This window comes from Rhodococcus sp. 15-2388-1-1a (assembly GCF_002259145.1).
GTDB lineage: Bacteria > Actinomycetota > Actinomycetes > Mycobacteriales > Mycobacteriaceae > Rhodococcoides.
In genome coordinates this window covers 56,303-150,682 of sequence record NZ_NPFP01000002.1, presented here as the reverse complement: position 1 = coordinate 150,682, position 94,380 = coordinate 56,303, and the positions used below count along the sequence as shown (strand labels likewise).

The following is a 94,380-nucleotide window of genomic DNA, read 5'->3' as shown; positions in this document are numbered from 1 at the left end:
GAGCGGGGGTGGCGGTGGGCGACCAACGTTGGTACGCGCAGCTTGGGTGCCCTGAACTGCGCCTTTAGGCTGTGCCCTCGGCAGGATTCGAACCTGCGACCTACCCTTTAGGAGCGCGGAGGGCGTGAGTTCGGCGACCTCGGCGGACATCGCTGCGATCCGCGTCTTGCCGCAGGTAGGGGTCGATATTAGACCGATCGAGTACGCGGCGAGTTCCGGCCGGTTTCGGACAAATACGGCCGCACGTCACGCGTATTTCACGCGCGTTTACGTCGTCGCGGGAGTCGCGTAGGGTCGGTCTCGTAAGCCGGTGACGCCGCTCGGAGAGCGCTCTCGGCAAGCACGGATTCACGGGCTGGAAGCCCAACAGGTACGGGACTGGAAGAAGTCCACCGGCGGTTTCTCCGCACGCGCGAGACGCGCACCCCTCCCAGCCGACCTCGGCTCCACTCCGTATCGAAGGAATCACTCATGACGACCACTCTTCTCGACCCAGCTCTGCGGGCGGCTATGGCTGACCCCGCGTACTTCTCGATCTTCGGCGGCGAACGCGGCACCAATATCGAGGGCGACGTACTCGTCTCGCAGACCTCGGACGGCACCGACCTCAACTTGGTCTGGGCCGAATTCATCACGACGCTCTCGATCTACAACGAAGAACGCAGCTCTCTCGCAGCGCTACTCAGCTATCAGACCACGCGCCAGATCGACGCCGTGCCGCAGTCCGTCGCCGGTGCTCAGTTCGAGGTCGCTTCGGAATTCGGTGTGCCGCAGGGCCATGCGATCCCGAACGACGTCATCAAGCTCGGATACGACTACGAGGACTACGACATTGCGACCCGCTACACGTGGAAGTACCTCCGAGACGCAGACGCTCGACAGGTAGCAGCGGTTCACAATTCGGTGCTCGAAGGTGCGAACCGGGCAACGACCACGGCCGTTCTCAAGCGCCTGTTCGACCCAGAACGGCACCAGTCCACCGAAGGCAACACGGTTTACGGCCTCTACAACGCCGACGGAATGTACATTCCGCCATACCTGGGCGACGAGTTCGACCCGGCAACGGACACCCACTACCTCACTACAGGCAGTGCGATCCTGGATCCGTCAGACGTCGAAACACTGATGGACAAAGTCACCCGCAAGGGATTCTCGAACGACACGGGCCGCCAGCTCGTCATCCTGGCCAATCCGTTGGAAGCGAAGCGCATCGCACAGTTCCGCGCAGGCGAACCTGGTGCAGATGGCGTGGAAGCCCATTTCGACTTCATACCAAGCGATTCCGCGCCTCCACGACTTCTCGCGGAGCAGATCGTCGGAGACGTTGTACCAGCGAAGTGGAACAACCTCCCTGTCCTCGGAAGCTACGGCGAGTCATACGTCATCCAATCGGCGTTCGTGCCCAAGGGGTATGTCGCGGTGGTGGCTTCGGCTGGGCCCAATGCCGAGGGAAACCCGATCGGTTTCCGTGTGCACGCAAATCCGGCATACCAGGGATTGCGATTGATCGCTGGCTCAGACTCACGGTACCCGGTAGTGGGCTCGATCTACGCAATCGGATACGGCACCGGCGTGCGATACCGGGGTGGCGCTGCCGTCACCCAAGTTACGACCGGCGCGTACACCGTCCCGACGTTCCCGAAGTAGCCAGCCATGGCCAGGCGAAAGAGCGGCAAAGATGCACCCGCACCGGGTAAGTCCGAGTTCTCGCACGGCGCGGGACTGACGCCGCCCGATGCGACTCGATACATCGGTACGGTCGCCGGCCAAACTGTGTCTGATCCGAACAGCCTCAAGTCCCGCAGGCTGATTCGGGCCGCCACACCCGGTAGTTCCGTCTAGTGGCGGGGCGCAGCTTTCGGTCCAAAAGCCGCTACCGGGGTCAGCCCCGCGACAGCGGTGGACGGTGGAGCAAGACGTCAGGCGGCGGTCCCAGAGCACGATCCCGCGCGACGAGGACGGCCATCGGTGCCTCGGCAGGCGCGGCGTCGGGGGCGGTTGTCGGCAAGGTGCTCGGACCGCGCATCGGCGGCGCAGTCGGGCTGGCCGCGACCGGAGGCAGCGCATTCGGCGGTTTCGTCGGCGCAGCTCTCGGAGACATCGCAGGTCCCAAGGTTGGCGCGGTCGCGGGCGGCGCGATCGGTGGCGCGTACGGCTACCGATCCGCGCAGGCTCGGAAGCCAGCATCATCGAAGCGCCATTCTGCGCGGTCGAAGTCCGTCGTCCGGGCGTCGGCTCGTACGACAGCCCGCAGGCCCTCGACAGTCAGTACAGCTGGGCGCAAAGTGCGGTCGCGATAGTCCTCGGCGTCGACCGACTCGCACAACTTCATAGCTCTCCCACTGCACAAGTCTCTCGGGTGATTGGCCTTCGGGCAGTGGGAACGGCAGACCACGGTTTCTAGACTTGTCGAGACGTGGACTGATCCTGCGGCCGCAGGCATGACATGTCGGCTCGGCGCGGCAGGACCTCAGCACCTCGATCCGTGAGTCTTCCGGGTCGGGGTGCTGTTGCTTTCGCTTCGACGACATGTCAAAATTTGCAAGCTGGGCCGCTTAAATTGGCCGACTGCCCCGGTAGGGTAGGCGCGCAACATCTTTCGAGAATCCCGGAGTAGACGCGCCGGTTCCGTTTCGGGTACGCTAACTCTCGTCGGGCTTACGCCCGACGCCGCTGTTCCGATGGCCGTTACGACGTGTACCGGAGGACTCACAGCGGCTACGCGAATACGAGGGACGCCGACACCGGGCAACCGGAAGGTACCAGCACGCTACGGCGCTGGCAGAAGAACCTGATGACTACGTTTAGCAGAGCAGTGGACAAGCCCCGCCAGGGGTCTGTCCACAGTGCTCGGCTTTTGTCGTTTTACTGGGCAGTCCTCTGGCTCCACTGAACAGGAGCAGTCAAATGGGAAAGCCAGTAGAGACGCCGCGTGACGCCCTCGCCGAGGTTGCGCCGAAGATGGACCGTGCAGCGGTGGTCACTATGCTGCGTGATGAGTTGGGTCTGACATACGTCACAGAGCGCACCGTCTTGACCGCGACGTATGCGCGGAAGCTGCGTAGGCATCTCATCGGCGGCCGTGTCCGGTACAGCCGTGCCGACGTGCTCGCATGGGTTGAATCCACCAGGGACGCTGAGTACTTGGATCGCCGCAACGAGGCCGCATCGTGAGCGCCCCGATGAACGACGCTGAGATGCGTGCGCACGTCGAGAAGCTGCGCGACATTCACCGCGTGGACCCGCTCGCGGATGCCCTCGTGTCGGCAAACATAAACGGCGACAAGCCTGTGGTGAAGGGGTGGCAAAATGGGGAGCCCAATATTGTGGATTACCGCAAACTCTCGTGTGGAGCGGCCGAGCATCCACTGATTCGTGCTGCTGTTGACGCGGTGAGGGCCGAGAAGTACACGGTGGCCGAACTGACTTGGTATGCGGAGAACACATCGCTCGACTTCTCTCACTCGAACTTGACAGGGCGTGGGCGGCTGCCATATCGAGTTGATGGTTATGAGTTCAACGTCTATCCCTTGAGTGAACGTGAGGATCGCCAGCTATACGGCAAATCAGCAGAGCTGGCGACAAGTCAACCGGGACCGAGTGTGGTGCTCGCGGACCCGAAAGTGCCGTTCGTGGCACCTGACTTGCCGCTCTGTTTCACCGATGGCGGGGAGATCACCCCGAGCGCCGTGCTTTTCCCCGTGCTTCCCGGCTATACGACGAGCCGGGTAGCCCGTCTGGCAATGCACTACTTTGCTTCTCAATGCCGTTGGTGTGAGTCCAAGCATGCGGAACCGAGCCTGGGACTGCTGTATTCAGCGGGTGCGACAGTCTACGTGTTTCCGACTTGCTGGAGCTGCCGAGACAACCTCAACAGCTTCTTCGGTGGAGAGTTTGCCAGCCCACTCGACTTCGTCAGCAATGACGGCGAGGAACACGGCATCGGCTGGCCCGTTGACGAGGACTGGCAAGACGGCCTCGAACGGCTCAATCCAACCCAATGACAGCGAAGCGGCCAGACCGTGGCTCATTCCGGTCTGGCCGCCTATAGTACTGCCTTCGTGCGATCCCACTCGCACATTCAATCCCATTGTCTCGTAAAGGAATCTAGAGTGAAGTCTACCCGTAGACGCCGGTCGGAGCTAGTGCGAACGCTGCTGGCCCTCGGTCTCCGTTCTGATGACATCGTGTCAACCATAGGAAAGAGTCCCGCCGAAGAACGCCGCCTCAATGTCGAGTCCGTGGCTTGGTACCACACCAACAGGTTTGCCCCGCCTCAAGATTGGAATTGCTACTTCGGACTGAACCCTGTCCGAACCGGCCTACCGTTCGGATCGCGAGGCAAGGAGGTCGACGTGACTCGCATCGTCGGTCTGTTCGCCGATCTTGACATCAAGCCTGGTGCGCTCGGTTCGCTCGCAGAGTGCCACAAGGTTGCGGCGAAGCTGACCGGCATCCTCGGCATAAAGCCGGCAGTCATCATCGAGTCCGGCCATGGCGTACAACCGATTTGGCGGATAGCCAATACCAAGCGGTCACCGAACTGCATATCATCCGCTGTCGAACGAGAGCAGTGGAAGGGTTTGCTGCAGCGGTGGGGCGGTCTGGTGCAGCAGATGTCGAGCGAGGTCCGGCCTGGGTCCTGCGTTGACGGCGTGTACGACCTCAGTCGCATCCTTCGCATGCCAGGCTCTGTCAACAACAAGAACCCGAAAGCCCCTGTGCCGGTGGTGACGAGGATTGGCTCGGAGTCGCGCTCCGTGCACCGCTCAAGCCTGTTGCGAGCCCTGGACACGTACGATGCTCAGCCGATCAAGCCGAGAAGCAACTTGCCCGAGGCCGTGCCTACGACTCGAGGCGAAGCGTGGAAGTGGGTGGATAAGCAAAAAGGCTCAAGCGCAACAGTTCCCGAGATGCTGGCACTTGGACGATATCGCTCGATGCTCGATCAGCTCAACTATGACGAGTTGGTCGCGATGTTCCGCGATGGGACCGACGAGGAAGCCTCAGCCTACAACCTGATGCGCAACCGAGTCCTCTACGTAGTCCTGCTGTCCACAGAGAACCGAGCTGGTTTGGCATTGGCGTTGGAATTCATCAAGCGCGCCTACCTCGAAGTCATGGAGCTGCGTAGAAACGGAGACGCCCCCGGCGAACCCCGCTCGGAACGGGAGGCGCTGTCGGCGTTCGAGCGGGCGCTACAAGGCGCTGTCGGTCGCGCTCGTAGTCGCGGAATGTCCCCGGAGCCTCAACGTGACTCTGACGGCCGCATCGTCGTCCGCCACCGCGTTGATTCGGCGGTGAGCGAAGCATGAGAACCGCGACATGTGTGAAAACCCGAAGCGGCTACCGTTGGAGCTTCCCGGTCACGGACGACGATCTACCGGCCCCTGATGCGACGGAGCAAGCGAAGGCCGACCTACGGGTCTACGTCGACCCGAACAAGTACAACCCGAACGACCTCGGTAACGCGAACATGTTTACCGACTTCCACCGCGACACCGTGCGGGGGCTCGAAGGGACAAGCCGGTGGGTCGTGTGGGACGAGAACAGCAACCGATTCCGCATCCGCGACACTGACCAAGGTCTCTACAACGATTTCTGTGCGCCGGCAGTAGAGAACCGACTCAAGCGGGCCGCAGAGCTCGAACGAGCAGCCGCACGGGCAAGCGCTGGAACCGATGATGCACAAGCAATCAACCAGCGCGCCAACAAGCTTGAGACTCGCGCCACCGCCACAGGGCAGTTGACTGCGATGAAGCGGTACTTGGAGATTGCGCACACGCAGAACGCGGTGAATCGGACGTTCTTCGACAGCAATCCCCGCTTGCTCGGTGTCGCTGCGGGTCAGGTTCTCGACTTCGGGGTGTTGGTCGACGGCGATAGCGCAGCCGCGGCAACCCGTCCCGCCAGCCGCAACGATGCAGTGCTCTATCACGCACCGACCCAATTCGACCCGGCGGCGCGTTCGGCATGGGTGGACGACTACCTCAGCAAGTTCCTGCCTGACGTCGAGTATCGGCGCGATGTGTTCCGGCTTCTGGGCTACTGCTTGCAGCGCGGAAACCCTAAGCGCCTCATGCTGTTCGTGAAGGGTGACACTGGTAGCGGCAAGTCGACGTTGCTGCGGCTGTTCCGCGAGACGATCGGTGAACTCGGCAGCACCGTCAACATGTCCATCTTCCGAGGCAAGGCCGAAGGACCGACCCCGGAAATCCTGGATGCGGCATACCTGTTCGTGACGTTCTCGTCGGAGTTGTCGGGGCGGGTGAAGATGCACGGCGACCACGTCAAAATGATCACCGGTGCTGGCGACGAGATCGCGGGCCGCTACATGTACAAGGACTTCATTCATAAGGTGCAGCCGTGGTTTACGCCGCTGATCGCGACGAATGCGATGCCGAGTGTCATCGACGCGGACGAGGCCCTGAAGCGTCGCATTCTCGTGCTCCCTTTCGATCACCGGCTTCCCGACGCCGATCAGACCGACCGTGATTTCACCCCATTGGACAAGCAGCACTTTCTGCGCCTATTGGTCGAGGGGCGGGTGGACGTGCTCAGGGGAAGTTTGCGCCTGGATAGGCTGCACCCGGCGATCCTGACGGCCACCGCCGAGGCTCACGCAGACCTGTCGTTCTTCCAGTCCTGGCGTTCGACGGCGGTCCGCGCGGTGAACGGCGCACCGAGACACGGGTGGGCGGTGGCCATCGACGACGCGTGGACGCACTTCGACCGTGAACAGAAGGACGCGCAACTGGGTCACGACTCCCGGATCGACCGCACCCAGTTCAACAAGCAGATCCGCGATGCGTTCGGGAAACCTCAGTCCCGCAAGCGAAAACGAGTGCAGAAGATGCCGCACAGTGAGGAAAATTCCACGTCCAAGAGCATCTTGCTGAGCGTAGAGTGGGCGTCGCCGGCCGCTGCGAAGGCGTTCGGACGGTGAACCAGGTCGCCTACCGGCGCGAATACCGGCCGGATACCGCCCCCGAAAACCCACCCTGACCAGCGGTTACCCGCTTACCGGCGCTACCGGGCCTCCGAAACCCCTTATACGGGGCGTCTATACGAGCTACTAACTACCTTTTACTACTCATCCTAGTTCTAGAGAAGTAGTCGGGTAATCGGGTAAGGCCTGGTAGGAGTGGGTTTCTGGTGAGTCTCAGTCCGGTAGTAAGCGGGTAAGCGCCGGTAACTATCGGTCACAACAAGAACGCATCGTGCAGTGAGGAAATGACGGTCATGGTGACGAGAAGGACGAGATGAGTGGAAGGAGGGTCGATGGCGAGTGAGTCGTGGACGAGCGAGCGGCGGACTGCGCGGCACGAAGCAGTGGTGTTGGAGAACGACCGCGTCCGGTACGCACGCCGAGACGCGAAGGTATGGGCTGAGGTCGACGCCATGGCTGCCGACGAGGAAGAACGTAAGAAAGCCCCAAGCAAGTTGAACGACGGGAACTTCGGTGCGCGGATGCCTGCGCCGCCAGAGGAAGGATGGGACTGGTTCTGAGCAAGCGCGATAATCACGGTTGTAGTGGATTCGACGCGCTCGTCTCCCCGGTCAGCCTCACCCTCGCGGAGCCTAAGTCAATCAGCTCACCCCGGCCGCAGCAGTGGTCTCAGGGCCAAGGTCGGCGGCACTACCGCCCTCTCGCGGAGTACGGGCCGAACGAGAAGCGACGACACAGATTGCACCCGCCTAGCTCCACAGCTCCCCAGCGTTGACGGCGAATCGGGGGACTCGTCTCATCTCAGGGGTTCAAGCCCTTAGAACCAAAATGCACTGATACTGAGCATATTCCAGTTGTAGCAGCCCTTGTAGCTTCCGGTGGGCGACTGGCGTACTTTCGGGGCCGTAAGCGTCCCCGATGACCGACGGCGACGTTTCCGGCCCCACTCAGCAAGGCGAACAGGAGAACAAAATGACGACGATGCACACGCTCGACCAGCGCGAACACTCGGGACCAAAGCTCAAGGGCCTCAGGGTTATTGGCTATGCGCGGGTTTCGACCAGCGCCCAGGAGAAGGGGCACGGCCTCGGAGCGCAGTCTGATGAGATGCGTAGGTACTGCCAAACCAACGACCTCCAGTTACTCACTGTCACATACGATGTGATGAGCAGTGGGAGCGTGCCCAAGCTGTTCGGACGCCAGACTGCCATCGCAGCTATTGAGTCTGGTCTCGCAGACGGCCTGCTGGTGCGCGCACTTGATCGCGCCACGCGGGATCAGCTCGATGCGGCATCAATCGCCAAGCGCGCCAATACGAATGGTTGGACCTTGCTTGACTGCAACGGGGCGAACTCCAGCGACGCCAGCCAGCGCCTGCTCTTCGACATTCGAGTAGCGATGGCCGCTGAGGAGAAGCGAAAGATCAGCGAGAGGACCAAGGAGGGCTTGCGTCGGGCCAAGGCTCAGGGCCAGCAGCTCGGCAGGCCGTCGAAGATCGACCCGTCCATCGTCGCGGAGATCATCGCCATGCGCCAAGAAGACGGCCTCAGCGCCAAGGTCATCGCTCGGAAGCTGGACGAGCACGGCGTGCCCACCCCAGGTGACGGCCTCCAGTGGCACCACAGCACGATCCGTCGCCTGCTCCAGCGAGAGGGCGTGGCCTGACATGGACACCTTCGCCCTGATCCTCGTGGTCGTCCTACCCATCGCCTTCATCGTGATCGCCGCAATCTTCGGAACCGGACAGAAGTAGCAATGCCTCACATCGAGAAGGCAGAGACCAAGCGTACCAAGGACGGCAAGCCCGTCCCGTCGTATCGGGTGCGGTGGACTGAGAAGGCTCGCGACGAACATGGGCGACCCATCCCCTTCAACCCAGACCGGCCCGACGGTCGAGCCAAAGAGGTCAACCGGCAACGCACCTTCCGGTCGAAGGAAGCAGCGCAGGAGTACTGCGACGAGCTGAACGCTCAGCGGCACAAAGTAGTTGCCGCGTCGCCGTCGGAACTCCGCAAGCTCGGAGACCAGGCGCTCGGCTACTTCGCCCACCAGTACTTCGAGGGCTTGGCCGGGGCAGTGAAACCGAGGTATGCGCGGGAGACCGAAGCCGTCTACCAGCGCTACATCGCAGACACCTTCGCTACGCGCGCCGTAGCCTCGATCACAGCCGCGGACATTCGTCGGTTCCGGGCCAATCTGCTGAGTCCGCGTCCGAAGCGCAGCTACCGACCCGACGAGCCGGTGGAGATGGTTACGTTGGCTAGGACCACGATCAAGCCTGCTTACGACGTATTGCGGAGGATCTTGGACGTTGCGGTCGTGGACGGGGCTATCCCGGCAAACCCTGTGCATTCGGTTCCCCTCGGTCGGACCACGGCCACCATCGACGCGGACACCCCCGAGTTCGAGCCGCGACCACTCACCGCCGAACAGGTAGGTGCTGTAACCGACCACATCGCCCGCGTCCAGGGCTACCCGATCTACGCGTTGGCGGTGACGACGAGCGCCTACAGCGGACTCCGCGCGGGAGAGCTTGCCGGCCTTAATGTCGGGGACGTGGGCCTGCCGGAGATTGAGGGGCGTAACGGGTCTCTGCGCCTGACGCGGACAAGGCGGGCCGTTCGGGGTGGCTTCGAGACCGGTACCCCGAAGAGCAAGCGAAGCCGTCGAACGGTGCCGATTGACGGTTGGCTGGCGGACGACCTGCGTCGGTACCTCTACGAGGTTCACCCGTTCGGCAACCCCGACCAGGCGGACTACGACCAGGACTCGCCGCTGTTTCCTGGTCGGTATGCGACGGGGGAGACGTTGCCGGACGGCCTGACCCAAGACGCGATCCGACCAGAGCGCGCGACGGTCGTTGACCCTGAGGTACGTCGGAAGAACGGAGCCGCCGACCGCCGCAACGCGACCTTCGACCCGACGGCGACCTGCATTCGGCCCGCCCCGTCCGAGGGGTACAAGTGGAGCGTTCCGATCAACCCCGGCAACGTCGCTGACCACTACTTCGAGCCCGCCCTACGCGCGGTCCGCCTGCCGCACTCCCGCTGGCACGACCTCCGCCACACGTTCGCGGTGATGAGCCTGAGCGCGGGGGAGCACTACATGCAGGTCTCGAAGTGGCTCGGGCACGCGTCCTACGTGACCACGCTCAACGTCTACGCGGACTACATCGCCGAGAACGAGGGCGGGAAGCAGGCTCCGCTCACCCGCCCACTCCCAATTCGGGGCCGGGCTAACGTAATCTCTTTGTTTGGTCATCAAAAGACGAGCTAGCGTGTCTCCTGCTGACGAACTCGGCAAGTATCGATGCCATATTGTGGACCGACCGTGCATCATTTGGGTTTCGCATCAGGTAGTTGTATTCAACTGCAAGCTCAAATTCTGTGTGAAGGAAGGTTGACGATTCTGAAGCTGGGTCCGAGACGCGCCCGGCGGTGCGCGCAGACCGCCTTAAGTCATGGAAAATCTGGATGTCATCCCGACTGAGCGGGGTATCTGGCCACTCACGCAATAAGAAATAGTATGCGGGAATCTGCCCCTGGGTCTTGAGGAGGGGATCCTTAGAGTCAAAAATTTCCGCCATGCGCGACAGAGACTCAAGCACAGTCACTGTCGCAGAGTTTAAGGTGCTGACGCTGTTCGAACTCTCGCCAGTTTGATAGAGCGCGTCTAGTTGCCTCTTCTTCAGATCGGTAGGTCGGTCGGCGTACTCGATCAATAGGAGTTTCGCCGCGGCTTGGTCATGTGAGCGCCCGCGGTTCGAGAACGCCACGCAGTCCGTGAAGAAAGTTGATGACGTGATATCTCGAACAAGTTCGGGCACCACGCCATTCATCGCGTTCCGGCGCTCGGCGGCCGTCAATGGTTTGCCGCTGTTCAACCTAACAAATAGCTCATTGACTGCTTGTATATCATCGGAGATGACGCTCATTACCGGCAAATTAAAGTTTTCCAACTTGATCGCAAGGTCTGGGGCGACCTGTCGAAGTTCTGAGTACCTCAAACCCGCGGCGGGAAAGTCAGGGTCGTCTCGAAGGTTGAAGTCGGGAAGCAGAGGATAGGAGTCTTCGAAGAAGTTAAAGATTGACGACAAGCGTTGTTTACCATCGATTATGGAGAATCGCTTGTTTGAGGTGTTGAGGCGGCTCTTGAAATATGTGAAGTCTGCGAGGTAGAGCTTGGGCATGTCGTAGTCATTTAACATTGTGTCGATAAGGAAAGCTTGGCGAGACTGGTCCCATACAGGTCCAGTTCGTTGATAGCTCGGGTTAAAGTCTATTTCATCTCGGTTCCGAAACCACCAGGATGCGGTCCGTGCTTCGAACGGACGTACCTCGAATGTCATACTAGGCCGCTTTCGTCGAGTCTTTCGGTCAGCTCTTTTGCGAGTCCGGCAAGGTCAGGAAAAATCATTGAATGGGTAAATCCGAGTGCAGTTAGCTGACTTCGAATATCATCACGAGCGCCTTGCGGAATGACGATCTTGCTTAGCAATTCAGTTTCGCTATACGTCCCGAACTTCGCCAGATCGTTCACCTGCTCCTCCATTGCGAGCATCGAGCGGCCTCCGAGTGTGAAAACACCACGTTGGCTAACAATTCTAGTAGAATTGTGAACGCCATAAATGCAAAGCGGTGCTTCATGGAGGATTTCGGGCCTTAGTGAAGCCCAAGGTTGCATGCCGATAACTTCCGGGGAAAGTGGAGCCAAGACATTCTTGACGTCTTTCCTTTGCGAGAATACAAGATCGTTCCATTTCGCAGGGTTCAAAATCCAGACGGCTGAGTCGTCCGCACTGTCGCCCATTACTGCGAACCACAGCGAGACGAGCGCGCTCTCAGACCAATCGAGCAGGCGGGTTGGAGTGCCGTAGTGCTGCATCTCGAATAGAAGCTCAATCTTTTCTGTTGATTGATTATGGCTACGGAAAGGCGCTGAGCGTTCTGCAAATCTATCAAGCAGCCATTGCTCAACCTTCAGAGTCTCATCAATACTGAGCGACTTGTTGTTTGTTGATTCAGGTCGGTAGAGGCTTGGTGTCAGCGCATAGTCGATAGAACGGATGCCGCGAAACCAACGGACCCCTTCTCCGTCGTCGCGCTGGCTAGCCACTTCGACGTAGGCATGTACTGAGTCCACGGAGATCACCAGACGATGTATATCACGATCGCCAGACACGCAGTCGGGGCGCGCGCAGACCGCGTTATCGCTGCGGTATGAGCCAGCAATCATGCATGGTGGAACCGCCTGTCACGCGTAACTCACGCGCGTTTCGGGCTCCGGGGCGGTGAAATCGGCCCCTCCGACTGGTCTTGCAGGCGCTCTACCTGCGGTTATACGTGGTGCCCTCGGCAGGATTCGAACCTGCGACCTACCCTTTAGGAGAGGGTTGCTCTATCCCCTGAGCTACGAAGGCTGGTGATCGTCTTGCTGATCCGAAGCCATTGTCCAGCAACGACTTTCGATCCATCGAACAATCGGTTGCGGATGGGTTCGCTGCCACGGTGCACAGCTGGCCCACATCGCGCTCGCTAGTCTAGCGGCCCACCGTGTCGATCGTGAAGCAGGTTGCCGCTGCTGGTCACCGCGCCGGTCAGTGACGTGATCAGGTTCAGGGCAGTGTGGTGCTGCTGAGCGGTGTAGTCGGCAGTCGATTCGATTCCGACGAAGCACTGGATGTCGCGGGCGAAAGCGTCGAACGTCGTCGCGAGAATTCCCGCCGAGGCGAACACTCCCACGATGATGAGCTGGTCACGGCCGCGTCGGCGCAGTTCGACCTCCAGATCGGTGGCATAGAAGGCGCTGTAGCTGCGTTTCGCGATCGGAACGAAGTCCGGCTCGGAAATCGCAACCTCCTCGGCGGACGGACCCAAGCCCCACATCGGTCCCAGCAGTCCACGCTGCTCGATGGCACTCGCTGCCCGCGGACCACTCGCCAAGATCGGTAGCCCCACGGCCCGGGCGCGCGACACCAATGTCGACGCCTCCGCAGCAACCCGCGAACGCACCGAGTTGTGCAGCACGTTCAGGTAGTACGGCTGCATGTCGTGGACCAGTACGGCGGCGCGCTCGGGCTGCACCTCCCACTCGGGACCACCCTCACAGTCCCGCAGACTTTCGACCGCGTACTCCTCGACTTCGACGCTGAATGTGGCCACATCGGTCATCCTCGTACAAACGCGCGCGCATTTGCCGAACGCGCGCAGAGTCGCCGACCTATCGATGTCTATTCCGCACGCACCTGACGAACGCGCGCGCGTTTGCGGATCCCGAGGCCCCGACGGATCCCGAGGCCCCGATCCGCACCACTTAATCCGCCGCGATGGCGTCGACGATGTTCAGTCGAGAGGCATGCACAGCAGGTGGAGCCGAACCCAGCAGCGACAGGCCGAGAGCGACGAGTCCGTACAGCAGCACCGACCAGCTCGCGGTGTAGGCGACCGGAATTCCGATGCTGGCGCCGAGGATCAGGGTGCTCAGGTACTGCAGGCCCGCGCCGATGATCAGGCCGAGGACACCGCCGACGATGCCGACCGACAGTGCCTCGGCGAGCACCATTCGCGCCAGGGTTCCCCGTCCGCCGCCCATGGCGCGCAGTACGCCGAGTTCGCGGCGACGCTCGAGTACCGACAGCGTCAACGTGTTGAGCAACGCGACGGCAGCGACGAGCGCGACGATCCACTGCAACGCGATGGCCAGTGCACCGGACTGTCGGATGGCCGCGCTCGTGCCCTCGAGAGCGGCAGCGCCGGTGTAGACGAAGGCCTCGGGCGGCAGCGTCGCGCGCAGTGAATCCTCCACGGCCTCAACGTCTCCGTCGACGCCGATCTCCAGGTAGGTGGCTCCGGGCCGGTCGTACCAACGCTGCATCGAATCCAACGAGATCGCCATCGTGCCGCCGGCGGCGTTGATGTAGTCGACCAGATCCAGCACTCGCACGTTCTGCACGCCGGTTGGCGTCGGGAGGTCGATGTAGTCGCCCACCGAAACACCCAACGTTCTGCCGAACCCCTGCGACAGCACCACCCCGTCACCGGCGAGCACCTGGGAACGCACGTCGTCGGTGAGCGATGCGAGCGTGACCGCATTGCTACCGTCGGCGACGCCTTGGATGGATACCGTCTCGCCGTCGATCGTCGCGTATGCCCACTGCCCCTCGACGATGCGAGACACACCGGGAGTCGCGGCGACGGCGTCTTCCACCTCGGCGGGAACGATCGGGCCCGACGGTATGGCGTCGGGCGAGGTCATCGACACGTACAGGTCGGTATCGGCCAACGACGACAACGATTCGGCTGCCGAGTCGGTCATGTTGGTCAGCGAACCCGACACTCCCACACTGACTCCTACCGCGATCACGATCGTCATCACGGTTGCCCAGATGCGGCGAGGGGCGCGTTCGATGGTGGCGGTCGCGAGGCGCCCCGCTCCACCCCAGCGGCGGGGGACCGCTGCGGTGATCGACACGATCGGTCCGGTCGCGCCGACACACAGTGCGACGACGCCGAACATGAACAGTGCACCGGCCCCGAGGGTCAACTGCCCGTCGACGTTGACGGCGAACAGAAAGGATCCGGCCACGGCGAGCACGCCGAACACGGTCGCAGCCAGGGTGAATCGCAGACCTGGGCCACCCGAGGTTTCCCCGCCGCCGACGGCGAGTGCTTCGATCGGCGAGATGCGATACACCTGCACGGCGGCGACTGCCGAGGCCCCGACGCAGGCCAGCACGCATGCGACGATCGCCACCGGAATCGCGAAGCCGGGCAGCACGTATTCGATCCGCGCATCGAACGCCTGCGAGAGGAACGGCGGCAGACTTTCGATCGCGATGCGGCCCATCGCGATTCCCAGCGGAACTCCGACGGCACCGCCCACGAGACCGACCAGAACGGACTCGAACAGAAGGTCTCGGACGATATCGCCGCGGCGGCCACCGACTGCTCGGAGCAACGAGATGGTGGGTCGACGCTTCGCGATGGCCATGTTCATGACGTTGAAGACGAGGAACGCCGCGACGACGAACGCGATGAGCGAGACCATCAGTGTCGCATTGCGAGTCAGGCTCATGGCCTGGTTCGCGCGGTCGGCCCGGAAGTCCGGATTCATCACCGACACCCGGCCCGCCAATGCGGTGTCCAGGTCGGCGCGCAGAGTGTCGCCGCTGCCGAGGACGAAGATCGAATCGAGCTGACCTGCGCGGTCGGTGAGCATCTGAGCCGTCGGGATGAGCGCGACGGCGAACATGCCCCCACCGATGCGCTGCGTTCCCGGGCCGTCGACCACGCCGACCACCGCCGTCGGAACATCGTCGATGGTGACGGTGTCGCCCTGTGTCAGACCCGTTGCGGCTCCGACCAATACACCGGCCGGATCGGTGAGCAACCCTGCCGCGTTGCCGACTGCGCCTTCCAGATCGGATTGCAGTGCCGTGATGGATGAGTCGACACCGAGAATCGTCAGGTCTCCGACGTCGGACCGAACGGTGCTGCGCAGCAATGGAACCGCTGTCTCGACGCCGGGAACAGCACGGACGGCGTCGAGTTCGCTCTGATCGAAGCCCGAGTCGGTCACACCGACGATCTCGTAGTTCGCGTTACCGGCGATCGACACGGCGAGACGCTCGACGGATCCGGTCAAGGATCCGTACGTGCCGAGGACGGCGATGAGCAACCCGGCCGCGACGGCGACGACGCCGGCCGAGACCAACGAACGCACCCAGTGCATACGGAGGTCGCGAAGGCTGATGACTCGAAATCGGCTGAGCGCGGTGCCTATCACCGATCGAGGCCCGCGGTCGGGGTGTCGGTCTCGACGCGACCGTCGATCATGCTGACGATGCGATCGGTCGACCGTGCCGCCTCGAGGTCGTGGGTCGCCATCACCACTGCTCGACGCCCGTCGCTGGCGTGCGCCACGTCGGCGAGGATCTCGAGGACGTTGTGGGAAGTCTTCGAGTCGAGATTGCCGGTCGGTTCGTCGGCGATCAGCAGCGCCGGATCCATCATCAACGCGCGGGCGATCGCGATGCGCTGAATCTGACCGCCGGACAACTGTGCCGGACGGTGCTCGGATCGGTTCGAGAGTCCGACCATGTCGAGCAGACGCATCGCGTCGGACTTGGCCTTCTTGATGGGGGTGCCGTCGAGCAGCTTGGGCACGGCGACGTTCTCCCACGCGGACATCGTCGGCAGCAGGTTGAAGAACTGGAAGACGAACCCCACCTGGTGGCGTCGAAAATCGGATTGGGCGTTGTCGTCGAGGGTGGTGACCTCGACGTCGTCGAACCGGATGGAACCCGACGTCGGCGTGTCGAGTGCGCCGAGCATGTGCAGCAGCGTCGACTTACCCGCACCGGACGGCGCGACGAGCGAGACGAACTGGCCACCCTCGATCGTGAGATCGATACCGTCCAACGCGCGTACCGGTTGCTCGCCGGTGGGGTACTCCTTGACCACACCGGCCAGCACGAGCTTCAACTTCGTCATGCAACGATCCCCTGCTCCTCGAATACTTCCGACGCTACCTGCCGTCGGGTCGAGAAACCGGTCGGGGTTCTCAGATCACGCTGCGCCGCGCGAGGATTCGAGCCGTCGGGCCACCAGGGCGGCCTGCAGGTGTCGAATCCCTGAGGGACGGGTCGGGTCGAACCCGGTCAGTTGGGCGATCCGCTTGAGTCGGTAATCGACGGTGTTGGTGTGCAGATGGAGCTGGCGAGCGGACCGCTGACGGTTCAGATCGTGCGAGATGTGGATCTCGAGGGTCTCGAGCAGCTCTGGTGACGAGTCGAGGGGCTCGAGGATCTGGGTCAGGTGGCGACGGCCGGGGCCGGGACGGGTGAGCTGGTACTCGAGCACCAGATCGTCCATGCGGTACAGGCCGGACGGGCGGTGCAACTGGTGCGCCAAGGACAGCAGTTCGTGTACCTGATCGGCCGCGGTGGGGATGTCCGCGGTAGCGGCCTGCTCGGCCGTCACGGTGACGGGAACCTCGGCGGCCGTGCCGATGCGATGCACCAGCGCCTCGACCCACTCGTCGTCGTGTGTGCCGGGAATGAGCACGGTGCCACCCTCGGTGCTGAGCAGAGAGAGGGGAGTGCGACCGCAGATCGTGGCCAGCTCGGCCTGGACGCGGCGCAGCTTTCTGCGGGCGGCGACGGTCTTCTGGATGTTGGGGTCGTTCTCGTCGGGGTGCGGCGGCACCGAGATGGCGAGCACGAGGTAACTGTCGGCGAGTTCGATGCCGGACTGACGGGCCATCGAGACCGCGTTGTGGCCGCTGAGCAGCGAGGTCACCAGGGTGTGCGCTGCCGTGTGGTGCTCGCTGGCGACCGCCTGGAGCTCCTCGACGTAGCTCTTGCTGGCGGCGATGGACACCTTCTCCGACAGCAGCACGAACATCCGGGCGGCCTCGATCAGTTGAGCGGCATCACCCTCGCCTGCCCTCTTGGACACCAGATTCCAGCCGATCTGGATGCCCTCGTGGTAGACGCTGAGCACGGACTCGAGGGGCACACCCTCGCGGGCCCACTGGCTGGCCTTGGCGCGGAGTTCGGCCAGGTCGGACTCCGCCGGAGCACGCCGTTCGTCGAGCATCTGCACGGCGATACTGATGCACTTGACGGTGAATTCGGTGACGTCGCCGTGGAGCTGTTCGCCCGGCAACGACCCGCAGGGGGTGTTGGCGGCGAAGTGCCCCACGAGGAGCCGAGCGACTGCGCGGAAGTCGCGAAGAGGAGCCGACGCAGGCTGACCCGCGACCATGATTCCGAGGCTAGTCGAGTTGTGAACGGTCACAGATCAACCCTTCGTGTTGAATTCTTCAGGTCATCGGAGAGCAAACTTACCGGCGCGTATCGATGCGCTTCCACGGCTCAATGTATGCAATCCCCGACGAAACCGCGGCGTTTTCGTACTTCAAGTTTGTTTCCTGGCCTCTAACAGGGTCGATCATAGGTTGTTATCAACGCGTTATCCACCATTTCGGAAAAACTCGTTGTGACCTATCTCGAGCGCGCGCCCCGGCCGCTTGCGACTTGCCCTAAACAATCGTCAAGGGGTCCACGACACGGGTTCGGCGGCCCTACGTTGATGTCGTTCGGAGTGGGTAGGCGGGCGGCGAAGGGGCGGGTATGCGCAGTGACATCGGGCAGTTCGCGGTTCTGCGAGAACTGTTGCCGACCATCGAGGTGAATCTCGCTCGCCATCGCGCCGAAGCCGTGCGGTGGGAACCGGCCGACTTCGTTCGGGCCGAGATGTACTGGGGTTCGCGGCCCTCGACCTTGACCGAGGCCGCCAAAGCGGCACTGGTGACCACTCTGTTGGTCGAACAGAACATTCCGCTCTACCGGCGAGATACCGCTGCCTCCGAAGTCGGGGTCTGGCCGTCGTGGCTCACGGAGTGGAGCGACGAACGGACGCGGCACGCAGTGGCCGTCACCGACTACCTGGTGGCCACCCGCAGCGTCGATCCGATCGCCCTCGGTCGAGCCCGCGCGCAGTGCATGACGGTGGGTTTCGACGCCCTGATGAACGGCGCGCACCTGCTCCGATCGCTGGCTCAGGTCGCCCTGGACGAGTCGGTCTCGAGCATCTGTCATCGCAACACCGCCGCTCAGTGTCACGATCCGGTGGCCGACCGCCTGCTCGGACGCATCGTCGCCGATCAGGACCTGCACGTCCGCTTCTTCTCCGACCTGGTCTCCGCGGCGCTCGACGTTGCACCGTCGCTGACCGTCACGGCGATCACCGAGGTCGTCATGAACTTCCAACTGCCGGGCAGCAACCTGCCGGGGTTCGCGCGGAGCGCGATGCTCATCTCGCGTGACGGAATCTACGATCTACCCCGCCATCTCGACGAAGTCCTGCGTCCCTTGTTGGCGCAGTGGCGCATCTTCGAGCGCACCGATCTCGGCGTCGGAGCACGCAGCCGCGATCAGCTGGCCGACTATCTCGATCATCTCGACGCCCAGAACGCCGCTACCGAGCTCGGCCGCACGCGAAGCCAGGAGTACGCAAACGCATTGCGCGCCAGCTGACGCCACATACCCCGGGGGGTCCGTGGGACCGGCGCCTCTTCGGTTCGATCCGAATCGAAGAGGCGCTTCGGCGGGGGTCCATCGACTAGCCTGAAGTCCTATTCGTCAGACGCTCGAAGACCTCGTGCGCGGGGCAACGACCGGAGGCCCGAAACGTGACAGGCTCTCGACCGATCATCGTCGGTATCGACGGTTCCGCGGCAGCGGACAAGGCGGTGATCTGGGCGGCTCTCTGTGCGCGCAGACGCGATCGGCGATTGCACATCGTCACGGCCGTCGACATGCCAGGAGTGGTCGACCTGAGCGAATTCGCCGGAGAAGCAACCGAATTCGTGGCCACGGCCAAATCCAGACTGGTGGCGGCAGAAACTCTGGCGGCTCTGGTCGTCGACGATCCCACTTTCGAGGTGACCTCGAGCGCCGTCGAGGGCGGTGTGATGGACGTTCTCATCGGAGTCTCGGCACAGGCCGAGCTCCTGGTGATCGGGGCCAGCGAAACCGGCGCTGTCACACTCTCGTTGGCTGCGCACAGCGTCTCTCCGGTCGCGGTGGTGCGAGGCCGTGACATCGACGGTCGCCCGGTTGCCGAGGGGCCGGTCGTCGTCGGTATCGACGGCTCCGACGTCAACCAGGCTGCGGTCGAGTGGGCATTCGTCGAAGCATCGGCCCGGGGCGCCGTGCTGATCGCGGTGCACGTGTGGTCCGATGTCGATCTGACCCAGTCGTTCGGCCGTGCGCCCAAGGACTGGCAGGCCATCGCCGACGGTGAGGAGGCTCTGCTGGCAGAGAGCCTCGCGGGCTGGCAGGAGAGGTTCCCCGACGTCGAGGTACAGCGCGTCGTCGCTCAGGACCGTCCGGTGCGGATTCTGAGTGGATTGTCCGAAACCGGAGCGTTGATCGTGGTGGGCAACCGGGGGCGCGGCGGATTCGGTGGAATGCTGTTGGGCTCCACGAGTTTCGCGCTCGTCAACACCGCGGACTGCCCCGTGCTGGTCGTGCGGAAAGCGCTCACATAGCGACGGTCAGCAGGAAGCTCACGTCTTCGAGGGCCTCGACGCTGTGGCGGGCGTCGGGGATGACGAGAAGGTCGCCGGTCGAGCCCTTCCAGGTGCGCTCACCGGAGATCAGTTCGAGCTTGCCACTGAGTACCAGGACGGTCGACTCGCCGGAGAGGTCGTGTTCGGCCAGCTTGTTGCCTGCGGCCAGAGCCACGACCGTCTGCCGCAGGTGGCGCTGGTGACCGCCGTACACCGTCTGCGAACTGCGGCCACTCGACGCGCCGACTGCAAGTTTGAGCTGTTGGCGGGCAAGGGCGGTGAGTGACTTCTTGTCCATGATCGTCAGTATGACGCACCGCTCGCAGTCGCGACGGGGGAATCCTGAACGCGCTCAAGAAGGTTGGGTAGGCTTTCCGTACTCCACGAAGCGGAATCGGATCCCGTCGACCCGGCTGTTCTGCCACTCGCCCGCCGTCGCAACCCAGCCGGCCGGAATCTCGGGAGCCCTCGTGTCGCCCTCGACGTCGAGATCGACCTCGGTCACCTCCAGGTGGGTCGCGATATCCATTGCACTGCGATAGATTTCGCCGCCGCCCATGACCCAGACCGGGCTCTCGCCTACCAGGGCCACGGCGTCGGCGACACTCGATGCGTTCTCGGCACCGTCGGCGGTCCACGAGGAGTTGCGGGTGACCACGATGTTGCGACGGCCGGGCAGTGGACGGAACTTCGCGGGCAGTGAGTCCCAGGTCTTACGGCCCATGATCACCGGATGCTCGGCCGTCTTCGATTTGAAGTGAGCCATGTCCTCGGGGACATGCCAGGGGATGGATCCCGCGTCCCCGATGACGCCCGCGGTGGTCTGGGCCCAGATCAGACCGACGAAGTGCGGTGCACTCACACCGCTACCGGGGCCTTGATCGCCGGGTGATGCCGGTAGTCCACTATCTCGATGTCCTCGTAGGTGTAGTCGAAGATCGAATTGCGTTGCGCCAGTTTCAGAGTGGGGTACGGATACGGCTCGCGTGAGAGCTGCTCGGTGACCTGATCGCGGTGGTTGTCGTAGATGTGGCAATCGCCGCCGGTCCACACGAACTCGCCGACCTCGAGGCCGGTCTGCGCCGCCACCATGTGCGTGAGCAGTGCGTAGCTGGCAATGTTGAACGGCACACCGAGAAACATGTCTGCACTGCGCTGGTAGAGCTGGCAGGAAAGCTTGCCGTCGGCCACGTAGAACTGGAAGAACGCGTGGCAGGGCGGGAGCGCCATCCGTGGGATCTCGCCGACGTTCCAGGCCGAGACGATCATTCGCCGCGAATCCGGATCGGTCTTCAGGGTCTCGATGACCTGGCTGATCTGGTCGATGTGCTCGCCCGACGGGGTGGGCCACGACCGCCACTGCACGCCGTAGACGGGGCCGAGTTCACCGTCCGGCGCTGCCCACTCGTCCCAGATGCTCACGCCGTGCTCCTGCAGCCACGTGGCGTTCGAGTCGCCCCGCAAGAACCACAGCAGCTCGTAGACGATCGACTTCAGATGGACCTTCTTGGTGGTGATCAACGGGAAGCCCGCTGCCAGGTCGAAGCGCATCTGATGCCCGAACACGCTGGTGGTGCCGGTTCCCGTGCGGTCGGATTTCGCCGTACCGGTATCGAGGATGCGGCGCAGCAGATCTTCGTACGGAGTCGGAACCATCACGACGGTCATCGTAGCTGCATACTGGACACATGCCGGAATTACCCGAGGTGGAAGCCCTTGCCGGCTTTCTGCGCGAGCATGCCGTCGGTGCCGTGATCGGTCGCATCGACATCGCCGCGCTGAGCGTTCTCAAGACGTTCGATCCGCCGATCACCGAGCTGCAGGGCAAGGACGTCACCGATGCCGCCCGCTTCGGGAAACACCTGGCCCTTCGAGCCGGTGACCTCTGGCTGATCACCCATCTCTCTCGCGGAGGATGGCTGCGGTGGGTGGACAACCCCAGCGTCGCACCGCCGAAGCCGGGCAAAGGCCCCCTGGCGCTGCGGATCCACTTCTTCACCCCCGAGGGGGCGACGCCCGCCATCGATCTCACCGAAGCCGGTACCAAGAAGCGGCTGGCGGTGTGGGTGGTGCGCGACCCACAGCAGGTCGCGAGTGTCGCGCGGCTCGGACCCGACGCGCTGGCGGTCACCGAGCTCGAATTCGCCGAGATTCTCGGCAGCACCACCGCACGACTGAAGACCTCGTTGGTGGATCAGTCCCTGCTGGCCGGCATCGGCAATGCGTATTCGGACGAAATCCTGCACGTCGCCAAGCTGTCGCCGTTCGCATCGTCGAGCAAGCTCGATGCGGAGTCCGTCGGGGCGCTCTATGCGGCGATGCGCTCTGTGCTGTCCGACGCGGTGGCCCGCTCGGCCGGGCAGGATGCGGCGCGTCTGAAGGGGGAGAAGCGATCGGGGATGCGGGTGCACGCCAGAACCGGACTACCGTGCCCGGTGTGCGGCGATCCGGTACGCGAGGTCGCCTACGTCGATCGCTCGTTTCAGTACTGCGCGACGTGCCAGACGGCCGGCAAGATTCTCGCCGACCGTCGCATGTCCCGCCTGCTCAAGTGACGGGTTCGAGCTTCTGGCTGTCGTAGCCCCGGTAGCCTTCCCACGCCTTGCGACGATCGCTCCGTGGATCCTTCTGTACCCGCGTGCGGGTGTCGAATATCAATGTCTTGCGGTCGGATTCGTCGTACGCCGGCCACGAGTCGAGCGGCTTTCCGTTGGTGGCGAACGTAATCCACTGAGACTGCACGGCCTCTGTGACGTCGGCGAAGGCCTTGCGCCCGCCCGCCAACGTCAGCGCCTTGCCGAACAAGGTCTTGCTGATGCCGAACACCGCGAACAACTCGAAGCCGTGGGTGGCGTCGAAACCGAGCAGCTTCATCGACCTGGGGGCGAAGTCGAACCGGTAGAAGTACGTCGGTGCGTGACGCGAATGTCCTTCGGCCACTTCGAGAGACGGCTTCCAGAAGGTGAAGTCTCCACCGAAGTCGATGGCCGCCCGCTCGTTGGGGTAGCCCCGGTAGCCCGAGGTGACCACGGCTTCGGCGTCTGGATCGGTCAGTGAGAACAGCTTGGTGATGCGCTCGGGGTTGGTGGGTAGCGCGTCGAGGAACTTCGGAAACAGTGTTCCCTCACGGGCATTGGTACCGATGATCAGTGGGACGCGGTGCGCGGTTCCGTTCGCATAGGCCTCGACCGGGCTGACCGGGAGGAAGTCGCCGTCGATCACCGGGCCGAACGGAAGCAGACCCGGAGTGCGGTGCAGGGTGGTGAGGCCGAGTTTGGTGCCGGCCCGGCCGAGCCGCAGCACCTCGGCGTTCTCCAGCGTCTCGGCAGCGTTGTCGACCGTGCCGCCGAGATAGCCGACGTACTCGCGTGCCCATTGATCGGCGCGTTCCTTGGTGGCCGTCATGCCGGGAGCAGAGCTCTCGGAAATGGCTTGGGCGAACAACCCTTTCGCGGCGGGAACCGTCAGCAGTGTGGTGACGGCATTCCCACCGGCCGACTCGCCGAAGATCGTGACGTTGTTGGGATCGCCGCCGAAGTTCGCGATGTTGCGCTGTACCCACTCGAGCGCCGCAACCTGGTCGCGCAGGCCGAGATTGGAGTCGAAGGGCCGCTCGGGAGTGGAGAACTGGGACATGTCGAGGTAGCCCAGTGCGCCGAGTCGGTAGTTGACCGACACGTAGATGATGCCGTCGCCGTCCTTCAGCGAGCGCCGCACCAGAGAACCGCCGCCGTACAGCGGGGTGGCCGACGTGCCGAGCGTGTAGGCACCACCGTGAATGAACACCATGACCGGACGCGGGTTCGCGCTCGGTGCGCTCGGGGCCAACACGTTGAGCGTCAGGCAATCCTCGCTCGACGGCTGGTACTTGCCGACCGCAAGCATCGTGCCGCGCTTGTGCTGAATGGAGGCGTTGCCCCACTCGGTGGCGTCGCGCACGCCCGTCCATGGCTGCGTCGGTTGCGGCGCGCGGAACCGAAGCTGGCCGACGGGTGGGGCGGCATAGGGGATGCCGCGCCAGGTGGTGAGGTCGCCCACCGGCTTGCCCTCGATGATGCCGTCGGTGGTGGTCACGCGCGTCGTCACAGCCATGTCGCGAGTGTACTGATCCTTCCTTACCCGCGGGTAAGAACCGGCTGGGTTCGGTACCGGGCAGACTCGAGAGCATGCCTTTCGAGTATCGAGCCCAGATAGTGGAGCTGCTGCGGGCGCCCTCGCACGCGTACTTCGGGAGATCCAAGGACGGCCCGGCCGATGTGCCGACCGAACTGCCCGACAGTGTCGAGATCGTGGCCCACAAGGGCATCCGCGGCGATCGATTCTTCGGCGTCAAAGCACATACCGAGGCGGCGGTGAGCTTTCTGTCGCTCGAGGCATGGGAGGCCGTGGGGGATGTGCTCGGTGTCGAGGTGCCCGATCCCTCGGTGGCCCGACGAAATGTCGTCGTGCGCGGTCTCGAGCTCGACCCACTGCGCGGTCGGGAATTCGAGCTCGATTCCGGTGACGGCTGGATTCGGTTCCGGGGCGGGCGACCGGCCCATCCCTGCGCGTGGATGGACCGCATGGTGGTCGACGGCGCACGCAAGGCGCTGATCGGTCGTGGCGGGCTGCGGGTGGAACCGCTGTCCGACGGCATCCTGCGGGTCGGGGAGGTGGCGGTGCGCTCACCTGTCGAACTCGACGCCTCCCGCGCGGCGTTGTCGGTCAGGCGCGCGCAGCCGATCTGACCTGGCTCTCGGTGGACGCTCGTGGCTCGACGCTGCCCAAGCTCTTGCTCACGAAGTAAATCTATGCCCATAATGTGGGTATCAGTGTGGTGGATCACACCGAACCGCGTGCCATGGCAGCGGTCACTCTCACCCAGCGGGAAGAATCGCCGATGTCCGATATGTGGATCGTGATCAACACCGTCGTCGCCGTTCTGGCGGTGGTGGTCTTCATCGTTCGCTTTCACTTCAACCCGGTGATCTCGCTGGTACTCGGGGCTGCGTACCTGGGACTGGCGACGAAGCTGGGAGTGTCGACCACCGTCGACACGATCACCGGCGGATTCGGCGAGATCATGGCCGAAGTCGGCCTACTCATCGCGTTCGGCGTTCTGATGGGTTCGGTACTGCAGGAGATGAGTGCCATCCAGCGACTCGTCGGAACGCTGCTGCGCACGTTCGGTCCCAAGCGGCTGCCGTACGCGCTGTCTCTGACCATCGCGACTCTGCTGCAGTCCATCTTCCTCGACGTGCTGCTGGTGATCTCCGCTCCACTCGCTCGGAATCTCGCCCCCAAGATCGGCAAATACGGCACAGCGAGGATGGCCACAGCCCTGGCCATCGCCCTCGAATGCGGCATCGTCTTCATGGTCCCCGGTGTCGCGACGCTCGCCTTGGCCGGACTGCTCGGAGTGCCGCTGGGCAAGATGATGATCTACGGACTGATCCTGATCGTGCCCGTGGTGGTGCTGTCGGTGGCCATCATGTCGTTCGTCTTCCGGCACGGTTGGTGGAACGAGGAGAAGGACGAGCAGCAGATCGTCGTGGTCCCAGAGCCTGTGGTTCCCGAGGCGGTCGATTCCGGGGACGAGCCCCTCGAATCCGGAGGTGGCGTGGCCCAGAAGGTCCGCACCGAGAAGCAGACGTCGCTGCTGGTGTTGCTCTCGCCGCTGCTGCTCGCGCTCGTCCTCATTGCCATCGGTGCCGTTCTCGAAGTCGCCGAAATCTCCGTTCCGGTAGTCGAATTCATCGCCAGCCCGGTCATCGCGCTCCTCATCGGACTGGTGGGGACGTGCCTCATCGGCCGCTACCACGTCGGTCAGGCGCGGGTGGAGAAGGCGTTGGCTCGTGGTTTCGCCGAGAGTGGTCAGATCCTCATCCTCACCGGCGTCGGTGGTTCGCTGGCGGCCGTCATCAACGAGGCAGGGCTCGGCGACATTCTCGGCCAGTACTTCACGGCCAGCACCGCTGCTCCTCTGTTGATGGTGTGGGTCATCGCTGCGGCGTTGCACATCGCCGTCGGATCGGTGACGATCTCCGCCATCACCTCGGCCGGCATCCTCGCCCCGGTCGCTCCGCTGATCGGGCTCGACCCGGTGTTCATCGCGCTCGCTGCGGGTGCCGGATCGCTGTTCGCCGTCCACGTCACCAGTAACACCTTCTGGCTGCTGCAGTCCTTGATGGGCCAGTCGACCAGGGGCACACTCAAGACATGCTCGGTGGGCGTCTCGGTGGCATCGGTCATCGCCATCGCGTTGATCGTGCCGATGAGCTGGATCCTGTGAGCTCGTCTCCTGTGAGTATCGAAAGGAACACGATGGCATTGCCGCTCAGCGGAGTTCGAGTCCTCGAACTCGGCAACTACATAGCCGCCCCTACTGCGGCGCGCATGCTCGCCGACTTCGGTGCCGAGGTCATCAAGGTCGAGCGGCCAGGAACCGGCGACGAACTACGCAACTGGCGGCTGTACTCCGGCACGACGTCGATGCTCTACCGCACGATCAACCGGAACAAGAAGTCGATCGTGCTCGACCTGCGTACCGAACAGGGGCGCAAGGACGTCGTCGATCTCGCGGCGAAGTGCGACATCGTGCTCGAGAACTTTCGCCCCGGCACTCTGGAGAAGTGGGGTATCTCGCCGGAGGTGCTCTCTGCGGCCAACCCCGAGTTGATCATCACGCGCATCTCGGCCTTCGGGCAGACCGGTCCCATGTCGCAGCGACCCGGATTCGCGGCTGTCGCAGAGGCATACGGCGGCTTCCGCAATCTCGTGGGTGACCCGGACCGGCCACCGGTTCGAGTGGGGGTCTCGATCGGTGACTCGATCGCCGGCCTGTACGCGGCGTTCGGATGCGTCATGGCCCTGTTTCAACGGCAGACCCAGCGCGCGTCGCAGGCACCGGACGAGCAGTCCCCGCTGTCGCTGGCACAGCGTTCCATCGATGTGGCGCTGAACGAATCCATTCTGTCGATGATGGAATCGCTGATCCCGGATTATCTGGCGTACGGCGTCGAACGCGAGCGAACGGGCGGCCGGATGGAGGGCATCGCCCCGTCGAATGCGTACCCGTGCAACGACGGTCACTCGATCATCATCGCAGGCAACGGTGACGCCATCTTCCAGCGATACATGGAGACCATCGATCGTCCCGATCTGGGAGCCGATCCGGACCTGGCGTCCAACGCCGGCCGGTGGCGTCGACGCGACGAGTTGGACGCAGCCATCTCGGCCTGGACCGGATTGCATTCGCGCGAGCAGGCTCTGAAGATTCTCGACGCCGCCGGAGTGCCGTCGGGTCCGATCTACACCGCGGCCGATATCGTCGCCGACGAGCAGTACGCCGCCCGCAACATGATTCAGCACTTTCCGGTCGACACCGGAGGCGAAAAGCCCGCCGACGTCGGATTCGTCGGCGTCGTCCCGGTGATCGGTGACGCGTCTCTGCCGATTCGTTCGGTCGGACCGGATCTGGGTGAACACACTCGAGAAGTACTGTCGACTCTGCTCGGCCGCACCGACGAAGAGATGGGCCTGTAGATGTACCGATTCACCCCCGCTGCGGAGCTGCGCGACGTCACGATGCGCGACGGTCTGCAGCTCACCGGCAAGATGCTCGCCACCGAACGCAAGCTCGAGATCATCAGGGCCCTCATCGAACTCGGCGTGCCGTCGCTCGAAATCGGATCGATGGCGCGGGGCGACAAGGTGCCACCGATGGCCAACACCCTCGAGGTGATCGGCGAGCTCACCGCCGACGAACTCGCGCGATGCTGGGTGTGGGTCGCCACTCCACGCCACGTCGAGAAGGCAGCCGCCGCGGGGGCTCGCAACTTCCAGTACTGCTTCTCGGCTTCGGACTCGCACAACCAGGCCAACATCGGTAGGACCACCGAGGTGTCCCTGGCAGCGATGCCCGACGCCGTCGACATCGCACGATCGGTGGGCGGTGAGATCGAGCTGTGTATCGCGACGTCCTTCACCTGCCCGTTCGAGGGCCAGGTGCCGCCGGACCGTGTCATCGAGATAGCCAACGACGAACGTGCAACCGGCGCAACGGATATCGTCATCTGCGACACCCTGGGTCAGGCGGTTCCGGTGCAGGTGCAATCGCTGATCTCACGGGTCCGCGCCGAAACTCCCGACCGCAGAGTGGTGTTCCACGGTCACGACACCTGGGGTCTCGGCGTTGCGAACACTCTCGCCGCGATCTCGGCCGGAGCAACGATGGTCGACGGTTCGCTCGGCGGACTGGGTGGGTGCCCGTTCGCCCCCGGGGCCAGCGGCAACACCTCGTCGGAGGACATTCTGTTCGCGACGCGTCCGGACTGGTTCGAGCCGAAAACCCTGGCCGCCATGGTGACTCTGTCGGAGGAGTTGCTCACCGAACTGGGCGAGCCCATGCGATCGAAAACCGTTCAGGGTGCCAGGTCCGAAGCGCGCGCCTTCGAGTGGGTCCTATGAGCCGCATCCTCGTCACTACCGAGATCCCGGCACCGGGCATGGACATCCTGCGCGCCGCCGGGGACGTGGACCTGCGGGAGGTCGATCACGAGCAGTTGCTCGACGCCTGCGCCTCGGGGGACTACTCCGTGGTCGTCTCTCAGCTGCGAGATCGGTTCGACGCGGAGTTACTGGCCTCGGCGTCGATCACCGGGATCTCCAACTACGCCGTCGGATTCGACAACATCGACATCGCAGCCGCAACCGCGAACGGCATCACGGTTGCCAACACCCCTGGGGTGCTGACGGATTCGACCGCGGACATCGCGATGCTGCTCATCCTGTCCACGGCCCGCCGCGCCGTCGAGGCCGATGCATTCGTCCGCTCCGGCTCGTTCACCGGCTGGGAGCCGGAACTGCTTCTCGGCAGCGATGTCTCGGGCCGGGTGCTGGGGCTGGCCGGCTTCGGCCGCATTGCCCGCGCCACCGCGCGCCGCGCACTGGGCTTCGGCATGACGGTCAAGTTCTGCCCCCGTCCGCCCGGCGACCGAGAGGTCTCCGAGAACGAGCTCGGTGAGTTCGCGGGTCGCGTCGAGCATGCGTCGTGGGACGAGATCGTCACGACCAGCGACTTCCTGTCCCTGCATGTTCCGTTGTCGGATTCCACTCACCATCTGGTCGACGCAGCCGTACTCGGAGCGATGAAGCCGTCGGCGATCGTGATCAACACCGCGCGCGGACCGGTGATCGACGAGGCCGCTCTGGTGACCGCGCTGCGCGAGGGCACCGTTGCTGCAGCAGGATTGGACGTCTACGAACGCGAGCCGGCCCTCGAACCCGGTCTGGCGGATCTGCCCAACACGGTGTTGCTCCCGCACGTGGGGAGTGCGACGGTATCGGTACGGTCGGAGATGGCGCGGCTGTGCGCAACCAATGCCGCCGCGATGGTCGGTGGTTCGATGCCACCGCATCCGGTCAATCCCGACGCCTGGTCTCACGCGGGGTAGCGGCCGCCGAGGGTCCTCGTGATCCGCTCGGCATGGGAGATCAACAGATCCACCCAGTCCTCGCACTGCGACTGCGGCATCCGCAGTGTCGGTCCACTGATGGTGACGGCACCGACGATGTCCGCGGCCGAATCGAACACCGGCGCTGACAGTCCCGACGCGCCGGTCTCGCGCTCGCCGGTGGTGATCGCGTAGCCGTCGGACCTGGTCTGCGCCAACAGGGTCCGCATCGTCTCGGCTTCGGTCACCGTCTGCTCGGTCATCGATTCGAGTTCGCGAGAGAGGACACGCTCGGCGAGCTCGTCATCCCAGGCCAGCAGGACGCGGCTGGCCGATCCTGCGCTGAGTGGGATGACCTTGCCGACGTACATGTCTCGGCGCAAGGCATGCCGCGTCTCGGCGATGGCGACGCACACGCGGTAGTTCTGTTCGGGCCTGAAGAAGCACGCGGTCTCGGTCGTCAGGTCTCGCATGTCCTTGAGAACAGGGTTGACAACCGACAGCACGTCGAGGTCCTTGGTCGCCGTCGCGGCCCAATAGGCCATGCGGACCCCGATGCGAATGCGATCGCCGCGCCGGTCCAGAAATCCCTGCTGCACAAGGTTGGTGACGAGGCGCTGCACCGTCGAGGTCGGCAGGCCCGTGGTCTGTTGGATCTCACCGAGGGTCATGGACGGGCGGTCGAACGAGAAGGCGTCGAGAATCTCGGTGATCTTGCCCAGCACGAGAAGCGGTTGCTGCTTCGACGCGCTCTCGGTGCTCACACGACCAATCTACTTGGCCACTCGCTCCTCGAGACGGTTGATGGGCGCAGTGAGCAACAGAATCAGCAACGACCACAGGCCGAGTGGGGTGAACGACAGCCCGAGAGCGACCATCATCAGTACCGACGTGATGGCTCCGTTGCGCGTGCTCCCGGACGTCGGGGTGTCGCGCGCGACGATGTTCGGGTGCCGAGACACGATCACGTCGGCCACGAACATCGCAATGACGGACACCGCTATGGTCGCGACGTAGAGCGGAGAGGCGCTCGCGTCGTAACCGCTCTTCTCGGCGATCAGCTTGGTGGGGAACGGCAGAAACACTATGGACAACAACCAGACGAAGTTCACCCACATCAGGCCCCGGGTGTACCCGACCAGGTTCCGGAAGACCCGATGATGGCTCAGCCACTGCGAGAAGATGACCAGAAAGCTGAGGACGAATGCGAACAGCTCGACCCCGTGGTCACGCAGAATATCGACGAATTGTGCACTGTCGTCCGGTTCTGCCAGTTCGACCAACGGAAGAATGAGCAGCGTTGCAGCGATCGCGACCACAGCGTCACTGAAGTTGACCAGTCTCTCGAAACCGCGTTCGTATTCCATGTCAGCATTCTGCTCCCTCTGCGAGTAGCGTCCGAACGATGTCCGAGCGACGTACTCTGACCACCGGACGAGTGGTATTTCTTGTGGTGGCCGCCGCGGCACCGATGGCGGCGATGATCGGCAATGTACCGCTGGCCCTGATCCGCGGCAACGGTGCCGGTCTGCCCGCGGCGTACGCGATCAGTGCTGTTGTGCTGCTGTGCTTCTCGGTGGGTTTCGCGGCGATCAGCCAGCAGGTGTACAGCACCGGTGCGTTCTACACCTACATCGGTCTGGCGTTGGGTAAGCCGCCCGGTGTCGCTGCCGCATATGTCGCAGTTGTCGCGTATACGTCGCTGGCGTGCGGACTTTCCGGCGCATTCGGATATTTCACGCATTTGGTATTCGCCGACTCGGGTATCGATATTCCGTGGTACATCTTCACGGCAGCCGCTGTCGTGATTGTCGCATTCCTGGGTTTCCGAAACGCCGACCTCTCGGCCAAGGTTCTCGGAACTCTGATGGTGCTCGAATTTGCGTTTCTGACGGTGTTCAACGTCCTGGTGGTGAGTGACAAGGGGACCGCGGCACTGCCACTGGAGTCGTTCACTCCGACGCAGGTGTTCTCCGGGTCGCTGGGGATAGCGATGATGTTCGCCTTTTCGAGCTTCATCGGTTTCGAGTCCGCAGCTCTGTACGGTGAGGAAACCAAGGACCCCAGACGCAGCATCCCGCGCGCGACCTTCATCGCGGTCACGCTCATCGCGGTCTTCTACGTGCTGACGAGTTGGATCATCGTCGGGGCCGCGGGTGGAGTGGACGCACCGGTACTGGCCCAGACCGAACTGGGCAATCTTCTGTTCACGCTGGCGCAGCAGTACGGAGGAACAGTGCTGTACGACGGTACCGCGGTGCTGCTGTGTACCAGTGTGCTGGCGTCGTATCTCGCCGTGCACAACGCGGCCAGTCGCTATCTGTTCGCCCTCGGGCGTGAGCGCGTACTTCCGGTGCGGCTGGGCCGAATTCATCCGAAGCATTCGAGCCCCCACATCGGCAGTATCACCGCCTCGATCGTGGCTGCGGTGGCGCTGGCGGTGTTCGCGGTGACCGGTGCCGACCCGTACCTGATCTACGCTGCCGGCGCCATCGGCCTCGGAACTCTGGGGGTGATCGCCCTGCAGGCTGCGGCAGCGCTGTCGGTGGTGGTGTTCTTCATCGGCCATCCGGATCGCTCACTGTGGCGCACCGGGATTGCCCCCGGCATCGGCTTCGCCGGTTTCATGACCGGATTGGTGCTCGCCGGAACGCATTACAGCATCCTGACCGGTTCCGATTCTGCGGTCGTCAACGCAATCCCTGTGGTGCTGATCCTCGCCGCGATCCTGGGGGTACTGGTGGCGCTGCGCATCAAACGTGCCGACCCGACAACCTACGAGGGCATCGCCGCGGCCTACATGCGTCAGTGATCGGTTGTTCGACGCGCCTCGAGGAGTCGGAGCCAGATCTCGCTGACCGTCGGATACGACGGCACCGCATGCCACAGGTCGTCGAGCGAGACCTTGCCGACCACTGCGACAGTGGCGGCATGAACGAGCTCGGCGACGCCCGGGCCGACGAACGTCGCGCCCACTATCGTGTCGGTGGCGCGGTCGATCACCAGCTGTGCACGGCCCGAGTAGTCGTCCTGCTGCAGAGACGAACCCGCGACGGCGATGTCCTGCGCCACGATCTCGACGTCGATGCCTTCCTTTCGGGCCTTTGCCTCGGTCAGTCCGACGGACGCCACCTCGACCGGAGTGAACACCACCTGGGGGATCTGACCGTGATCCGCTGATGCGCGGAACCGCTTGCTGTCCAGCGGCTTTCCCTCGGCTCTGGCGGCGATGACGTCGCCGGCCACCCGGCCCTGGTACTTGCCCATGTGCGTCAGTGGCGCGCGGCCGTTGACGTCGCCCACCGCGTAGAGCCAGTCGTGACCGGCAACGTTCAGATGATCGTCGACGTCGATGTAGTGGCCCTCGTCGAGTCCGAGGCTCGACAATCCGAGGTCCGCACTCGCCGGGGTGCGGCCTGCCGCAACCAGAATCTCATCGGCGACGATCTCGGTACCGTCGACCACGAGACCGACCGGGCCGCCGTGGATTCGGCCGATGCCGGTGTCGGCAGGGTTCTCTCGTGACACCGACTCGAGGGAGGCGTCGAGCATGATCGCCCCGCCGCGCTTCCTCAGCGCCTCGGCGACCAGTTCACCGGCGAACGGTTCGGAACCGGCCAGCAGCGACGATCCGCGCACGATCATCGTGACCTTCGCTCCGAGCGAGAGCAACCAGGTGGCCGCCTCCGTCGCGACAACGCCGCCGCCGATGATGGCGATGTGCCCCGGGGTCTCGTGAATGTTGGTGGCATCGCGGGAGATCCACGGCCGGGCGTCGCGCAGGCCGGGGGTGTTCGGCACGGATGCGGTGGTTCCGGTGGCGAGGACAACAGCGTGGCGGGCGGTGAGTGTGCGGCCGTCGACCTCGACGGTCCTGGCCCCGGTGAGTCGCCCGTGGCCACGGACCACCGAGATGCCGGCCGACTCGGCCCACGTCACCTGTGAGGAGTCGTCGAGGCTGTGGGTGAAGGATTCGCGTCGGGCCAGGACGGCGTCGGCGTCGAGGGGTTGATCGCCGACCAACTCTTTGACTCCCGGCATGTTTCGCGCGGTGTCGAGAACCTCGCTCGGACGCAGCAGTGCCTTGCTCGGCATGCAGGCCCAGTACGAACATTCACCGCCGAGCAGTTCGTGTTCGACGATCACCGCGGTGCGATCGCTGCCCTGTATCGCGTACTGCGCGGCATTTTCGCCGACCGGTCCACCGCCGATGACGATGACATCGAATTCCGAGCTTTCTGAGGCCATTGCTCCACAGTGACATAGGCTCGCCGCTTATGGCGACCACTCGGAACAAGATTCTGATCACCGGAGCGAGCTCGGGGCTCGGTGAGGAAATGGCGCGACGGTTCGCAGGCATGGGCCGGGACCTTGCGCTCTGCGCCCGGCGCGTCGAGCGGTTGGACGATCTTCGCGCCGAGTTGATGCATCACAACCCGAACATCACCGTGGTGGTTCGAGCCCTCGACGTCACCGATCACGACGCGGTCGGTGAGGTGTTCGGAAGATTGCGAGACGAATTGGGCGGCCTCGATCGAGTGATCGTCAATGCCGGGCTCGGCAAGGGCGCGAAGATCGGCACCGGCCGGGCCGAGGCCAATCTGCAGACCGCACGCACCAACTTCGTCGGGGCCCTGTCGCAGGCGGAAGCCGCACTGTCGATCTTCAGAGAGCAGAAGCGCGGGCACCTGGTGTTCGTCTCGTCCATCAGCGCCGACCGGGGACTGCCGGGAGCCAAAGCGGCCTACTCGGCCAGCAAGGCCGCAGTGGCCTCTCTGGGTGAATCGCTGTCCACGGAACTGTCGAGAACCGACATCGCCGTCACCACCTTGCTACCCGGCTTCATCGCCACCGACATGTCCGCCAAAGCGGGCGACAGTGCCGCTCTCACAGCCACTCTCGACCAGGGTGTCACCGCGATGGTCGACGCGATCGAGAGCGAGACCCGCCGCGCCGCGCTACCCGGACTCAAGTGGCGTGGCATCGACGCGGCGCTGCGGTTCCTGCCGAATGCGTTGACGGATCGGATGGTCTAGGAGTCGGGCAGGGGCTACTGCAGGTACCCCTCGACCCGGTCGACGCTGTTGGCCGTTGCGGTGTCGGGGTTCTTGCCCGCATCGATGCGCGCCCGACGCTGGCGGAGCAGGTCCCAGCACTGATCGAGGGCGTGCTCGAGGGACGCCAGTTGGGCCTTCTCGGTGTCCGGGTCGATGTCGCCCGACTGGGCCTCGGTGCGAAGCTTGTGCTCGGTGGCGATGAGCTGCTGGATCTTGGTGTGGATATCGTGCTCGTTCATGGCGACAACGGTAGACCTACCAGGGTTTGGCGGCCAGGTTCCGCGTTGCCAGGGCTCGCTGCACGGCCGCGGTGAGCTCGGCGGTCGATCCGGCCAACGCGTCGTCGGTGCACACGAGCGAGAGTGTGTAGCTGCCGTCCAGGCGGGAGAGATAGGTCGACATTCTGATCGTCGACAGCGCGCCCGACGGATTCGGATGGATCGCGCGGGTTGCGAGTCCGCACGATCGGTGGGTGCCGAGTGCGGTGATGCCGTCGGGAATGTCGCCGATGTTGGAGCACAACACTTCTCCGCGCCCCGGGGTCGACGTCAGCTTGGCGGCGACGCGATGGGGGAGCAGCTGGACGATCTCGGGTGGATAGCCTGCGGGTGCTCCCACCGGCTTGCCGAACGCCTCCTTGCACGCTGCTCGGATGGCCGCGGGCGGGTCGTCGCCGCGGACGGCGACGGTGGCCATGCCGATCGCATTGGCGTCACCGGACCCGGTGCGAAAAGGAATGTCGACGGTCACCGCGGGTGACCCGAGTTCTCTCATCGTGGCGGCGACGACCGAAACGAACAACGAATTGGCCGATCCGCCGACACTTTCTGCCGCCGAATCCCACTCTGCGGCATCGATATCGACGATCACCGCGTACATCTGCCGCGCCCGGTGCGGGGTGACGCCGCCGCTGTCGGCGGTGGTGAATGCTCGCAGTTCGGCTCGGGCCTTCTTACTGACCCACAACCTCGCCGTCGCTGCGATGGATCGTAGGAGAACGGTGAAGATCATCGAGAGCGCGTCCCTCACATCCGATCCCGGGTGCAGCGCCGGTACGGGTGTCGATCCGGCGAATGCGCGGGCCGCAGCGTCGATGAGCTCACGGGCATCGGCCAGTGCGTGCGAACACACCAGAGACAGGACAGTGCCGCCGTGTGCAATGGGCGCGGCCGTCAACCGCCAGCCGGGCCCGTACTGCGGGTCGAGTCGAACGTCTGCCTGCGCGTCGGCCCATCCGATGATGTCGTCGACCGCGTCGGTGCCGTAGTCGAGTGGGAGCGATTCGGACGAGATGTCCCATCGAAGTCGGGCCCCGGGTGTGCGGGGCTTGCCGACTCGACGGCCGAGCTGTCCGATGGCCAGCTGGTCGTGGACCCGGTGTAGTTCTTCTGCGCTCACCGTCTCGGTGGTGCGCCAGATGCCTTGCAGCGCAATCGGAATTCCATAGCCGCGGTGGGTCCGGAGAAATATCTCGTCGATCACCGACAGACGCGTGGATTTCACGGGCTCGCGGTGCCGTGTCGTCCCGCCCCCGATGCGAACCGGCTCGCGCCACTGAGCGCATCGGCGTTGATCGAGATGGCACCGTGTCGGAATTCGTTCTTCAGGGCGGACTCTTCGTCGAGGCCGTCCTGTTCCAGCAGGGACAACCGATCCTCACGCATGCAGGTCTGCGGTAGCAGCGCGAGTTCGGCGGCCAATGCCTCTGCTTCCGACCGGGCTCGGCCCACCGGAACCACTCTGGTGATCAGTCCCATGTTCAACGCCTCTTCGGCATCGACGGCGCGACCGGTGAGGATCATGTCCATCGCCCGGCCCGTACCGACGATGCGCGGCAATCGCACTGTGCCGCCGTCGATCAACGGAACTCCCCAGCGCCTGCAGAAGACGCCGAACGTGGCGTCGTCCTCGGCGATGCGGAGGTCGCACCACAGTGCGAGTTCCAGTCCGCCCGCGACGGCGTATCCCGACACGGCCGCGATGACCGGCTTGGACAACCGCATTCGCGTCGGGCCCATCGGTCCGTCCCCGTGTTCGGTCGCGTGATTCGAGCGCGGTGTGCCCAGTGCCTTGAGGTCGGCTCCCGAGCAGAACGTGCCGCCCTCGCCCCACAGGACTGCCACCGAGGCGGATTCGTCGGCGTCGAACTCCTCGAACGCCTGGATCAACTCCTGAGCGGTGGGGCCGTCGACGGCATTGCGGGCCTCCGGACGCGACAGGACGATGGTGGTGACGGGGCCTGATCGTTCGATCCGTACCGGCATGTCTGTGAACCCTACTCGAGTTCTCTTGCGTGAAGCAATGAATCAGTGCTTCAATCCTTGGCATGCCCTATCGCCGAACCCCCGCGGTGCAGGCCAGGCTCGACGCCGGCCGTGAGAAGCTGTTCGCTGCCGCCATCGAGGTGCTTTCGACGCACGGTTACGCAGGGCTTTCGATCGCGTCGGTCGCCGCGGCCGCGGGAGTATCCGCAGGCAGCGTCTACACCCACTTCGAGGGCAAGGCGGACCTGGTGGTCGCCATCTTCCGCGAGGTCTGCGGCCGCGAGGTCGCGGCAGTAGTGGCCGTCGCCGGGCATGGAAGCACTGCCGAGCGGGTGACGGCAGTGGTGGAGACCTTCGCCGGACGAGCCCTGAAGAACCGAACGATGGCCTACGCGCTGCTCGCCGAGCCGGTGGATCCGGCCGTCGACGCCGAGCGGTTGGTCTTCCGGCGAAAATTCACCGAGGCATTCGCCGACGCGATCGCGGCAGGCATCGCAGCCGGGGAGATCCCCGAGCAGGACGCAGCGATCTCGGCAGCAGGTCTGGTCGGGGCCGTCGGCGAAGTTCTGGTCGGTCCGTTGTCTTCCCATGAATCCAAGGATCCGGTCCCGGGTCTGGTTGCATTGTCGTTGCGCGCGTTAGGAGTTCGAGATGGACACGCATGAGGTATTCAACCAGGCAATCGACCTGACGCCCTACGACACCTCCGCGGACCCGTCGTTGCTCGACGGCCTTGCGCGGGCCGGTGGCGGCTGGGCGCTCGACGAGGTTCGGCAGTTGGGAGCCCTCGCCGGCGGAGTCGAGGCTCAGGAGTGGGGACGGCTCGCCAACGAGAACCCACCGGTGTTGAAGACGCACGATCGGTACGGTCATCGCATCGACGAGGTCGAATTCCACCCGCATTGGCACGATCTGATGACCGTTGCTATCGAGCACGGACTGCACGCCAGCCCCTGGACCGACGACCGCGTCGGTGCACACGTCGCCCGCGCTGCGAAGTTCTACGTCTGGGGGCAGGCCGAGGCCGGACACATGTGCCCCGTTTCGATGACCTACGCCGTCGTTCCGGCGTTGCGGCACAATCCATCTCTGGCTGCACAGTACGAGCCACTACTGGCGTCGAGGGAATACGATTTCGGCCTGCGGACCCCGTCGAGCAAACGCGGACTGATCGCAGGCATGTCCATGACCGAGAAGCAGGGCGGCTCCGACGTCCGCGCCAACACCACCACGGCCACTCCGTCGTCGGACGGTACGTATTCGATCGTCGGCCACAAGTGGTTCACGTCTGCGCCGATGTCGGACATGTTCCTCACCTTGGCGCAGGCCCCCGGCGGGCTCTCGTGTTTCATGCTGCCGCGCGTGCTGCCCGACGGTACCCGCAACCGAATGATGCTGCAGCGCTTGAAGGACAAGCTCGGCAACAAGTCGAATGCATCCGGTGAGCTCGAATATCACGGGGCCACCGGCTGGCTCGTCGGTGAAGAGGGCCGCGGCGTGCGCACCATCATCGAGATGGTCAACATGACGAGACTGGACTGCGTCATAGGGTCCGCGGCCGGAATTCGCAACGCCACAGTGCGCGCGGTCCATCATGCGCGTCATCGAGCTGCGTTCGGCGCTGCACTCGTGGACCAGCCTCTGATGCGAAACGTGCTGGCAGACTTGACCATCGAATCCGAGGCCGCCACCGCCGCCATGATCCGCCTGGCGCAGGCCACCGACGGCTCGGCCCGCGGCGACGAGCAGGAGAGCGCGCTGCGCCGAATCGCGTTGGCCGTCACCAAGTACTGGGTATGCAAACGAGCGCCGGCCCACGCCGCCGAAGCACTCGAATGTTTCGGTGGCAACGGCTATGTCGAGGAATCCGGAATGCCTCGGTTGTTCCGCGAGTCGCCGTTGATGTCCATCTGGGAAGGCTCCGGCAACGTCGCCGCACTCGATTCCCTGCGCGCACTGGCCCGTCAGCCCGACAGTGTCGAGGCCTTCTTCGGTGAGATCGGCCAGGCGTCGGGCGTGGATTCTCGCCTCGACGACGCCATCGCCCGCGTCGGCAAGGAACTCTCCGACACCTCCGACATGGAATACCGGGCCAGGCGAGTCGTCGAACTGATGGCGCTGACCTTCCAGGGCGCGCAGTTGGTGATGCACGGGGACGCAGCTGTTGCCGATGCCTTCTGCGCCAGTCGACTCGACCGAGACTGGGGCATCGCCTTCGGCACCCTGCCGACGGGAGTCGATACGGCGGCGGTGCTGGCGCGGGTGTAGCGGGGGATCTACGCCCCTCGTGGGAATTCGCACCGCCTGTAGGGTGCGCATATTCCTACGAGCGCCGTAGATGTGGGGAGGGGTAGCTCGGCGTACCGTCCACTCGGCGGGCCGAGGAGCAACGCACGCCTATAGGCAGCATGAAGCCTGTCGATGACGACATGCGGAGTCGACAAGTCCCGCCAGTCGAATCTGAAGACGGTCCTGCCCTGCTCGGCGAGCCGGTTGTGGCGATTCTTCTCTGCGAGGATTGCTTGCCGTGGCTGCGGACCGTACTTGTTTTCGCCGTCGAACTCGGCGATCACCTCGGCAAGGTCGGGAAACAGGAAGTCGGTGCGGGCGATGCGTCGACCGTCTTCGTCGAAGATCGTCTGATTGGACAGCGGAGTCGACACTGTCTGCAGGATCAGTCGCGATCGACTTTCGCCGACACTGTCGCTCCGTGCACTCATCGCGCCGATTGCACGTCGAGCGCGTCCGGCACCGCTTCGGTGTTGCGCTGCATCGCACGATCTTTCGAGTTCGCCGATTGTGGTGAGGCCGTGGCGCAATGCCCGATCACCGAGACACACCGCAACCTCGAGTGGATGAGTCCTGGCGACGTCGACGACTGTGCGCGCTGGGCGTGTGACACGCATACCGTCGAGATGAAGCCACTCGTCGTCCAGTAGATCGGTGCCGTGAAGGAACCGGCGTCGACTGCGCTTGCCAGAGTGGCCGCGAGGTGTGGTCATCGTCACCGTGTCCAGCGGTAAGTTCCACACGTCGAGTCCGAGAACCACCGCTGCGGACACATGGCTGAGGACGACGTCGTCGCCGGAATCGGCATAGGTCGCCTGAGCCAGGAGTGCGTGCTGCTGCGCAGAGTCCAGTGTTGCGAGAACATCCCCTCGAACGAACCAGCCTCTGCGAATTGCAACGATGGACGTGTGTGCGCGTGCCCGTCGAAGGTCGTCATCGGTGAAGCCCGACGCGAGCGCATCGGCACGGGTGAAGAGCCCACGTTGGTCGAAGTCCATGCTCAATTGGACGCACGGCTGACCTGTTCGGATCCGCTGAGCGCAATCTACGGCCCGTCCAGGAATCCGCACCTCCTGCAGGGTGCGTAGATTCCTAAGAGGGCCGTAGATCCACCGACCGACCTCAGGCCGAACGACCCCGCTGCGCCCGGTACCAGCGCACCAGTGCGTCGGTGGATGAATCCGACTGTGCGGCAGGGGCTTCGGAATCGGTGAGCACCGGAGTCAGTTCGAGTGCTTGGGTCTTGCCGAGTTCGACGCCCCACTGGTCGTACGAGTCGACTCCCCAGATGACGCCTTCGACGAAGACCTGGTGCTCGTACAGGGCGATCAATTGTCCGACCACCGACGGCGTGAGCTTGGGGGCGAGGATCGAGGTGGACGGGCGGTTGCCGGGCATCACCTTGTGCGGCACCACATCTGCCGGAGTGTCCTCGGCGGCGATCTCCTCGGCGGTCTTGCCGAAGGCGAGCACCTTGGTCTGCGCGAAGAAGTTGCTCATCAGCAGATCGTGCATCGAGCCGGTGCCGTCGCGGGTCGGTAGGTCGTCGGTCGGTTCGGCGAATCCGATGAAGTCCGCAGGTACCAAACGTGTTCCCTGGTGCAGCAATTGGTAGAAGGCGTGCTGCCCGTTGGTGCCAGGCTCGCCCCAGAAGATCTCACCGGTCGGCGTGGTGACGGGGGAGCCGTCGGCCTTGACGGACTTGCCGTTGGACTCCATGGTCAGCTGCTGCAGGTATGCCGCGAAACGGGAGAGATCATTCGAATACGGCAGCACTGCACGGGTTTCCGCGCCGAAGAAGGAGCTGTACCACAGGCCGACGAGGCCGAGCAGAACCGGCGCGTTCTCGGCCAGCGGTGTGGTGCGGAAGTGCTCGTCGATGCGGTGGAAGCCGTCGAGGAATTCGCCGAACGCTTCCTTGCCCACAACGGTCATGACCGACAACCCGATTGCCGAATCGACGGAGTAGCGTCCGCCGACCCAATCCCAGAAGCCGAACATGTTGTCGGTGTCGATACCGAAGTCCGCAACCCTCTCGGCGTTGGTGGACACGGCGACGAAGTGCTTGGCGACGGCATCTTCACCGAGCGCGTCGACGAGCCAGCGCCGGGCTGCGGTGGCGTTGGTCAGCGTTTCGAGGGTGGAGAACGTCTTGGACGCGATGATGAACAGCGTCGACGCGGGGTCGAGTCCGTCGAGCGCACCGACCAGATCCGCGGGGTCGACGTTCGAGACGAATTTCGCAGAGATCCCGGCGTCGGCGTAGTGCCGGAGTGCGTTGTAGACCATGACCGGTCCGAGGTCGGATCCGCCGATGCCGATGTTGACGACGGTGGAGATCTTCGCGCCGGTGGCGCCGACCCATTCACCCGACCGCACCCGATCGGTGAATTCGCCCATCGCAGTGAGTACTTCGTGCACATCGGCGACGACGTTCTGGCCGTCGACGGTCAACGAGGCGTCGGCCGGTAGACGCAGCGCGGTGTGCAGAACGGCGCGGTCCTCGGAGGTGTTGATGTGCTCGCCCGCGAACATCGCGTCGCGTTTGCCTTCGACATCGGCGGTACGGGCGAGTTCGACGAGCAACTCGACGGTCTCGCGGGTGATGCGGTGCTTGCTGTAGTCGATGTGCAGATCGGCGGCGTCGAGAGTGAACGTGCGTGTTCGGTCGGCGTCCTCGGCGAACAGTGTCCGAAGATGAGTATCGGCGATCGTGGAGTGGTGATCGGTCAGCTTCTGCCAGGCATCCGTGCCGGTGATATCGACGCTCATACGAACCAACAGTAATCCCGTGCACAGTCACGCGCGCGTCGTTCTCGTTTGCTTCGGGCGCTGCGGAGGCATCATGGACGGTATGGACCAACGTGCATTGATCGATTCGATTCCGGCAAAACTGTGGATCGGCGGTAAGGCCGTCGACGCCGAGGGAGGCAAGACGTTCGCGGTGAACGATCCGGCCACCGGCAAGCCCCTGACCGAGGTGGCCGACGCATCGCCCGCCGACGCGATGAAGGCGCTCGACGCCGCCGCTGCGGCGCAGAAGAGCTGGGCGGCAACACCTGCCCGCGAACGCAGTGAAATCCTTCGAGCGGCATTCGAGAAGGTCACCGAACGCGCCGACGACATCGCGCTGCTGATGACCCTGGAGATGGGCAAGGCCCTCGCCGAATCCAAGGCCGAGGTGAAGTACGGTGCCGAGTTCTTCCGCTGGTTCGCCGAGGAAGCGGTACGCATCGGCGGCCGCTACACCCCGGCCCCGGCGGGCAACGGACGAATCCTCGTCACCAAGGCTCCGGTCGGGCCCGTCCTGGCGATCACCCCGTGGAACTTCCCGTTGGCGATGGGCACCAGAAAGATCGGGCCGGCTCTGGCCGCCGGCTGCACCATCGTCGTCAAGCCCGCTCGCGAGACCCCGCTGACGATGCTGCTGCTCGCTCAGATCTTCGACGAGGTCGGCTTGCCCGAAGGTGTGCTCTCGGTGCTGACGACGTCGAAGTCCGGTGACGTCACCGGACCCCTCATCGAGGATCCGCGGATGCGCAAACTCACCTTCACCGGCTCGACGGGCGTCGGCAAGTCGCTCGTCGAGAAGTCCGCGACGAGGTTGCTGCGCACCTCGATGGAGCTCGGCGGCAACGCACCGTTCGTGGTGTTCGACGACGCGAACATCGACGACGCGGTGGACGGCGCGATGCTTGCCAAGATGCGCAACGGCGGCGAGGCCTGCACCGCCGCGAACCGATTGCACGTGCACAACAGCGTGCGCGAGGAGTTCACCACCAAGCTCGTGGCGAAGATGTCCGAGATGAAACTGGGACCTGGCGTCGACCCCGATACCAAGCTGGGACCGCTGATCAATGCCGATCAGCTCGAGACCGTGCAGGAACTGGTCGACGACGCGGTGGCCAAGGGCGCGACGGTGGCACTGGGTGGGAAGGCACCGGGCGGGGACGGTTACTTCTACCCGGCGACCGTGCTCACCGACGTGCCTGCCGATGCACGGATTCTGAAGGAGGAGGTGTTCGGGCCGGTGGCTCCGGTCGTCGGCTTCGACACCGAGCAGGAGGGAATCGACGCGGCCAACGACACCGAGTACGGCCTGGCGTCGTACATCTACACCGAGAACCTGGACCGCGCGCTACGGGTGGCCGACGCCATCGACAGTGGCATGGTTGGCGTCAACCGCGGAGTCATCTCGGACGCGGCCGCGCCGTTCGGTGGGGTGAAGGAATCCGGATTCGGCCGTGAGGGCGGATCCGAGGGAATCGAGGAATACCTCGAGACCAAGTACATCGCATTGAAGTAGAGCTGACGGTTGGGCGTGCATACTGCGCGCCCAACCTGAGGTCGATCAGTGTCCGAGGCGACCGCGACCGAGGCGGAGCAGGAGCATGGCCAGCGTGTGGCCTTCCTGACCGAGGCTGCTGAAACGCTCGAGAACCTTCATCTCGCGGCTGTGCACCAGACGCGGACCACCGGAGGCCATGCGGGTGCGTCCGATGATCTGCGAGACCTCGGAGCGACGCTTGATGGCCGTCAGGATCTCGGCATCGAGGCGGTCGATTTCCTGGCGCAGGTCGTTGATCTCGGCCTCGCTGGAAGGCACTGCAATGTCTGAGTCGATCTTCGTCGTCATGGCCATCGTCTCTCCTCGGGTCACATCTTGGATCGTTGCGTCGTCCGTCACCGTTACGCCTTTCGTATTCGGAACTGCATCGCCGGTCGGTTCGGTTCCCGTCCGGAACCAGGGCGTTGCGTCTATCGACAGGCTCCTGCACGCTCGGCCGAACAGCGGCCGATCCGATGCAGGCGATGACGTACGGTTTTTTCGATCACCGATCCAGTGTGCCACGGGTCCCCCCTCCTGAAAAGTCGTCGGTTCGGCCGACGACCACGCGATGTGGGTTTGTCGGTACGCGCCGGTAACCTGACCAGACGATGAACACATTCCTCCAGGGCCTTCAGTCCCGACAGAACACCTCGTCCGACGCACTGCTGGAAGGCCTCAATCCTCAGCAGCGCGAGGCCGTCGTGCATACCGGATCTCCGCTGCTCATCGTGGCCGGAGCCGGGTCGGGCAAGACGGCAGTGCTGACGCGACGCATCGCGTATCTGCTGGCCGAGCGAGGAGTGTCACCCGGCCAGGTTCTGGCCATCACGTTCACCAACAAGGCCGCTGCCGAGATGCGCGAGCGAGTCGCCGGACTCGTCGGACCGCGAGCGAACGCCATGTGGGTGTCCACGTTCCACTCGAGTTGCGTGCGGATTCTGCGCGCGCAGGCTGCGCTGCTGCCCGGTCTGAACTCGAACTTCTCCATCTACGACGCGGACGACTCTCGGCGACTGCTGACGATGATCTCCAAGGATCTGCAGATCGACACCAAGAAGTTCTCGGCGCGGCTGCTCTCGACGGCGATCTCGAACCTGAAGAACGAGCTGATCGGCCCCGACAAGGCGGCGGTGGACGCCGACGGCGATCCCGCCGAGCTGCCGCGACTGGTGGCCAAGGTCTACGGCGTCTACCAGCAGCGGCTGCGCGCGGCCAATGCGATGGACTTCGACGACCTCATCGGCGAGACGGTGGGCATTCTGCAGGCGTTCCCCCAGGTGGCGCAGTACTACCGACGCCGGTTCCGACACGTTCTGGTCGACGAGTACCAGGACACCAACCACGCCCAGTACATGTTGGTCCGCGAATTGGTCGGTACCCCCGACGCCGACGGTGCACTCGAGGGCACCGTCGCGCCGGGCGAGCTGTGTGTGGTGGGCGACGCGGATCAGTCCATCTACGCCTTCCGCGGCGCGACCATCCGCAACATCGAGGAATTCGAGCGCGACTATCCGGACGCGCGCACCATCCTGCTCGAGCAGAACTACCGATCGACGCAGAACATCCTCTCGGCCGCCAATGCAGTGATCTCGCGCAACATCGGCCGACGCGAGAAGAAGCTGTGGACCGACACCGGCGAGGGCGAGTTGATCGTCGGTTACGTCGCCGACAACGAGCACGACGAGGCATCGTTCGTGGCCTCGGAGATCGACCGACTCGTCGACGGTGGAGACGTGCGCTTCGACGAGGTGGCCGTCTTCTACCGAACCAACAACTCCTCGCGTGCGCTCGAAGAGATCTTCATCCGACTCGGTCTGCCGTACAAGGTCGTCGGCGGTGTCCGCTTCTACGAGCGCAAAGAGGTGCGAGACCTCGTCGCGTACCTACGCGTGTTGTCCAACGAGGACGACACCGTCAGCATGCGACGCATCCTCAACACTCCGCGCCGGGGTATCGGCGATCGTGCCGAGGCCTGTGTCGCCGTCCACGCCGAGCAGCGCGACATCAGCTTCTCGCGCGCACTGCACGACGCGGCCGCGGGCAAGGTGGCGTTGCTCAACTCGCGGCAGCAGAAGTTGATCGCGCAGTTCATGGAGTTGCTCGACGAACTACGTGCAGTGCTCACTGCGACCGACGGGGACGGCAACGACATCGCAGACATCGGCGATGTCGTCGAAGCCGTTCTCGACCGCACCGGCTACCGCGCCGAACTCGAGGCCAGCAGTGATCCGCAGGACGGTGCTCGACTCGACAACCTCAACGAACTCGTCAGCGTCGCACGGGAATTCACCTCGGAGGCGCGCAATCAGGCCGCAGTGGCGGCGGAAGCTCTCGAAACCGGGGACGACGAGAACGGCGACGAGGACGGTGGCGTCGACGGGTTGGCCGAGCCGGGGTCACTCGCGGCGTTCCTCGAACGGGTCTCGCTGGTGGCCGACACCGATCAGATCCCGGATTCGGGTACCGGCGTCGTCACCCTGATGACGCTGCACACCGCGAAGGGCCTGGAGTTCCCGGTCGTCTTCGTGACGGGTTGGGAGGACGGCCAATTCCCGCACATGCGGGCGCTCGGCGACCCGAACGAACTGTCCGAGGAACGACGTCTGGCGTACGTCGGCATCACCCGTGCGCGGCAGCGGCTCTACCTCACGCGCGCGATCATGCGCTCGGCCTGGGGGCAGCCCATCGCCAACCCGGAATCGCGCTTCCTGCAGGAAGTTCCGCAGCACCTGATCGACTGGCGACGCGAGGATCCGGGCACCGGGGGAGGCCGATCCATCGGCGGCGGAAGATCCGGCAGCTACGGATCGGGTGGTGGCGGATACGGCTCGAACAGTTACGGCTCGGGCGGCTACGGCGGGTCCTCGAGTCGCGGCCAGAGTTCGACTCCGAGTTTCGGTGCAGCCAAGGGGCGCAACTCGAACCTCGTTCTCGCCGTGGGTGATCGAGTCAGCCACGACAAGTACGGCCTGGGTACGGTGTTGGAATCGACCGGAGCCGGCGTCAAGGCGATGGTGTTGATCGACTTCGGTTCGGCAGGCCGCGTGAAGATGATGCTCATCGGCGGCGTCCCGATGACCAAGCTGTAAGAGGGCCGAGAACGCGAAAGCCGGACCCTGCGAAAGCGGGGTCCGGCTTCGTGTGGAAAGTCGGTGGATTCAGTCCATCTCTGGTCCGAGGGAGATTCCTCGGGAAGCGAGCCACGGAAGCGGATCGATCTTGACCTCGCCCGGAAGGTGAACCTCGAAGTGCAGGTGCGGGCCGGTGGAGAAGCCGCGGTTACCCATCGTTGCGATCTGATCGCCCGCCATGACGTCCTGACCGACGGCGACGAGGGTGGTGTCGATGTGGCCGTAGACGGTGATTGTGCCGTCTGCGTGCTGCACACGAACCCACATGCCGAAGCCGGCTGCAGGACCGGAGTCGATCACCTTGCCGTCGGCGACGGCGTAGATCGGAGTTCCGATGGCATTGGCAACGTCGACGCCGGCGTGGAGAACGCCCCAGCGGGTGCCGAAGTTGGAGGTGTAGGTGCCCTGAGCCGGAAGTGCGAACAGTGGCCTGCGAGCAGCGGCCTCGCGTGCGGCGCGCTCCTCGCTGAAGCGCTGGCCCTTGGCGAGCAGGTCGTTGAACTGGCTCAGATCCACCGGTGCAGCGATGCTGAGGATCTGCGGTGCTTCCGACGGCGTCGCGCTGGACGAGTCGGCGTCGATCTCGGTGGTCTGCGGAGTGGTGGTGGCCGCGACTGCTGCGGCGGCGGGTGCTTCACCTGCGGCGAGCGCGTACTCGGAGGTGGCGACTGCGGCGGGTGAGTCGTCGTTGACGACGGCCTGGCCTGCTGCGACAACCGCGCCTGCGGCGACAGCGAGAACTGCGGCTCGGCCCTTGAGCGCAGTAGGGGGAAGGGGAATGCGGTGTGCGCCGCCGCGACGGGCCACGGGGGTGGCGTCTGCGGTGGTGGCGAACGAGTTGACGACGGTCGGCGACTCGTCGGCTGCGATGTGCGGGGTCTCTGCGAAGTCGGCTTCGACGTATCGGTACGGCGGGTATGCGTACGCGTCGTAAGCGCTGGTCTCGTAGGCGGGCTCTGCGGCTGCTTCGGCGGCGGGCTCGTAGCTGTAGACCGTGGTCGCGTCTTCGGCCGAAGGTCGAGAGAACCGGCTGGAGGTGAAGGACGCACGGTGTTGCTGCAAGACCTACAACCTCCGTTTTCGTGACCTGGCCGTTACTGAAAGACTCGGCAGACGGTAACGAAATGATTGCGGGGCGCGCAAGTTAACAGCCCAAACCGGCGTCATATGTGAGATGGCTCACAAGGCGACCAGCGGTTATGTCGTGACGAGCCACATTCGTAATCGGACACGCGAACACGTGGACGGCACACGGTGACAGTAACGGTTCTCGCACCGATCGAGCCGATACCGTGATCCGAGTGCCGACTCCCACCTTCGACGACTCGTCCTCCCGCGGCTCCGAGCGAGCGGAACCACAACGGATCCGACCGCAGGACGGAGAGTTCGGTCGAGCGGACGATCCGTCGCCCACCCCCCGCGTCGCGCTCGCCGTCGTACTCGCCCTGATCGCTGCGATTGCCGCAGTGGCGGCCCAGCTGATCGGCGTCGTCCGCAGCGCCGACGGTTCGCCGGTGGGTGACGGGGCCGCGATGGCCGCGATCCTGGCCGGTGCCGTCCCCGTCGTCGTCGTCATCGGAGCCGCGGTGGGTGTGGCCGGTAGACGCGTCGAACTAGCGGCGGCACTGCTGGCCGGGTACGGCGCAGTGGCACTCGGATTCACGCTCCTCGACGTCGCCCTGTTGTCCGACCCCATCGATGCCAATCGACTCGAGCTCTTCCGCCCGCTGAGCGCCGCGATGCTCGACGCCACCTCCGGGGCCTACTTTCTGCTCGCCGGCCACGCTGTGTCGGTTCTGGCGGGTGTTGCGGGGTGGTCTGCGGTGCACCGCGCCGGGCTCGGTGACGGGTACGGCGAGTCGGTGTATTCCGAGCACGTGGGGCGGGCGGCGGCGGGGGGTGTCGGGCCGTTGCTCGCGTCGCTGCTCGGCGCGTTCGGTGTGCTGGCGGCCGTTGCGGCGTTCGCCTCGCTGTACCGCTCGTCGGATCCGGTGGTGATCGTGACGGCCGTGGTGGAGTCGCCGGTGTTCGTTGCGGTGGGCTCCGGAGTCGTCGGTGTCGCGGCGCTCGTGGTGGCCGCAGCTGCGCTGGCCGCACTCTCGCCGCAGGTGGCATCGGGTGCGTCCGTCGGAGCCGGCCTCGGCGTGCTCGGCTTCGCCGGGGTGGCTCTGCTCGCGGGACTCGGAACCGGTGACCGGGTCGATGCCGGCCTCGGTGCCTACCTGGGAACGGTCGCAGGGCTCGGGCTGCTGATCTGTGGCGCGGTGCTTGCACCCGTTGCCGCGGCGCGTGACCGTCGAGCACTGGAGCGAGCGCAACAGCGCGAGACGGGTGCGCGAGGTGTCCGCGGTGTCGCCGGTCCAGGAACGACGAGGTGGCACGCGGCAGCGGGGAGTGCAGGCGTGCTGTCCGGCGTGCTGTTCGTCGTCGGATCGTTGTTGCCGATTCTGGAGACCGACTCGGGGATCGCCGTGCCGCAGATATTGGCCACCAGGGTGGTGCTGGTTGCCGGGTTCGTGATGATTCTGGGTTCGGTGCCGCTGTTGTTCTCCGAGTTCGCCTCGGCTGCGCGGCCGTTCGTGTCGATGTTCTGGCTCGGTGCGGTGGCGGCTGCGGCTGCGGTACTGCAGTCGGTGGTGCTCGCCGAGGACGTGGATGGGGTGAGCACCGGCGTCGGCGCTCTGGCGATCATTGCGGGCGTCGTCGCGGCGGTGGCAACCGGACTGCTGGCCCTGTTCGCCGGATCGGCCGAACGCGACGACGTCGACACCTCGGCCGACGCCGGAACCGACGGCCCGCTGCTGGGCACCGCGCTGCTCGGCTCCGGTCTCCTCGCCATCGGGTTGGCCCTGCCCTTGTATCGCGGTAGCGACCTGACGGCCGCGACAGTCACCGAATTCCCGTGGGGCTGGGACACCTGGGGTCAGATGCTGCTCGCCGCCGGAGTCGTCGTTGCTGCGGTCGTCGCGGCGCGAGCTCGGCCCGCTCGCGGGAGCGTTCTGCTCGGCGGAGCAGCCGTTGCCGGGATCGTTCATCTGTCGTCGTGGCCGCTGACATCTGCACGTGCCACCGATCCGGAGATGGGCCCCGGCGTCGTGCCGTCGGTGATCGGAATCGTCGTTCTCGGTGTCGCCGCGGCACTTTCGGCCCGACGAGTCGGTCGGTGACGGCCGTTTCATCGACCCGGAAGCGGTGAGATAGGCCACATAGCATGCATGCGCCCGATGCGCTGTCGGGCCACCTGGATAAAGTCCATGCTCAGACCCGCTCACACCCCTGGAGCGGGCGTCAACGTAGACGAGACGGTGAGCTGATGGATCTCTTCGAATACCAGGCGAAGGAATTGTTCGCCAAGCATGGCGTACCCACCTCCGCCGGTCGTGTCACCGACACGGTCGCCGGAGCAACACAGATTGCCGAAGAAATCGGCAAGCCAGTAATGGTCAAGGCACAGGTCAAGGTCGGCGGCCGCGGCAAGGCCGGTGGCGTCAAGTACTCCAAGGACGTCGCAGCAGCCACCGAGAACGCAGAAGCGATTCTCGGACTCGACATCAAGGGCCATGTCGTCAAGAAGCTTCTCGTTGCAGAAGCCTCCGACATCGCCGAGGAGTACTACATCTCCTTCCTGCTCGATCGCACCAACCGCACCTACCTCGCGATGTGTTCGGTCGAGGGTGGAGTCGAAATCGAGGTGACGGCGGAGGAGAACCCCGACGCACTCGCACGTATCCCGGTCGACGCCGTCAAGGGTGTCGACCTTGCTTTCGCTCGTGAAATCGCCGAAAAGGGCAAGCTTCCCGCCGAGGTGCTCGACGCCGCTGCGGTGACCATCCAGAAGCTGTGGGAGGTCTTCATCAACGAAGACGCTCTCCTGGTCGAGGTCAACCCGCTGGTTCGCACCCCGGACGATCAGATCCTCGCCCTCGACGGCAAGGTCACGCTCGACGCCAACGCGGACTTCCGCCAGGCCGGCCACGCCGAGTTCGAGGACAAGGACGCAGCCGATCCCCTCGAGGCCAAGGCCAAGGAGAACGACCTCAACTACGTCAAGCTCGACGGACAGGTCGGCATCATCGGAAACGGTGCCGGACTGGTCATGTCGACCCTCGACGTCGTCGCATACGCAGGCGAGGCACACGGCGGCGTCAAGCCCGCCAACTTCCTCGACATCGGCGGCGGCGCCTCGGCCGAGGTCATGGCCGCAGGCCTCGACGTCATCCTCGGTGACGAGCAGGTCAAGAGCGTGTTCGTCAACGTCTTCGGCGGCATCACCGCGTGTGACGCAGTCGCCAACGGCATCGTCGGCGCACTGAAGAAGCTGGGCGACGACGCCAACAAGCCGCTGGTCGTCCGTCTCGACGGCAACAAGGTCGAAGAGGGCCGCAAGATTCTCGCCGACGCCGCGCACCCGCTGGTGACGCTCGCCGGAACCATGGACGAGGGCGCCGACAAGGCCGCCGAGCTGGCAGCGAAGTAGAGGAAACAATGTCTATCTTTCTGAACAAGGACAACAAGGTCATCGTCCAGGGCATCACCGGCGGCGAAGGCACCAAGCACACCGCCCTGATGCTCAAGGCCGGAACCCAGGTCGTCGGTGGCGTCAACGCACGTAAGGCCGGAACCACGGTCAAGCACGTCGACGCTCAGGGCAACGACATCGAATTGCCGGTGTTCGCTTCGGTTTCCGAGGCCATGGAGAAGACCGGAGCCGACGTGTCCATCGCGTTCGTGCCGCCGGCATTCTCCAAGGACGCCATCGTCGAGGCCATCGACGCCGAGATCCCGCTGCTCGTCGTCATCACCGAGGGCATCCCCGTGCAGGACTCCGCGTACGCGTGGGCCTACAACGTGGAGAAGGGCAAGAAGACCCGCATCATCGGCCCGAACTGCCCCGGAATCATCACCCCCGGTGAGGCTCTCGTCGGCATCACGCCCGCGAACATCTCGGGAACCGGCCCCATCGGCTTGGTCTCCAAGAGCGGCACGCTGACCTACCAGATGATGTTCGAGCTCCGTGACTTCGGATTCTCGACGGCCATCGGCATCGGCGGCGACCCCGTCATCGGAACCACCCACATCGACGCCATCGAGGCGTTCGAGGCGGATCCCGACACCAAGATCATCGTCATGATCGGTGAGATCGGTGGCGACGCAGAAGAGCGCGCAGCCGATTACATCAAGGCCAACGTGACCAAGCCGGTCGTCGGCTACGTCGCAGGCTTCACCGCTCCCGAGGGCAAGACCATGGGCCACGCCGGCGCCATCGTCTCCGGCTCGCTGGGAACGGCGCAGGCGAAGAAGGACGCACTCGAGGCCGCAGGCGTCAAGGTCGGCAAGACGCCGTCCGAGACCGCTGCCCTCGCGCGCGAAATCCTGGAATCGCTGTCCGTGAAGTAAGTTTCACATCGTGAGAAGCCCGCCACCGAATCCGGTGGCGGGCTTTTTCGTGCGCCCCGGTCCGCGTGAATGGACCACTACATGCGTCTGGACGCGGCAATGTCACATTCACGCGAAGGGGTCTAGATTGATGCGCGTGCACAGGATCTTCACCACCGCCTTCAGCTCGGTCTATCCGCACTACGTGAACAAGGCCGAGCGCAAAGGTCGGACGAAAGCTGAGGTCGACGAGATCATCCGGTGGCTCACCGGTTTCGATCAGTCGGCCCTCGACCGGCATCTCGAAGCCGAAACGACGTTCGACGAGTTCTTCGCGGCAGCGGACCTCAACGCGAACGCGACCCTGATCACCGGAGTTGTGTGCGGCATACGCGTCGAGAATGTCGAAGACCCCCTGATGCAGAAGATCCGTTATCTGGACAAGCTGATCGACGAACTCGCCAAGGGCAAAAAGATGGAGAAAATCCTGCGCGGATGACCGTTGCTCAGTAGATCGAATGAGTGAGAGTGGCGGTGTAAGTGTCGGCGATGACGCCCGCTGGAGGAATGGCCACAGATACCGTTGACGTCCATCCGGTGAGACACAGCGCCCCGCCGGTTTTGGCGCGAATGGGCACCGAGGTCAAACCGACGCTCACCGCAGCGGAGTTGCCGGCGATACCCGCAGTGCAGGCCGAGGACGGTGCACTGTAGGTCACAGACGTCGGTGTGAGGGTTCGACCGGTAGCGGTGCCGCGAAAGTTCGACATACTGACTTCGGACGTCCAACCGGCAAGCCCTACTCCCAGCACCGTCATACTCATCGTCCCGATCCATGTCGTTCCCGGGACGATCGATGACGGCCCGGTCATCGTCGACGGCACCTCGATATTGAGAAGGTTCGCCGCGGCCGCTGGTGCTGCTGCCCTGGCAACCGATGCGGGTGCGTCGGTGGTCGTTGCAGTAGGCGTCGTCGAAACTGTCGGCACCGTCGTCGTCGGCAAGTCGGACGTAGGCACCGCCGTAGTGGTGTCGATCGATACCGCAGTGGTTGGACTGCTTTCGGTCGGTGCCGTCGTAGTGGTGTCGATCGTTGGGCCGGTAGTGACGTTCTCGACCGGTGCAGCCGGCGAACTGATCTCGTCCGTAGTCGTAGTCGTAGTCGTAGTCGGTGCCGGTGAGACTGTTGCCGGCGGTGCCGCCTCGTTCGTCGTCGTCACCTGCACCGGAGGAACCGGGGCCGTGGCTGTCGGATCGTCGAAGACCGGGCACAGGGGGGTCGGCACTGTCGAGGTGCTCGTCGGGACTGGAGTAGTTGTCTCCGGCACTTCCGCTTGTGGAAGAGCGCAATATTCTTCCACAACGGGCTGTTCGACGATCGGCTGAGCCGACACCACCGGATTGACGGTGGCCGCAAGGACCACCGCCAATCCGACTGCCAATGTCAGACGTCGCATGTCAGCTGGTCTTTCGTCGCCGAATCACAATGAGTACTGCCGCCGCGACGGCGATGAGTCCCAACGCAACGACCGCCCAGACCCACACTGGAGTACCCGACTCGGACGAAGAGTCTTGTGCGGCGACCGAGCCCTGGTCGGGGAAGGTGAGTTCGACGTTCGACGTCTTGTTCACCAACCCGCTCGTGACTGTGACCGCGGCCTGCCATGGCCCTGCGGGAAGAGCGGGGTCGAGCGTGAACGTGATGCTTCCTGATTGCCCAGGCGCGATGGATCCGCCCGAGCCCTTCACCGGTGTGCTGGAAATACCGCCTGGGCCACCGGAGAGTTCGACCGTCCCGCTCGGATCGAGAGCTCGGCCGCCGGTGTTGGTGATGTTCGCGACGACCTGTGGGGCACCGTCGTCGCTGCGAGCAGCGGTGACTTCATCGATTGACAGGTCGGCTGCGGGACCGTTTCCTGGACCGACCGAGAGGTAGGTGCGAATACCGACGCGGCTGACGTTCTGGATGCCGGTTCCTGATGGGGCACCAGCAGTTTGCGCCCAGACGACGGCGTACTGCTCACCCTCGGGGGCGTCGGGTGGTACCGCGATGGTCACCACCGCTTCGGCCGCCGAGTTCGGAGCCAGCGTGAGGTCCGTCGGCGTCACCGACATCCACGTCGTGAGCTCGTTGACGGCGCGGTCGTCACCCACCTCGAAGCCGCCGTCGTCGGCTCCGATCGATGCGGCAGCGGGGTACAGCGTGACCGGTTGTTCTTGGTTGCTGCCGTTGCTGACCTCGATGCGCCTGGTGATGGTGGTGCCAGGAGGCAGGTTGTCGATGATGTATGCCATCGCTCGCGGGTCGTCCTGGAGGGATACCGGCGCTTCGAGCAGTCGTATTCCGACGCTGCCCACCGGCGCTGGTTCGGTTGGTTGTTGAGCGACAGCCGGAGCCTGGGCGACGAGCGCTGTAGCGAACGTCAGTAGAGCCAGAACTCCGACTGCCAATCCCCGATTCGCAGACATCTACAGATCAAGCCACCGAATGCGTGACGGTGCCCGTGTAGGTACCGGCAACGACATCGGACGGCAGTTCGACCTCGACGGTGCCGGTCCAGGTGGCGGTATTGGAGCCGACGACTGCGGTAGCGAAGACGACTGCGGTTGTGGTGTCGATGGCCTGTGGCAGCAGTACGCCGGCCACCGTCGAGATTCCCGTGCGTGCAGGCACAAGCGGTGCCGAGTAGGTCACGGCTGTCGAGGGGATCGTTGCCGGGTCCGGTGAGGGCTTCACGAAGTCGGTGCTGAAAGCCGACGCGGTCCAACCATTGAGCCCACGGCGCTGGTCGGAGACGACGACGGGTGTGATTCCTCCACTTGCTACGTCCCCCGTGACGGTCAGCGGCTGGCTTGTCGGCGCGGTGATATTGAGTGCGCCTCCGACCACAGAGAAGGTCAGGACGGTGTCGGCTGCGTTGGAGACGGCAGGCGAGATGACGGCAACAGCGAGGGCACCGGCGGCGGCGACGGTGGCGAAGAGTGACTTGCGCATGAGGGGCGTCCTAGGGGAGTGCGAGCCCCAGGGACTCGCCGGTTTGTGATGTACACAACAATAATCGCCCCCGTTAGTGATGCGTTACAAATTATGGATAACTGTCACGGGGTATTTTTGAGGGGCAGAAACGGACGTGGCACATAATTCTTAAAATCATGCTGAATCGAAGTGTGGTCATCGATTCGTTGCCGGACTTCACTGATCGTCATGACAACCACCGAGAACCGTGCTCTCACCAAGTCCTGGCCCGACGCCCCCACCACTGCTGCCGGATGGATTTCCCGCGCCGGTGAGGTGGCTCAACTTCTCGCAGTCGACGCTGTCGCTCGCGACAAGGGGCGAGAGGCCCCCGCCGCCGAGGTCCAGTTGCTCAAGGACGCCGGCCTCGTCACTCTGCTCGGCCCCGTCGAACACGGCGGCGCGGGCCAGGACTGGCCGACGGCGTATCAGGTGATCCGCACCGTCTCGAAGGCCGACGGCTCGATCGGTCAATTGCTCGGCTACCACCTGCTGTGGTTCTGGGCCGCTCGACTCGTCGGCACCCCCGAACAGATCGAGGCCGTCGAAGCAGACGCCACGAAGAACAAATGGTTCTTCGGCGGTGCCGTCAACCCTCGGGACAACGACGTCGCCGTCACCGACGAGGGCGACACCATCGTCTTCGACGGTTCCAAGACCTTCTCCACCGGCAGCCGCATCTCCGACGTCACCGTGCTCGAAGGAGCACTCGAAGGCAGCACCGATCACGTGTTCGCGATCGTGCCGTCGAACATCGAGGGTCTGTCCTTCCACGACGACTGGGACAACATCGGCCAGCGTCAGACCGAGAGCGGCAGTGTCACCATCGACAAGGTTCGCGTCGATTGGGCCAGCGCAGCAGGGTTCGTGGACAAAGCTTTTCAGCCGCGCGTCTACAACACCCTCAACGTTCCGACCATCCAGCTGGTGTTCGTCAACTTCTACCTCGGAATCGCGAGGGGCGCACTCGAGGAAGCCGCGTCGTACACCAAGGACAAGACCCGGGCGTGGCTGCACAGCACCGTGGACAAGGCCGTCGACGAGCCGTACATCATCGACATTTACGGCGATCTGACATCCAAGCTGTGGGCCGTCGAAGCGCTCGCCGACGCAGTTGCGTTGGAAGCAAACAAGATCCACGACAACGCCTGGAACGTCACCGCCGAGGAGCGCGGTGAGCACGAGGTGCGCGTCGCTGCAGTGAAGGCTCGCGCTACCGAGGTGTCGCTCGAGATCACGTCGACGGTGTTCGAGGCGCTCGGTGCGCGGGCGACGGCCAGTAAGTACGGCTTCGACCGCTTCTGGCGCAATGTGCGTACGCACACCCTGCACGATCCGGTCGCATACAAGCGACGCGAGGTCGGGCGCTGGGTTCTCACGGGCGAACTGCCCGAGCCGACCTGGTACTCGTAGAACGCACTGGTAGGAGAACAACGATGAGCACCGAAAAAATCGCCGACGCAGTCAAATTCGCGTACTGGGTACCCAATGTCTCGGGTGGTCTGGTCACCAGCACCATCGAGCAACGCACCAGCTGGGATTACGAATACAACAAGAAGCTCGCGCAGACGGCCGAGAACAACGGATTCGAGTACGCCTTGAGTCAGGTTCGCTACGAAGCCAGCTACGGGGCAGAGTTCCAGCACGAGTCGACCAGCTTCTCGCTCGCGCTGCTGCTGGCCACCGAACGACTCAAAGTCATTGCAGCAGTGCATCCCGGGCTGTGGCAGCCGGCGGTCCTCGCCAAGCTCGGTGCCACTGCCGATCACCTGTCGAACGGCCGATTCGCGGTCAACGTCGTCAGTGGTTGGTTCAAGGACGAGTTCACCCACCTCGGTGAGCCCTGGCTCGAACACGACGAGAGGTACCGGCGCAGTGCAGAATTCCTGCAGGTACTGCGCAAGATCTGGACCGAGGACGACGTGGACTTCCGAGGCGACTTCTATCGGATCCACGACTTCACACTCAAGCCCAAACCGCTGAACACTCCCGATCGTCCCAACCCCGAACTGTTCCAGGGCGGCAATTCGTCTGCAGCGCAGGAGAATGCCGGACGTTACTCGGACTGGTACTTCAGCAACGGCAAAGATTTCGACGGCGTCACCGAGCAACTCGACAACCTCCGACGCGTCGCGCGTGATCACCGGCGTGAGGTCAAGTTCGGGCTCAACGGCTTCATCATCGCGCGAGACAGCGAGAAGGAAGCGCGAGACACCTTGCGCGAGATCATCGAGAAGGCCGACAAGCCTGCCGTCGAAGGTTTCAAGGGAGCGGTGCAACAGGCAGGCAATTCGACGGGCGACAAGAAGGGAATGTGGGCGGACTCGACGTTCGAGGACCTCGTTCAGTACAACGACGGCTTCAAGACCCAATTGATCGGCACCCCGGAACAGGTGGCCGAGCGCATCGTCGCCTACCGTCGCCGCGGCGTCGACCTGATTCTCGGCGGATTCCTGCACTTCCAGGAGGAGATCGAGTACTTCGGGGCGAAGGTCCTGCCGCTGGTTCGGGAACTCGAGGCCGCTGAGGCGCACGACCAAGAGTTGGTGGCAGCCCGCTGACCTTTCGGTTCCGTGATCGGTCGGGTCCGTGCAGTAGCGTGAGTTCTCGGACCCGACCGACCTGGGGTACGGACAATCTCAGATGAGGAGACGCGATGACCTACTCGCCCGGCGGCCCTGAAACAGGGGGCTCCAACTCTGGTGGCTACGGCGGAGGTGGACCGTCCTACGGCCCGTCGTCCTCGCCGAATCAGCCGTCGTCCAACCCGCAAGGTCATCCAGGCCAGAACCAGCCGTTTCACCAGCCGTCGGTGTCCAATCCCTTCGGCCCTCCGGTACCCGGCACCTCGGCACCGGGCTCGACCGGCCCGGCTTCCGCTGCACCGCAGTCGAAGTCGCCTGGATCGGCTCTGTCGAGCCTGCCGAGAATTCTCACGTTCGTGATCCTCGGGCTCGGCGTCGTCACCTTCCTGCTCGGACTGCTCGACCTCGTGACCGCCGAGGTCACCTCGTCCCAGGAACTGCCCAGCAGCATCCAGACGTCGTTCAGCACCACGTTCTTCGCGTCCGGCGGTAGCGCGGTGTCGGTTGCTCTGCTGCTGGCAGCGGGCTTGATCGCCGGTGCCTCGCTGCTGCAGAAGGACGCCAGGAATCAATCCGTGGTGGCCGCCCTGGCGATCGCCGGTTGGCTGGTGCTGGTCTTCCAGTCGTTCAGTCTGCCCAGTGCGGAGGGCAACGAGTTCGCCAGCACCACCAGCTCGCTCGGTATCGGTGCGATCCTGGTGCTCGTCCTCGGCTTCGTCCAGGCTGCCGCCGCGGTGGCTGCACTGCTGTTCGACGCGGGCATCGTCAAGGCTCCGGCTCCCAAGCCTGCGGGCTACGGCAATCAGAACCAGCAGGCCGGATACGGCCAGCAGAACCCGTACAACGCGCCGACCACATCGTTCGGTGGACCGTCGCAGCCGCAGGCCTACGGCAATCCGCCGTCGTACGGTCAGCCTCAGGGAACGTCGTCGAACTTCGGTCAAGCACCGAGCGGGCAATCGTCGGGGCAGCATTCCTACAACCCGGGCGGACAGCCGTCGTACGGACAGTCCGCTCCCAACACCCCGTCGCCGCAGGGCGGCTACGCACCGCCGCCGTACACCGGTCCGAGTGCTCCCGCCGCAGGGCAGGCCTACCCACCGAACCAGTACCAGTACGGCCAGCCGTCCGGATACGGCCAGCCCCCGGCGAAGTCGGACGAGCCCGAATCGGGCGACCAGTCGACGCCGTACGGCGCGCCGACGCAGTCGTTCGGTGCCACTCCCGCCGAGGACGAGAAGAAGCGCGACTGATTCATTGCTTCATCACAGCTCGCTTCGCGGCGCGCCTGACCGGCGCGCCGCGAAGATGATGCGACTCTCGTTGCGATGAGCGATCTATTGAACCGAGAGACGCGACGCGCGGCCGCCCGGGCTCCCCGCGCAAGCACCGGCCCGACGCCCGATCAGTCGCGCATGCTCGCCGCAGTGGCCTTCAAGACCTCCGGTCTGGTCGTGGTGATTGCGACGACCCTTGCTCTGATCAGCCTGGTCTCGGTCAACAGCGACCTCACCGGAACCCTCGGGGCGATCGCCGGGTCGTGGTTCGCCGTGCACCTGGTACCCCTGAGCATCGGCGGTACGTCCCTCGGCGTCGCACCGCTTCTGCCGACACTGATCATCGGTTGGTCCGTCGCCCGTACCGTCCACCACGCGGTGGACTCCGGCACCGATCGCCGAGTGGTTCGGTGGGTGTTCGCGGCGTCGATGGCGGGCCCGCTCGCCGTCACCGCCATCGCCCTGGCCGTCGCCAAGGACGCGTCGACCGTCATCGGGCTGTCCAGTCCGAACGCCCTCGTTGCTTTCTCCTGGGTCGCAGGCGTGCATGCGGCCGCGTCCGGAACCGGTCTGCTTCTCGCTCGCTGGGACTCACCCTTGATCCGCGGCGGACTCCCGGACTGGGTGCGCGCGCTCGTTGCGCCCTTCGTACGCGCGATATCGATTCTTGCTGCAGGCGGCGCGGCCGTCGTACTGCTCGCCCTGCTCGCCTCCTGGGAGACCGCGGGCGCGCTGCTCGAGAGCGGACGCGATGTCGTCGGCATGCTCGGACTGACCGTGGTGTCGGTGCTCTATCTCCCCAACGTCGTCATCGGTGCTCTCGCGGTGGCCACCGGTTCCACTGCCGGGTTCGGCGACGCGTCGGTCAGCCTGTTCTCCACCACGGGAGGACCGCTCCCGCCGCTGCCGATCCTGGCTGTTCTTCCCGAAGGATCGGCCCAGACGATCTGGGTCGTCATGCTCGCCGTTCCGATCGGTGCCGGGCTGCTGCTCGGCCGCGACTGCGCGATCCGCAGCGCCGACATCCAGGTCGCAGTGTCGTCCGTGTGGGTCGTGGCGGCTGCAACCGGCGTGCTCGCAGCGTTGTTCGGCTACGCCGCAGGCGGAAACCTCGGCACCTTCGGCACCGTCGAAGTCACCGTGTGGAGCTTCGGACTGCTGACATTCGCGTGGCTGGCCGTCGCCGGTTCGATGACCGCGGCCCTCGTCGTGTGGCGTCGAGCAGAACCCGAGCCGACGCTCGACAAGCCCGTTCCGATGCCCGTGCCTGCGGCCGAGTTGGCAATCGAGGCCGCCCCATCCGAGCCGGAGGACGACGAACAGGTCCAGGAGGCCGACAAGGCCGAGGAGGTCGTCGAGGCGGAGGTCGTGGACGACGTCCAGGCCGAGATGCCCCCGGCCGAAGAACCGGATGCGACCGTCGAGGCCGCGACCGACGAACCGTTGGACGCCGAGATCGTCGCTCCTCCCGGAGACCAGGACGGACCTGCCCGGTAGGGCTCGAGGGCGCAGCGACTAGGCTTTCCGCTGGCTCGAACGATCCGCCTCGATGATTCAGGAGTAGTGCGCTGACTGCCTTGCGTGAGACACCCGCGCGGGTCGTCGTCCTCGCGTCGGGGACCGGCTCGCTGCTGCAGTCGCTCATAGCCGCGACTGCCACCGAGAACTATCCCGCCCGCATCGTCGCCGTGGGAGTCGACCGCGACTGCGATGCAGTCTGCCGTGCCGACGATGCCGCTATCCCGCACTTTCGTATCGCCCTGCGGGACTTCACGGATCGATCGGGTTGGGACCAGGCGCTCACCGATGCCACGTCGAGCTTCGAGCCCGACCTGGTCGTCACCGCCGGTTTCATGAAGATCCTCGGCCCGCAGTTCCTGGGTGCCTTCACCGGACGCATCGTCAACACCCACCCCGCGCTCCTGCCGTCGTTCCCCGGTGCACATGCCGTGCGGGACGCACTCGACCACGGCGTCAAACTGACCGGTTCGACGGTTCATCTGGTCGATTCCGGCGTCGACACCGGGCCGATCCTCGCGCAGGAAGCCGTACCGGTTCTCGACGGCGACGACGAATCCGCGTTGCACGAACGCATCAAGACTGTGGAGCGACGGTTGCTGGTCGACGTGATCGCAGCCGTGGCCGCCAAAGGTGTCACCTCCGATGGACGAAAGGCTCAGATAATCCGATGAGTGAACGTAAAGCAGTGCGCCGCGCGCTGGTCAGCGTCTACGACAAGACCGGACTGATCGAACTGGCGACCGGCTTGCACAGCGCAGGCGTCGCTCTGGTGTCCACCGGATCGACGGCGAGCAAGATCGCCGACGCCGGAATCCCGGTCACCAAGGTCGAGGACCTCACCGGATTCCCCGAGACCCTCGAGGGGCGCGTCAAGACGCTGCATCCTCGCGTGCATGCCGGCGTACTCGCCGACACCCGTAAGCCCGAACATCTTTCGCAGCTCGAGGAATTGGGCATCGAGGCGTTCGAGCTCGTCGTGGTCAACCTCTACCCGTTCACCGAGACCGTCGCCAGTGGCGCGACGCCGGACGAATGCGTCGAGCAGATCGACATCGGCGGACCGTCGATGGTGCGCGCCGCGGCCAAGAACCATCCGTCGGTGGCCGTCGTCGTCGACCCGGCCCGCTACGAGGACGTGCTCACCGCCGTCTCCGGTGGCGGATTCACCCTCGCCGAGCGCACGTCACTCGCCGCACAGGCCTTTCAGCACACTGCCGCCTACGACGTCGCGGTGGCATCGTGGATGAGCAATGTGCTGACCCCTGACACCGAGACGGTGTTCCCGGAGTGGATCGGCGGCACCTGGGACCGTTCGGCCGTGCTCCGCTACGGCGAGAACCCGCACCAGAAGGCGGCCCTGTACGTCGACTCGTCCGCTGCCGCAGGCATCGCGCAGGCCGAGCAGTTGCACGGTAAAGAGATGTCGTACAACAACTTCACCGATTCCGATGCAGCCTGGCGTGCGGCGTTCGATCACGCCGAGCCCACCGTCGCCATCATCAAGCACGCCAATCCCTGTGGCATCGCGGTAGGCAAGGACATCGCCGAGGCGCACCGCAAGGCCCACGCCTGCGATCCGGTGAGCGCGTACGGCGGCGTCATCGCGGCCAACCGTGAGGTCACCGTCGAGATGGCCGAGCAGGTAGCCGAGATCTTCACCGAGGTCATCATCGCGCCGTCCTATGCCGACGGCGCACTCGGAGTGTTGCAGCGCAAGAAGAACATTCGCGTGCTGCTCGCGGTCGCACCGCCCACCTCCGGCGTCGAACTCAAGCCGATCTCCGGCGGCGCACTGCTGCAGCAACGGGACGTGCTCGACGCGGACGGAGACAACCCGGCCAACTGGACCCTCGCAGCCGGCGAACCGGCCGACGAACAGACGTTGAAGGACCTCGAATTCGCTTGGCGCGCAGGCCGGGCCGTAAAGTCCAACGCAATCCTGCTGGCCCACGACGGTGCGTCCGTCGGCGTCGGAATGGGCCAGGTCAACCGCGTCGACGCCGCCCACCTCGCCGTGCAGCGAGCCGGGGATCGGGTCGTCGGCTCGGTCGCGTCCTCCGATGCGTTCTTCCCGTTCCCCGACGGTCTGCAGGTTCTCATGAGCGCAGGCGTCAAAGCCGTTGTGCAGCCCGGTGGTTCGGTACGCGACAACGAGGTGATCGCCGCAGCTCAGGACGCGGGAGTGACGCTGTATCTGACAGGATCGCGGCACTTCGCTCACTGATGAATGACGCCGAAGTCGCAGTTATGCAGGCCCATACCCCATTTATGGCCGCATAACTGCGAACTCGGCGATCTGTGGATAGGCAAAAAGTTATCCACAGATCGCTGAGCAGGCCCTTTCCCTGGTGGCGACCCTGCCAAGGTTGAAGCCATGGGGATGCAGATCGGGCCGTTTCGGGGTTCTCAGGCGATACGCTCGGGCGCTCTCAGCAGGTACGAGCTGAGCCGCAACTACGTCAGGGTCTTTCGCGACACGTATGTCTGCGACGGGACCATTGTCGATGCGCGAACAATGGCTATCGCCGCATCGATCTGCGTCGGCGATGGTGCCGTGATTGCAGGGGTCTCCGCGGCGGCAGTCCACGGCGCGAAGTGGATCGACCCGAGCACTCCTCCGAGTGTGTTGGCGACCGGGAGATCGCACCAGTTGCCCGGGCTCCGAATCCACCACGACGCGTTCGATACCGACGACGTCATGATCGCTCAGGGATTCGCGGTGTCCACACCCGTGCGCACCGGATTCGATATCGGTCGCTGGGTGCCGTCGCCGCTGTCGGTGGTCTTTCTCGACTCACTACTCGCCGCAACCTGCGTCGACGGGGAAGCCATACGTGCGTATGCGCTGCAGCGACCGGGCACCCGAGGCATCCGGCGCCTGTTCGGTGCGCTCGATGTCGTCGACTGCGGTGCAGAGTCGCCACAAGAGACGCGCACCAGATTGCTTCTGGTCGAGGCGGGGCTCCCGAAGCCCGAGACTCAAATCGAAATTCGTGACAGTTCGAACAGATTCGTGGCACGCATCGACATGGGGTGGCGTCGTTGGCGGGTGGGGGTGGAATACGAAGGCGTTCACCACTGGCTCGACGAGCGTCAGCGGACCCGTGACATCGAGCGGTTCGAGGATCTCGATCGTGCCGAGTGGCAGATCGTCCGCGTCAATTCCGAGCAGATGCGGCTGCGACCGCACGAGGTGGTGGCACGCGTGCGGGCAAAGCTCCGCGCCGCGGGTGCCCCGGTGTAGCGAGGTCGCACTTACGCGGGCGATTTGTCCTGTTCAAGTGGCGTAGGTGCGAACTCGGCGGCAGCGCTCTTTCACTCTCGATGGCAGCATCGGCCAAACGCTCGTAGCGTGGAGAAGTGACCTCTACCAAACCTGGCATTTCGACTCTCGGCGAACTCAAGGCATCCGGACATCGGCAGCGGTCGATCAAGGAAGAGTTGCGGGAAAATCTTCTGACGGCATTGCGTGACGGCACGGATCCGTGGCCGGGGATCGTCGGATTCGGCTCGACGGTGTTGCCGCAGTTCGAGCGCGCGATTCTGGCCGGTCACGACGTGGTGCTGCTCGGCGAGCGCGGGCAGGGCAAGACGCGACTGCTGCGCACCCTGAATCTGCTGCTCGACGAGTGGGTGCCGGTGATCGCCGGAGCCGAACTGGGCGAGCACCCGTACGAGCCGATCACCCCGGCCAGCATCCGCAAAGCCCAGGAACTCGGCGACGACCTGCCCGTCGAGTGGCGACATCGCACCGAGCGGTATGCCGAGAAGCTCGCGACCCCAGATACGTCGGTGGCGGACCTCGTCGGCGACGTCGACCCCGTCAAGGTCGCCGAGGGTCGCAGCCTCGGCGACCCGGAGACCATTCACTTCGGACTCGTCCCGCGTAGCCACCGCGGCATCGTGGCGATCAACGAGCTCCCCGACCTCGCCGAGCGGATCCAGGTCTCGCTGCTCAACGTCATGGAGGAGCGCGACATTCAGGTCCGCGGTTACACGCTGCGGCTACCGCTCGACGTCATGCTCGTGGCGAGCGCGAACCCCGAGGACTACACCAATCGCGGGCGCATCATCACCCCGCTCAAGGACCGTTTCGGCGCGGAGATCAGGACGCACTACCCCCTCGAACTCGACGCCGAGGTGGCCGTCATCGATCAGGAGGCGGAGCTGCAGGCAACCGTCCCCACCTATCTGCTCGAGGTGCTGGCCCGGTTCACCCGACTGCTTCGCGAGTCGCCGTCGGTCGATCAGCGCTCCGGTGTTTCCGCTCGATTTGCGATCGCAGCAGCCGAAACCATCGCTGCCGCAGCCGTTCACCGGGCCGCGATACTCGGTGAGGCCGAGCCCGTGGCCCGGCCGGTGGATCTCGGCACCATCATCGAGGTGCTGCGCGGCAAGGTCGAATTCGAGTCGGGTGAGGAGGGACGCGAAATCGAGGTGCTCGAGCACATGTTGCGCCGGGCGACTGCCGATACCGTTCGAGCCCACCTCGGCGGCATCAACCTCGCGGCTCTGGTGACAGCAATCGAGACGGGTGAGCCGATCGTCACCGGCGATCGGATCACCGCCAAGGCGTTGCTCGACGAGCTGCCCGACGTCGAGGTCATCGGCGACATCCACGAGCGTCTGAACGCCACCTCGGACGGCGAGAAAGCGGCCGCCGTCGAACTTGCGCTCGAAGGTCTCTACCTGGCGCGTCGGATCTCCAAGGACCCCGACGACGACGGCCAGACGGTGTACAGCTGATGCGTCGTTCAAGGTACGGGCGGTATCACGACGGGCCGGATCCTCTTGCGCCACCGGTGGATCTGCGTGAGGCGTTGGATGCCATCGGTGAGGACGTGCTCGAGGGCGCGTCGCCGCGTCGGGCGTTGCAGGAGATGCTGCGGCGCGGAACGAAGAACATGCGTGGGCTCGACGACCTGGCCGCTCAGGCCGCCAAGCGTCGTCGAGATCTGTTGAAGAAGAACAATCTCGACGGCACGCTGCAGGAAGTGCGCGAGCTGCTGGACAAGGCGGTGCTCGAGGAACGCAAGGCGTTGGCACGTGCCCTCGACGACGATGCGCGGTTCCAGGAGATGCAGATCGGCGATCTCTCACCGTCCACTGCGCAAGCGGTGCAGGAGCTTTCGGACTACGACTGGCGTTCGTCGGAGGCACGCGAGAACTACGAGAAGATCAAGGACCTGCTCGGACGCGAAATGCTCGATCAGCGTTTTGCGGGTATGAAGCAGGCCCTCGAAGGTGCCACCGACGAGGACCGTCAGGCCATCAGCGAGATGCTGAAGGACCTCAACGAATTGCTCGACGCCCACAACAAGGGTGAGGACACCGACGAGCAGTTCGAGCAGTTCATGGACAAGCACGGTCAGCACTTCCCGGAGAACCCGAAGAATGTCGACGAGTTGTTGGATTCGCTTGCGCAGCGAGCGGCAGCGGCGCAACGGCTTCGCAATTCGCTGAGTCCCGAACAGCGGGCGGAGCTCGATGCGTTGGCGCAGCAGGCCTTCGGCGATTCGAACCTGCTGAGTCAGCTGGATCAGCTCGATCAGAATCTCCAGCAGGCCCGGCCCGGCGAGGACTGGGACGGCTCGCAGAACTTCCGCGGCGAGAACGGTATGGGACTCGGCGACGGCACCGGTGCGCTCCAGGACATCGCCGACCTCGAGAACCTGGGAAACCAACTCTCACAGCAGTACAACGGAGCTGCGCTGGACGACATCGACGCCGACGCGTTGCTGAAGCAACTCGGGCCCGAGGCCGCGGCCGACGCCAGGATGCTCGCCGAGCTCGAAAAGGCGCTGCAGCAGCAGGGTTTCATGGACAAGGGTGCCGACGGTCAGTGGCGACTGTCGCCGAAGGCGATGCGGCAGCTGGGGCAGTCGGCACTGAAGGACGTCGCGGGAAAGCTGTCCCGACGCGGCGGCGAGCGAGACACGCGCAAGGCAGGCGCGATGGGGGAGCCCACCGGAGCGTCGCGGGCCTGGGAGTTCGGTGACACCGAGCCGTGGGACGTGACCCGCACGGTCAACAATGCGGTACTGCGCTCAGCAGCAACAGGATCGGGCTTCCCGGTGCAGCTGCAGGTGACCGATGTGGAGATCAGCGAGACCGAGACGCGAACGCAGGCTGCCGTGGCCCTGCTTGTCGACACGTCGTTCTCGATGGTGATGGACGGCCGGTGGGTGCCCATGAAGCGCACAGCGCTGGCTCTCAATCACCTGGTGAGCACTCGTTTTCGCGGGGACGATCTGCAACTCATCGGATTCGGCAGGCACGCACAGACATTGACGGCGTCGGAGCTGGCCGGCTTGGACGGTGCCTACGACCAGGGCACCAATCTGCATCACGCGCTGATGCTTGCAGTGCGGCATCTGCGGCGTCATCCCAATGCGCAGCCGGTGGTGTTGATCGTGACCGACGGTGAGCCGACGGCTCATCTGGAACCGGACGGTCACGCGTATTTCGACTACCCGCCGTCGTCGAAGACGTTGGGGCTGACGGTGCGCGAGCTCGATACCGTCGCGAAACTCGGTGCGCAGGTGACGATCTTCCGGCTCGGCGACGATCCGGGCCTCGCGCGGGTTGTCGACAAGATGGCCGAGCGCGTGGGCGGACGCGTCATCGCGCCCGATCTCGACGGACTCGGTGCCGCGGTGGTGACCGACTACCTGAAGCGTCGGCGATCCTGAATCACTTGTCGGCGGGCTTGATCTCCACCGATACTCCGCCCCAGAAGGCGAAACCGGTGATGATCACGCGGGGCGCGCCGGGGTGCGTCGCGCTGACGTGCTCGAATCCGCCCATGATGCCCATGCCGCGGACTTCGACGCTCACACCGGGCGGCACGGTGACCTCGATGCCGCCCATGATGGCGACGCAGTTGATGGTGGTTTCCTCGGTGGTGAACGTTGCGCGGCGTAGGTCGAGTTCGATGCCACCCCAGAATGCGAACGCGTCGATGCGCGTGGCGGGGGTCCATTCGCCTTTGCGCACGGCACCACTCATGATCGCGATCACGCGGTCGTTCGTGGGGCCACCGGACGGTGCATGTGCAGGGGGAGGGGACAGCACCAGGTCGCCGGTCAACAGGTCGAGTTCGCCGTAGGTCTTCGCCCGGTACACCGCAGCGGTGCGCTCGTCGTATTCATCGACGGTGAGTTGGCCGTTCGCGAAGGCGTCGCTCAGCAGCTGCGCGACGAGGGTCCTGTCCGCGTCGGCGGCGCGAACCTGGCTTCGATCTCGGTCGGGCAGATGATCGCTCACTGCCCGGACACTACCGGTGCCGGGGTCAGGCCGCATTCAGGATGGTGCGGCTCCCCAGTGGTGAAGCGAGAGTCATCTGCATGGTGGCGTAGACGGCAACCATGATGCAGGACTTGTCGGCGGCGTCGGGCCGGGTTCCGGTACGCAGTTCGATGGTGACCGTGGTGTCGGTCTCGGTGACCGACGCGTCGGCTCCGTAGCACTCGGGAGTGCCGGTGACGAAGTGGACCGCGATGGTATTGGGGGAGATCTGGCTCCACGACTCGAACGGAGTGGTGGTGGCGCGGAGTAGATCGGCGGTCGGCTCGAACATCGTGCCGACGTCGCCGACGGGCACCTCGTGCGGAACCGGAGGGGCGCTGGGTTGCTGGGCGAGCCCCACAGGGGTGGTGGAACCGACTGTCGGGGTTGTGTCCTCGTCGCCACCGGAGGCGGTGCTGCAGCCGACCAGCAGCAGGCACAACATGACACCTGCAGCGAGAAACCTCATGAATCCAACGTAGCGCTGGGAGCTGAGGAGAACCTTTGTGTTCGGCTCATGCGAGGAAGACCGTCACGAGCGCTATGACGGGGATCGAGACGAGCGTGGTCACGAAGGCGGTGTCTCGGGCGAGTACCACCCCGCGCTGGTAGCGGCTGGCGAAAACGAACACGTTCTGCGCCGTCGGCAGCGCCGAGATCACGACGATGGCGAACAGATCGTGCCCGTCCAGACCGAAGACGAACCGAGCCATCAGGTAGCCGAGCACCGGCTGAAGCGCCATCTTGAACACCGTTGCCAGGGCTACGTCGCGACGCGGACTGATGCCCTTCTGCAGTACCCGGGCACCGTAGAGGGACAGGCCGAATGCGAGCAATGCGCCGGGGACCGACGCATTTCCGACCAGCTGGAACGGCTGCATCAACGCCTCGGGCAGCTCGAACCCCGTGATCGAGAGAACGAGCCCTGCCGCTCCGGCCACCACGATCGGGTTGCGGAACGGCGTGGTGACGGTCTTGAAGAGAGAGACCTTCTCGATCTCGGTCGACACGTCGAGGATGGTCACCGCGATCGGGGTGTAGATCATGATCTGGAACAGCAGTAGAGGAGCGACGAAGTTCGCGTCGCCGAGTACGAACACGGCGATCGGGATGCCCAGATTGGCGGCATTGACGTACGAACTGGCGAGTGCGCCGATGGTCGCGTCGGGCACGGTTCGTTTCAGCGCGAGCTTGGCGATGACGAAATAGATGGCACCGACGAGCAAGGCGGTGGCACCGGCCACGGCCAGCGTGGGCGAGAGGATGACCGACAGATCCGAGTTGGCCAACGTGACGAACAGCAAGGCAGGCGTCGCGACGAAGAACACGAGCCTGCTCAGTACGAACTGGCCGTGATCGCCGAGCACCTTCAGATGGGCGAGCAGGTATCCCAGTGCGATGACGACGAAGATGACGGTGAAGCCCTCGAGGACCCCGGACATCTACGGACTGCTCATCTCTGGATCAGGAACGACAGAGAGGCCACGTAGCCGATGGCTACGTGGCCTCTCTAAACGAAAAGTCTGGATCAGCGGCTGGTGAACGGCAGCAACGCCATTTCACGAGCGTTCTTCACTGCGACAGCGACCTGGCGCTGCTGCTGCGGGGTGAGCCCGGTGACCCGACGGCTGCGGATCTTGCCGCGGTCCGAGATGAACTGACGAAGGAGGTTGATGTCCTTGTAGTCCACCGTGGTCACCTTGGCGGCGTTCAACGGGTTCTTCTTCGGTCGACGACCCGCCTCTGCGCGGACCTTCTTCGACGGTGCTCTCTTGACTGCCATCTCTACCTTTTCCCTTACCAGCTCGACTTGTGGACGCCTGGCAGCTCCCCACGGTGTGCCATCTCGCGCATTTTCACGCGGGACAGCCCGAATTTCCGTAGGTAACCGCGCGGACGTCCATCCGCAGCGTCACGATTGCGCAATCGTACCGGACTCGAATCGCGTGGCAGACGCTGCAGTGCTGCTTGGGCCTGTGCGCGCTCGGAATCGCTGCTCGAGGGCCTACGGATTGTCTCTTTGAGCTCTGCTCGACGCGACGACCACCGGGCGACGACGATCTTGCGCTGCTCGTTCTTCGCGATCTTCGACTTCTTCGCCACGGTTATCGCTCCTCTCGGAAATCGACGTGCTTGCGCACGACCGGGTCGTACTTCTTCATCACCAGTCGGTCGGGATCGTTGCGGCGGTTCTTGCGGGTGACGTAGGTGTATCCGGTGCCGGCCGTCGACTTCAGTTTGACGATCGGACGGACGTCGGTGCTCTTGCCCATCAGATCTTCTCCCCACGTGCGCGGATCTTGGCCACCACGGCGTCGATGCCGTCGCGGTCGATGGTTTTGATGCCCTTGGCCGAGAGCGTGAGAGTGACGCGGCGGCCGAGGCTCGGGGCGTAGTACGTCTTGCGCTGGATGTTGGGATCCCATCTTCGGCTGGTTCGCACGTGGGAGTGCGAGACCGATTTTCCGAATCCGGGGGTGCGGCCGGTGACTTGGCAGTGCGCTGACACGATCACTCCTTTTCTTGCCGTTATGACAATCGTTTTCGACAAAGCGTGTTCTCGAATGTAGCGTGCATCCACAAGTAATGACAATCGTTGTCGAAAAGAAGGGTGCCCGTGAACTACTCACCGGACGATCGAACCCCGATGGTCCTCGTCTCCGGCTGGACCGGAGCCATGGATGCGGTCGTGACATCTCTGCTCGCGCCGGGGACCGTCGCGGTTCGCCACGATCTGAGTCGCGTCGCCGAAGGAGTCGTGCGTCGCACGCTCCGTGTGCTGGGCGAGAATCCCCGCGAGACCATCCTGGAACTGGCGCACGGCTGTGTCTCCTGCACGCTCCGCGAGGACCTGCTGCCGCTGCTACGTGCGCTGTCCGCCCGCAGCAACGTCGATCGCATCGTGCTCGCCATGGACCCCGCTCTCGAACCCGAGGCGTTGTGCTGGGCCGTCGAGAACGTCGTCGTGGCCGGCATCGTCGGGCAGATCGACGGCCCGGCCTCTCGTGACGTCCGCATCGAGGCAGTGATCGACTGCCTCGATGCCGCAACCTGGTTGGCCGACGCCACCGGCGACGACGCCATGGCCGACCGCGGCATCGTCGCCAGTGGTGACGACGATCGAACCGTCGCGCAATTGGTGGTCGGGCAGGTCGATTACGCGGACGCGCTCGTCGTCACCGCCGGTCCCGACGTCGACGCGTGGGAGCGGGCAAGGCTCGCGGCGGTGCTGGCGAGGTTGGCGCCGAACGCTCCCGTCGTCTGGGTCTCCCAGGATGCACTGGTCGACGCCCCAGCGCTTCTCGCGTCCGTGCCGACCGATGCGCGACGCGGTGCGATCACCGACGCACACTCGCCGTTGCTGCGAGGCCAGCCGCCGTTGAGCGTCGACTGCGGGGTCACGCTGGTCGAATTCACCGCAACCCGGCCGTTCCATCCCGAGCGGTTGCACGAGGCGATCGACGTACTGCTCGACGGCGTCGTCACCGCGCGGGGGCGGGCGTGGGTCGCCACGCAGCCCGACGAAGCGCTGTGGATCGAATCGGCCGGCGGCGGCCTTCGTGTTGCCAGCGCCGGAAAGTGGCTTGCTGCAATGACTCCGGTGCAGCAGGAGCGCATCGATACCACCCGACGTGCGATGGCGGCACTGCGATGGGACGAGCAGTTCGGTGATCGAGACACCTCCCTGGTGGTCCTCGTCCACGAGGCCGACCCTACCGAGATCGACCGAACTCTGCAGTGGGCGTTGGTATCCGACGAGGAGATGACCGACCCCGCTCTGTGGTCCACCTGGACCGACCCGTTCGGCCAGTGGCACGAAGACCCCTGCGAGAGCAGTGAATCCCCGTACGCAGAACAAGCACGAGAGGCACAAGAATGAAACCAGGCATCCACCCCGACTACCACCCGGTCGTGTTCCAGGACTCGAGTACCGGCAACAAGTTCCTCACCAGATCCACCGTCACATCCGCGCGCGAGACCGAATGGGACGACGGCAACACCTACCCACTGGTCGTCGTCGACGTCTCGTCCGAATCGCACCCCTTCTGGACCGGAGCCGCCCGCGTGATGGACACCCAGGGACGCGTCGAGAAGTTCGAGAAACGATACGGCCGCCGAAGCCGAAAGGACTCCTGAACCATGGCTGTTCCGAAGAGAAAGATGTCGCGCTCCAACACTCGGAGCCGTCGTGCGCAGTGGAAAGCCGTTGCTCCTGATCTGGTGACCGTTCGTTTCCAGGGGCGCGAGTTCCGAGTGCCACGGAGATTGGTCAAAGCAGTGCAGACCGGGGTGTACGACCCGAGCTGATCGCCGACGGGTCTATCTTCACTTCATGAACGATGGGCCCAGTGCGCGAGATGTGAAGCGGTGGCGGCAGTACCTCGCCGACGAGCGAGCCGAGGCCGCCGTCTATCGCGATCTGGCAGGCCGACGCAGCGGCGAGGAGCGCGAGATTCTGCTCGCCCTCGCCGATGCGGAGGGCCGACACGAGCAGCATTGGCGAAATCTGCTGGGTGACCGCGTCGGGATGCCGCTCAAGGGTGACATCCGCACCCGCATCCTCGGGGTGTTGGCACGTCGCTTCGGTTCGGTGTTCGTACTCGCGTTGGCCCAACGAGCCGAGACCCGTTCGCCGTACGCCACCGACGACGATGCCACCGAAGCGATGACGGCCGACGAACAGATCCACGCCGAGGTCATCAGGGCGCTGGCGGCTCGCGGTCGCAATCGACTGTCCGGAACGTTCCGGGCCGCGGTGTTCGGTGCCAACGACGGACTGGTGAGCAACCTTGCTCTCGTTCTGGGCATCAGCGGCTCCGGGGTGTCCAATCAGATCGTCCTGGTCACCGGACTCGCGGGCCTGCTCGCCGGCGCGCTGTCCATGGGTGCAGGCGAATACGTCTCCGTTCGTTCACAACGCGAGTTGCTCGAGGCGTCGTCCCCGGACAGCGCGGCAAGCGATGCCGTCCAGCACCTGGACGTCGACGCCAACGAACTGGCGCTGGTGTACCGGGCCCGGGGAATGACACACGAGGAGGCCGACGCCAAAGCGTCGGAAGTGTTGCGGCTGTTGCCCACCGACGACGAGATGGCCCCCGACGTGGACGAGCACGAGTCCATCGGAACCGGACTGGGCGCGGCCGGTGCCAGCTTCTGTTTCTTCGCCTCCGGCGCTGTCATCCCGGTGTTGCCCTATCTCTTCGGCCTCGAAGGCTTCGTTGCGCTCATCGTTGCGGCAGTCCTCGTCGGAATCGCCTTGATCTGCACCGGACTGGTGGTGGGACTGCTCAGCGGTGGACCGCCGGTCAAACGTGCTCTGCGACAGCTGGCCATCGGCTACGGCGCGGCCGGGGCGACATATCTACTCGGACTCGCATTCGGTGGGGGAGTCTAGGTTCCGGCTGGTGGGCGAGATTGCACGCTATCGGGCCTCATTGCCGGAATCCCGTCCTCACCGCCCACCTCTGTGCATTCGGTCCCATCCCCGATCTTCCGAGAAATTCGCTCGCGTGGACGATGCATCGATCGATAGGGTTCTCATCATGCGCGGAACCGTTCTGTCTGGTGCCGCTCTCGACTCGAGAGCCGGTGTGGGCCTTGTGCTGCGCGCGTATTCACCGGAGCGATGCGCCGCTCTCTGCGGCAAACAAGCTCCGCTCGTGAATCGCCCCATCGAATAGCGCCCTCTTGTGCAAGGGGGCAGGAAGGAACATCATGCCCCCGAACAAGGTGGGCTTGCGTTTGCTCAATTGGGCGTCACAGCTCGAGGACAAGACTCTCGAGCAGGCCCGTGAAACAGCGTCGATGCCGTTCGTGCATCCGCACGTCGCCCTGATGCCCGACGCTCACAGCGGGATGGGAAGCGCAGTAGGAACAGTAATTCCCACGCTGGGCGCAGTCATTCCGGCCGCCGTCGGTGTCGATATCGGTTGCGGAATGATCGGCGTCCGAACGGAATTCACCCTCGACGACGTCGACGGCCGTAATCTGACGAACCTGCGACTCGCCATCGAGGCAAGCATCCCGCTGTCGCCGGGCAACTACAACGTCGGCGTCGACCGGTGGGACTTCACCGCACCGAAGCTAATCGAACTCGAGGAGTTGGCGGCCAAGGACGGTGTCGAGCTGAACCACTCACCGCAGTGGCGTGAGCAGCTCGGTTCGTTGGGCGGCGGCAACCACTTCATCGAGTTGTGCCTCGACGAAACCGATCGAGTGTGGCTGTTTCTGCACAGTGGATCGAGGGGCGTGGGAAACAAGATCGCCAAGAAGCACATCGCGGTCGCACAGCGTCTGTGTGCGCAGTGGTGGATCGCGTTGCCCAACAAGGACTTGGCGTACCTGCCCGAGAGCTCACCCGAATTCGGGAAGTACATCCGAGACCTGAAGTGGGCGCAGCGGTTCGCGTACCTGAACCGTGCCGAGATGATGGACCGGTTCGGTGCGGTGTTCGCCGAGTGGATGGGAACCGACGATCATCGCGAGGTCGAGCGGATCAATTGCCATCACAACTACACGGTGAAGGAAACGCACGCGCACAAGGACGTGTGGCTCACCCGTAAAGGTGCAGTGGACGCACACGAGGGTGTCAAGGCGATCATTCCGGGCTCGATGGGAACGCGCTCGTACGTGGTCGTCGGCAAGGGTTCCAAGGCCGGCCTGTGCTCGGCTCCTCACGGTGCCGGTCGGCAGTTCTCTCGGACCGAGGCCAGGAAGCGGTTCACCCACGAGAACCTGCAGGAGCGGATGAAGGGGATCGAGTTTCGCGACAGTGCAGACTTCATCGACGAGATTCCGGACGCCTACAAGCCGATCGATGTCGTGATGGAGGACGCACGAGACCTGGTGAGCATCGAGCACGAGTTGCGGCAGATCCTCAACGTCAAGGGGACCTGAGTTCACCTCCCGTCGTGCGTGGAATTTCGTAGTGGGCGACGAAATTCCGTGCACGACGGGATTGTCCGCGTTCGTCCCGTTGTGCATCGGTGTTCTCGTGCTGTTCACTCAACTGCTTCGCTTGGTTAACGGATAGAGCGGGCGTCACCGCCACGATCGACTGATGACGCTCAATCCCGCAGGCGAGACCGTCGCGACCGGAATCCCGGGCACGCTCGCCGAGAACATGACCATGGCCGAGCAGCATGATTGGCATCGTTCGTTTCTGCGGCGGCACCCGGTCAGTCGTCGAAACTTCCTCGTGGGAGCCGCCGCGACGGCAGCCGCGGTAGGCGTCGGGAATTCGGTGTTCGCGCGCACCGCCTATGCGCAGGACGCGCCGCTGGCGGTGGCCGGTAGGCACATGGGATTCGGAAACGATCCGGCGACGCAGCTGCGGTTCTCGGCTCAGCTCTCTCGGAACCCCGGGCTGACCGGCGTCTTTCTCGACCACGGCCCCACGCCTGCTCTCGGTGCGACGACGTCGGCCGAGGTACGCAACCTGATCAGTCAGGTACCGCAGACCGACGGCGGAATTCTGTCGGCGGAGCAGTACTACGTGCATGTGCCCGTGGACAATCTGACGCCGAAGTTGCCGCACTACTACCGCTGGCGCACCGCCGACGGCTTCGTGAGCGATATCCGCAGCGCGTCTCCGGCGCTACCGTCCGGCCGCATCGCACCGTTTCGGTTCACGATGATGGGCGATCAGGGTGTCGACGAAACCCCCTCGCAGCCAGCAGGTCTGGTCGCCGGCGACTACGACGACCAGTACTACAAAGCGGACAACGAACCGTCGGTCAAGCATGCGCGCAACATCAATCGGCAGATCGAGGCCTCGCACCCGGACTTCCACATCCTCGCCGGTGATATCGCGTACGCCGACCCGTCCGGTGCCGGTCTGCCGCCGCAGTTCGCCAAGCACGGCCAGACGCCGCCGAAGGGGTTCGACAAGTTCAACCCGTTCGTCTGGGACGGCTATTTTCAGGCGATCGAAGCCAGCGCATCGACCGCGCCGTGGTTGTTCGCCACCGGCAACCACGACATGGAAGCGCTGTACAGCCCCAACGGATACGGCGGCCATGCGGCGCGTCTCGATCAGCCGAGCAACGGGCCGAAGGGCTGCCCGTCGGCGTATTCGTTCGTCTACGGCAACACGGCCGTTCTCTCGCTCGACGCGAACGACGTCAGCTACGAGATCAAGGCCAATACCGGGTACAGCGGTGGAGCCCAGAACACCTGGGTGGAGCAGACATTGGCGAGGTACCGTGCCGATCCGAACATCGACTTCATCGTCTGCTTCTTCCACCACTGTGCGTATTCGACCACGTCCACCCACGCGAGCGACGGCGGCGTGCGCGACGCATGGGTTGCGCTGTTCGACCGTTACGAGGTGGACGTGGTGCTCCAGGCCCACAATCACGTCTTCGAGCGCACCGATCCGATCCGTGGCAATCGCGCGACGCGGGTCGCCGGTGACAACGCCACGGTCAGCGGAAAGACCGACGGCACCGTGTATTACACCGTCGGCGGTGGTGGTCGTCCGCGATACACGTTCCAGGACGGCGAGGGCGTGAGCTACCGCGGCAACGAGTTGCCCGACACGGCAGTTCCCAACAGCTACGTGTGGGCACCGGACGGCACCAAGTCGGCCGAGTCCATCACCTGGTCGAGGGTGCGATTTTTGAACTACTCGTTCGTCAGAGTCGATGTGGTGCCGGGCATTCCGGGCATCACCGCCAGCAGAATGACGATCGGCGCCATCGACGAATACGGCAACGAGTTCGACAGGTTGACCTTCACCCGCGACATCCCGATCGGTCCGAGGTTCGGTTCGTCCTAGTCACTGTGCGGAGCGCACTACAACCACTTCTGACGCTTGAACACCACGAACAGTGCAGTCGAGCAGATCAACATGGCGATCAGTGCCATCGGATAGCCCAGTTGCCACTTCAATTCCGGCATGTCGTCGAAGTTCATGCCGTAGATGGCGGCGATCAGGGAGGGTGCGAAAAGAATTGCGCCCCATGACGAGATGCGCTTGACCTGTTCGTTCTGCTCCAGGCTGGCCTCGGTCATGTTGCGCATCTCCTCGTTCTGCTGCTGCGCGACGATGGTCGAGTGCACGGTCAACGCATTCTGCAGGTTGGCCCGGAAGGACTCGATGCGGTCGGAGACGCGGATCGCGTGATCGTGCACGTCGCGCAGGTATCGCTGCAATTCCACGTCGACGTTGTACTTGTCCGACCCTCGCTTGAGCGATTCGATCATCTCGACGAGTGGCTTTGCAGCACGGTCGAATTCGGACACTTCACGCAGAAGCGAATAGATACGACGCGAGACCGACGGGTCGCCGGTGAACAGCTGATCCTCGATCTCGTCGATGTCGTTCTGCAGTCCGGTCACCACCGGGACGTACTCGTCGACCACTTGATCGAGGATGCCGTAGAGAATCGCCTCGGGACCGAGTTCGATCAGTTCGGGAGATCCTTCGAGGCGCTTTCGCACCATCGCCAGGTCGGGAGATTCGGCATGGCGGATGGTGACGACGAAGTCCGGACCGAGAAAGATGTGCAGCTCGCCGAATTCGACCTTTTCGGTCTCGTCGACGTATCGAGCGGGTCGGAGAACGACGAACAACTGCTCGGAATACCGTTCCAGCTTCGGCCGCTGGTGGGCTGCGATGGCATCCTCGACGGCGAGGCGGTGCAGACCGAACTCGTCTGCCACAGCCATGATTTCGGCGACCTCAGGTCGGTACAGCCCGATCCACGCCATTCCGTGCCGCTCACGCATGACCTCGAAGGTGATATCGAGGCTCTCGGGATTGGCAGTACGTTTCCCGTCGACGTAGACGGCATTGTCGATGATCGGCACTTGTTCGTTCACCTCGGTTCTGCGAAATTCTGCTGCGCACCGAGACTATCGCCTGTGACGACAACGCCGACAGCCCAGCCGCCGTCGACGACGACGGGGCCGTGGGGCCGAGCTAGCGAACGGTCCCGGTGATCACGAGAATTGCGGCGTTCTTGTCGACCTCGACGCCCTTCTGGTAATTGGTTCCGATTGCGGTTCCGTCGGTGTCGGATCCCTTGATGTTGACGGTCGTGAATCCCAGATCCTCCAGGGTCTGTTCGGCTGCGGTCGCTGTCATGTCGTACACATCCGGGATCTTGATCAGGTTGTCGGTGGTCGACGCGTTGGCGACGGCTCCACCGCCCAGCGTGAGTGCGGCGGCAGCTGCGACGGCTGCGATCGACTTCTTGAATCCACTGCGCATGATGTGCTCCTCGGTGTCGTGATCGGTGATGTCTCGAGGTTGCTCGCCGATGCTGTGGCAGAGGTCGGATGTTGCTGTCAAACCCCTGTCAGTCCCGTGACATGCTGATCCGATGCTTCTCGACGTGCTCGGACTCATCGGTATCGCGGTCTTCGCGGCCTCGGGCGCGTTGGTCGGAGTGCACCGCCGGCTGGATCTGTTCGGGGTGTGCGTCGTCGGAATCACGACGGGCATCGGCGGCGGCATCATTCGTGATCTGCTGCTCGGCATCCACCCGCCGACGTCTCTGGACACGTGGCCGAACCTCACCGTCGGCTTTCTCGCCTCGCTGGTCGTGTTCGTTGCGCACCGACAGATGGGCAAGGTGCGACGCGGAGTGCTGGTGCTCGACGCGTTCGGGATGGGACTGTTCGCCTCGACCGGTGCGACGATCGCTCTGGCTTCCGGTGGTAGCGCGTTGGCGGGAGCTCTGATCGGAACGACGACGGCGGTGGCCGGCGGTGTTATTCGGGACGTGCTGGTCAATGAGGTCCCTCTGCTGCTGCACCGGGACCTGTATGCCCTCCCCGCGTTGCTCGGTGCGACGGCCGTCGTGTTGGCCGATTCTCTGACGCTGCCGGAGAACGTGGGTCTGGTGGTCGGAACAGTGCTCGCGACGGGGTTGCGTCTGCTCGCGCTGTGGCGGAAATGGAATCTGCCGCTGGCCCGCAATCTGCCGACGCATTAGCCTGCCGCAGGTGGAGTAGGTACCCCTCTCAGACATATCTCAGTCGACCAGGACAAACTGTACGGATGCGGATATTGGTGGTCGACGACGATCGAGCGGTGCGTGAGTCGCTGCGCAGGTCGCTGACGTTCAACGGGTACACCGTGGACCTGGCGGTCGACGGTCTCGACGCGCTCGAGCAGGTGGCTGCGGCGCGTCCCGACGCCCTGGTTCTCGACGTGATGATGCCTCGCCTCGACGGCCTCGAAGTGTGTCGTCGATTGCGCAGTGTCGGTGACGACCTGCCGATTCTGGTGTTGACGGCACGGGACTCGGTGTCCGAGCGCGTCGCCGGCCTCGATGCCGGTGCCGACGATTATCTGCCCAAGCCGTTCGCGCTCGAGGAGCTGCTGGCTCGCTTGCGCGCGTTGCTTCGTCGTACCGCGATGGAAGCGGGCATCGACTCGGAGACCATGACGTTCGCGGACCTGTCGTTGGACCCGGTCACCCGTGAGGTCTCGCGCGCCGAACGCTCGATCAGCCTCACCCGGACCGAATTCTCGTTGCTCGAGATGCTGATGACCAATCCGCGCCGAGTGCTCACCAGAAGTCGCATCCTCGAGGAGGTCTGGGGTTACGACTTCCCGACGTCGGGCAACGCGCTCGAGGTGTACGTCGGGTACCTGCGGCGCAAGACCGAGGCGGAGGGGGAGTCGCGGCTGATCCACACCGTTCGCGGTGTGGGGTACGTCCTGCGCGAGACGCCCCCGTGATGGTCGCGTCGTTCGGGCGCAAGTCGGCCGACGGTGTCGGCTCCTCGCCGACGGCGATGCGACCACCGATGCCCCTGACCCGGTCGGTGTCGCTGCGGTGGCGGGTGACGTTGCTCGCGGCCTCCGTGGTCGCAATTGCGGTGGCGGTCATGGCCATTGCCGCGTACACGGTGGTCTCGCGAGCACTGTACGGCGATGTGGACACTCAATTGCGTTCTCGTGCCTCGGCTTTGGCTGAGTCCAGTCTGGTGTCCTATGACCCACGCTTCGTGGCCGGAGCCACGCTGTACAGCACCGATGTGAGCGTGGCGCTGATCTATCCGGACATGTCCAGCTACAACCCTCCCGGGCCCAAGGTGCCGATCGGCGATGCCGAACTCGCTGTCGTGAGAGGGGAACAGGAATCGTCGCTGCGCACGCTCGACGATCAGCGGGTGCTCGCACTGCGCACCGAGGACGGCAGCACCCTCGTCGTCGCACAGAGGCTGCTGCCGACCGGGGAAGTGCTCGACCGTCTGGCGTGGGTGCTGTTGATTGTCGGTGCCTGCGGAGTGCTACTGGCGGCCGGAGCAGGTATGGCCGTGGGACGCACCGGTTTACGCCCGATCGCCCGACTGACGGCAGCAGCGGAACGGGTGGCACGCACCGATGACCTGACGCCGATCCCGGTGACCGGTGACGACGAATTGGCACGTCTGACCGAGAGTTTCAACACCATGCTCCGCGCACTGGCCGAATCTCGTGGCAGGCAGAGCAGATTGGTCGCCGATGCGGGCCACGAACTTCGGACCCCGTTGACCTCGCTGCGGACCAACATGGAGTTGCTGATCGCGGCGGGACGCCCCGGAGCGCCGTCCATCCCGGACGAGGACATGGCCGAGCTGCGGACCGACGTGGTGGCGCAGATCCAGGAATTGTCCACTCTGGTGGGCGATTTGGTCGATCTCGCGCGAGAGGATGCACCGGAGACGGTGTTCGAGCGAGTCGACCTGGCCGACGCAGTCGAACGCAGTCTCGAGCGAGCACGCCGCCGTCGCAACGAAATCGACTTCGATGCGACGTTGATGCCGTGGTTCGTCTACGGCGATCAAGCGGGACTCTCGCGGGCCGTGCTGAATGTGCTCGACAACGCGGCCAAATGGAGTCCGAGCGGTGGTGAGGTTCGAATCGCGATGCGGCAGATCGGCGATGGTCTGCTGGAGCTGACGGTGGACGACGCTGGGCCCGGTATTCCCGAGGAGGATCGCGAGCTGGTGTTCGAGCGCTTCTATCGCTCGACGGCGTCGCGTTCGATGCCCGGATCCGGTCTGGGACTTGCCATCGTGCGACAGGTGGTCGTCAAGCACGGCGGGACCATCGGGGTCGAGGTGTCCGAGCGGGGCGGCGCGCTGATACGAATCGTGTTGCCCGGCGAAGGTGCTGCCGATCCCGGGACACTCTCGGCAAACTGATAGCCGGATCTCAGCGCTCTCTCAGTACCGCCCTGCACAGTGAGTAGCAAGAAGGCGGGCGGACCTCTACGACGAGGTCTCTACTGAAGGAAGCAGCAACGATGAGCGACGACCGTAACGAATCCGAACAGACCGGACAGGGTGCCGGCGGCGAGCAGCATCCGTCGGACCGGGCTTCGCGCGGCGACGAACAGAACTACTCGGCCCAGCAGCATCCGCCTCAGCAGGATTCCACTCACCAGCACCCGACGCAGCAGTTCCCGTCCCAGCAGACTCCACCCCACAACGCAGGGGCGCAGCCGCCGCAGCAGGGGTACCCGCAGCAGTACGCCGGCTACGGGCAGGGGCCGTATCAGCCCGGCTACGGGCCGTACGGTCAGCAGGGCGACCCGCAGACCGCCCAGCACACCCACGCCCAGCCGCAACACGTTGCGCCGCAATCGAACTCTGTTCCGGGTGCGGTCAAGACCCGCCCGGGTCGTTCGGCGCTGGTGGCCGGTGCCATCGCACTCGTTCTGGTCGGTGGCGGAATCGGCGGCGCAGTCGGTGCCATCGCCACCAACAACGCCAACGGCAACGGTGGAGGAGTGACCAACTCGTTGAACTCCACGGTCACCGCTGCGCAGCCTGCCGCCAACTTTCCCGACGGCTCGGTTCAGGCGGTGGCGAACAAGGTGCTGCCGAGCGTCGTGCAGATTCAGGTGAAGGGTTCGCAGGAGGAAGGTGAGGGCTCGGGCGTCATTCTCAGCAGCGACGGCTTGATCCTCACCAACAACCACGTCGCGACGGGCGCGGGTGCCAACGGCAAACTCACCGTCGCATTCGCCGACGGCTCGGTCGCCGACGCGACGATCGTCGGTGCCGACTCGGTCTCGGACATGGCCGTCATCAAGGCCGAGGGCAAGACGAACCTCACGCCGATCGAACTCGGGTCGTCGTCGAACCTCGAAGTGGGTCAGCAGGTTGTCGCGATCGGCTCCCCGCTCGGCCTGGCGGGCACCGTCACCACCGGCATCGTGTCCTCGCTCAACCGGCCGGTCTCCACGTCGGGCGAGTCCGGCAATCAGAACTCGGTGATCGACGCCATCCAGACCGACGCTGCGATCAACCCGGGCAACTCCGGAGGTGCGCTCGTCAACACCGACGGACAGCTGATCGGAATCAACACCGCGATCGCCACCCTCGGCGGCAGCGAGGGATCCGGAGCCCAGAGCGGATCGATCGGGCTCGGGTTCGCCATCCCGGTGGATCAGGCGAAACGCATCGCCGACGAGCTGACCACCACCGGCAAGGCCACCCAGGCCATGATCGGGGTGCAGGTGCCGTCGCAGGACGACGCCAACGGCGCAACCGTCGTCGAGGTCACCGAGGGAGGCCCGGCGGCATCGGCAGGCATCCCCAAGGGCGCGGTGATCACCAAGCTCGACGATCGCATCGTCTCGAGCGGTGACGCGTTGATCGCAGCAGTGCGCTCGCACGCTCCGGGAGATTCCGTCACCGTCACCTACACCGACGGCGGCAGCGAGAAGACGGCGACTGTGACGCTCGGTACCGCCGAGCCTGCTGCGGCCCAGCAGCAGACTCAGACGCAACAGCAGGAACAGCAACTGCCGTTCCAGGTCCCGTCGTTCCCGGGCGGTCGCTGATGTTGCGGGAAGCGGGCAGGCACGGGACGGTTGCAACGATTTATGCACAGCGTGAGCCGGGTGGAGGCCTTACTACTACGGTGAGCGGTATGGAACTCGACGCACCACTGGCAGGGCGCGCGTTGGTCGTCATCGTGGACGACCGAACAGCGCACAGTACCGAGAAGGACTCGAAGGGCCCGCTCGTCACGGAACTGCTGACCGAGGCAGGTTTCCTCGTCGATGGCGTCGTCGCCGTGACGGCGGACGAAGTGGACGTGCGGAACGCACTCAACACTGCGGTGATCGGCGGTGTCGATCTGGTGGTCTCCATCGGTGGCACCGGCGTCTCGCCGCGCGACGTCACCCCGGACGTCACCGCGGAGGTGCTCGACCGCGAGATTCCGGGTATCAGCGAGGCTCTGCGATCGTCGGGACTCGCGGCCGGTTCGCTGGACGCAGGTCTGTCCCGTGGGCTGGTCGGGGTGTCCGGAAGCACCCTGGTGGTGAATCTGGCCTCGTCGCGGGCTGCGATTCGCGACGGGATGGCGACGCTGACGCCACTGGCGAGTCAGGTCATCGCCGAGCTGTCCGGATTGGACGCATAGCGATACCGATGAGCAACGAGCCGAACGACGATCGATCGGCCGAAGACGATGCGAGCCGGGCCCGAGCAGAACGGGCCCGGCTCGCTCGCATCTTCGGCGAGGTTCTGCCGGAGACGACCGGAGACGAGCGAGGAGACGGTGCAGGCACCGAATCCGGCGGCCCGTCCTCGGACGAATGGTTGAAGCAACAGCGACCACCTCATTACTTCTGATGTGATCCACGACACATTTACCGGGCCGGAATGACAGGTCTGTTAGTTACTCGTTTACCTGCCGTTAGCGAGCTACTCGGCAGTAGACCCACCCGCGACCCCCGAAACTGGCCGAGTCGAGCGTGGTGCAGAACGGGCGAACCGGTCGATCGGGGCACGCCCGGCGCGGAGTTGTCCCACATCAAGGGCGGTGTACGCGTGTGCGGCATCTGTAACGGTTCGACCCTCACGAGAGATGCTGTGACGCGGGTTATCGCTAACATCGATGTGAAACTTGTTCACGCGGCGGAAACACATCACGCCGCGGCAACATTCCGGTCGCAAACGTAGGGATTGTCACGATCCGGCATCTCCTCTAATGTTCCCCTCAGCTTCCAAGGGAGGGCGTGGGACCAACCGGTACCGCGCCCTTCATCTCGGAACTGAACAACAGGATGAGGCCGAAACGGTCGCATCCGGCTCGGGCCCGTCTGCACTGATGCAGGCGATCCAGTTCGAGGGTGAAAGCCACAAGCTTCCCTGTGCGACAGCGTGCTGGGACTGAACATGATGAGGAATAAATGACGGAGATCCAGAAGTCGCGGCGTAGCCGGGGACTCAAGTCCATGAGCGCTGCGGTTGTCGCCGGCGCGTCGGTCGTCGGTCTGGTACTCGGTACCGGAACCGCGTCCGCTGCAGTGGACAGCACCAACACGGTCGTCGATGCCAACGGCAACGTCATCACCGTCTCGCTGTCCGACACCTTCATCAACAGCGTCTCGCCGCTCGACGGCAACCCGCTCACCCGTGAGTGGTTCGCCAACGGTGTCGCAGGCTGGACCGTCACCGGTCCCGACGCCGACGACTTCGAGGGCACCGTCGCAATCGGCTACCAGGTCGGCTACCCGGCCAGCATCGGTGGATCGATCACGTTCTCGTACTCCACGCCTTCTCTTTCGGTTGACGTCGATGCCGATGGCGCATCTGCCAGCATCGGTGACATCGTTCCCCAGGCCGGCTTCTCTGCAGAGATCGCTCCCGGACCCGGCATCGTCGACGCCACCGCTGCATCGGGCAACATCCAGGGCACCGAGGGTGACGCCGCAGGCGCTTCGGGCACCATCCAGATCGCCAACGCTCACGGCACCGCTACCGGCATCCTCGGTAACGTCCGCGTCCGTCCGTACGTCTCCGTCACCAGCTCCACCGGTGACGTTGCTGTCACGTACGGCGTCCCGTGGACCTTCAACTGATCTCGATCGGTTGATCAACAGCAGCACCTTCGGCTGACCTAGCCGAAATCGATTGGGCCCGCCCGGGTATCCCGGGCGGGCCTGATTGCTGTGTACCAGCAGAACCGAACGAATCGACACCGCAGGACAGTGCTTCGGTACTGCCTGCGAGAAGGGGTCCGGGGGACCGACAATGAAAACGAAAGCCCTCTCTGCCGCCGCCTGCGCGGCATTTCTACTTCTGGCCGGCTGCAGTAGCGAATCCTCGGATGCAGCATCGGGGGAGAATGCCGATACCTGCACGGCCTTTGCGACGTCGCACAATGCCTTTGTCGCCACCGTCGAAGCCGTTCCCACCGATCAAGCCGGTGTCGAGAAGTGGACCGCGGACAAGGCCGCGTCGCTGAGTGAATTCACCACTCAGTCGGAGCAGGCGACAGGCGAGGTCAAGAATGCTCTGACGACCCTGGTGGCCGATCTGCCCAGCGATTCGCTCGAGCTGTCCGAGCCGGACAGTGAATCCGGCCAGAAATTCGTCGACAATTCGAATGCCGTTGCCTCGGCGTGTGAAGCGGATGGCACCGCCGTCACGCTCGACGAGTTTCCGCTGTTGAAGTTCTAGTTCGAGGAAAATAGTCGACGATGCCCTGCAATCCATGGATTGCAGGGCATCGTCGTGTCGGTCGAATGAATGGCGTGTGGAAAAGATCGTCGGATCATGCCGACGTCGATACTCGATTCGTTTTGTTGCATGCATTGTGCATTTCGGGTGTCTTTTCCCTTGCTTTGTGTCAGCACAATTCGAGCGATCGCTCCGAATACGGACGCCAGGTTGCGAGCACAGGCGCTGTTTGGGTAGCGCAAGCAGGGAATGTATCTGTGAGCTGCCGAAACATGCATCGGTATTGCGTCCGTTGTGGATGCTTCGTGCCGATTTGTACAGTATTCTTCTGCGAGAAAAGATGTCTCCCGATCGGTCCGGCCGTCGGACGGGGCATCGGCCGGTCATATGAGGGGAATCATGAACAATATTCGTCACTCCGTGCTGCGCAAGGTAAGTCGAATCGCAGCAGTGAGCGCGGCGTCGGCCGTTGCCATCGGAATGCTCTCGGTCGGCGCAGCCAACGCCGATACGTTCGTTCCATTGCCGAACGGTGAGAAGGTTGCGGGGCCGTACAAGATCTCGCACGTCGACGAATCGGCTGTCATCTCGCCCGCGATCGCGAACAATCCTCTCAACCGAAACGGCTGGGTCACCGGCACCGCTACCGCCGACGTTCCCGAGGGCGTGACCGGAACCCTGAAGACCGGCTACCTCGTCGGTTGCCAGCTCGACATGGACGATCTGAGCCTGGACATGAACGCGGGCTTCGGCATCGAAGGCGGCAACACCAACATCATCACGCTGTTCCCCATCCCGTTCAAGATCGGCGGAGAAGGCGAGACCACCAACAAGTTCGAGGGCGGCGTCGGAGTCAACGTCCCCATCAAGGACAAGGAAGTGGCGCAGGTCGAGCTCGGCAGCAAGGACGTCAAGGGCCCGTTCACCGCAATCCAGTACCAGGACGTCGGAATCTCCGTCGAGAACTGCGGCGGCTACGCGCAGGCTCGCTCGTACACCACACTCGAACTCACCGGCAACTACCGCTACAAGGGCACGCTCTACGGCCAGCCGTTCAGCCTCGGCTGAACATCCCACCACTTCACTCACCCTCGCCTAGAGCGCGTTTCACTTTCCCAAAAGGGGTAGCTATGCAGAACACCACCACCATGCGGCGTGGATTCCAGATCGCTGCAGCCGGAGCCGTCGGTGCCGTCGCCATCGGGTTCCTGTCCGCCGGAGCGGCCAACGCCGACACCTTCGTTCCACTGCAGGACAACGAGATCAGCAAGACGCTGATCGACGGAACCACCGTCACCGTCAAGGGATTCGGCCAGAGCGCGCTGATCTCGCCGTCGATGGGTGCCACGCCCACCCAGCGCAACGTGTGGGTCACCGGCAACTACACCGTCGAGACGTCCAATGCCAGTGGCGGATCCATCGAGCCGGGCTTCCTGGTCGGCTGCCAGGTGGATTTCAGCGCCGCGATCGGTGCCGACGGAAACGCGTCCTTCGGTCAAGGAAATACGATCGGCCTCGAGCCCGGCACGCTCGACCTCACCATCGAGAGGACTCAGCCGAACACCTACGACATCGGTGCAGGCGTCGAGCTGAATCTCGCCCCCGGCCAGTTCAACGACGTCAAGCTCGTGGCCGACGAGAAGTCCGCCGAGATCGACGGCGTCACTGTCGCGACCGAGGTATCGAACGACTTCTCGTTCGACGGTAACGGCGGCGGCTACACCTACGCCGACGAAACCCTGAGCGTCGCTGGATGTGCCGGTTACGCAGAGGCCCGTTCGTACGTGAAGGTCACCATCGAGAACGATGCCGTCACGGCGTCCACCACCCTGTGGGGACAGCCGTTCAGCATCGGCTGATGCCACCGCCGAGATTCGGCACCCCGTAACGAATGAATGCGCCATTCACGCTGTCTGACAGCGTGAATGGCGCATTCATTCGTCGAAGGCCGGCCGGTGTCAGTCCTTGGAATGCTTACCGAGATCCGGGGCTGCGTCCATTGCCTCGCCGCTACCGCCCGTGGTGTCGGCTGCGGTCGAAAGCTTCTGTCCGGCCGCGGTTCCCCCCGCGAGGATGTCGCGAATCTGTACCAGCACGTCGACGTCGCTCAGTTCCTTCTCCGGCTGGCTCACGAACCTCTTCTTCGCGGTGTTCACCGGGAGAATGAGTACGAAGTAGACGACCGCCGCGATGATGACGAAATTGATGATCGCGGTGATGACTGCGCCGACGTTGACGAACGATTCCGGCGACGACGTGATCTGAAACCCGAATCCGTATTCGTTGCTGCCACCGAGGGCAGCAACAAGGGGATTGATGACGTTCGTCGTGAATGCGGTGACGATCGCCGTGAATGCCGCGCCGACGACCACGGCAACTGCGAGGTCCACGACATTGCCGCGCAGTAGAAAGTCCTTGAAGCCCTTCAGCATGAGCCCTTCTCCCAACGTTCGGTTTGTTCTGTCGCGAGAAACGTTAGTGCAGGGTGACCGTGAGCGCGCTGACCAACGAGGCGGCTGCCACTGTCGTCGCGTCGTTCGTCGGTAGAGCCAGTAGTACGACGCGGTCGCGCTGCCGATTGCCACCGGCGTCGGCGGACACGAGCACGACCATCGCTCCCGACGCCAGCACCCGCGCTGCGGGCACCGCGTTCGGGTCCTCCTGAGACTCGACCGTCAACACGTCGACGCGGTCGCCTTCCCTCAGCAGGTCGGTCACCGCGGCGTCGGCGAGATGCACCGGTACGACGCGTGCCTAGGTACCCAGAGCCGTCGTGGCGGTCCGAGATCCGAGTAGCCGTACGTCGGTGAGCAATTCGCCCGCTCGGACGGGTCCGGTGAGTGTCTGGCCCTCCACGGCTTCGGATTCGGTGAGTGCGCCCTCGGGGACGTTCGTCCGGTCCCACTCGGCTGCCACGACGTCGGCCGGCGTCAGCACGGTGCCGGGTGTCAGATCGCGTCCGGCGGTGATCACCCGGACTCGGTCGTCGCCGGCAGCGTCGTCGAGGAACAGCACCAGTGCGACCGCGACCAGCACGCCGGCCGCGATCCGTCTGAATGTGGTGGATCCGACCCACGCCGGACGCAGGGTGATGCGATCGAGCAGCGTCGAGTCGAGTCGATTCTTGCCGGCAGCCATGGCGAAAACGCTATCGGTGGCCGTGCCGGTTCGGGCACCGAAAAGGCCGGGCTGTGGATAACGGCCCGGCCTGTGGATGAAGCTGAAAGCTACTGGCTGGCAGCAGCTTTCGTGGTGGACGACGACGAGGTGCTGCTCGACGACGACGAATCCGAGGATTTCTTCTCGGCGGGCTTCGAGTCGGTCTTGCTGTCCGATTTCGCGGCCGCAGCGTCGGACTTCTTCTCGCTCGCGCCTTCGCTGGCGGTACCCGAGCCACCCCGGCTGTCGGTGCGGTAGAAGCCACTGCCCTTGAAGACGATGCCGACGGAGTTGAACAGCTTGCGAAGCTTGCCCGAGCACGCGGGGCACACCGTCAGTGTGTCGTCGGTGAAGGACTGAACGATGTCGAAGCGGTTGTCGCACTCGGTGCATGCGTATGAGTAAGTGGGCATCGTGTTTCCTCCGCGCTGGTCACCGAGGAAATTCGCCACTCTGCTGGCCGAGGCCGAACACCGCCGGTGTCTTGTCTGTTCGTCGAAACTGTCGAAACTGGGGAGAGCATTAGCACTCTACAGTCAGGAGTGCCAACGAATCGAATCCTAGCGTTATTCCGTACCCAAGCGTACGAGCCCGCCGCCTGCGGTGAGCACGTGCGTCACCCGTCTGTCGTGCGGCTCGGCAGGTAGACGATCGACCACTTCGCTCTCGCGCACCACCGCGACCAGCACGGCATCGGGTCTGCACAGGTCGAGGGTGCGGTCGTAGAAGCCCGCGCCTCGGCCCAACCTGGTTCCGCTCCGGTCCACCGCCAGCGCCGGGATCAGCACCAGAGTGCACGCCGACACCGCGTCGGGATCGAGCGTCGGTCCCGATGGTTCCAACAACCCGAACGGGGCCGTCACCAACGATTCGCGTCCGTCGTACCGAGCCCAGCGCAACGGCCCGGGCTCGTGGGCACTCGGAAGCAGCACGGTCGACCCGGCTGCGGCCATCGCGTCGAGCATCTCGATGGAACCGGGTTCCCGGCCGACGGGAACGTATGCCGCCACGACCGGGTGTTCGGCCGCCAATTCGCCGAGGACGTGACAGAGTGCAGAGGATTCCATTGCGCGTTGCGCACCGTCGAGCAGTCGGCGTTCGGCGAGAACATGCTTTCGCCATCGATCCTTGGACGTGTTCTCCGTGAATTCGGGAACGCTCACAACGATTCGTCCTCCCTTCCTGTGCCGTCGTTCAACGATATGCACTCGGGGGTAAAACGCAGCACACGGCGAGCAGATCACCAGAAACCATGGATAGGGTGAGCACCATGACAGAAGCCGTTACAGCGACGACCGCCGCCACGCCCGTGCACTTCCGCACGGCCATCGTTCCCGCAGCGGGCATGGGTACCCGGTTCCTGCCGGCCACGAAAACCGTTCCGAAAGAACTGCTTCCGGTGGTCGACACTCCCGGTATCGAGCTCGTCGCAGGCGAAGCCGCAGATTCCGGCGCGCAGCGACTCGTGATCGTCACGTCCCCGGGCAAGGACGGCGTCGTCGCCCACTTCGTCGAGGACCTCGTCCTCGAGAACAAGCTCGAAGCCAGCGGTAAGCTGGAGATGCTCGAGAAGGTGCGGGTCGCCCCCGGTCTGCTCGACGTCCAGTCGGTCATTCAGCACGAGCCGCTCGGACTCGGGCATGCCGTCGCCTGCGCCGAGGAAGTCCTCGACGACGACGAGGATTCCGTTGCCGTTCTGCTTCCCGACGATCTGGTGATGCCCCGCGGTGTGCTCGACGTCATGGCCCGCGTGCGCGCCAAGCGCGGTGGCTCGGTGCTGTGCGCCATCGAGGTCCCCGACGACAAGGTCTCCTCCTACGGCGTCTTCTCCGTCGAGATCGTGCCCGACGCGGTCAACCCGAACGTCCTCAAGGTCACCGGTATGGTCGAAAAGCCCAAGCAGGAGGACGCCCCGTCCAACCTGGCTGCGGCGGGCCGCTACCTGCTCGACCGCGCGATCTTCGACGCTCTGCGACGGATCAAGCCCGGTGCAGGCGGTGAGCTTCAGCTCACCGACGCCATTGCGTTGCTCATCGAAGAAGGCCATCCCGTGCACGTGGTGGTGCACCGCGGATCGAGACACGACCTCGGAAATCCCGGGGGATACCTGCGCGCTGCGGTTGACTTTGCTCTACAACGTGACGACTACGGCCCAGCGCTGCGCGAATGGCTGAACGAACGCTTGAGCGACAGCTGGGCGCCGGAACTGACCACGTACGAATAGCATCGCGGGTCGATGCCATAGAGGAAGGGCCAGATGCGCTCGGTCGAAGATCAGCAGACCAGGGTGACCGCCGCGGCGGTGGCTCCACGGCCTGTTCGGGTCGCCATCTCGGAAGCACAGGGCCTGCTGTGTGCAGAGGAAGTGGTCACCGAGCGTCCCCTTCCCGGTTTCGACCAGGCAGCGATCGACGGCTACGCGGTACGGAGTGTCGATGTGGCGGCCGCGGGCACCGACCTGCGCAACGAGGACGACGAACGCATCGATCTGACGCTTCCCGTCGTCGGCGAGGTGTCCGCCGGGTCGCGTCAACCCATCCGGCTGCAACCGCGTCAGGCAGTGCGAGTCGACACCGGCGCGCCGCTGCCCACGCTGGCCGACGCGGTGTTGCCGCTGGATCGAACGGACAGCGGTCGCGCCCGCGTCAAGGTGTTCCGTCCGGTGCGTTCGGGCGACTACGTCCGAAAGATCGGCGACGACGTGCAGCCCGGTGACGTGGCGGTACGCGCAGGCACGATCATCGGCGCAGCTCAGGTCGGACTGCTCGCAGCCGTCGGGCGCGACAAGGTGCTGGTGCATCCGCGGCCGCGGCTGTCGGTGATCTCCGTGGGCGGCGAATTGGTCGACACCGATCGGACCCCGGGGCCCGGTCAGGTGTACGACGTCAACTCCTATGCGCTGGCCGCCGCAGCACGCGACGCCGGAGCCGACGTCAACCGCGTCGGGATCGTCAGCACCGATCCCAAGCGACTGCGCGAGGTGGTCGAGGGTCAGCTGATTCGATCCGAGATCGTGGTCATCGCCGGAGCAGTGGGCGGCGGCGCATCGGACGGTGTGCGTGAGGCGCTCGGCGAGCTCGGTGACATGGAAGTGGAGCGAGTTGCCATGCACCCCGGATCCGTCCAGGGCTTCGGTCAACTCGGACGCGACGAAGTACCCACCTTTCTGTTGCCGGCCAACCCCGTCAGCGCGCTCGTGGTGTTCGAGGTCATGGTGCGTCCGCTGATTCGTATTGCTCTGGGCCGACGGCAGCCGATGCGGCGGACCGTCACCGCACGAACCGTCGCGCCGATCACCTCGATCGAGGACCGCAAGGGATTCCTTCGCGGCCAGCTCATGCGCGACGAGGGAACAGGCGAATATCTGGTTCAGGCGCTCGGCGGCGCACCCGGATCGTCCTCGCATCTGCTCGCGACACTCGCCGAGGCGAACTGCCTGGTCGTCATCGATCCCGAGGTCACCGAAATCCGAACCGGCGAAGAAGTGAAGGTCTCGTTCCTCGCGCAACGAGGCTGACACCAGTGGCATGTTCGAGTGCCGCGGAGGGCGCTTGACCACGCCACTGCGCGTAGCGCATAACATCGACGGATGCCGCGAACGTGGTCGAGCCACCCAGGTTGGCCGGCGAAATTGGGTCCAGTGAGAGTGGCCGGCGGAACCGTCACCGTGCGGCCGGTACGGATGCGCGACGCGGCCGCCTGGAGTCGGATCCGCACAGCGGATCGCGCCCACCTCGAACCGTGGGAACCCAGCGGGGAAGGCAGCTGGAACTCACGCCATCACATCTCCTCGTGGCCGAGCCTGTGCTCGGGGCTCAAGTCCGAGGCCCGCAAGGGACACATGCTGCCGTTGGTGATCGAGGTCGACGGCGAATTCTGTGGTCAGATCACCACCGGCAACATCGTGCGGGGAGCACTCCGATCGGCGTGGATCGGGTACTGGGTGTCCAAAGAGGTCAACGGCAAGGGTGTGGCGACCGCGGCTCTGGCACTCGGGCTCGACCACTGCTTCGGTCCCGTCGGACTCCATCGCGTCGAAGCGACGGTGCGACCGGAGAACCTTGCGAGTCAGGCAGTTCTGCGCAACGTCGGTTTTCGCGAAGAAGGGCTGCTCTACAAGTACCTGGACGTCGACGGTGAATGGCGCGATCACAAGCTCGTCGCGATCACCTCGGGTGAGGTGCAGGGAACCGTCGTCGATCGGTTGGTTCGCGCGGGTCGGGCTGCGTGGGCCTGATTTCCGCTGCTGCGGCACGGGCACTCGTGTTGTCAAAGTGACAGGAGTGTAATTCGGGTCGGCGCGTCTGCATGGTTCTCGTTCGTCTTCCGCATAGCCTGAGAACGTCTTTCACTGTCGCCGTCGCCGAAAGGGAGGAGAACAACGCCGATGCCGAACTCGATCATCTGGATCGGTCTCGTGGCCGTCTGGCTCTTCGTTCTTCTGCCCATGTTGATGACCAAGCGTCCGCAGATCATGCAGACGACGGACGCTGCGCTCGCCACACGCGTGCTGCATCGGGGTGGCACGAAGCGAAAGCAGCGCGGCCCCGCGACCGGCCACCGCAGTGATCCCGACTGGCGACCGGAGGACGACCTGCGAGTCTCCGCGCCGGCCCGCGAGATCTTCGGCCCCACGATTGCGACTGTTCGTCCAGACTCACCCGATCTACCCGGTACCGCGGAGGACCCGATGGACACTCACGCAGCAGACAGCGACCTCGATCGCGAGGCACCGGACACGGATGCACCGCGTGGAAGTTCGCCCGCGCACGAACCCGGTGTCGTCGACGACGATTTCGTCCCTCGCCGACGCGGTCGCGGCGGCTTCGATCCCGAGGCCGACGCGATTGCCCGGGCCGCGCGCTACGCATTTCGGCAGCGCGCAGTTCTCGGGCTCGTGTTCGCGGCGATCACCACCGCGGCCTTGGCCTTCATCGTCTCCCCGACGATCTGGTGGCTGTGTGGACTGTCCGTCGCCGTCCTCGCCGGTTACCTGTACTACCTGCGTCGTCAGGTGCAGATCGAGGAAGAGGTGCGCAGACGTCGGCTCACCCGGATGGGCCGATCCCGTCTCGGCGTCGAGTCGGAAACCGACGACGAGCTCGAGCTCGTCCCGCAACGTCTGCGTCGCCCCGGCGCGGTGGTACTCGAGATCGACGACGAGGATCCCGAATTCGAGCATCTCGATCACTACGAGGAGCCGTTCCAGGCTCGTCGTGACGAGGACCGGGACATGCGCAGAGCCCAGGGCGCGTAGGCAACGCCGGAAACGGCTTTGCTAGAGTTACCCAGCCGGTCGGCACGACGGCAAAGGGGCTGTGGCGCAGTTGGTAGCGCGTCTCGTTCGCATCGAGAAGGTCAGGGGTTCGATTCCCCTCAGCTCCACCCACACGAAGACCGTCACTCACCCGAGTGGCGGTTTTTTCGTTGTCCGGCAACGGCGGGACAAGTGTGACCGCGAAGTGAATTCTGAATGCATTTGTATCGACCGAACTAGGTGGTCGGTTCGGGATTCGATTCCAGAAGACGCGACTCGATAAACCCCGATTGCAGAATTGCCGCGCGAAACCTTCGATTCGATTGCTTGGGGCGGCGCGACCCGACTTGCAGAATCTTTCAGGGCGGTGAGCTGCGGATATGCAATGGGGACATCTTTAGGCAATTACCGGAACATGTCGTAGGTTCGAAGCCGTTGCTGTGCAGAATTGAAATGTCGAAATTTGTCAGGGGATCGAAATGAACACTCTCAGTGTGGTAATTCCGGTACTCGATGAGGTCGACCATCTAGGCGAATGCTTGACGCTGCTGCTCGATCAGGGCGACGCTATCGACAGCATCGTCGTCGTGGACAACGGGTCGACCGACGGCACGCTCGAGCTGGTGAACAACATTCGCGCGGTGACGAACAAGGTCGTGTTGGTGCACGAGCCCAATCGCGGCGTGGTCCATGCTCGCAACACCGGATTCGACCTGGTGGACTCGTCGATCATCGGTCGAATCGACGCCGATACCCGTGTTCGACCCGGGTGGGCGCGCTCGATCGTCGATTTCTTCGACGAGCATTCCTCCGTCGCTGCTACCGGCGGCCGAACGTTTCTGTACGAATCTCCCTGGGCTCGACCGCTGGCGTGGATGCACTCGCGCGCCGAACGACGTGAGCCGTCGGTGCGCTCGGCCCTCGCGGTATCGGGCAACAACTTCGCG

The 94,380-nt window shown here is 64.3% G+C and carries 93 protein-coding genes, 2 tRNA genes and 1 pseudogene (1 of these 96 running past the window's edge); 58 read left to right on the top strand and 38 right to left on the bottom strand.

All coding sequences use genetic code 11. From position 1 onward, the window contains the following. The first annotated feature begins 471 nt into the window (after positions 1–471). Positions 472–1,647 carry a hypothetical protein gene (locus CH302_RS01860; protein WP_230596302.1) on the top strand — a complete coding sequence of 392 codons (1,176 nt, stop codon included), beginning with the start codon at positions 472–474 and terminating at the stop codon, positions 1,645–1,647. Positions 1,648–1,882: 235 nt separating this feature from the next. Here CH302_RS01860 and CH302_RS29525 read toward each other — a convergent pair whose 3' ends face one another. Further along, positions 1,883–2,101: a hypothetical protein gene (locus CH302_RS29525; RefSeq protein ID WP_141216576.1), complete on the bottom strand. Its 219-nt coding sequence runs from the start codon at positions 2,099–2,101 to the stop codon at positions 1,883–1,885. Between the two features lie 806 nt (positions 2,102–2,907). On the opposite strand from CH302_RS29525, the gene CH302_RS01845 reads away from it, so the two are divergent. From CH302_RS01845 to CH302_RS29885, 7 genes are all read left to right on the top strand, one after another. Then, positions 2,908–3,174: a hypothetical protein gene (locus tag CH302_RS01845; protein WP_141216575.1), complete on the top strand. Its 267-nt coding sequence runs from the start codon at positions 2,908–2,910 to the stop codon at positions 3,172–3,174. Next, positions 3,171–4,004, top strand: coding sequence for a hypothetical protein (locus CH302_RS01840; protein ID WP_037191847.1), 834 nt, complete (start codon positions 3,171–3,173; stop codon positions 4,002–4,004). Before CH302_RS01845 ends, CH302_RS01840 begins: the two co-directional genes overlap by 4 nt. 351 nt (positions 4,005–4,355) lie before the next feature. Next, positions 4,356–5,315: a hypothetical protein gene (locus tag CH302_RS01835; RefSeq protein ID WP_094649872.1), complete on the top strand. Its 960-nt coding sequence runs from the start codon at positions 4,356–4,358 to the stop codon at positions 5,313–5,315. A gap of 14 nt (positions 5,316–5,329) precedes the next feature. Beyond that, positions 5,330–6,946: a hypothetical protein gene (locus tag CH302_RS01830; protein WP_037191851.1), complete on the top strand. Its 1,617-nt coding sequence runs from the start codon at positions 5,330–5,332 to the stop codon at positions 6,944–6,946. 335 nt (positions 6,947–7,281) lie between these two features. Beyond that, complete coding sequence (locus tag CH302_RS01825) at positions 7,282–7,509, top strand: hypothetical protein (RefSeq protein WP_094649871.1); 228 nt, start codon at positions 7,282–7,284, stop codon at positions 7,507–7,509. Between the two features lie 358 nt (positions 7,510–7,867). Then, on the top strand, positions 7,868–8,614 hold the full coding sequence (locus tag CH302_RS01820; protein ID WP_176460620.1) for a recombinase family protein: 747 nt from the start codon (positions 7,868–7,870) through the stop codon (positions 8,612–8,614). Between the two features lie 90 nt (positions 8,615–8,704). Further along, complete coding sequence (locus tag CH302_RS29885) at positions 8,705–10,225, top strand: tyrosine-type recombinase/integrase (protein ID WP_052047760.1); 1,521 nt, start codon at positions 8,705–8,707, stop codon at positions 10,223–10,225. On the opposite strand, the gene CH302_RS01810 is transcribed toward CH302_RS29885, so the two are convergent. The 7 genes from CH302_RS01810 to CH302_RS01780 all read right to left on the bottom strand — a co-directional run bounded on the left by CH302_RS01810 (position 10,185) and on the right by CH302_RS01780 (position 17,715). Beyond that, positions 10,185–11,297, bottom strand: a complete 1,113-nt coding sequence (locus tag CH302_RS01810; protein ID WP_082323709.1) for a DUF262 domain-containing protein — start codon at positions 11,295–11,297, stop codon at positions 10,185–10,187. The two genes, CH302_RS29885 and CH302_RS01810, sit on opposite strands and share 41 nt — an antisense overlap. Then, a complete protein-coding gene (locus CH302_RS01805) occupies positions 11,294–12,100 on the bottom strand; it encodes an FRG domain-containing protein (RefSeq protein ID WP_176460619.1) in 807 nt (268 codons plus the stop codon). Before CH302_RS01805 ends, CH302_RS01810 begins: the two co-directional genes overlap by 4 nt. A 192-nt stretch (positions 12,101–12,292) precedes the next feature. Further along, a tRNA-Arg gene (locus CH302_RS01800) sits at positions 12,293–12,368 on the bottom strand. 115 nt (positions 12,369–12,483) lie between these two features. Further along, the gene (locus CH302_RS01795; protein ID WP_176460618.1) at positions 12,484–13,110 is read right to left on the bottom strand and encodes an isochorismatase family protein; all 627 of its coding nucleotides are present in this window, start codon (positions 13,108–13,110) and stop codon (positions 12,484–12,486) included. 151 nt (positions 13,111–13,261) lie between these two features. Further along, positions 13,262–15,679 carry an ABC transporter permease gene (locus tag CH302_RS01790; RefSeq protein WP_141216574.1) on the bottom strand — a complete coding sequence of 806 codons (2,418 nt, stop codon included), beginning with the start codon at positions 15,677–15,679 and terminating at the stop codon, positions 13,262–13,264. Between the two features lie 50 nt (positions 15,680–15,729). Beyond that, positions 15,730–16,440 (bottom strand): ABC transporter ATP-binding protein, encoded by a 711-nt coding sequence (locus CH302_RS01785; protein WP_170945723.1) that lies wholly within the window; start codon positions 16,438–16,440, stop codon positions 15,730–15,732. A gap of 75 nt (positions 16,441–16,515) precedes the next feature. Then, complete coding sequence (locus CH302_RS01780) at positions 16,516–17,715, bottom strand: PucR family transcriptional regulator (RefSeq protein ID WP_230596303.1); 1,200 nt, start codon at positions 17,713–17,715, stop codon at positions 16,516–16,518. Between the two features lie 368 nt (positions 17,716–18,083). On the opposite strand from CH302_RS01780, the gene CH302_RS01775 reads away from it, so the two are divergent. Further along, the gene (locus CH302_RS01775; protein ID WP_037191861.1) at positions 18,084–18,989 is read left to right on the top strand and encodes an acyl-ACP desaturase; all 906 of its coding nucleotides are present in this window, start codon (positions 18,084–18,086) and stop codon (positions 18,987–18,989) included. 155 nt (positions 18,990–19,144) lie between these two features. Then, a complete protein-coding gene (locus CH302_RS01770) occupies positions 19,145–20,005 on the top strand; it encodes a universal stress protein (protein ID WP_037191863.1) in 861 nt (286 codons plus the stop codon). Here the strand turns inward: CH302_RS01770 and CH302_RS01765 are convergent. Genes CH302_RS01765 through CH302_RS01755 form a run of 3 tightly spaced genes read right to left on the bottom strand, consistent with a single transcriptional unit; the run spans position 19,998 to position 21,685 of the window. Further along, positions 19,998–20,324, bottom strand: coding sequence for a cupin domain-containing protein (locus tag CH302_RS01765; protein ID WP_037191865.1), 327 nt, complete (start codon positions 20,322–20,324; stop codon positions 19,998–20,000). The two genes, CH302_RS01770 and CH302_RS01765, sit on opposite strands and share 8 nt — an antisense overlap. Positions 20,325–20,378: 54 nt before the next feature. Further along, the gene (locus CH302_RS01760; protein WP_037191867.1) at positions 20,379–20,888 is read right to left on the bottom strand and encodes a dihydrofolate reductase; all 510 of its coding nucleotides are present in this window, start codon (positions 20,886–20,888) and stop codon (positions 20,379–20,381) included. Then, positions 20,885–21,685, bottom strand: coding sequence for a thymidylate synthase (locus CH302_RS01755; protein ID WP_037192195.1), 801 nt, complete (start codon positions 21,683–21,685; stop codon positions 20,885–20,887). The genes CH302_RS01760 and CH302_RS01755 overlap by 4 nt, the downstream gene beginning before the upstream one ends. Before the next feature lie 29 nt (positions 21,686–21,714). On the opposite strand from CH302_RS01755, the gene CH302_RS01750 reads away from it, so the two are divergent. Then, positions 21,715–22,581, top strand: a complete 867-nt coding sequence (locus CH302_RS01750; RefSeq protein WP_037191869.1) for a DNA-formamidopyrimidine glycosylase family protein — start codon at positions 21,715–21,717, stop codon at positions 22,579–22,581. On the opposite strand, the gene CH302_RS01745 is transcribed toward CH302_RS01750, so the two are convergent. Continuing rightward, positions 22,574–24,118, bottom strand: coding sequence for a carboxylesterase/lipase family protein (locus tag CH302_RS01745; protein ID WP_037191871.1), 1,545 nt, complete (start codon positions 24,116–24,118; stop codon positions 22,574–22,576). The genes CH302_RS01750 and CH302_RS01745 overlap by 8 nt on opposite strands. 74 nt (positions 24,119–24,192) lie before the next feature. Between CH302_RS01745 and CH302_RS01740 the strand changes: the two genes are divergently transcribed. From CH302_RS01740 to CH302_RS01720, 5 genes are all read left to right on the top strand, one after another. Next, entirely contained in the window at positions 24,193–24,753 is a 561-nt protein-coding gene (locus tag CH302_RS01740) for a molybdenum cofactor biosysynthesis protein (protein WP_037191873.1), read from the top strand. Between the two features lie 152 nt (positions 24,754–24,905). Continuing rightward, positions 24,906–26,297 (top strand): GntP family permease, encoded by a 1,392-nt coding sequence (locus CH302_RS01735; RefSeq protein ID WP_037192197.1) that lies wholly within the window; start codon positions 24,906–24,908, stop codon positions 26,295–26,297. A gap of 32 nt (positions 26,298–26,329) precedes the next feature. Further along, entirely contained in the window at positions 26,330–27,550 is a 1,221-nt protein-coding gene (locus tag CH302_RS01730; RefSeq protein WP_037191876.1) for a CaiB/BaiF CoA transferase family protein, read from the top strand. Next, the gene (locus tag CH302_RS01725) at positions 27,551–28,474 is read left to right on the top strand and encodes a hydroxymethylglutaryl-CoA lyase (RefSeq protein WP_037191878.1); all 924 of its coding nucleotides are present in this window, start codon (positions 27,551–27,553) and stop codon (positions 28,472–28,474) included. Then, positions 28,471–29,460 (top strand): 2-hydroxyacid dehydrogenase, encoded by a 990-nt coding sequence (locus CH302_RS01720; RefSeq protein WP_037191881.1) that lies wholly within the window; start codon positions 28,471–28,473, stop codon positions 29,458–29,460. The genes CH302_RS01725 and CH302_RS01720 overlap by 4 nt, the downstream gene beginning before the upstream one ends. Here CH302_RS01720 and CH302_RS01715 read toward each other — a convergent pair. After that, complete coding sequence (locus CH302_RS01715; protein ID WP_037191884.1) at positions 29,448–30,224, bottom strand: IclR family transcriptional regulator; 777 nt, start codon at positions 30,222–30,224, stop codon at positions 29,448–29,450. The two genes, CH302_RS01720 and CH302_RS01715, sit on opposite strands and share 13 nt — an antisense overlap. 9 nt (positions 30,225–30,233) lie before the next feature. After that, positions 30,234–30,827, bottom strand: a complete 594-nt coding sequence (locus tag CH302_RS01710) for a TMEM175 family protein (RefSeq protein WP_037191886.1) — start codon at positions 30,825–30,827, stop codon at positions 30,234–30,236. Between the two features lie 38 nt (positions 30,828–30,865). Here CH302_RS01710 and CH302_RS01705 point away from each other — a divergent pair, with 38 nt between their 5' ends. After that, a complete protein-coding gene (locus CH302_RS01705) occupies positions 30,866–32,272 on the top strand; it encodes an APC family permease (protein WP_037191889.1) in 1,407 nt (468 codons plus the stop codon). Here CH302_RS01705 and CH302_RS01700 read toward each other — a convergent pair. Further along, a complete protein-coding gene (locus CH302_RS01700) occupies positions 32,266–33,708 on the bottom strand; it encodes a dihydrolipoyl dehydrogenase family protein (protein WP_037191892.1) in 1,443 nt (480 codons plus the stop codon). The genes CH302_RS01705 and CH302_RS01700 overlap by 7 nt on opposite strands. A 29-nt stretch (positions 33,709–33,737) precedes the next feature. Here CH302_RS01700 and CH302_RS01695 point away from each other — a divergent pair, with 29 nt between their 5' ends. Continuing rightward, a complete protein-coding gene (locus CH302_RS01695; RefSeq protein WP_037191895.1) occupies positions 33,738–34,496 on the top strand; it encodes an SDR family oxidoreductase in 759 nt (252 codons plus the stop codon). 14 nt (positions 34,497–34,510) lie between these two features. Here the strand turns inward: CH302_RS01695 and CH302_RS01690 are convergent, their stop codons facing one another. The 3 genes from CH302_RS01690 to CH302_RS01680 are packed head-to-tail and all read right to left on the bottom strand — an operon-like array spanning position 34,511 to position 36,781. Then, positions 34,511–34,756 (bottom strand): DUF2630 family protein, encoded by a 246-nt coding sequence (locus tag CH302_RS01690; protein ID WP_037191897.1) that lies wholly within the window; start codon positions 34,754–34,756, stop codon positions 34,511–34,513. 16 nt (positions 34,757–34,772) lie between these two features. Further along, positions 34,773–36,020 (bottom strand): hypothetical protein, encoded by a 1,248-nt coding sequence (locus CH302_RS01685; RefSeq protein ID WP_037191899.1) that lies wholly within the window; start codon positions 36,018–36,020, stop codon positions 34,773–34,775. After that, positions 36,017–36,781, bottom strand: a complete 765-nt coding sequence (locus CH302_RS01680) for a crotonase/enoyl-CoA hydratase family protein (RefSeq protein WP_037191901.1) — start codon at positions 36,779–36,781, stop codon at positions 36,017–36,019. Before CH302_RS01680 ends, CH302_RS01685 begins: the two co-directional genes overlap by 4 nt. A gap of 62 nt (positions 36,782–36,843) precedes the next feature. On the opposite strand from CH302_RS01680, the gene CH302_RS01675 reads away from it, so the two are divergent. Continuing rightward, the gene (locus CH302_RS01675; protein WP_032404341.1) at positions 36,844–37,446 is read left to right on the top strand and encodes a TetR/AcrR family transcriptional regulator; all 603 of its coding nucleotides are present in this window, start codon (positions 36,844–36,846) and stop codon (positions 37,444–37,446) included. After that, complete coding sequence (locus tag CH302_RS01670; protein WP_037191903.1) at positions 37,433–39,049, top strand: acyl-CoA dehydrogenase family protein; 1,617 nt, start codon at positions 37,433–37,435, stop codon at positions 39,047–39,049. The genes CH302_RS01675 and CH302_RS01670 overlap by 14 nt, the downstream gene beginning before the upstream one ends. A gap of 8 nt (positions 39,050–39,057) precedes the next feature. Here the strand turns inward: CH302_RS01670 and CH302_RS01665 are convergent, their stop codons facing one another. Next, positions 39,058–40,068, bottom strand: coding sequence for a hypothetical protein (locus CH302_RS01665; protein WP_052047763.1), 1,011 nt, complete (start codon positions 40,066–40,068; stop codon positions 39,058–39,060). A gap of 124 nt (positions 40,069–40,192) precedes the next feature. Further along, the gene (gene pgi / locus CH302_RS01660) at positions 40,193–41,842 is read right to left on the bottom strand and encodes a glucose-6-phosphate isomerase (RefSeq protein WP_037192202.1); all 1,650 of its coding nucleotides are present in this window, start codon (positions 41,840–41,842) and stop codon (positions 40,193–40,195) included. 82 nt (positions 41,843–41,924) lie between these two features. Between pgi and CH302_RS01655 the strand changes: the two genes are divergently transcribed. Then, positions 41,925–43,376, top strand: coding sequence for an NAD-dependent succinate-semialdehyde dehydrogenase (locus CH302_RS01655; RefSeq protein WP_037192204.1), 1,452 nt, complete (start codon positions 41,925–41,927; stop codon positions 43,374–43,376). A gap of 45 nt (positions 43,377–43,421) precedes the next feature. On the opposite strand, the gene CH302_RS01650 is transcribed toward CH302_RS01655, so the two are convergent. After that, positions 43,422–43,712 carry a chorismate mutase gene (locus CH302_RS01650; RefSeq protein ID WP_037192205.1) on the bottom strand — a complete coding sequence of 97 codons (291 nt, stop codon included), beginning with the start codon at positions 43,710–43,712 and terminating at the stop codon, positions 43,422–43,424. Between the two features lie 296 nt (positions 43,713–44,008). Here CH302_RS01650 and CH302_RS01645 point away from each other — a divergent pair, with 296 nt between their 5' ends. Then, entirely contained in the window at positions 44,009–46,489 is a 2,481-nt protein-coding gene (locus CH302_RS01645) for a UvrD-helicase domain-containing protein (RefSeq protein WP_037191905.1), read from the top strand. Between the two features lie 69 nt (positions 46,490–46,558). On the opposite strand, the gene CH302_RS01640 is transcribed toward CH302_RS01645, so the two are convergent. Beyond that, positions 46,559–47,593 (bottom strand): M23 family metallopeptidase, encoded by a 1,035-nt coding sequence (locus CH302_RS01640; RefSeq protein WP_037191908.1) that lies wholly within the window; start codon positions 47,591–47,593, stop codon positions 46,559–46,561. Between the two features lie 239 nt (positions 47,594–47,832). Between CH302_RS01640 and CH302_RS01635 the strand changes: the two genes are divergently transcribed. The 4 genes from CH302_RS01635 to CH302_RS01620 all read left to right on the top strand — a co-directional run bounded on the left by CH302_RS01635 (position 47,833) and on the right by CH302_RS01620 (position 52,406). After that, positions 47,833–49,698 carry a hypothetical protein gene (locus CH302_RS01635; RefSeq protein WP_094649870.1) on the top strand — a complete coding sequence of 622 codons (1,866 nt, stop codon included), beginning with the start codon at positions 47,833–47,835 and terminating at the stop codon, positions 49,696–49,698. A 146-nt stretch (positions 49,699–49,844) separates the two neighbouring features. After that, positions 49,845–51,008, top strand: a complete 1,164-nt coding sequence (gene sucC / locus CH302_RS01630) for an ADP-forming succinate--CoA ligase subunit beta (RefSeq protein ID WP_032377331.1) — start codon at positions 49,845–49,847, stop codon at positions 51,006–51,008. Between the two features lie 8 nt (positions 51,009–51,016). Then, positions 51,017–51,928 (top strand): succinate--CoA ligase subunit alpha, encoded by a 912-nt coding sequence (gene sucD / locus CH302_RS01625; protein WP_027496015.1) that lies wholly within the window; start codon positions 51,017–51,019, stop codon positions 51,926–51,928. 130 nt (positions 51,929–52,058) lie between these two features. Next, on the top strand, positions 52,059–52,406 hold the full coding sequence (locus tag CH302_RS01620) for a DUF2200 domain-containing protein (protein ID WP_170945729.1): 348 nt from the start codon (positions 52,059–52,061) through the stop codon (positions 52,404–52,406). Between the two features lie 7 nt (positions 52,407–52,413). Here CH302_RS01620 and CH302_RS01615 read toward each other — a convergent pair whose 3' ends face one another. Then, positions 52,414–52,626: a hypothetical protein gene (locus CH302_RS01615; protein ID WP_094649869.1), complete on the bottom strand. Its 213-nt coding sequence runs from the start codon at positions 52,624–52,626 to the stop codon at positions 52,414–52,416. A gap of 10 nt (positions 52,627–52,636) precedes the next feature. On the opposite strand from CH302_RS01615, the gene CH302_RS01610 reads away from it, so the two are divergent. Further along, the gene (locus tag CH302_RS01610) at positions 52,637–53,293 is read left to right on the top strand and encodes a hypothetical protein (RefSeq protein WP_141216572.1); all 657 of its coding nucleotides are present in this window, start codon (positions 52,637–52,639) and stop codon (positions 53,291–53,293) included. Between the two features lie 72 nt (positions 53,294–53,365). Here the strand turns inward: CH302_RS01610 and CH302_RS01605 are convergent, their stop codons facing one another. Next, positions 53,366–54,376: a hypothetical protein gene (locus CH302_RS01605; protein ID WP_037191914.1), complete on the bottom strand. Its 1,011-nt coding sequence runs from the start codon at positions 54,374–54,376 to the stop codon at positions 53,366–53,368. Between the two features lie 7 nt (positions 54,377–54,383). After that, positions 54,384–54,902, bottom strand: a complete 519-nt coding sequence (locus CH302_RS01600; protein ID WP_037191917.1) for a hypothetical protein — start codon at positions 54,900–54,902, stop codon at positions 54,384–54,386. A gap of 210 nt (positions 54,903–55,112) precedes the next feature. Between CH302_RS01600 and CH302_RS01595 the strand changes: the two genes are divergently transcribed. The 9 genes from CH302_RS01595 (at position 55,113) to CH302_RS01555 (ending at position 66,998) form a co-directional block, all read left to right on the top strand. Further along, positions 55,113–56,336 (top strand): acyl-CoA dehydrogenase family protein, encoded by a 1,224-nt coding sequence (locus CH302_RS01595; protein WP_052047765.1) that lies wholly within the window; start codon positions 55,113–55,115, stop codon positions 56,334–56,336. 23 nt (positions 56,337–56,359) lie between these two features. After that, positions 56,360–57,484, top strand: coding sequence for a dimethylsulfone monooxygenase SfnG (gene sfnG, locus CH302_RS01590; RefSeq protein ID WP_037191919.1), 1,125 nt, complete (start codon positions 56,360–56,362; stop codon positions 57,482–57,484). A gap of 95 nt (positions 57,485–57,579) precedes the next feature. Then, positions 57,580–58,761: a DUF5336 domain-containing protein gene (locus CH302_RS01585; protein ID WP_141216571.1), complete on the top strand. Its 1,182-nt coding sequence runs from the start codon at positions 57,580–57,582 to the stop codon at positions 58,759–58,761. Between the two features lie 75 nt (positions 58,762–58,836). Continuing rightward, a complete protein-coding gene (locus CH302_RS01580; RefSeq protein WP_037191922.1) occupies positions 58,837–60,282 on the top strand; it encodes a cell division protein PerM in 1,446 nt (481 codons plus the stop codon). Positions 60,283–60,362: 80 nt separating this feature from the next. Beyond that, entirely contained in the window at positions 60,363–60,977 is a 615-nt protein-coding gene (purN, locus tag CH302_RS01575) for a phosphoribosylglycinamide formyltransferase (RefSeq protein WP_037191924.1), read from the top strand. Continuing rightward, positions 60,974–62,530, top strand: coding sequence for a bifunctional phosphoribosylaminoimidazolecarboxamide formyltransferase/IMP cyclohydrolase (purH, locus tag CH302_RS01570; RefSeq protein WP_037191926.1), 1,557 nt, complete (start codon positions 60,974–60,976; stop codon positions 62,528–62,530). The genes purN and purH overlap by 4 nt, the downstream gene beginning before the upstream one ends. Before the next feature lie 291 nt (positions 62,531–62,821). Continuing rightward, positions 62,822–63,550, top strand: a complete 729-nt coding sequence (locus CH302_RS29880) for an endonuclease domain-containing protein (protein ID WP_230596304.1) — start codon at positions 62,822–62,824, stop codon at positions 63,548–63,550. 116 nt (positions 63,551–63,666) lie between these two features. Next, positions 63,667–65,052 (top strand): sigma 54-interacting transcriptional regulator, encoded by a 1,386-nt coding sequence (locus CH302_RS01560; protein WP_037191931.1) that lies wholly within the window; start codon positions 63,667–63,669, stop codon positions 65,050–65,052. Next, entirely contained in the window at positions 65,052–66,998 is a 1,947-nt protein-coding gene (locus tag CH302_RS01555; protein WP_037191934.1) for a vWA domain-containing protein, read from the top strand. The genes CH302_RS01560 and CH302_RS01555 overlap by 1 nt, the downstream gene beginning before the upstream one ends. A 1-nt stretch (position 66,999) precedes the next feature. Here the strand turns inward: CH302_RS01555 and CH302_RS01550 are convergent, their stop codons facing one another. From CH302_RS01550 to rpmB, 7 genes are all read right to left on the bottom strand, one after another. Continuing rightward, a complete protein-coding gene (locus CH302_RS01550; protein ID WP_037191936.1) occupies positions 67,000–67,572 on the bottom strand; it encodes a DUF1707 SHOCT-like domain-containing protein in 573 nt (190 codons plus the stop codon). Positions 67,573–67,597: 25 nt separating this feature from the next. After that, positions 67,598–68,062 carry a hypothetical protein gene (locus CH302_RS01545; RefSeq protein ID WP_037191938.1) on the bottom strand — a complete coding sequence of 155 codons (465 nt, stop codon included), beginning with the start codon at positions 68,060–68,062 and terminating at the stop codon, positions 67,598–67,600. Positions 68,063–68,108: 46 nt separating this feature from the next. Beyond that, positions 68,109–69,035, bottom strand: coding sequence for an AEC family transporter (locus CH302_RS01540; RefSeq protein WP_037191940.1), 927 nt, complete (start codon positions 69,033–69,035; stop codon positions 68,109–68,111). Positions 69,036–69,121: 86 nt separating this feature from the next. Next, positions 69,122–69,376, bottom strand: a complete 255-nt coding sequence (rpsR, locus tag CH302_RS01535; protein WP_008719028.1) for a 30S ribosomal protein S18 — start codon at positions 69,374–69,376, stop codon at positions 69,122–69,124. A 14-nt stretch (positions 69,377–69,390) separates the two neighbouring features. Further along, the gene (gene rpsN, locus CH302_RS01530; protein WP_037191942.1) at positions 69,391–69,696 is read right to left on the bottom strand and encodes a 30S ribosomal protein S14; all 306 of its coding nucleotides are present in this window, start codon (positions 69,694–69,696) and stop codon (positions 69,391–69,393) included. 2 nt (positions 69,697–69,698) lie between these two features. Then, a complete protein-coding gene (gene rpmG, locus CH302_RS01525) occupies positions 69,699–69,869 on the bottom strand; it encodes a 50S ribosomal protein L33 (RefSeq protein WP_170944568.1) in 171 nt (56 codons plus the stop codon). Beyond that, on the bottom strand, positions 69,866–70,102 hold the full coding sequence (rpmB, locus tag CH302_RS01520; RefSeq protein WP_032404320.1) for a 50S ribosomal protein L28: 237 nt from the start codon (positions 70,100–70,102) through the stop codon (positions 69,866–69,868). The genes rpmG and rpmB overlap by 4 nt, the downstream gene beginning before the upstream one ends. Before the next feature lie 138 nt (positions 70,103–70,240). On the opposite strand from rpmB, the gene mrf reads away from it, so the two are divergent. From mrf to CH302_RS01490, 6 genes are all read left to right on the top strand, one after another. Then, complete coding sequence (gene mrf, locus CH302_RS01515; protein ID WP_037192218.1) at positions 70,241–71,473, top strand: ribosome hibernation factor-recruiting GTPase MRF; 1,233 nt, start codon at positions 70,241–70,243, stop codon at positions 71,471–71,473. After that, positions 71,470–71,730, top strand: a complete 261-nt coding sequence (locus CH302_RS01510; RefSeq protein ID WP_037191944.1) for a type B 50S ribosomal protein L31 — start codon at positions 71,470–71,472, stop codon at positions 71,728–71,730. The genes mrf and CH302_RS01510 overlap by 4 nt, the downstream gene beginning before the upstream one ends. Before the next feature lie 3 nt (positions 71,731–71,733). Continuing rightward, a complete protein-coding gene (gene rpmF, locus CH302_RS01505; RefSeq protein ID WP_032388658.1) occupies positions 71,734–71,901 on the top strand; it encodes a 50S ribosomal protein L32 in 168 nt (55 codons plus the stop codon). Between the two features lie 25 nt (positions 71,902–71,926). Continuing rightward, positions 71,927–72,988: a VIT1/CCC1 transporter family protein gene (locus CH302_RS01500; protein WP_037191946.1), complete on the top strand. Its 1,062-nt coding sequence runs from the start codon at positions 71,927–71,929 to the stop codon at positions 72,986–72,988. A 320-nt stretch (positions 72,989–73,308) separates the two neighbouring features. Then, positions 73,309–74,490 carry an RtcB family protein gene (locus CH302_RS01495; protein WP_037192221.1) on the top strand — a complete coding sequence of 394 codons (1,182 nt, stop codon included), beginning with the start codon at positions 73,309–73,311 and terminating at the stop codon, positions 74,488–74,490. A 163-nt stretch (positions 74,491–74,653) separates the two neighbouring features. Beyond that, on the top strand, positions 74,654–76,372 hold the full coding sequence (locus CH302_RS01490; protein WP_037191949.1) for a metallophosphoesterase family protein: 1,719 nt from the start codon (positions 74,654–74,656) through the stop codon (positions 76,370–76,372). Between the two features lie 17 nt (positions 76,373–76,389). Here CH302_RS01490 and CH302_RS01485 read toward each other — a convergent pair whose 3' ends face one another. Continuing rightward, positions 76,390–77,406, bottom strand: coding sequence for a magnesium and cobalt transport protein CorA (locus CH302_RS01485; RefSeq protein WP_037192223.1), 1,017 nt, complete (start codon positions 77,404–77,406; stop codon positions 76,390–76,392). A 112-nt stretch (positions 77,407–77,518) separates the two neighbouring features. Beyond that, positions 77,519–77,890: a PASTA domain-containing protein gene (locus CH302_RS01480; protein WP_037191952.1), complete on the bottom strand. Its 372-nt coding sequence runs from the start codon at positions 77,888–77,890 to the stop codon at positions 77,519–77,521. A gap of 31 nt (positions 77,891–77,921) precedes the next feature. Between CH302_RS01480 and CH302_RS01475 the strand changes: the two genes are divergently transcribed. The 10 genes from CH302_RS01475 (at position 77,922) to CH302_RS01430 (ending at position 86,876) form a co-directional block, all read left to right on the top strand. Beyond that, positions 77,922–78,536 (top strand): trimeric intracellular cation channel family protein, encoded by a 615-nt coding sequence (locus CH302_RS01475; protein ID WP_037191954.1) that lies wholly within the window; start codon positions 77,922–77,924, stop codon positions 78,534–78,536. Positions 78,537–78,601: 65 nt separating this feature from the next. After that, entirely contained in the window at positions 78,602–79,288 is a 687-nt protein-coding gene (locus CH302_RS01470; RefSeq protein WP_032395747.1) for a response regulator transcription factor, read from the top strand. Continuing rightward, positions 79,288–80,739 carry a HAMP domain-containing sensor histidine kinase gene (locus tag CH302_RS01465; RefSeq protein WP_037191956.1) on the top strand — a complete coding sequence of 484 codons (1,452 nt, stop codon included), beginning with the start codon at positions 79,288–79,290 and terminating at the stop codon, positions 80,737–80,739. Before CH302_RS01470 ends, CH302_RS01465 begins: the two co-directional genes overlap by 1 nt. Positions 80,740–80,840: 101 nt before the next feature. Beyond that, a complete protein-coding gene (locus CH302_RS01460; protein ID WP_082323714.1) occupies positions 80,841–82,385 on the top strand; it encodes a S1C family serine protease in 1,545 nt (514 codons plus the stop codon). Positions 82,386–82,474: 89 nt separating this feature from the next. Next, on the top strand, positions 82,475–82,972 hold the full coding sequence (locus CH302_RS01455) for a MogA/MoaB family molybdenum cofactor biosynthesis protein (protein WP_037191958.1): 498 nt from the start codon (positions 82,475–82,477) through the stop codon (positions 82,970–82,972). 8 nt (positions 82,973–82,980) lie between these two features. After that, on the top strand, positions 82,981–83,184 hold the full coding sequence (locus CH302_RS01450; RefSeq protein WP_037191960.1) for a hypothetical protein: 204 nt from the start codon (positions 82,981–82,983) through the stop codon (positions 83,182–83,184). Between the two features lie 560 nt (positions 83,185–83,744). Next, complete coding sequence (locus CH302_RS01445; protein ID WP_052047767.1) at positions 83,745–84,416, top strand: MspA family porin; 672 nt, start codon at positions 83,745–83,747, stop codon at positions 84,414–84,416. A gap of 172 nt (positions 84,417–84,588) precedes the next feature. Next, a complete protein-coding gene (locus tag CH302_RS01440) occupies positions 84,589–85,017 on the top strand; it encodes a hypothetical protein (protein WP_037192229.1) in 429 nt (142 codons plus the stop codon). 399 nt (positions 85,018–85,416) lie between these two features. Continuing rightward, positions 85,417–86,085, top strand: coding sequence for an MspA family porin (locus tag CH302_RS01435; RefSeq protein WP_037192231.1), 669 nt, complete (start codon positions 85,417–85,419; stop codon positions 86,083–86,085). Positions 86,086–86,147: 62 nt separating this feature from the next. Then, positions 86,148–86,876, top strand: coding sequence for an MspA family porin (locus CH302_RS01430; RefSeq protein WP_037191963.1), 729 nt, complete (start codon positions 86,148–86,150; stop codon positions 86,874–86,876). A 99-nt stretch (positions 86,877–86,975) separates the two neighbouring features. Here the strand turns inward: CH302_RS01430 and mscL are convergent, their stop codons facing one another. From mscL to CH302_RS01410, 4 genes and pseudogenes are all read right to left on the bottom strand, one after another. Continuing rightward, the gene (mscL, locus tag CH302_RS01425) at positions 86,976–87,449 is read right to left on the bottom strand and encodes a large conductance mechanosensitive channel protein MscL (protein WP_037191966.1); all 474 of its coding nucleotides are present in this window, start codon (positions 87,447–87,449) and stop codon (positions 86,976–86,978) included. Between the two features lie 43 nt (positions 87,450–87,492). Continuing rightward, a pseudogene (locus CH302_RS30955) lies at positions 87,493–88,155 on the bottom strand (SAF domain-containing protein). A gap of 89 nt (positions 88,156–88,244) precedes the next feature. Further along, positions 88,245–88,589, bottom strand: coding sequence for an FmdB family zinc ribbon protein (locus CH302_RS01415; protein WP_037192233.1), 345 nt, complete (start codon positions 88,587–88,589; stop codon positions 88,245–88,247). A gap of 153 nt (positions 88,590–88,742) precedes the next feature. After that, positions 88,743–89,339, bottom strand: a complete 597-nt coding sequence (locus CH302_RS01410; protein ID WP_037191967.1) for a 5-formyltetrahydrofolate cyclo-ligase — start codon at positions 89,337–89,339, stop codon at positions 88,743–88,745. Between the two features lie 107 nt (positions 89,340–89,446). Between CH302_RS01410 and CH302_RS01405 the strand changes: the two genes are divergently transcribed. The 6 genes from CH302_RS01405 to CH302_RS01380 all read left to right on the top strand — a co-directional run. Then, positions 89,447–90,400, top strand: a complete 954-nt coding sequence (locus CH302_RS01405) for a UTP--glucose-1-phosphate uridylyltransferase (protein WP_037192236.1) — start codon at positions 89,447–89,449, stop codon at positions 90,398–90,400. Positions 90,401–90,433: 33 nt separating this feature from the next. Continuing rightward, the gene (gene glp / locus CH302_RS01400) at positions 90,434–91,693 is read left to right on the top strand and encodes a molybdotransferase-like divisome protein Glp (protein WP_032395737.1); all 1,260 of its coding nucleotides are present in this window, start codon (positions 90,434–90,436) and stop codon (positions 91,691–91,693) included. A gap of 72 nt (positions 91,694–91,765) precedes the next feature. Further along, entirely contained in the window at positions 91,766–92,413 is a 648-nt protein-coding gene (locus tag CH302_RS01395) for a GNAT family N-acetyltransferase (protein ID WP_037191969.1), read from the top strand. Between the two features lie 150 nt (positions 92,414–92,563). Next, positions 92,564–93,433, top strand: a complete 870-nt coding sequence (sepX, locus tag CH302_RS01390; RefSeq protein WP_037191973.1) for a divisome protein SepX/GlpR — start codon at positions 92,564–92,566, stop codon at positions 93,431–93,433. 55 nt (positions 93,434–93,488) lie between these two features. Further along, positions 93,489–93,561: transfer RNA gene (locus tag CH302_RS01385), tRNA-Ala, on the top strand. 351 nt (positions 93,562–93,912) lie between these two features. Further along, positions 93,913–94,380, top strand: the 5' portion of a protein-coding gene (locus CH302_RS01380) for a glycosyltransferase family 2 protein (protein WP_052047768.1). 375 nt of this gene lie beyond the right edge of the window; the window shows 468 of its 843 coding nt (coding positions 1–468); it begins with the start codon at positions 93,913–93,915; the stop codon falls past the right edge of the window.

What these genes read in the sequence shown, in the direction of transcription:
- sucC (WP_032377331.1), top strand. Translation starts at nt 49,845, where the DNA reads ATGGATCTCTTCGAATACCAGGCGAAGGAATTGTTCGCCAAGCATGGC.
- CH302_RS01510 (WP_037191944.1), top strand. Translation starts at nt 71,470, where the DNA reads ATGAAACCAGGCATCCACCCCGACTACCACCCGGTCGTGTTCCAGGAC.
- CH302_RS01435 (WP_037192231.1), top strand. Translation starts at nt 85,417, where the DNA reads ATGAACAATATTCGTCACTCCGTGCTGCGCAAGGTAAGTCGAATCGCA.
- CH302_RS01675 (WP_032404341.1), top strand. Translation starts at nt 36,844, where the DNA reads ATGCCCTATCGCCGAACCCCCGCGGTGCAGGCCAGGCTCGACGCCGGC.
- CH302_RS01665 (WP_052047763.1), bottom strand. Translation starts at nt 40,068, where the DNA reads ATGGACTTCGACCAACGTGGGCTCTTCACCCGTGCCGATGCGCTCGCG.
- rpsR (WP_008719028.1), bottom strand. Translation starts at nt 69,376, where the DNA reads ATGGCAGTCAAGAGAGCACCGTCGAAGAAGGTCCGCGCAGAGGCGGGT.
- CH302_RS01595 (WP_052047765.1), top strand. Translation starts at nt 55,113, where the DNA reads ATGACAACCACCGAGAACCGTGCTCTCACCAAGTCCTGGCCCGACGCC.
- CH302_RS01745 (WP_037191871.1), bottom strand. Translation starts at nt 24,118, where the DNA reads ATGGCTGTGACGACGCGCGTGACCACCACCGACGGCATCATCGAGGGC.
- CH302_RS01765 (WP_037191865.1), bottom strand. Translation starts at nt 20,324, where the DNA reads ATGGACAAGAAGTCACTCACCGCCCTTGCCCGCCAACAGCTCAAACTT.
- CH302_RS01545 (WP_037191938.1), bottom strand. Translation starts at nt 68,062, where the DNA reads ATGAGGTTTCTCGCTGCAGGTGTCATGTTGTGCCTGCTGCTGGTCGGC.
- sepX (WP_037191973.1), top strand. Translation starts at nt 92,564, where the DNA reads ATGCCGAACTCGATCATCTGGATCGGTCTCGTGGCCGTCTGGCTCTTC.
- CH302_RS01820 (WP_176460620.1), top strand. Translation starts at nt 7,868, where the DNA reads ATGACCGACGGCGACGTTTCCGGCCCCACTCAGCAAGGCGAACAGGAG.
- CH302_RS01555 (WP_037191934.1), top strand. Translation starts at nt 65,052, where the DNA reads ATGCGTCGTTCAAGGTACGGGCGGTATCACGACGGGCCGGATCCTCTT.
- rpmF (WP_032388658.1), top strand. Translation starts at nt 71,734, where the DNA reads ATGGCTGTTCCGAAGAGAAAGATGTCGCGCTCCAACACTCGGAGCCGT.
- CH302_RS01540 (WP_037191940.1), bottom strand. Translation starts at nt 69,035, where the DNA reads ATGTCCGGGGTCCTCGAGGGCTTCACCGTCATCTTCGTCGTCATCGCA.
- CH302_RS01740 (WP_037191873.1), top strand. Translation starts at nt 24,193, where the DNA reads ATGCCTTTCGAGTATCGAGCCCAGATAGTGGAGCTGCTGCGGGCGCCC.
- CH302_RS01490 (WP_037191949.1), top strand. Translation starts at nt 74,654, where the DNA reads ATGACGCTCAATCCCGCAGGCGAGACCGTCGCGACCGGAATCCCGGGC.
- CH302_RS01470 (WP_032395747.1), top strand. Translation starts at nt 78,602, where the DNA reads ATGCGGATATTGGTGGTCGACGACGATCGAGCGGTGCGTGAGTCGCTG.
- purH (WP_037191926.1), top strand. Translation starts at nt 60,974, where the DNA reads ATGAGTGAACGTAAAGCAGTGCGCCGCGCGCTGGTCAGCGTCTACGAC.
- CH302_RS01860 (WP_230596302.1), top strand. Translation starts at nt 472, where the DNA reads ATGACGACCACTCTTCTCGACCCAGCTCTGCGGGCGGCTATGGCTGAC.
- CH302_RS01695 (WP_037191895.1), top strand. Translation starts at nt 33,738, where the DNA reads ATGGCGACCACTCGGAACAAGATTCTGATCACCGGAGCGAGCTCGGGG.
- CH302_RS01605 (WP_037191914.1), bottom strand. Translation starts at nt 54,376, where the DNA reads ATGTCTGCGAATCGGGGATTGGCAGTCGGAGTTCTGGCTCTACTGACG.
- CH302_RS01730 (WP_037191876.1), top strand. Translation starts at nt 26,330, where the DNA reads ATGGCATTGCCGCTCAGCGGAGTTCGAGTCCTCGAACTCGGCAACTAC.
- CH302_RS01620 (WP_170945729.1), top strand. Translation starts at nt 52,059, where the DNA reads ATGCGCGTGCACAGGATCTTCACCACCGCCTTCAGCTCGGTCTATCCG.
- mscL (WP_037191966.1), bottom strand. Translation starts at nt 87,449, where the DNA reads ATGCTGAAGGGCTTCAAGGACTTTCTACTGCGCGGCAATGTCGTGGAC.
- mrf (WP_037192218.1), top strand. Translation starts at nt 70,241, where the DNA reads ATGGTCCTCGTCTCCGGCTGGACCGGAGCCATGGATGCGGTCGTGACA.
- CH302_RS01720 (WP_037191881.1), top strand. Translation starts at nt 28,471, where the DNA reads ATGAGCCGCATCCTCGTCACTACCGAGATCCCGGCACCGGGCATGGAC.
- CH302_RS01440 (WP_037192229.1), top strand. Translation starts at nt 84,589, where the DNA reads ATGAAAACGAAAGCCCTCTCTGCCGCCGCCTGCGCGGCATTTCTACTT.
- CH302_RS01445 (WP_052047767.1), top strand. Translation starts at nt 83,745, where the DNA reads ATGACGGAGATCCAGAAGTCGCGGCGTAGCCGGGGACTCAAGTCCATG.
- CH302_RS01845 (WP_141216575.1), top strand. Translation starts at nt 2,908, where the DNA reads ATGGGAAAGCCAGTAGAGACGCCGCGTGACGCCCTCGCCGAGGTTGCG.
- CH302_RS01750 (WP_037191869.1), top strand. Translation starts at nt 21,715, where the DNA reads ATGCCGGAATTACCCGAGGTGGAAGCCCTTGCCGGCTTTCTGCGCGAG.
- CH302_RS01825 (WP_094649871.1), top strand. Translation starts at nt 7,282, where the DNA reads ATGGCGAGTGAGTCGTGGACGAGCGAGCGGCGGACTGCGCGGCACGAA.
- CH302_RS01460 (WP_082323714.1), top strand. Translation starts at nt 80,841, where the DNA reads ATGAGCGACGACCGTAACGAATCCGAACAGACCGGACAGGGTGCCGGC.
- CH302_RS01475 (WP_037191954.1), top strand. Translation starts at nt 77,922, where the DNA reads ATGCTTCTCGACGTGCTCGGACTCATCGGTATCGCGGTCTTCGCGGCC.
- CH302_RS29880 (WP_230596304.1), top strand. Translation starts at nt 62,822, where the DNA reads ATGGCTATCGCCGCATCGATCTGCGTCGGCGATGGTGCCGTGATTGCA.
- CH302_RS01650 (WP_037192205.1), bottom strand. Translation starts at nt 43,712, where the DNA reads ATGGCCATGACGACGAAGATCGACTCAGACATTGCAGTGCCTTCCAGC.
- CH302_RS01580 (WP_037191922.1), top strand. Translation starts at nt 58,837, where the DNA reads ATGAGCGATCTATTGAACCGAGAGACGCGACGCGCGGCCGCCCGGGCT.
- CH302_RS01775 (WP_037191861.1), top strand. Translation starts at nt 18,084, where the DNA reads ATGCGCAGTGACATCGGGCAGTTCGCGGTTCTGCGAGAACTGTTGCCG.
- CH302_RS01810 (WP_082323709.1), bottom strand. Translation starts at nt 11,297, where the DNA reads ATGACATTCGAGGTACGTCCGTTCGAAGCACGGACCGCATCCTGGTGG.
- pgi (WP_037192202.1), bottom strand. Translation starts at nt 41,842, where the DNA reads ATGAGCGTCGATATCACCGGCACGGATGCCTGGCAGAAGCTGACCGAT.
- CH302_RS01790 (WP_141216574.1), bottom strand. Translation starts at nt 15,679, where the DNA reads ATGCACTGGGTGCGTTCGTTGGTCTCGGCCGGCGTCGTCGCCGTCGCG.
- CH302_RS01785 (WP_170945723.1), bottom strand. Translation starts at nt 16,440, where the DNA reads ATGACGAAGTTGAAGCTCGTGCTGGCCGGTGTGGTCAAGGAGTACCCC.
- CH302_RS01405 (WP_037192236.1), top strand. Translation starts at nt 89,447, where the DNA reads ATGACAGAAGCCGTTACAGCGACGACCGCCGCCACGCCCGTGCACTTC.
- CH302_RS01455 (WP_037191958.1), top strand. Translation starts at nt 82,475, where the DNA reads ATGGAACTCGACGCACCACTGGCAGGGCGCGCGTTGGTCGTCATCGTG.
- CH302_RS01600 (WP_037191917.1), bottom strand. Translation starts at nt 54,902, where the DNA reads ATGCGCAAGTCACTCTTCGCCACCGTCGCCGCCGCCGGTGCCCTCGCT.
- CH302_RS01700 (WP_037191892.1), bottom strand. Translation starts at nt 33,708, where the DNA reads ATGGCCTCAGAAAGCTCGGAATTCGATGTCATCGTCATCGGCGGTGGA.
- CH302_RS01680 (WP_037191901.1), bottom strand. Translation starts at nt 36,781, where the DNA reads ATGCCGGTACGGATCGAACGATCAGGCCCCGTCACCACCATCGTCCTG.
- CH302_RS01450 (WP_037191960.1), top strand. Translation starts at nt 82,981, where the DNA reads ATGAGCAACGAGCCGAACGACGATCGATCGGCCGAAGACGATGCGAGC.
- CH302_RS01465 (WP_037191956.1), top strand. Translation starts at nt 79,288, where the DNA reads ATGGTCGCGTCGTTCGGGCGCAAGTCGGCCGACGGTGTCGGCTCCTCG.
- CH302_RS29525 (WP_141216576.1), bottom strand. Translation starts at nt 2,101, where the DNA reads ATGTCTCCGAGAGCTGCGCCGACGAAACCGCCGAATGCGCTGCCTCCG.
- CH302_RS01415 (WP_037192233.1), bottom strand. Translation starts at nt 88,589, where the DNA reads ATGCCCACTTACTCATACGCATGCACCGAGTGCGACAACCGCTTCGAC.
- sucD (WP_027496015.1), top strand. Translation starts at nt 51,017, where the DNA reads ATGTCTATCTTTCTGAACAAGGACAACAAGGTCATCGTCCAGGGCATC.
- sfnG (WP_037191919.1), top strand. Translation starts at nt 56,360, where the DNA reads ATGAGCACCGAAAAAATCGCCGACGCAGTCAAATTCGCGTACTGGGTA.
- CH302_RS01705 (WP_037191889.1), top strand. Translation starts at nt 30,866, where the DNA reads ATGTCCGAGCGACGTACTCTGACCACCGGACGAGTGGTATTTCTTGTG.
- CH302_RS01725 (WP_037191878.1), top strand. Translation starts at nt 27,551, where the DNA reads ATGTACCGATTCACCCCCGCTGCGGAGCTGCGCGACGTCACGATGCGC.
- CH302_RS29885 (WP_052047760.1), top strand. Translation starts at nt 8,705, where the DNA reads ATGCCTCACATCGAGAAGGCAGAGACCAAGCGTACCAAGGACGGCAAG.
- CH302_RS01735 (WP_037192197.1), top strand. Translation starts at nt 24,906, where the DNA reads ATGTCCGATATGTGGATCGTGATCAACACCGTCGTCGCCGTTCTGGCG.
- CH302_RS01690 (WP_037191897.1), bottom strand. Translation starts at nt 34,756, where the DNA reads ATGAACGAGCACGATATCCACACCAAGATCCAGCAGCTCATCGCCACC.
- CH302_RS01780 (WP_230596303.1), bottom strand. Translation starts at nt 17,715, where the DNA reads ATGGTCGCGGGTCAGCCTGCGTCGGCTCCTCTTCGCGACTTCCGCGCA.
- CH302_RS01670 (WP_037191903.1), top strand. Translation starts at nt 37,433, where the DNA reads ATGGACACGCATGAGGTATTCAACCAGGCAATCGACCTGACGCCCTAC.
- CH302_RS01500 (WP_037191946.1), top strand. Translation starts at nt 71,927, where the DNA reads ATGAACGATGGGCCCAGTGCGCGAGATGTGAAGCGGTGGCGGCAGTAC.
- CH302_RS01710 (WP_037191886.1), bottom strand. Translation starts at nt 30,827, where the DNA reads ATGGAATACGAACGCGGTTTCGAGAGACTGGTCAACTTCAGTGACGCT.
- CH302_RS01645 (WP_037191905.1), top strand. Translation starts at nt 44,009, where the DNA reads ATGAACACATTCCTCCAGGGCCTTCAGTCCCGACAGAACACCTCGTCC.
- CH302_RS01585 (WP_141216571.1), top strand. Translation starts at nt 57,580, where the DNA reads ATGACCTACTCGCCCGGCGGCCCTGAAACAGGGGGCTCCAACTCTGGT.
- CH302_RS01655 (WP_037192204.1), top strand. Translation starts at nt 41,925, where the DNA reads ATGGACCAACGTGCATTGATCGATTCGATTCCGGCAAAACTGTGGATC.
- glp (WP_032395737.1), top strand. Translation starts at nt 90,434, where the DNA reads ATGCGCTCGGTCGAAGATCAGCAGACCAGGGTGACCGCCGCGGCGGTG.
- CH302_RS01430 (WP_037191963.1), top strand. Translation starts at nt 86,148, where the DNA reads ATGCAGAACACCACCACCATGCGGCGTGGATTCCAGATCGCTGCAGCC.
- CH302_RS01495 (WP_037192221.1), top strand. Translation starts at nt 73,309, where the DNA reads ATGCCCCCGAACAAGGTGGGCTTGCGTTTGCTCAATTGGGCGTCACAG.
- CH302_RS01395 (WP_037191969.1), top strand. Translation starts at nt 91,766, where the DNA reads ATGCCGCGAACGTGGTCGAGCCACCCAGGTTGGCCGGCGAAATTGGGT.